The sequence below is a fragment of the Serratia sp. LTN-2 genome (assembly GCF_059740205.1).
Genome location: NZ_JCAXDO010000005.1, coordinates 193906 through 305250 on the forward strand (window position 1 = coordinate 193906; position 111345 = coordinate 305250).

The 111345-nt window shown below is 59.1% G+C and carries 114 protein-coding genes, 2 tRNA genes, 4 other RNA genes and 1 pseudogene; 52 read left to right on the forward strand and 69 right to left on the reverse strand.

The window, feature by feature from the left end:
- Both AC6BYQ_RS12785 and ebgR read right to left on the reverse strand, forming a co-directional pair.
- Window positions 1-558: sugar-binding domain-containing protein (locus AC6BYQ_RS12785; protein WP_498056970.1), on the reverse strand; the 558-nt coding region annotated here is incomplete at its 3' end.
- A gap of 167 nt (window positions 559-725) precedes the next feature.
- Window positions 726-1706 carry a transcriptional regulator EbgR gene (gene ebgR, locus AC6BYQ_RS12790; RefSeq protein WP_498056971.1) on the reverse strand — a complete coding sequence of 327 codons (981 nt, stop codon included), beginning with the start codon at window positions 1704-1706 and terminating at the stop codon, window positions 726-728.
- Between the two features lie 337 nt (window positions 1707-2043).
- Between ebgR and ygjJ the strand changes: the two genes are divergently transcribed.
- Both ygjJ and ygjK read left to right on the forward strand, forming a co-directional pair.
- Window positions 2044-3114, forward strand: a complete 1071-nt coding sequence (gene ygjJ / locus AC6BYQ_RS12795; RefSeq protein ID WP_498056972.1) for a protein YgjJ — start codon at window positions 2044-2046, stop codon at window positions 3112-3114.
- Window positions 3115-3131: 17 nt separating this feature from the next.
- Window positions 3132-5501 (forward strand): alpha-glucosidase, encoded by a 2370-nt coding sequence (gene ygjK, locus AC6BYQ_RS12800; RefSeq protein WP_498056973.1) that lies wholly within the window; start codon window positions 3132-3134, stop codon window positions 5499-5501.
- A 43-nt stretch (window positions 5502-5544) separates the two neighbouring features.
- On the opposite strand, the gene AC6BYQ_RS12805 is transcribed toward ygjK, so the two are convergent.
- The gene (locus AC6BYQ_RS12805) at window positions 5545-5970 is read right to left on the reverse strand and encodes a universal stress protein (RefSeq protein WP_498056974.1); all 426 of its coding nucleotides are present in this window, start codon (window positions 5968-5970) and stop codon (window positions 5545-5547) included.
- A gap of 147 nt (window positions 5971-6117) precedes the next feature.
- Complete coding sequence (locus tag AC6BYQ_RS12810) at window positions 6118-6636, reverse strand: hypothetical protein (protein WP_063919229.1); 519 nt, start codon at window positions 6634-6636, stop codon at window positions 6118-6120.
- Between the two features lie 237 nt (window positions 6637-6873).
- Between AC6BYQ_RS12810 and metQ the strand changes: the two genes are divergently transcribed.
- From metQ to lhgD, 5 genes are all read left to right on the forward strand, one after another.
- Complete coding sequence (metQ, locus tag AC6BYQ_RS12815) at window positions 6874-7689, forward strand: methionine ABC transporter substrate-binding lipoprotein MetQ (protein WP_498056975.1); 816 nt, start codon at window positions 6874-6876, stop codon at window positions 7687-7689.
- A 186-nt stretch (window positions 7690-7875) separates the two neighbouring features.
- Entirely contained in the window at window positions 7876-8910 is a 1035-nt protein-coding gene (locus AC6BYQ_RS12820) for a TAXI family TRAP transporter solute-binding subunit (RefSeq protein ID WP_498056976.1), read from the forward strand.
- A 13-nt stretch (window positions 8911-8923) separates the two neighbouring features.
- Window positions 8924-10879 (forward strand): TRAP transporter permease, encoded by a 1956-nt coding sequence (locus AC6BYQ_RS12825; protein WP_498056977.1) that lies wholly within the window; start codon window positions 8924-8926, stop codon window positions 10877-10879.
- The gene (locus AC6BYQ_RS12830; RefSeq protein ID WP_498056978.1) at window positions 10876-11595 is read left to right on the forward strand and encodes a FadR/GntR family transcriptional regulator; all 720 of its coding nucleotides are present in this window, start codon (window positions 10876-10878) and stop codon (window positions 11593-11595) included. Before AC6BYQ_RS12825 ends, AC6BYQ_RS12830 begins: the two co-directional genes overlap by 4 nt.
- A complete protein-coding gene (lhgD, locus tag AC6BYQ_RS12835) occupies window positions 11595-12785 on the forward strand; it encodes an L-2-hydroxyglutarate dehydrogenase (RefSeq protein ID WP_498057026.1) in 1191 nt (396 codons plus the stop codon). Before AC6BYQ_RS12830 ends, lhgD begins: the two co-directional genes overlap by 1 nt.
- A gap of 30 nt (window positions 12786-12815) precedes the next feature.
- Here lhgD and AC6BYQ_RS12840 read toward each other — a convergent pair whose 3' ends face one another.
- The 5 genes from AC6BYQ_RS12840 to AC6BYQ_RS12860 form a co-directional block, all read right to left on the reverse strand.
- Complete coding sequence (locus AC6BYQ_RS12840) at window positions 12816-13580, reverse strand: SDR family oxidoreductase (RefSeq protein ID WP_498056979.1); 765 nt, start codon at window positions 13578-13580, stop codon at window positions 12816-12818.
- A gap of 142 nt (window positions 13581-13722) precedes the next feature.
- The gene (locus tag AC6BYQ_RS12845; protein ID WP_498056980.1) at window positions 13723-14643 is read right to left on the reverse strand and encodes a sugar ABC transporter substrate-binding protein; all 921 of its coding nucleotides are present in this window, start codon (window positions 14641-14643) and stop codon (window positions 13723-13725) included.
- A 63-nt stretch (window positions 14644-14706) separates the two neighbouring features.
- Window positions 14707-15747, reverse strand: coding sequence for an ABC transporter permease (locus tag AC6BYQ_RS12850; protein WP_049204184.1), 1041 nt, complete (start codon window positions 15745-15747; stop codon window positions 14707-14709).
- Window positions 15748-15762: 15 nt separating this feature from the next.
- Complete coding sequence (locus AC6BYQ_RS12855; RefSeq protein ID WP_498056981.1) at window positions 15763-17247, reverse strand: sugar ABC transporter ATP-binding protein; 1485 nt, start codon at window positions 17245-17247, stop codon at window positions 15763-15765.
- A gap of 78 nt (window positions 17248-17325) precedes the next feature.
- Entirely contained in the window at window positions 17326-18255 is a 930-nt protein-coding gene (locus tag AC6BYQ_RS12860) for a sugar ABC transporter substrate-binding protein (RefSeq protein WP_154746981.1), read from the reverse strand.
- A 496-nt stretch (window positions 18256-18751) separates the two neighbouring features.
- Between AC6BYQ_RS12860 and AC6BYQ_RS12865 the strand changes: the two genes are divergently transcribed.
- The 3 genes from AC6BYQ_RS12865 to dcuR all read left to right on the forward strand — a co-directional run bounded on the left by AC6BYQ_RS12865 (window position 18752) and on the right by dcuR (window position 22045).
- Complete coding sequence (locus AC6BYQ_RS12865; protein ID WP_498056982.1) at window positions 18752-19594, forward strand: class I fructose-bisphosphate aldolase; 843 nt, start codon at window positions 18752-18754, stop codon at window positions 19592-19594.
- 125 nt (window positions 19595-19719) lie between these two features.
- The gene (locus AC6BYQ_RS12870) at window positions 19720-21333 is read left to right on the forward strand and encodes a sensor histidine kinase (protein WP_498056983.1); all 1614 of its coding nucleotides are present in this window, start codon (window positions 19720-19722) and stop codon (window positions 21331-21333) included.
- A complete protein-coding gene (dcuR, locus tag AC6BYQ_RS12875; protein ID WP_498056984.1) occupies window positions 21326-22045 on the forward strand; it encodes a two-component system response regulator DcuR in 720 nt (239 codons plus the stop codon). Before AC6BYQ_RS12870 ends, dcuR begins: the two co-directional genes overlap by 8 nt.
- Before the next feature lie 37 nt (window positions 22046-22082).
- On the opposite strand, the gene AC6BYQ_RS12880 is transcribed toward dcuR, so the two are convergent.
- The 4 genes from AC6BYQ_RS12880 to fabV form a co-directional block, all read right to left on the reverse strand.
- Complete coding sequence (locus tag AC6BYQ_RS12880) at window positions 22083-22418, reverse strand: hypothetical protein (RefSeq protein ID WP_025160280.1); 336 nt, start codon at window positions 22416-22418, stop codon at window positions 22083-22085.
- Between the two features lie 42 nt (window positions 22419-22460).
- Window positions 22461-22766, reverse strand: a complete 306-nt coding sequence (locus AC6BYQ_RS12885; protein WP_498056985.1) for a hypothetical protein — start codon at window positions 22764-22766, stop codon at window positions 22461-22463.
- 171 nt (window positions 22767-22937) lie between these two features.
- Window positions 22938-23156, reverse strand: coding sequence for a hypothetical protein (locus AC6BYQ_RS12890; protein WP_498056986.1), 219 nt, complete (start codon window positions 23154-23156; stop codon window positions 22938-22940).
- 226 nt (window positions 23157-23382) lie between these two features.
- Complete coding sequence (fabV, locus tag AC6BYQ_RS12895; RefSeq protein WP_498056987.1) at window positions 23383-24582, reverse strand: enoyl-ACP reductase FabV; 1200 nt, start codon at window positions 24580-24582, stop codon at window positions 23383-23385.
- Between the two features lie 138 nt (window positions 24583-24720).
- On the opposite strand from fabV, the gene AC6BYQ_RS12900 reads away from it, so the two are divergent.
- Window positions 24721-25620: an aminoglycoside phosphotransferase family protein gene (locus AC6BYQ_RS12900; RefSeq protein WP_498056988.1), complete on the forward strand. Its 900-nt coding sequence runs from the start codon at window positions 24721-24723 to the stop codon at window positions 25618-25620.
- A 39-nt stretch (window positions 25621-25659) separates the two neighbouring features.
- On the opposite strand, the gene AC6BYQ_RS12905 is transcribed toward AC6BYQ_RS12900, so the two are convergent.
- Entirely contained in the window at window positions 25660-26010 is a 351-nt protein-coding gene (locus AC6BYQ_RS12905; RefSeq protein WP_019454731.1) for a DUF4377 domain-containing protein, read from the reverse strand.
- 291 nt (window positions 26011-26301) lie between these two features.
- On the opposite strand from AC6BYQ_RS12905, the gene AC6BYQ_RS12910 reads away from it, so the two are divergent.
- Together AC6BYQ_RS12910 and AC6BYQ_RS12915 are read left to right on the forward strand one after the other, a co-directional pair.
- Window positions 26302-26427 (forward strand): hypothetical protein, encoded by a 126-nt coding sequence (locus AC6BYQ_RS12910; protein WP_019454730.1) that lies wholly within the window; start codon window positions 26302-26304, stop codon window positions 26425-26427.
- Window positions 26428-26500: 73 nt separating this feature from the next.
- The gene (locus AC6BYQ_RS12915; protein WP_019454729.1) at window positions 26501-26719 is read left to right on the forward strand and encodes a hypothetical protein; all 219 of its coding nucleotides are present in this window, start codon (window positions 26501-26503) and stop codon (window positions 26717-26719) included.
- Here AC6BYQ_RS12915 and AC6BYQ_RS12920 read toward each other — a convergent pair.
- The 5 genes from AC6BYQ_RS12920 to ftnA form a co-directional block, all read right to left on the reverse strand.
- Complete coding sequence (locus AC6BYQ_RS12920; RefSeq protein WP_498056989.1) at window positions 26716-27120, reverse strand: hypothetical protein; 405 nt, start codon at window positions 27118-27120, stop codon at window positions 26716-26718. The two genes, AC6BYQ_RS12915 and AC6BYQ_RS12920, sit on opposite strands and share 4 nt — an antisense overlap.
- 491 nt (window positions 27121-27611) lie before the next feature.
- The gene (locus tag AC6BYQ_RS12925) at window positions 27612-27953 is read right to left on the reverse strand and encodes a YebY family protein (RefSeq protein WP_004940890.1); all 342 of its coding nucleotides are present in this window, start codon (window positions 27951-27953) and stop codon (window positions 27612-27614) included.
- A gap of 69 nt (window positions 27954-28022) precedes the next feature.
- On the reverse strand, window positions 28023-28904 hold the full coding sequence (copD, locus tag AC6BYQ_RS12930) for a copper homeostasis membrane protein CopD (RefSeq protein ID WP_498056990.1): 882 nt from the start codon (window positions 28902-28904) through the stop codon (window positions 28023-28025).
- A 2-nt stretch (window positions 28905-28906) separates the two neighbouring features.
- Window positions 28907-29290 carry a CopC domain-containing protein YobA gene (yobA, locus tag AC6BYQ_RS12935; RefSeq protein WP_004940886.1) on the reverse strand — a complete coding sequence of 128 codons (384 nt, stop codon included), beginning with the start codon at window positions 29288-29290 and terminating at the stop codon, window positions 28907-28909.
- 323 nt (window positions 29291-29613) lie between these two features.
- Window positions 29614-30132, reverse strand: a complete 519-nt coding sequence (ftnA, locus tag AC6BYQ_RS12940) for a non-heme ferritin (RefSeq protein ID WP_019454718.1) — start codon at window positions 30130-30132, stop codon at window positions 29614-29616.
- A 344-nt stretch (window positions 30133-30476) separates the two neighbouring features.
- On the opposite strand from ftnA, the gene AC6BYQ_RS12945 reads away from it, so the two are divergent.
- On the forward strand, window positions 30477-30707 hold the full coding sequence (locus AC6BYQ_RS12945) for a DNA polymerase III subunit theta (protein WP_019454717.1): 231 nt from the start codon (window positions 30477-30479) through the stop codon (window positions 30705-30707).
- A gap of 31 nt (window positions 30708-30738) precedes the next feature.
- On the opposite strand, the gene pip is transcribed toward AC6BYQ_RS12945, so the two are convergent.
- Entirely contained in the window at window positions 30739-31692 is a 954-nt protein-coding gene (pip, locus tag AC6BYQ_RS12950; protein ID WP_498056991.1) for a prolyl aminopeptidase, read from the reverse strand.
- 177 nt (window positions 31693-31869) lie between these two features.
- Window positions 31870-32295: an RNA polymerase-binding protein DksA gene (gene dksA / locus AC6BYQ_RS12955; protein WP_154746940.1), complete on the reverse strand. Its 426-nt coding sequence runs from the start codon at window positions 32293-32295 to the stop codon at window positions 31870-31872.
- 369 nt (window positions 32296-32664) lie between these two features.
- Between dksA and AC6BYQ_RS12960 the strand changes: the two genes are divergently transcribed.
- Both AC6BYQ_RS12960 and exoX read left to right on the forward strand, forming a co-directional pair.
- Window positions 32665-33411, forward strand: a complete 747-nt coding sequence (locus AC6BYQ_RS12960) for a carbon-nitrogen hydrolase family protein (protein ID WP_498056992.1) — start codon at window positions 32665-32667, stop codon at window positions 33409-33411.
- A 26-nt stretch (window positions 33412-33437) separates the two neighbouring features.
- The gene (exoX, locus tag AC6BYQ_RS12965; protein WP_033644251.1) at window positions 33438-34106 is read left to right on the forward strand and encodes an exodeoxyribonuclease X; all 669 of its coding nucleotides are present in this window, start codon (window positions 33438-33440) and stop codon (window positions 34104-34106) included.
- Between the two features lie 35 nt (window positions 34107-34141).
- Here the strand turns inward: exoX and AC6BYQ_RS12970 are convergent, their stop codons facing one another.
- The 6 genes from AC6BYQ_RS12970 to AC6BYQ_RS12995 form a co-directional block, all read right to left on the reverse strand.
- Window positions 34142-36175 (reverse strand): S9 family peptidase, encoded by a 2034-nt coding sequence (locus AC6BYQ_RS12970; protein ID WP_498056993.1) that lies wholly within the window; start codon window positions 36173-36175, stop codon window positions 34142-34144.
- A 68-nt stretch (window positions 36176-36243) separates the two neighbouring features.
- A complete protein-coding gene (locus AC6BYQ_RS12975; protein WP_025302440.1) occupies window positions 36244-36897 on the reverse strand; it encodes a tellurite resistance TerB family protein in 654 nt (217 codons plus the stop codon).
- 158 nt (window positions 36898-37055) lie between these two features.
- Entirely contained in the window at window positions 37056-37634 is a 579-nt protein-coding gene (locus AC6BYQ_RS12980) for a TorD/DmsD family molecular chaperone (RefSeq protein WP_019455786.1), read from the reverse strand.
- A 42-nt stretch (window positions 37635-37676) separates the two neighbouring features.
- Window positions 37677-38414, reverse strand: a complete 738-nt coding sequence (locus AC6BYQ_RS12985; RefSeq protein WP_049202798.1) for a phosphatase — start codon at window positions 38412-38414, stop codon at window positions 37677-37679.
- A 90-nt stretch (window positions 38415-38504) separates the two neighbouring features.
- Entirely contained in the window at window positions 38505-39446 is a 942-nt protein-coding gene (ghrA, locus tag AC6BYQ_RS12990; RefSeq protein ID WP_074054500.1) for a glyoxylate/hydroxypyruvate reductase GhrA, read from the reverse strand.
- Window positions 39447-39572: 126 nt separating this feature from the next.
- Window positions 39573-41039 (reverse strand): peptide MFS transporter, encoded by a 1467-nt coding sequence (locus tag AC6BYQ_RS12995; RefSeq protein ID WP_498057027.1) that lies wholly within the window; start codon window positions 41037-41039, stop codon window positions 39573-39575.
- Between the two features lie 447 nt (window positions 41040-41486).
- Here AC6BYQ_RS12995 and AC6BYQ_RS13000 point away from each other — a divergent pair.
- From AC6BYQ_RS13000 to AC6BYQ_RS13030, 7 genes are all read left to right on the forward strand, one after another.
- Window positions 41487-41576 (forward strand) — tRNA-Ser (locus tag AC6BYQ_RS13000).
- Between the two features lie 43 nt (window positions 41577-41619).
- Window positions 41620-41740, forward strand: a non-coding RNA gene (locus AC6BYQ_RS13005) — RtT sRNA.
- A gap of 478 nt (window positions 41741-42218) precedes the next feature.
- A tRNA-Ser gene (locus AC6BYQ_RS13010) sits at window positions 42219-42308 on the forward strand.
- Window positions 42309-42354: 46 nt separating this feature from the next.
- Window positions 42355-42474: non-coding RNA, RtT sRNA (locus tag AC6BYQ_RS13015), on the forward strand.
- A 46-nt stretch (window positions 42475-42520) separates the two neighbouring features.
- Window positions 42521-42640: non-coding RNA, RtT sRNA (locus AC6BYQ_RS13020), on the forward strand.
- Window positions 42641-42686: 46 nt separating this feature from the next.
- A non-coding RNA gene (locus AC6BYQ_RS13025) (RtT sRNA) lies at window positions 42687-42806 on the forward strand.
- 219 nt (window positions 42807-43025) lie between these two features.
- Window positions 43026-43712 (forward strand): FRG domain-containing protein, encoded by a 687-nt coding sequence (locus AC6BYQ_RS13030; RefSeq protein ID WP_154746934.1) that lies wholly within the window; start codon window positions 43026-43028, stop codon window positions 43710-43712.
- A gap of 108 nt (window positions 43713-43820) precedes the next feature.
- Here AC6BYQ_RS13030 and AC6BYQ_RS13035 read toward each other — a convergent pair whose 3' ends face one another.
- Complete coding sequence (locus tag AC6BYQ_RS13035) at window positions 43821-44177, reverse strand: helix-turn-helix domain-containing protein (RefSeq protein WP_019455813.1); 357 nt, start codon at window positions 44175-44177, stop codon at window positions 43821-43823.
- Window positions 44178-44473: 296 nt separating this feature from the next.
- On the opposite strand from AC6BYQ_RS13035, the gene sdeA reads away from it, so the two are divergent.
- Window positions 44474-45661 carry a multidrug efflux RND transporter periplasmic adaptor subunit SdeA gene (gene sdeA, locus AC6BYQ_RS13040; RefSeq protein WP_435981390.1) on the forward strand — a complete coding sequence of 396 codons (1188 nt, stop codon included), beginning with the start codon at window positions 44474-44476 and terminating at the stop codon, window positions 45659-45661.
- A gap of 24 nt (window positions 45662-45685) precedes the next feature.
- The gene (gene sdeB / locus AC6BYQ_RS13045; protein WP_498056994.1) at window positions 45686-48829 is read left to right on the forward strand and encodes a multidrug efflux RND transporter permease subunit SdeB; all 3144 of its coding nucleotides are present in this window, start codon (window positions 45686-45688) and stop codon (window positions 48827-48829) included.
- Between the two features lie 64 nt (window positions 48830-48893).
- Here the strand turns inward: sdeB and AC6BYQ_RS13050 are convergent, their stop codons facing one another.
- The 9 genes from AC6BYQ_RS13050 to hinT all read right to left on the reverse strand — a co-directional run bounded on the left by AC6BYQ_RS13050 (window position 48894) and on the right by hinT (window position 56063).
- Window positions 48894-49373 (reverse strand): RrF2 family transcriptional regulator, encoded by a 480-nt coding sequence (locus AC6BYQ_RS13050; protein ID WP_015377469.1) that lies wholly within the window; start codon window positions 49371-49373, stop codon window positions 48894-48896.
- Window positions 49374-49637: 264 nt separating this feature from the next.
- Window positions 49638-50174 carry a glycine zipper 2TM domain-containing protein gene (locus tag AC6BYQ_RS13055; protein ID WP_004928798.1) on the reverse strand — a complete coding sequence of 179 codons (537 nt, stop codon included), beginning with the start codon at window positions 50172-50174 and terminating at the stop codon, window positions 49638-49640.
- A 356-nt stretch (window positions 50175-50530) separates the two neighbouring features.
- Window positions 50531-51835, reverse strand: a complete 1305-nt coding sequence (locus AC6BYQ_RS13060; RefSeq protein ID WP_019455817.1) for an NAD(P)/FAD-dependent oxidoreductase — start codon at window positions 51833-51835, stop codon at window positions 50531-50533.
- A gap of 332 nt (window positions 51836-52167) precedes the next feature.
- The gene (ycfP, locus tag AC6BYQ_RS13065) at window positions 52168-52710 is read right to left on the reverse strand and encodes an alpha/beta hydrolase YcfP (RefSeq protein WP_019455818.1); all 543 of its coding nucleotides are present in this window, start codon (window positions 52708-52710) and stop codon (window positions 52168-52170) included.
- A 79-nt stretch (window positions 52711-52789) separates the two neighbouring features.
- Window positions 52790-53809 (reverse strand): beta-N-acetylhexosaminidase, encoded by a 1020-nt coding sequence (nagZ, locus tag AC6BYQ_RS13070; protein WP_063919209.1) that lies wholly within the window; start codon window positions 53807-53809, stop codon window positions 52790-52792.
- Between the two features lie 44 nt (window positions 53810-53853).
- Window positions 53854-54714 carry a thiamine kinase gene (gene thiK / locus AC6BYQ_RS13075; RefSeq protein WP_498056995.1) on the reverse strand — a complete coding sequence of 287 codons (861 nt, stop codon included), beginning with the start codon at window positions 54712-54714 and terminating at the stop codon, window positions 53854-53856.
- Window positions 54695-55285 (reverse strand): penicillin-binding protein activator LpoB, encoded by a 591-nt coding sequence (gene lpoB / locus AC6BYQ_RS13080; RefSeq protein WP_019455821.1) that lies wholly within the window; start codon window positions 55283-55285, stop codon window positions 54695-54697. The genes thiK and lpoB overlap by 20 nt, the downstream gene beginning before the upstream one ends.
- 26 nt (window positions 55286-55311) lie before the next feature.
- Window positions 55312-55701 (reverse strand): YcfL family putative periplasmic lipoprotein, encoded by a 390-nt coding sequence (locus AC6BYQ_RS13085; protein ID WP_063919207.1) that lies wholly within the window; start codon window positions 55699-55701, stop codon window positions 55312-55314.
- 11 nt (window positions 55702-55712) lie between these two features.
- On the reverse strand, window positions 55713-56063 hold the full coding sequence (gene hinT, locus AC6BYQ_RS13090) for a purine nucleoside phosphoramidase (RefSeq protein ID WP_004928776.1): 351 nt from the start codon (window positions 56061-56063) through the stop codon (window positions 55713-55715).
- A gap of 221 nt (window positions 56064-56284) precedes the next feature.
- On the opposite strand from hinT, the gene AC6BYQ_RS13095 reads away from it, so the two are divergent.
- Window positions 56285-57190: a transporter substrate-binding domain-containing protein gene (locus AC6BYQ_RS13095; protein WP_019455823.1), complete on the forward strand. Its 906-nt coding sequence runs from the start codon at window positions 56285-56287 to the stop codon at window positions 57188-57190.
- Here the strand turns inward: AC6BYQ_RS13095 and AC6BYQ_RS13100 are convergent.
- Entirely contained in the window at window positions 57187-57564 is a 378-nt protein-coding gene (locus AC6BYQ_RS13100) for a winged helix-turn-helix transcriptional regulator (RefSeq protein ID WP_029999120.1), read from the reverse strand. The two genes, AC6BYQ_RS13095 and AC6BYQ_RS13100, sit on opposite strands and share 4 nt — an antisense overlap.
- 99 nt (window positions 57565-57663) lie before the next feature.
- Here AC6BYQ_RS13100 and AC6BYQ_RS13105 point away from each other — a divergent pair, with 99 nt between their 5' ends.
- Entirely contained in the window at window positions 57664-58413 is a 750-nt protein-coding gene (locus tag AC6BYQ_RS13105; RefSeq protein WP_498056996.1) for an SDR family oxidoreductase, read from the forward strand.
- Window positions 58414-58463: 50 nt separating this feature from the next.
- On the opposite strand, the gene AC6BYQ_RS13110 is transcribed toward AC6BYQ_RS13105, so the two are convergent.
- On the reverse strand, window positions 58464-58982 hold the full coding sequence (locus AC6BYQ_RS13110) for a YybH family protein (RefSeq protein WP_498056997.1): 519 nt from the start codon (window positions 58980-58982) through the stop codon (window positions 58464-58466).
- Window positions 58983-59140: 158 nt separating this feature from the next.
- Here AC6BYQ_RS13110 and AC6BYQ_RS13115 point away from each other — a divergent pair, with 158 nt between their 5' ends.
- On the forward strand, window positions 59141-60046 hold the full coding sequence (locus AC6BYQ_RS13115) for a LysR family transcriptional regulator (protein WP_019455827.1): 906 nt from the start codon (window positions 59141-59143) through the stop codon (window positions 60044-60046).
- A 9-nt stretch (window positions 60047-60055) separates the two neighbouring features.
- On the opposite strand, the gene AC6BYQ_RS13120 is transcribed toward AC6BYQ_RS13115, so the two are convergent.
- A complete protein-coding gene (locus tag AC6BYQ_RS13120; protein WP_019455828.1) occupies window positions 60056-61360 on the reverse strand; it encodes an Nramp family divalent metal transporter in 1305 nt (434 codons plus the stop codon).
- Window positions 61361-61590: 230 nt separating this feature from the next.
- Between AC6BYQ_RS13120 and mntR the strand changes: the two genes are divergently transcribed.
- Both mntR and AC6BYQ_RS13130 read left to right on the forward strand, forming a co-directional pair.
- Complete coding sequence (gene mntR, locus AC6BYQ_RS13125) at window positions 61591-62061, forward strand: manganese-binding transcriptional regulator MntR (RefSeq protein ID WP_498056998.1); 471 nt, start codon at window positions 61591-61593, stop codon at window positions 62059-62061.
- 14 nt (window positions 62062-62075) lie between these two features.
- Window positions 62076-62441 (forward strand): DUF4180 domain-containing protein, encoded by a 366-nt coding sequence (locus tag AC6BYQ_RS13130; protein ID WP_019455830.1) that lies wholly within the window; start codon window positions 62076-62078, stop codon window positions 62439-62441.
- Between the two features lie 56 nt (window positions 62442-62497).
- Here AC6BYQ_RS13130 and ptsG read toward each other — a convergent pair whose 3' ends face one another.
- From ptsG to pabC, 6 genes are all read right to left on the reverse strand, one after another.
- Window positions 62498-63931 (reverse strand): PTS glucose transporter subunit IIBC, encoded by a 1434-nt coding sequence (ptsG, locus tag AC6BYQ_RS13135; protein WP_019455831.1) that lies wholly within the window; start codon window positions 63929-63931, stop codon window positions 62498-62500.
- Between the two features lie 343 nt (window positions 63932-64274).
- Window positions 64275-65051, reverse strand: coding sequence for a metal-dependent hydrolase (locus AC6BYQ_RS13140; RefSeq protein WP_498056999.1), 777 nt, complete (start codon window positions 65049-65051; stop codon window positions 64275-64277).
- A 19-nt stretch (window positions 65052-65070) separates the two neighbouring features.
- Window positions 65071-66078 carry a DNA polymerase III subunit delta' gene (gene holB, locus AC6BYQ_RS13145; RefSeq protein WP_498057000.1) on the reverse strand — a complete coding sequence of 336 codons (1008 nt, stop codon included), beginning with the start codon at window positions 66076-66078 and terminating at the stop codon, window positions 65071-65073.
- Complete coding sequence (gene tmk, locus AC6BYQ_RS13150) at window positions 66078-66716, reverse strand: dTMP kinase (protein ID WP_019455834.1); 639 nt, start codon at window positions 66714-66716, stop codon at window positions 66078-66080. The genes holB and tmk overlap by 1 nt, the downstream gene beginning before the upstream one ends.
- Complete coding sequence (gene mltG, locus AC6BYQ_RS13155) at window positions 66706-67731, reverse strand: endolytic transglycosylase MltG (RefSeq protein ID WP_074054514.1); 1026 nt, start codon at window positions 67729-67731, stop codon at window positions 66706-66708. The genes tmk and mltG overlap by 11 nt, the downstream gene beginning before the upstream one ends.
- A gap of 13 nt (window positions 67732-67744) precedes the next feature.
- The gene (gene pabC, locus AC6BYQ_RS13160) at window positions 67745-68542 is read right to left on the reverse strand and encodes an aminodeoxychorismate lyase (protein ID WP_498057001.1); all 798 of its coding nucleotides are present in this window, start codon (window positions 68540-68542) and stop codon (window positions 67745-67747) included.
- 139 nt (window positions 68543-68681) lie between these two features.
- Here pabC and AC6BYQ_RS13165 point away from each other — a divergent pair, with 139 nt between their 5' ends.
- Window positions 68682-69257 (forward strand): hypothetical protein, encoded by a 576-nt coding sequence (locus AC6BYQ_RS13165; RefSeq protein WP_498057002.1) that lies wholly within the window; start codon window positions 68682-68684, stop codon window positions 69255-69257.
- A gap of 89 nt (window positions 69258-69346) precedes the next feature.
- Here AC6BYQ_RS13165 and fabF read toward each other — a convergent pair whose 3' ends face one another.
- The 8 genes from fabF to yceD form a co-directional block, all read right to left on the reverse strand.
- On the reverse strand, window positions 69347-70588 hold the full coding sequence (gene fabF, locus AC6BYQ_RS13170) for a beta-ketoacyl-ACP synthase II (protein WP_025159944.1): 1242 nt from the start codon (window positions 70586-70588) through the stop codon (window positions 69347-69349).
- Window positions 70589-70670: 82 nt separating this feature from the next.
- Complete coding sequence (gene acpP / locus AC6BYQ_RS13175; protein WP_004719003.1) at window positions 70671-70907, reverse strand: acyl carrier protein; 237 nt, start codon at window positions 70905-70907, stop codon at window positions 70671-70673.
- A gap of 154 nt (window positions 70908-71061) precedes the next feature.
- Entirely contained in the window at window positions 71062-71796 is a 735-nt protein-coding gene (gene fabG / locus AC6BYQ_RS13180; protein WP_004928729.1) for a 3-oxoacyl-ACP reductase FabG, read from the reverse strand.
- Between the two features lie 11 nt (window positions 71797-71807).
- A complete protein-coding gene (gene fabD, locus AC6BYQ_RS13185) occupies window positions 71808-72737 on the reverse strand; it encodes an ACP S-malonyltransferase (RefSeq protein WP_074054517.1) in 930 nt (309 codons plus the stop codon).
- Between the two features lie 18 nt (window positions 72738-72755).
- Window positions 72756-73709 carry a beta-ketoacyl-ACP synthase III gene (locus tag AC6BYQ_RS13190; RefSeq protein WP_025159945.1) on the reverse strand — a complete coding sequence of 318 codons (954 nt, stop codon included), beginning with the start codon at window positions 73707-73709 and terminating at the stop codon, window positions 72756-72758.
- Window positions 73710-73715: 6 nt separating this feature from the next.
- Window positions 73716-74750 carry a phosphate acyltransferase PlsX gene (gene plsX, locus AC6BYQ_RS13195; protein WP_025159946.1) on the reverse strand — a complete coding sequence of 345 codons (1035 nt, stop codon included), beginning with the start codon at window positions 74748-74750 and terminating at the stop codon, window positions 73716-73718.
- Window positions 74751-74761: 11 nt separating this feature from the next.
- The gene (gene rpmF, locus AC6BYQ_RS13200; RefSeq protein ID WP_004927778.1) at window positions 74762-74929 is read right to left on the reverse strand and encodes a 50S ribosomal protein L32; all 168 of its coding nucleotides are present in this window, start codon (window positions 74927-74929) and stop codon (window positions 74762-74764) included.
- Between the two features lie 16 nt (window positions 74930-74945).
- Window positions 74946-75467, reverse strand: coding sequence for a 23S rRNA accumulation protein YceD (yceD, locus tag AC6BYQ_RS13205; RefSeq protein ID WP_004927780.1), 522 nt, complete (start codon window positions 75465-75467; stop codon window positions 74946-74948).
- Window positions 75468-75608: 141 nt separating this feature from the next.
- On the opposite strand from yceD, the gene AC6BYQ_RS13210 reads away from it, so the two are divergent.
- Window positions 75609-76190: a Maf family protein gene (locus AC6BYQ_RS13210; protein WP_063919194.1), complete on the forward strand. Its 582-nt coding sequence runs from the start codon at window positions 75609-75611 to the stop codon at window positions 76188-76190.
- 6 nt (window positions 76191-76196) lie between these two features.
- Here the strand turns inward: AC6BYQ_RS13210 and rluC are convergent, their stop codons facing one another.
- Complete coding sequence (rluC, locus tag AC6BYQ_RS13215) at window positions 76197-77156, reverse strand: 23S rRNA pseudouridine(955/2504/2580) synthase RluC (protein WP_046899261.1); 960 nt, start codon at window positions 77154-77156, stop codon at window positions 76197-76199.
- 552 nt (window positions 77157-77708) lie between these two features.
- Here rluC and rne point away from each other — a divergent pair.
- A complete protein-coding gene (gene rne, locus AC6BYQ_RS13220; protein ID WP_498057003.1) occupies window positions 77709-81059 on the forward strand; it encodes a ribonuclease E in 3351 nt (1116 codons plus the stop codon).
- Between the two features lie 62 nt (window positions 81060-81121).
- Here rne and AC6BYQ_RS13225 read toward each other — a convergent pair whose 3' ends face one another.
- Complete coding sequence (locus AC6BYQ_RS13225) at window positions 81122-81409, reverse strand: putative quinol monooxygenase (protein ID WP_019455847.1); 288 nt, start codon at window positions 81407-81409, stop codon at window positions 81122-81124.
- 213 nt (window positions 81410-81622) lie between these two features.
- On the opposite strand from AC6BYQ_RS13225, the gene pyrC reads away from it, so the two are divergent.
- From pyrC to AC6BYQ_RS13265, 8 genes are all read left to right on the forward strand, one after another.
- Window positions 81623-82669, forward strand: a complete 1047-nt coding sequence (gene pyrC / locus AC6BYQ_RS13230; RefSeq protein WP_074054520.1) for a dihydroorotase — start codon at window positions 81623-81625, stop codon at window positions 82667-82669.
- Between the two features lie 75 nt (window positions 82670-82744).
- On the forward strand, window positions 82745-82984 hold the full coding sequence (dinI, locus tag AC6BYQ_RS13235) for a DNA damage-inducible protein I (protein ID WP_019455849.1): 240 nt from the start codon (window positions 82745-82747) through the stop codon (window positions 82982-82984).
- Between the two features lie 129 nt (window positions 82985-83113).
- A complete protein-coding gene (locus tag AC6BYQ_RS13240; protein WP_440528823.1) occupies window positions 83114-83392 on the forward strand; it encodes a hypothetical protein in 279 nt (92 codons plus the stop codon).
- A gap of 200 nt (window positions 83393-83592) precedes the next feature.
- The gene (gene bssS, locus AC6BYQ_RS13245; RefSeq protein WP_004927812.1) at window positions 83593-83847 is read left to right on the forward strand and encodes a biofilm formation regulator BssS; all 255 of its coding nucleotides are present in this window, start codon (window positions 83593-83595) and stop codon (window positions 83845-83847) included.
- 141 nt (window positions 83848-83988) lie between these two features.
- Window positions 83989-85104 carry an N-methyl-L-tryptophan oxidase gene (gene solA, locus AC6BYQ_RS13250; protein WP_498057004.1) on the forward strand — a complete coding sequence of 372 codons (1116 nt, stop codon included), beginning with the start codon at window positions 83989-83991 and terminating at the stop codon, window positions 85102-85104.
- A gap of 216 nt (window positions 85105-85320) precedes the next feature.
- Window positions 85321-85947, forward strand: coding sequence for a response regulator transcription factor (locus AC6BYQ_RS13255; RefSeq protein ID WP_025159950.1), 627 nt, complete (start codon window positions 85321-85323; stop codon window positions 85945-85947).
- 122 nt (window positions 85948-86069) lie between these two features.
- Entirely contained in the window at window positions 86070-86186 is a 117-nt protein-coding gene (locus tag AC6BYQ_RS13260) for a DUF2770 family protein (protein WP_004927822.1), read from the forward strand.
- A 3-nt stretch (window positions 86187-86189) separates the two neighbouring features.
- Window positions 86190-87209, forward strand: a complete 1020-nt coding sequence (locus AC6BYQ_RS13265; RefSeq protein WP_498057005.1) for a zinc-dependent alcohol dehydrogenase family protein — start codon at window positions 86190-86192, stop codon at window positions 87207-87209.
- A 64-nt stretch (window positions 87210-87273) separates the two neighbouring features.
- Here the strand turns inward: AC6BYQ_RS13265 and AC6BYQ_RS13270 are convergent.
- The 3 genes and pseudogenes from AC6BYQ_RS13270 to AC6BYQ_RS13280 all read right to left on the reverse strand — a co-directional run.
- Window positions 87274-88353: pseudogene (locus tag AC6BYQ_RS13270) on the reverse strand (integrase core domain-containing protein); the annotation flags it as partial.
- A 121-nt stretch (window positions 88354-88474) separates the two neighbouring features.
- Window positions 88475-90247 carry a pectate lyase family protein gene (locus AC6BYQ_RS13275; RefSeq protein WP_498057006.1) on the reverse strand — a complete coding sequence of 591 codons (1773 nt, stop codon included), beginning with the start codon at window positions 90245-90247 and terminating at the stop codon, window positions 88475-88477.
- 243 nt (window positions 90248-90490) lie between these two features.
- Window positions 90491-91549, reverse strand: a complete 1059-nt coding sequence (locus AC6BYQ_RS13280) for an AI-2E family transporter (protein WP_498057007.1) — start codon at window positions 91547-91549, stop codon at window positions 90491-90493.
- Between the two features lie 442 nt (window positions 91550-91991).
- Here AC6BYQ_RS13280 and AC6BYQ_RS13285 point away from each other — a divergent pair, with 442 nt between their 5' ends.
- Together AC6BYQ_RS13285 and AC6BYQ_RS13290 are read left to right on the forward strand one after the other, a co-directional pair.
- Window positions 91992-92546 (forward strand): cytochrome b, encoded by a 555-nt coding sequence (locus tag AC6BYQ_RS13285; RefSeq protein ID WP_063919187.1) that lies wholly within the window; start codon window positions 91992-91994, stop codon window positions 92544-92546.
- 23 nt (window positions 92547-92569) lie between these two features.
- Window positions 92570-93148, forward strand: coding sequence for a YceI family protein (locus tag AC6BYQ_RS13290; protein ID WP_019455856.1), 579 nt, complete (start codon window positions 92570-92572; stop codon window positions 93146-93148).
- 42 nt (window positions 93149-93190) lie between these two features.
- On the opposite strand, the gene trhO is transcribed toward AC6BYQ_RS13290, so the two are convergent.
- Both trhO and AC6BYQ_RS13300 read right to left on the reverse strand, forming a co-directional pair.
- A complete protein-coding gene (gene trhO, locus AC6BYQ_RS13295) occupies window positions 93191-94258 on the reverse strand; it encodes an oxygen-dependent tRNA uridine(34) hydroxylase TrhO (RefSeq protein WP_063919186.1) in 1068 nt (355 codons plus the stop codon).
- A gap of 33 nt (window positions 94259-94291) precedes the next feature.
- Window positions 94292-94585, reverse strand: a complete 294-nt coding sequence (locus AC6BYQ_RS13300) for a hypothetical protein (protein ID WP_139285534.1) — start codon at window positions 94583-94585, stop codon at window positions 94292-94294.
- 67 nt (window positions 94586-94652) lie between these two features.
- Between AC6BYQ_RS13300 and AC6BYQ_RS13305 the strand changes: the two genes are divergently transcribed.
- The 4 genes from AC6BYQ_RS13305 (at window position 94653) to AC6BYQ_RS13320 (ending at window position 99424) form a co-directional block, all read left to right on the forward strand.
- Complete coding sequence (locus tag AC6BYQ_RS13305; RefSeq protein WP_025159951.1) at window positions 94653-95573, forward strand: Kdo(2)-lipid IV(A) acyltransferase; 921 nt, start codon at window positions 94653-94655, stop codon at window positions 95571-95573.
- 100 nt (window positions 95574-95673) lie between these two features.
- Window positions 95674-95958, forward strand: coding sequence for a YciI family protein (locus AC6BYQ_RS13310; protein ID WP_063919185.1), 285 nt, complete (start codon window positions 95674-95676; stop codon window positions 95956-95958).
- 199 nt (window positions 95959-96157) lie between these two features.
- A complete protein-coding gene (gene mdtG / locus AC6BYQ_RS13315; protein WP_498057008.1) occupies window positions 96158-97396 on the forward strand; it encodes a multidrug efflux MFS transporter MdtG in 1239 nt (412 codons plus the stop codon).
- 474 nt (window positions 97397-97870) lie between these two features.
- Window positions 97871-99424 (forward strand): peptide MFS transporter, encoded by a 1554-nt coding sequence (locus AC6BYQ_RS13320; protein WP_019455861.1) that lies wholly within the window; start codon window positions 97871-97873, stop codon window positions 99422-99424.
- Between the two features lie 50 nt (window positions 99425-99474).
- Here AC6BYQ_RS13320 and AC6BYQ_RS13325 read toward each other — a convergent pair whose 3' ends face one another.
- From AC6BYQ_RS13325 to AC6BYQ_RS13340, 4 genes are read right to left on the reverse strand one after another with little or no spacing between them, the layout of a single operon-like run.
- Window positions 99475-99873: a VOC family protein gene (locus tag AC6BYQ_RS13325; protein ID WP_019455862.1), complete on the reverse strand. Its 399-nt coding sequence runs from the start codon at window positions 99871-99873 to the stop codon at window positions 99475-99477.
- Window positions 99864-100292, reverse strand: coding sequence for a YeeE/YedE family protein (locus AC6BYQ_RS13330; RefSeq protein WP_019455863.1), 429 nt, complete (start codon window positions 100290-100292; stop codon window positions 99864-99866). The genes AC6BYQ_RS13325 and AC6BYQ_RS13330 overlap by 10 nt, the downstream gene beginning before the upstream one ends.
- 2 nt (window positions 100293-100294) lie before the next feature.
- On the reverse strand, window positions 100295-100729 hold the full coding sequence (locus AC6BYQ_RS13335) for a YeeE/YedE family protein (RefSeq protein WP_498057009.1): 435 nt from the start codon (window positions 100727-100729) through the stop codon (window positions 100295-100297).
- Entirely contained in the window at window positions 100719-101036 is a 318-nt protein-coding gene (locus AC6BYQ_RS13340; protein ID WP_019455865.1) for an ArsR/SmtB family transcription factor, read from the reverse strand. Before AC6BYQ_RS13340 ends, AC6BYQ_RS13335 begins: the two co-directional genes overlap by 11 nt.
- 136 nt (window positions 101037-101172) lie before the next feature.
- Between AC6BYQ_RS13340 and AC6BYQ_RS13345 the strand changes: the two genes are divergently transcribed.
- Window positions 101173-101964: an AraC family transcriptional regulator gene (locus AC6BYQ_RS13345; RefSeq protein WP_498057010.1), complete on the forward strand. Its 792-nt coding sequence runs from the start codon at window positions 101173-101175 to the stop codon at window positions 101962-101964.
- Here AC6BYQ_RS13345 and leuA read toward each other — a convergent pair.
- On the reverse strand, window positions 101924-103603 hold the full coding sequence (gene leuA / locus AC6BYQ_RS13350; RefSeq protein WP_498057011.1) for a 2-isopropylmalate synthase: 1680 nt from the start codon (window positions 103601-103603) through the stop codon (window positions 101924-101926). The two genes, AC6BYQ_RS13345 and leuA, sit on opposite strands and share 41 nt — an antisense overlap.
- Before the next feature lie 209 nt (window positions 103604-103812).
- Here leuA and AC6BYQ_RS13355 point away from each other — a divergent pair, with 209 nt between their 5' ends.
- Window positions 103813-104187, forward strand: coding sequence for a MysB family protein (locus AC6BYQ_RS13355; RefSeq protein WP_498057012.1), 375 nt, complete (start codon window positions 103813-103815; stop codon window positions 104185-104187).
- A gap of 34 nt (window positions 104188-104221) precedes the next feature.
- Window positions 104222-104767, forward strand: coding sequence for a GNAT family N-acetyltransferase (locus AC6BYQ_RS13360; RefSeq protein WP_498057013.1), 546 nt, complete (start codon window positions 104222-104224; stop codon window positions 104765-104767).
- Window positions 104768-104773: 6 nt separating this feature from the next.
- Here the strand turns inward: AC6BYQ_RS13360 and AC6BYQ_RS13365 are convergent, their stop codons facing one another.
- The 3 genes from AC6BYQ_RS13365 to AC6BYQ_RS13375 form a co-directional block, all read right to left on the reverse strand.
- Window positions 104774-105019 carry a YceK/YidQ family lipoprotein gene (locus tag AC6BYQ_RS13365; protein ID WP_498057014.1) on the reverse strand — a complete coding sequence of 82 codons (246 nt, stop codon included), beginning with the start codon at window positions 105017-105019 and terminating at the stop codon, window positions 104774-104776.
- Between the two features lie 162 nt (window positions 105020-105181).
- The gene (gene mdoH / locus AC6BYQ_RS13370; RefSeq protein WP_025159952.1) at window positions 105182-107740 is read right to left on the reverse strand and encodes a glucans biosynthesis glucosyltransferase MdoH; all 2559 of its coding nucleotides are present in this window, start codon (window positions 107738-107740) and stop codon (window positions 105182-105184) included.
- Window positions 107733-109301 carry a glucan biosynthesis protein G gene (locus tag AC6BYQ_RS13375; protein ID WP_025159953.1) on the reverse strand — a complete coding sequence of 523 codons (1569 nt, stop codon included), beginning with the start codon at window positions 109299-109301 and terminating at the stop codon, window positions 107733-107735. Before AC6BYQ_RS13375 ends, mdoH begins: the two co-directional genes overlap by 8 nt.
- 260 nt (window positions 109302-109561) lie before the next feature.
- Between AC6BYQ_RS13375 and mdoC the strand changes: the two genes are divergently transcribed.
- On the forward strand, window positions 109562-110692 hold the full coding sequence (mdoC, locus tag AC6BYQ_RS13380) for a glucans biosynthesis protein MdoC (RefSeq protein ID WP_498057015.1): 1131 nt from the start codon (window positions 109562-109564) through the stop codon (window positions 110690-110692).
- Window positions 110693-110996: 304 nt separating this feature from the next.
- Window positions 110997-111221, forward strand: a complete 225-nt coding sequence (locus AC6BYQ_RS13385; RefSeq protein WP_019455874.1) for a hypothetical protein — start codon at window positions 110997-110999, stop codon at window positions 111219-111221.
- The last annotated feature ends 124 nt before the right edge of the window (window positions 111222-111345 follow it).

The window sequence follows — 111345 nt, forward strand, 5'->3', positions numbered from 1 at the left end:
GATGTAGGTGGAATCGGCCCACTGCATCACCCGCACCGACAGCAGGTTCTCGCCCTGCCGCACATAGGGGCTGATGTCGAACTCGGCGCACAGTCGGCTGCCCTTGCTGAAGCCGACATAATGGCCGTTGACGTACACCTCGAAGTAGGTTTCCACGCCGTCGAATTTGATCAGCACTTGCTGATCCCGCCAGCCGGCGTCGAGCGTAAAGTGACGCTGATAGGCGCCGGTCGGGTTGTTGGTCGGCACGTAAGGCACGTCGATCGGGAACGGGAAGCCCTCGTCGGTGTACTGCAGGTGGCCGTGCCCTTCCAACTGCCACATACCCGGCACCGCCATATCGCCCCAGTCGCTCATCGGCTCACGGTAAAACGCCGCCGGCACCTGCGCCGGGTGATCGAAGAAGCGAAAGCGCCAACGGCCGCTCAGCAGCTGGAAACGCCGGCTGGCGTTGCGATCGAAGCTCAGCGCCTGCTCGGCGTCCGCGTAGCTGAAGAAGCTCGCGCGCGGCGCCAACCGGTGCTCCGACTGTTTTTCAATGTTTTCCCAATTATTCACGTCACGTCTCCCGACACCTGTGCAATGCGGAAACGATAGTAAATATTTAGTAAAAACTACAGCCGATATTTACCAAATGACGACAGGATCACAATAAATCTCAAATGCCTTTTTTTATCATGACGTTAATTTTGAGCGCCAACGCCCCCCGCCGAGGCGGGGGCCGGTCAGGCGACGGTGGTGTCGCGCAGCTGCAGCGAGCTGGGAACGAAGATCGACAGCGGGACGGCGCGTTCATCGCGCAGCCGCTCCACCAGCAGGTTGATGGCCTGTGCGCCCATGGTTTCCGAAGGGATGCGCACCGTGGACAAGGCGGGGAAAATAAAGCGGGCGGTGGGAATGTCGTTGACGCTGATCAGCGCAATCTGCCCCGGCACCTGGACGCCGTGTTCGTGCAGCGCGCGCAGCACGCCGATGGCGATCGAATCGGTCGCCACCAGCAGCGCCGGCGGATAGCCATTCTGGCTTTGCAACATCGCTTTGGCGCACTGGTAGCCCGACTGGCTGCTGAAATCGCCGTGGTAAATATCCTGCGGCCGCACCACGTTTCGCTGCCGGCCATACTCGACGAACGCCTGTTCGCGCTGGTCGATGCCCGCCGGATGGTCGCGCCCGCCGATAAAGCCGATGCGCTGATAGCCGCGGCCGATAAAGTAATCGATCACCTTGCGGCTGATCTTGTACAGGTCGACATTGACGCAGTCGAAACGTTCGTCGTCCACCACGCCGTCGATAAACACCACCGGCGCGTCCTGCAGCTTAAGCTGCTCATACAGCGCGGGCTGTGGCCGGCCGATCACCAGCAGGCCGTCGGCCGCCGGCAGCGCCTTGTCGCCGGTAAAGTCGTAACCGGCGCTCAGCGTCACGCCCAGTTTTTCGCACTGCGTTTCGATACCGTAGCGCATCGCCAGGTAATAGGGATCGTTGATCTCCACGCCCTGCGTATAGGTGAACAGCGCAGCAAAATGCAGGCGATGCCCGCTTTGCCGTTTGGAGGGTGCCACCTTGTATTCGAGGCGCTCCGCCGCTTCCAGGATCTTCTGGCGCGTTTGCGCCTTCACGCTCAGGGTGGGGTCGTCATTCAACACGCGCGAAACGGTGGCGACGGACACATTAGCGGCTTCAGCAATTTCCTTCAGTGTGGCCATAGAGTCCCAATGCACAGACGAAAAACGGTAGCTTAATCGGATAGCGGCGCGACGTACAGCGCCGCCCGCCCCCTCTCTTCCCAGACCGGGCCGGCGCTCGCTCATGCAAATCGTTGCCGGGCGCCTGCAGCGAAAGATACCCATTTCACCCGTTGTGATCAAGTTAACGATTTACTGATTAAAGCGTATTTTTTACTAAATACTTTACTAATATACCTGCCGTTTACCGCTCGCGATCGGGCGGACTTTATCTCTTCTCCCAGGGAGCCGGGAGCGACCTTGCGTGAGCCGCCGTTCGACTGACGCGCCGATCCATCCAACACCAGGCACATGCCCCATGACATCAATAAATCATCACGCCCTGTTGCCCTTATTACTGATACTCAGCGCGCCGGTCTGGGCGGCGCAGGAACCCGTTACCCCCGCGGAGCGCAATCAGCTGCCGCCGCCGCCGTTGTCCGATAGCGCCGCGACCGCCCTGCGCTTTTACGGCGAGCTCGGCATCGGCGGCAGCGTCTATTTGAACGGCGAACATCAGCATAAATACAGCGACGGCACCTACATCGAAGGCGGCCTCGAGATCAAACAGGGCCACTGGTTCGGCCTGATTTACGGCGAGGGCTGGACCGTCCAGGCCGACAGCCAGGGCCACGCCTGGACGCCCGGCCACAGCTGGGGCGGCTTCGAGGGTGGCCTGAACCGTTTCTACGGCGGTTACCGTACCGATGACGGCACCGAGATGATGCTTAGCGTACGCAACGACTCGTCGCTCGACGATCTGCAATGGTGGGGCGACTTCACGCCGGAGTACGGCTACGTGATCCCCAACACCCGCGATCTCAGCTACGCCGCCAAGCTGCAAAACCTGACCGGGCGCTTTCGCTACAGCGTGACGGCGGCGCCGGAAAGCCGCATCGACGAGAGCAAGGCGCTGCTGCACTTCGGCAAATACGACCGCTACTCCGACAAATACACCTACCGGGCGATGATCAACGGCTACACCCAATACGATCTGCAGGACAATCTGACGCTGCTGAACGGCCTGGAAGTGACCGACGGTCTGGGGCAGCTGTTTCTGCTGGGGCTGCGCGGCAAACACCTGGCCGGCCGCGTCTGGCACCACACCGGCAAAGGCGACAGCGGCGGCCACCCCGGCAGCGAGTCGGGCCTGATGCTCAGCGCGATGACGGAAACCGCCAAAGGGCTGTACCTCTCCACCGCCTACAGCTACGCCCGCCACCGGTTTGATCACGCGGCAGATACCGCCACCTCCTACGCCCAGTTCGGCGTCTGGTACGAATATGCCGGCGGTAAGCTGGCCACCGCGCTGGACAGCAAATTCTTTATGCGCAACGACAGCACCGGCGCCAGCAACTCGGTGTTTCTGATGCAATATTTCTATTGGTAACCGTTGAGGCCCCTACGATGAACATGACTCCCCTGACGCCGCTGGCCACCGCCCTCACCCTCGCGTTGACGCTGGCGGGCTGCACGCCGAAAACGCCCGACGCCCCGCTGGCCGAACGCTACCCAAACGTTATCGATCGCCACGGCGCGCCGCATTTTATGCTCGACTATGACTTCGACGATCATCAACGCTTCAACCCGTTCTTCGATCTCGGCGCCTGGCACGGCCACCTGTTGCCGAGCGGTCCGGAAGGCATGGGCGGCTTCCCCGGCCCGGCACTGCTGACCGAAGAATACATCAACTTTATGGCCAACAATTTCGATCGGCTCAGCGTATATCGCAACGGCAAGCCGGTGTCTTTCACCATGACGGCCTACAGTCTGCCCGGCGCCCTGGTGCAACGGCTCAACGCGCCGGGGGTGACCGTCAACCTGACGCTGCGCTTCGCCAGTGCGCGCACCTCGCTGCTGGAGACGCAAATTATCACCGATACACCGCTGGAGCTGGTGTGGGACGGCGAATTGCTGGAGCGCTACGCGGCCAAAGAGCAAAAACCGCAGCCGCCGGCGACCATCGAACAGGCGTTTCCGGACTACAAGCGCCGCATTGTGCCGACGGCGGACGGCCTGCGCGTCACCTTCGGCAAGGTGCGTGCGCCGTCGCAGCTGATGACTTCCGGCCAGTCCGAGTATCAGATCCATAAATCGCTGCCGCAGCGCACCGCGGTCGACGGCCACCGCTTCCGCGCCACGGCGCGCATCGCCGGCACCACCACGCTGTACACCACCTATTCGCATCTGCTCACCGCCGACGAGGCGCAGCGCGAACAGCGCGCTATCGCCGACATCCTCGCTCACCCGCAGCGCTATATGGCCGCGTCGGCCCAGCGTTGGCAACGCTATCTCGCCGCCGGGCTCCGCAACCCGCACGCCACGGCGGAACAAACCCGCGTGGCGGTCAAAGCGATAGAAACGCTGAACGGCAACTGGCGCGGCGCCGCCGGGGCGATGAAGTTCGACTCGGTCACCCCGTCGGTCACCGGGCGCTGGTTCTCCGGCAACCAAACCTGGCCGTGGGACACCTGGAAACAGGCCTACGCCATGGCGCACTTCAACCCGGACGTGGCCAAGGACAACATTCGCGCGGTGTTCGCCTTCCAGATTCGGCCGGGCGACGCTTTGCGGCCGTGGGACGCCGGTTTCCTGCCCGACCTTATCGCCTACAACCCCAGCCCGGAGCGCGGCGGGGACGGTGGCAACTGGAACGAACGTAACACCAAGCCGAGCCTGGCGGCCTGGGCGGTGATGGAGGTGTATCGCGTCACCGGCGATAAGGGCTGGCTGGCGGAGATGTACCCGAAGCTGGTGGCTTACCATGACTGGTGGCTGCGCAACCGCGATCACAACGGCAACGGCGTGCCGGAGTACGGCGCCACCCGCGACAAAGCGCACAATACTCCCGACGGGCGCATGCTGTTTACCGTCAAACGCGGGCAACGTGAGCAAACGCTGGCTGGCCTCAACAACTACGATCGCATCGTGCACAAGGGGCATTACGACAGTATCGCGATCCCGGCGCAAACCGCCGCCTCCTGGGAGTCGGGCCGCGACGATGCGGCAGTATTCGGCTTTATCGATCCGGATCAATTGGCGCGCTACGTGGCACAGGGCGGCAAACGCGAAGACTGGCAGGTGAAATTCGCCGAAAACCGCGCGCCCGACGGCACGCTGCTCGGCTACTCGCTGCTGCAGGAATCGGTGGATCAGGCCAGCTATATGTACAGCGACAACCGCTACCTGGCGGAGATGGCCGATATTCTGGGCCATGGCGCCGAGGCCGAGGCCTTCCGCGCCAAAGCCGATAAGCTGGCGGCCTATATCAACACCTGCATGTTCGATAAGCAGAGCGGTTTCTTCTACGACATTCGCATCGAAAGCCGGCCGTTGGCCAACGGCTGCGCCGGCAAACCGATCGTCGAACGCGGCAAAGGGCCGGAAGGCTGGTCACCGCTGTTCAACGGCGCCGCCAGCCAGCCGCACGCCGATGCGGTGGTCAGGGTGATGAAGGATCCGCGCGAGTTCAATACCTATGTGCCGCTCGGCACCGCGGCGCTGACCAACCCGGCGTTCGGCGCGGACATCTACTGGCGCGGCCGCGTGTGGGTCGATCAGTTGTATTTCGGCCTCAAGGGCATGGAACGCTACGGCTATCGCGACGACGCGGTAGCGATGGCGCAGGCCTTCTTCCGCCACGCCGACGGCCTGGTCGCCGACGGGCCGATCCGCGAGAACTACAACCCGCTCACCGGCAAACAGCAAGGCGCGCCGAACTTCTCCTGGAGCGCGGCGCATCTGTACATGTTGTATAACGACTTCTTCACGCAATAAGCCGCGGCGGCCACCGTCATTGTTGCCCGGCGGTGGCCCGCGTTTATGATCGGATCGGGATCACCAGCACGTCGGTATTCAGCTGGTTGATGGCGTTGCGGGTAGAAGAAAACAGGTTGCTCCACAGATCGTGGTGATGGCCGAACACCAGCAGATCGATGTTCTTGTCCACGACCGCCGTGCGCAGTTCGTCAACGAAGCCGCCGCGCCCGATAATCACTTCCGCGATCGGGTAATTGACGTTTTGCGTGGTGGGCTCCAGCTCTTTGCGGATCTTCTCTTCGAACGGTACACCGTCATAGCTGCGCTCCGAAAAGCCGATCGCCGCGTGGTAGGTGTCGTAATGGACGTCCACATAGATCAGCGAGAGTTTGGCCTGCAGCGCCTCCGCCAGCAGCGCTCCCTTTTCGACCAGCCGTTTGCCGTCATCGCTCAGATCGGTGGCGATGACAATATGTCTGTAACACATAACGCCTCCTGTCATGGACTCGGTAGAGACGAGGCTCCGATATCACGTCGGGGTCATATCGTTATGGTTAATTTTAGTTCAGAAATGGCGCGCCGGGCGGGTGGCGATGCGGTGGGAAAGCCCCGTCGCCGGGGCTGAAAGCAGAAATTACTTCTCGCGCTGCGCCTCAAACCAGACGTTGCACAGCGACAGGATCAGCGTGTTGGCGTCTTTCACCAGCACGTTATCGCCGGGCACCCCGTCGCTACCCTGATCGGTGATGCCTTTAATGGAGGTATCCGCGTGCTGAATGGCCACGCGCTCGACCGACGGCGTACTGATGCCCAGCATCGGGAAATCGATGTAGGAGCTGCTGCCGGCGTTGTCCTCGACGAACTCCTGCGCTTCTACGGTGCTGACCGTGGCCCCTTCGCTTTTCAGCGCCGTGCCGTTCCAGCTGAAGGCGTCCGCTTTATAACTGATTTTGCCGCCGATCAGGCTCTGCGCCTGCTGCTGATCCCAGCAGCCGGTGGTTTGGGTCGGCACGATCTTGCTGACGCGCCAGTTGCCCAGCAGCTGTTTGGGGATCGGCCCGGTATCGCTCTCCGCCGCCCGAACCTGAGTCGCCGAGACGCAGGCCAACACCACCAGCGGCAGCAGCGCCTTGCTCCAAGTGTTCAATCGCATTGTCTATTCCTTCGTTTCAGTACCCAGTCTGCCCCTTGTGGGCCAACGGCTATCATAATAAGCCCGCCGATTCGCCGTCAAAACAATCCGCACCGCGCCAGGCGGCGGGCGCTCATAGCTAATCGCTATGAGTCATAGTGAATCAGTATTTTGTTTTAGCCCAGCGATTACCTACAGTCACTGCCACTATTCTGCCCGCCAAAATTAGCAGGCAATGTTGACAAGGACCCTGGGAAAATGACATTTACGCTGAAAAACCTCACCCTGGCGCTGGCCACCGCCGGCACGCTGCTGCTGACCGCCTGCGGCCCCACCGCGCAGGACGATCACCACATCAAGGTCGGCATCAGCGCCGGTATCGATCAGTCGCTGTGGGCGGTGGTGCAAAAGGTTGCCAAGCAGAAATACGATCTGGACGTGGAGGTGGTGACCTTCAACGACTACGTGCTGCCGAACGAAGCGCTGAACAACGGCGATCTGGACGTTAACGCCTTCCAGCACAAGCCGTATCTGGACAAGCAGATGCAGGAGCGCGGCTACAAGCTGGCGGCGGTGGGCAACACCTTCGTCTACCCGATCGCCGGCTACTCGAAGAAGATCACCGCGCTCAGTCAGCTGCCGGACGGCGCGCAGGTGGCGGTGCCGAACGATCCGACCAACCTGGGCCGCTCGCTGTTGCTGTTGCAAAAACAGGGGCTGATTACCCTGAAAGACGGCGTCGGCCTGCTGCCGACCGCGCTGGATATCGTCAGCAACCCGAAAAAGCTGAAGATCGTCGAGATTGAAGCACCGCAGCTGCCGCGCGCGCTGGACGATCAGAAGGTAACGCTGGCGATCATCAACACCAACTACTCCAGCCAGATTGGCCTGTCGCCGGCCAAGGACGGGCTGTTTGTCGAAGACAAAAACTCCCCGTACGTCAACATCTTCGCCAGCCGCATCGACAACAAAGACAGCGAGAAAGTGAAAGATCTGGTCAAGGCCTATCAGACCGACGAAGTGGCGGCCAGCGCCGCCGAAATCTACAAAGGCGACGCCGTCAAAGGCTGGTAACGCTCTCCCGTATGCCCGTGGCGCCAGGCCACGGGTTTTGCATTCCCCCTCCCCACCGCGCCGTTCACTTTTCACCCACCCAGATCACAAATCAAACACTGCGCTTTAGGTGAATAAAGCTGCCATGTTGTATACAAGTTTGCGTAAATGTTTTCTATTTGTTTCAAAAAACCGCTGGGGAAAATAATGAAAAATAGAAAAATCAAAACGTTGCTTGTTACCTGCGCCGTGGTCGGCGCCGCGTTGCTGGCCATCGCCGGTAAAGCGGAAAACGCCGACAAAACCTTCCTCTCCGTCGCCACCGCCTCCACCGGCGGCACCTACTACCCGATGGGCGTCGGGCTGGCCAACGTCTGGAGCAACCGGCTGAAGCATCAGGGGATCCAGGTGACCGGTCAGTCCTCCGCCGGTTCGATCGAGAATATCGACCTGCTGCAAAAAGACGAAGCGCAGCTGGCGATTCTACAGAGCCTGATCGCCGTTGAAGCCTATCAGGGCGTGCGCAACTTCAACGGCCGCGCCGACCGCGAGCTGCGATCCATCTCCATGCTGTGGCCCAACGTCGAACACTTCGTGATGCTGGAAAGCCGGGTGAAAGACGGCACGCTGAACGATATCACCGGCACGCGCTTTTCCGTCGGGCCGCAGGCCAGCGGCACCGAGCAGTCGACGATGATCATCCTGCAGGGCGTCAAGCTGAGCAAAAAATCGCTGTCGGCGGAATACCTCGGCTATGGCGATACGGTGTCCGCGATGCGCGACGGGCGCCTGGACGGCGGCGCCCTGCCCGCAGGGGTGCCGGCGGCCGCCGTCACCGACATGTACGCCAGCGGCGTGCCGGCGCGCATCCTGGAAGTCACCGACGAGCAGCTGGCCAGCATCAACGCCATCGCCAACTCCTGGTTTCGGTTCGACATCAAAGCGGATACCTACCCGCGCCAGCCCAAGGCGGTCGCCACCATCGCGCAGCCCAACATTCTGGTGGCCCTCAGCCGGCTCGACGAAAAGCGGGTATACGACCTGACCAAAACGATGTTCGAGAACCTGCCGGAAGTGCACCAGGTGCACAGCTCGGCCAAATACATCTCGCTGGAAAACGCGCTGAAAGGCGTTTCGGTGCCGCTGCACCTCGGTGCCTATCGCTACTACCGCGAAGCCGGCGTCGAGATACCCGATTATCTGATCCCGCCGGAAGCCACCGCGCTGGCCGCCAACCCATAATCCAGGAGGACGTATGAGCACTCACTCTTCTTCACCGCAGCCCGCCGTCGATCTGGACAAGGAAGCCGGCGCCGGCAGCCGGCCGCTGAGCGGCGTCTATCTGCAGTTGGCGACCGTCCTGGCGATCGCCATTTCCGCCTACGCCATCTACGCCAACGCGCTGTCCAACACCCAAGAGTTCTATCGCAACACCACCTTCCTGAGCGGCATTCTGATCCTGGGCTTTATCCTGTTCCCGTTTTCAGCTCGCCACGCCACCCGCAGCTTCAACCGTTGGGACTATCTGTTCATCATCCTGACGCTGGTCAGCTACGGCTATTTCTACGTTAACTATGTCGATCTGCACGTGGTACGCAAGAGCATTCCCAACACCACCGATTACGTCATGGCGGCGATCGGCATCGGCGTCCTGTTCGAAGCCGCGCGCCGCACCACCGGCTATTTCATTCCCGGCCTGGCGACCTTCGCCATCGTTTATGCGCTGTTCGGCCAGTATTTCATGGGCATTTTCGGCCACGGCGGTTTCTCGGTGGAGCGCCTGCTGTACCGGCTGTTTATGACCAGCGAAGGGATTTTCGGCATCACCCTGTCCACCGCCTCCACCGCCATCGTGGTGTTTATTCTGTTCGGCGCCTTTCTCAGCGTCAGCGGCGCGACCGCGCTGTTCAACGATCTGGCGCTGGCCGCCGCCGGACGCCGCCGCGGCGGCCCGGCCCAGGTGGCGGTGATCTCGTCGGCGCTCACCGGCTCGTTGAGCGGCAGCGCGGTGGCCAACGTCGCCACCACCGGCACCTTCACCATTCCGCTGATGAAAAGCATCGGCCTGTCGCCTCGCTTCGCCGGCGCCGTTGAGGCCACCGCCTCCACCGGCGGCATGATCATGCCCCCCATCATGGGCGCGGCGGCATTTATCATGGCCGGCTTCCTCGGCATCTCATACACCACCATCGTCATCGCCGCCATCGTGCCGGCGCTGCTCTATTACGCCGCGCTGATCATGGCCATCGATCTGGAAGCCAAGAAACAGGGCCTGAAGGGCATCAGCAAAGAGAACATTCCCCAGGTGCGCGCAGTGCTGAAGGCGCGCGGGCTGTTGCTGCTGCCGCTCGTCATCGTCATCGGCACGCTGCTGCTGGGCAAAACGCCGATCTACGCCGGCTTTCTCGGCATTATTTCGATCATCGCCGCCAGCTGGCTCACCCCCGACAGCTCGGTACGCATGACGCCGAAAAAAATCGCACTGGCCCTGAACGACGCAGCGCGCGGCTCGATTCAGGTCACCATCGCCTGCGCCGCCATCGGCGTGATCATCTGCGTGGTGACTATGACCGGCATCGGCTCGACGCTGGCGTTCAACATCGTCGCCATGACCGACAACACCCTGTGGATGATCCTGCTGGTGGTGATGCTGGTGTGCATCGTGCTCAGCATGGGGCTGCCCTCCACCGCGCTCTACATCGTGGTGGCGGTCACCGTGTCGCCGATCCTGATCAAGGCCGGCGTGCTGCCGCTGGCGGCGCACTTCTTCGTGTTCTGGTTCGGCGCACTGTCCAACATCACGCCGCCGGTGGCGCTGGCCAGCTACACCGCCGCCAGCATCGCCCGCGCCGATCCGATGCAAACCTCGTGGGATGCGGTGCGCCTGGCGCTGCCGGGCTTTATCATTCCGTTCATTCTGGTCTACAACCCGATGCTGCTGATGCAGGGCGACGATCTCAATCCGCTGTCGGTGCTGCATATGGTGATCAGCGCGCTGGTGGGGATCTACGCGCTGTCGATCGCCAGCGCCAATTTTTGGCTGATGAAAACCCATTGGCTGGAGCGGGTGCTGTTTACCACGGCGGCGATTTTGCTGATCAAACCGGGCCTGATGACCGATCTGGGCGGCGCGGCCCTGATCGCCGGCGCCGCCGCCATGCACCTGCTGCGCTATAAGCAGCGCGCAGCGCTGCCAGGGGGCGCGTCATGATCCGCAAAGTGACGCGCCAGAAAGCCTCTCATCAAGTGCTGGCGCAGCTGAAAGCCGGCATCAACGACGGCACCTTTCCGGTCGGCGAGAAGCTGCCGTCGGAAAATGTGTTGGCGGACGCGTTCGGCGTCAGCCGGGTGCCGGTGCGCGAGGCGCTCGGCGTGCTGGAGGTCAGCGGCATCATCTCCTCACGCCAGGGCGGCGGCCATCGGGTGGAACAGCATTCGCTGCTGAGCAAATACGAGCCGCTGGTGATGGAAATCGCCGACCGCCGTGAGGTGGAGGCACTGTTGGAAATGCGCGAAGTCATGGAGCAGCAGGCGGCACGCATGGCCGCCGAGCGCCGCACCGAACAGGAATTGCAGGCGATCGAACAGGCGCACCTCGCCTTTCGTCACTGCACGCTGAACGACGGCCAGATCGGCTATCGGCAGGACTACCTGTTTCACCGCGCCATCATGCTGGCTTCACATAACCCGTTTTTCGTGCAGATCCTCGATAACATGCACGAGCTGTATCTGGGGGTGCTGGTGTACTCGCTCAGCAAAAATCGGGGGCGGCAGGCCGAGCGCCAGCGGGTGATCGACGAACATGAGCGGGTGTTTATCGCCATTCGCGACCGCGATGCGGCGGCGGCCACCGCCGCCATGCAAAATCATTTGAACAACGTGCGCGGCAAATTACGCCGCCTGGAAAACGAGGAGCAAAAGCCGTGATGTACGACGCGATCGTGATCGGTGCCGGCCTGGTGGGGCTTGGCGTGGTGAATGCGCTGCAGGAAGCGGATCCGCAGCGGCGCATTCTGGTGTTGGAAAAAGAGCGCGGCCCGGCGGCGCACCAAAGCGGCCACAACAGCAACGTGGTGCACTCCGGCATTTACTACGCGCCCGGCAGCCTGAAAGCGCAGTTGGCAAAACAAGGCAACCGCAGCATGTTCGCCTTTTGCCGCGAACACGACCTGTATCACGACCAGTGCGGCAAGGTGATCGTCGCCACCCAGCTGAACGAGCTGGAGCGGCTGGAGAATATCTATCAGCGCGGCCTGCAGAACGGCCTGCAGGTCACCCGGCTGTCGCAGGCGCAGCTGCGGGAGCGTGAACCGCACGTTAACGGCCTCGAGGCATTGCTGGTGCCCGACGCCGGTATCGTCAACTACGCGGAGGTGGCCGCCAAGCTGGCGGAGATCATTGTGCGGCGCGGCGGCGAAATCGCTTACGGCCATCAGGTCGAGGCCATTCGCGAGCACGCCGCCGGCGTCACCGTCACCGCCGCCGGCGACACCTTCGAAGGACGGGTGCTGGTCAACTGCGCGGGGTTGTTCAGCGATCGCATCGCCAAACTGGCCGGTTACGAAACCGGCATGAAGATCGTACCCTTCCGTGGCGAATACTATGTGCTGGACGAGGCGAAAAACCACCTGGTCAACCATCTTATCTACCCGGTGCCCAATCCGGACTTCCCGTTCCTCGGCGTGCATTTCACCCGCATGTACAACGGCAAGCGCGACGTCGGCCCCAATGCGGTGCTGGCCTTCAAACGCGAAGGCTACCGCAAGTGCGACTTCAGCCTGCGCGATCTGAGCGAGGTGCTCGGCTATCGCGGCTTTTGGAAAATCGCCGGCAACTACCTCGGCGAAGGGCTGGCGGAAATGCGCCGTTCGCTGTCGCGCCGCCGTTTCGCCGACAACGCCCGCCGGCTGATCCCGGCGCTGCAAGAGCAGGATATCCGGCCTGGGCCGGCCGGGGTGCGCGCCCAGGCGTTGACCGCCGACGGCAAGCTGGTGGACGATTTCCACTTCGTACAGGGAAAACGCTCGCTGCACGTGTGCAATGCCCCCTCCCCGGCGGCGACCGCCTCGCTGGAGATCGGCCGCGAGATCGTACGCCGCCACCTGTCCGCTTTCTGACGCCCGCTGAAGCCGCGGGCGCCTGTGGCCTCAGCCGCGCTGGATGGACACCCCGCCGTCCACCAGCATCGCGGTGCCGGTGACGAATGAAGAAGCGTCAGACGCCAGATACAGCGCCGCCTGCGCGACCTCCTCCGGCCTCGCCAGCCGCTTGAGCGCGTGCAGATCGGCCACCTGCGCCAAGGCCTCCGGGGTAGCGCTCATCTGCCGCCCCATCGCGGTATCGGTGCCCCCCGGCAGCAGCGCGTTCACCCGAATGCCGCGCCCGCCAAACTCCACCGCCAGCGCCTGCGTCAGGCCAATCAGCCCCGATTTGCTGGCCGCATAGGCCGCCGTGCCGGGAAACGCCGCAGTGTGGCCGACGAAGGTGGAGGTGAAGATCAGCGAGCCCGCGCCGCGCGCCAGCATGGCGGGGATTTGATATTTGGCGCTGTAGTAAGCGCTGGACAGGTTGGTTTCCAGCACCTCGCGCCACTCTGAGGCGGTGAGCGCCAACGACGGCCCCAGCGGCCCCAAGGTGCCGGCGTTGTTAAAAGCGATATCCAGCCCGCCGAACTCGCCGACCGCTGTCGCCGCCAGCCGTTCGGCGAAGGCTTCGTCGCGCACGTCACCGACTACCGCCAACGCCCGGCCGCCCTCGCGCCGAATGTCCCCCACCAGTTCAGCCAGCAGCCGCTCGCGGCGGGCGCCCAACACCAGCGCCGCCCCCTGCCGGGCGAACAACAGCGCCGCCGCTTTGCCGATCCCCGAACTGGCGCCGCCGATCACCGCCACCTTACCGTTCAATGCGTTCATCGCTCATCCTCACGCGGTTTAAAGACCTCCAGTGTGAGGCAAGATTCGGCGCCGCGCTGGCCACAAGCGGACATGTAACTGACGCCAACAATAAGAAAGGCGCTGCAAGCAGCGCCCCGACAAAGCGAATCTCACGGCGAACTCAGGGTTTGGCCGCGTATTTCTCCTGATTGGCCGGCGTCACCAGCTCGAACGGGATCCAGTAATACGGCTCGAGCTTTTCGCCGTTGATCATGCGCTGCGCCACCTCGACCGACGCCTTGCCCTGACCGATCGCGTCCTGGAACACCGTGACCTGCATCTTGCCGGAAGCCAGCGCCTTGAGGCCGTCCGGCGTGGCGTCGATGCCGCCGATCAGCACCTTTTTGTCCGCCTTGCCCGCCTGCCGCAGCGCCATGATCGCGCCGATCGCCATCTCATCGTTGTTGGCGGCGACGATGTCGATCGCTTCGCCATTGGTCAGCCAGTTCATCATCAGATCCATCCCCTCACTGCGTGAATAGTTGGCGCTCTGCTTCTGCACCACCTTCATCTTCGGGTATTTGGCCACCACCTGCTCCACGTCTTTGGTGCGCTGCAAGGCGCCGGCGTCGGTCAGGTTGCCGATCATCACCGCCACGTTGCCCTGATAGTTGGCCAGCCGCGCCAGTTCTTCCATCTGCAGCGTGCCGGATTCCCGCTCGTCGGAGCCGACGAACACCACGCCCGGCGGCAGTTTGGCGTCGCCCGGCGTGCGGTTCACGTACACCAGCGGCACGCCGGCGGCCTGTGCCATTTTGGTCATCACCGGCGTGCTGGCCGAGTTGACCGGATCGACGATAATCGCGTCCACCCCGGCGCTGATAAAGCTCTGCACCTGATCGGTCTGGCGGCCGACGTCGCCGCGCGCATCCTCGAACTGCGCGGTGATGCCACGCGCCTTGGCCTCCTGGTCGATCGCCTGGCGGATGATAGTGAGGAAGTTCTGGTCGAAATAGGCCATCGATACGCCGATGGTTTGCGCCCATGCCGGGGTGGACGCACACAGCGCCACCGCCAGCCACAGCCCTTTCAGGTAGTTCATGATGCGTCCCCCGGTAAAAAAAGACCGCCGGCCAACCTGGCGCCGGCGGCAATTCCACGGCAATCAGTGTTTTTTGCGGTTGCGCCGCATGTCGATCGACACGGCGGCGACGATAATCACGCCTTTGATGATGTCCTGAATGTAAGAGTCGACGCCGATAAAGGTGAAGCCGCTTTTGATAAGACCGAGGATCACCGCGCCGATCAGCGTGCCGGTGATGCGCCCGACGCCGCCCATCAGGCTGCTGCCGCCGATCACCGCCGCAGCGATGGCGTCCAGTTCATAAGACATTCCCATGCTCGACTGGCCGCTGCTGACGCGCGCCGCCAGCACCACCCCCGCCAACCCCGCCAGGCCACCGGCGATGGTGTAAACCGTCACCAGATACTTATTGACGTTGATGCCGGAGACCCGCGCCGAGGTCATGTTGCCGCCGATGGCGTAGATGTATTTGCCGTAGCGGGTGTGCTTGAGTGCGATATGGAAGATCACCGCAATCACCAGGAAGATGATCACCGGCATCGCGCCCTGGCCGATTGACGTAAAGCCGTCCGACAGGAAGCTGACCGGGTTGCCCTTGGTGTAGTACTGCGCCAGGCCGCGCGCCGACACCATCATCCCCAGCGTGGCGATGAACGGAGGGATGCCGGTGCGGGTGATCAGGAAGCCGTTGATAAAGCCGCAGACAATGCCCACCCCAATCCCCGCGCCGATCGGAATTGCCGCCGGCAGATCGAGCAGCCCCGGGTACATCGGCGAGATGCTGTCCGAAGTCTGCGCCAGGCTGGCCGCCACCACGGCGGTCAACGCAATCAGCGAGCCGGAGGAGAGATCGATACCGGTGGTGATGATCACCTGGGTGACGCCCACCGCGATGATGCCGATGATCGCCACCTGCAGCACGATCAGCAGCAGGCGGTTCGGGTTCAGCAGGAACGACTGATCGCGCATGTACCAGCCGAGGATTTCGAAGATCAGCGCAATGCCGATCATCACGATGAAGATGCCGGTATCCTTCGGCATTTTGCCGCTCAGCCCGGAGAACAGCCCTCCCTTGCCCGTTGAATCGGCGGAGAGCGGCTTCTCAATCTTTACGTTACTCATGATGTTCACCCTTCGTTATTCTGAGGCCAGCGCCAGGATCTTCTCCTGATCCGCGTCGTCTTTATCCAAAATGCCGGTGATGCGGCCGCCGTGCATCACCATCACCCGGTCGCTCATGCCGAGGATCTCCGGCAGTTCGGAGGAAACCAGAATGATGGCGACGCCGCGGTTGGCCAGCTCGCTGATCAGGCGGTAGATCTCCGCTTTCGCCCCCACGTCGATGCCGCGCGTCGGTTCGTCGAGGATCAGGATTTTCGGCTGCGCCAGCAGCCAGCGCGCAATCAGCACCTTTTGCTGGTTGCCGCCGCTGAGGTTATTGATGATCTGATCCATGGTCGGCGTTTTGATGTTGAGCTTCTTGATCTGCGCCATGCAGTCTTTGGCCATCTGCACGTGGCTGACGAAACCGTTCTTGCCGATGTACTCCGACAGGTTGACGATGCTCATGTTCTCGACCACCGACAGCACCAGAAACAGGCCGGATTTCTTGCGGTCTTCGGTGAGGAACGCCAGCCCGCTCTCGATCGCTTTGGCCGGGGAGTCCACCTTTACCGCCTGGCCTTCGATAAAGATCTCGCCGCCGTCCGCCGGGTGCATGCCAAACAGGCTTTCCATCACTTCGCTGCGCCCGGCGCCCACCAGCCCGGCGACGCCGAGGATCTCGCCGCGTTTGACGCTGAACGACACGTCATGAAACCAGCCGCTGCGGCGCAGCCCCGCCACCCGCAGCACTTCCTCGCCGATGTTGTTGTTGAATTTGGGGAACATCTGCGTCAGTTCGCGCCCCACCATCATGGCGATCAGCGACTGTTTGGTCAGGTTCTCGGTCTTGTCGCAGGCGATGAAGGTACCGTCGCGGAAGATGCTCACTTCATCGGTGATGGCGAAGATCTCGTCCATCTTGTGGCTGATATAGATGATGCCTTTGCCCTGCTCGCGCAGTTCGCGAATGATGGTGAACAGGTGCACCACTTCGCCTTCGGTCAGCGCCGAGGTCGGTTCGTCCATGATCAGCACGTCGGCGTTGTAGGACACCGCCTTAGCGATCTCCACCATCTGCTGGTTGGCGATGCTCAGCTCGCCCACCAGCGTTTCCGGCTGCAGTTTGATGTTCAGCCGCGCCAGCAGCTCGCGGGTCTGCTCGTTCAGCTGCTCGTTGTTGACAAACCCCAGCCGCGCCGGCTCGCGCCCCAGCCAGATGTTTTCCGCCACCGTCATGTAGGGCACCAGGTTCAGCTCCTGGTGGATCATGGAAATGCCCGAATGCAGCGCCTGCAGCGTGTCGCTGAAGGTGACCGGCCGGCCTTTGATTTTGATCGAGCCTTCGTCCGGGTGGTAGATGCCAATCAGGCATTTCATCAGCGTCGATTTGCCCGCGCCGTTTTCCCCCATCAGCGCGTGCACGCTGCCGGGTTTGATTTTAATCGAGACCTTATCCAGCGCTTTGACGCCGGGGAACTGCTTGCTGATGCCTTCGGCCTCAAGAACATAAGGGTACATACCGCTTACCTCCGCACTGACCCACGTTTTCCGCCGCAGGCGCCCCACACCGGCGGCGCCTGCGACAGGCTTCAAGGCTTATTTCTTGTTTTTATCGGCGAATTGCTGGTAATTGGCCTGGGTGATCAGCTGGTAAGGGATCAGCACGTTGCTCTCCACTTTCTCGCCTTTCACCAGTTGCATGGCGGTCTGCACCGCGCCCTCGCCCTGGCCTTTGGCGTCCTGGAACACGCTCAGCGCCAGATCGCCCTTCTTGATGAACTCCAGCGCGTCCGGCGTGCCGTCAACGCCGGCCACCAGCACGCCGGATTTCTTGGCTTGCTTCAGCGCCAAAATAGCGCCGATGGCCATTTCGTCGTTGTTGGAAGCGATGGCGTCGATCTGCTGGCCGGACAAAATCCAGTCGGTGGTGACGTCCACCGCCTCTTTGCGGAAGAACTTGGCGGTTTGCTTATCGATTATCTTGATGTCGGGGTAATTGGCCGCCACCTCTTCCACGCCGCGGGTGCGGTCGCGCGTGGCTTCACTCGACAGCTCGCCCATCAGGATCATTACGTTGCCCTTGCCGTTCATCAGCTTGGCCAACGCTTCCATCTGCAGCTTGCCGGCCAGCTTGGAGTCGGAGCCGACGTAGGCCATGCCGGCCGGCAGCGCCACTTCCGGCTTGCGGTTGACGAATACCAGCGGGATCTTGGCCTTCTCGGCCAGCTTGATCATCGGCTTGACGCCCTGAGTATCCACCGGGTTGAGGATGATGGCGTCGACGCCCTGGCTGACGAAGTTCTCGATTTGTTGAATTTGCTGCGCGATGTCGCCCTTGGCGTCTTCGAACTGACCGCTGACGTTGCCGTCGGCTTTCATTTTGTTTTGCATCGACTGGCGCAGAATGGTGAGGAAGTTGTCATCGAAGTAAGCCATGGAAACGCCGATCTTGATGTCTTTCGCCAACACGCTGGCCGGCAGCATGCACATCAGTACCGAGGCGGCGATCAGTTTCTTCAGCTTCATGTTCGTTACCCTTTAATCGTTAGAATGAAGAGGTCTGTTGGTTGACAGCTAATGAAAAATATTTTTTACATTCAAACAACAATACGGTCGGTATTATCCCTTTGATACGGCGAATTTACCGCGTCATCGCCGCATTAAGGCCGTGAACAAAATGGTGATCGATATCTCAAAACAGATTAAAAACAATTAATTGAAATAAACCCCTGGCACAGCAAGCGACGCTGGCATCGCATTTTTAAATGTTTATTTCATAATTGAGATTATTGAAACTTTTTAACCCAAACAAGCGAAACATGCGTTTTGGAATGGCTTATTAACAAAAACATGACACGGATCTAACAAATGAAGTGAAAGCCGTCGACGAACGCCCCCCTTTCGTGCGCCGCACCGAGCGCCGGCAAAAACTGCGAGCGGGCGCGCAGTTTGCGGTTTCCGCGTTTCCCGACCATCCTTACTCGGCAATAATGGACATATCCCTATCTCAGGAGGACCTGACATGCAGCTCAGCAGTAAGGTGCGGATGAACCGCCTGTTCAACAACGGCAAGTGCCTGGATGTGGCGATCGATCACGGCATCGCCAACGAACCGGATTTCTTGATCGGCCTGGAAGATATCGAACGGGTGATGGGCAACTTGATCGCCGCGCGCCCTGACGCGATTCAGGTCAACTACGGCCAGGCGGATCTGCTGCAGTGCGCGCCGCAGCGCGAAAAACCGGCTCTGGTGATGCGCACCGACGTCGGCAACGCCTATAACGCCGCGCGCCACCGCGAAATGTGGGCGGTGCTGCACAACCCGGAGGCGCCAATCCTGGCGGCGCTGCAAATGGACGCCGCCGCGGTGGTGGTCAATCTGTATATGATCCCGGATGAACCCGGCATTTTCCGCCAGTGCGTGGAGAACATCGGCCGCCTGCGCCACGCCTGCGACCAGTACGCCATGCCGCTGATGATCGAGCCGCTGGTAATGGCGCCGGCCGGCCAGGGCGCCGCCTACGGTTCGCTGGGCGACGTGGAGAAGATCGTGCCGCTGGTGCGGCTGGCGCGCGAACTGGGCGCCGACATCATCAAGGCCGACCCGACCGACCGGGTGGAAGACTTCCACCGCGTGGTGGAAGCGGCGCGCTGCCCGACGCTGGTGCGCGGCGGCGGCAAGGGGGAGCTGGGGCCGGTGCTGGAGAAATCCGCCGCGCTGATGGCCCAGGGCGCCTCCGGCATGGTCTACGGCCGCAACGTCTATCAACACAGCAATCCGTCGCAGGTGGTGCGCGCCCTGATGGCGATCATCCACCAGGGCGCCAGCGGCCAACAGGCGCTGGAGATCTACCACCAGCAGTGACCCGCTTTTGTAACTAAAATAACCCCTCCGCACCCCGGCAGCATGCTATAACCTGCTGCCGGTAACTGCAGCCTGCCGCATTCCTCGCTAGAATACGCCGTGATATCGCCATTCGGAGAACCGCCATGCCAAAACAACGGGTGCCGCTCAAGCTGAGCACCTCCATCACGCTGATGGTGTCCGCCATCATCGCTTCGGTGCTGCTGGTGGTGTTCGCGCTGTTTTTCGTGCAAATGAGCCGCGAAGGGCAAGAGCAGCTGCAGCAAAAAGCCATCGCCGTCGCCAACACGCTGGCGCTCTCCAGCACCGTGGTCGACGGCCTGCAGCGGCGCGATCAAAGCGGCGCCATTCAGCGCTTCGCCGAGCAGGTGCGCCATCAGAACGAGCTGCTGTTCGTGGTGGTGGTGGATATGCAGGGCATCCGCTATTCGCACCCCAAACCCTGGCTGATCGGCAAACATTTTATCGGCGACGATCTGGCGCCGGCGCTGCAAGGCAACGTCAACAGCGCCATCAACCGCGGCACGCTGGCCCCGGCGCTGCGGGTGTTCGTGCCGGTGTATGACGAACAACGGCGGCAAATCGGCGTGGTGGCGCTCGGCATCGCGCTGGATACCGTGCAGCGGGTGGTGGCGGAAAGCCGCTGGATCATCTATTGGACCATCGCCTTCGCCGCGCTGGTCGGCAGCCTGGGCACCTTCTTCCTGGTCTCTGCGCTCAAACGCATCATGCTGGGTTTTGAGCCTTACGAAATCTCCAACCTGTTCGAGCAGCGCAACGCCATGCTGCAATCGATTAAAGAAGGCGTGATCGCGGTCGATAATGATTCCCGCATCACCATCGTCAACGACGAGGCCAAGCGCTTGCTGCGCCAAAGTGGCCCGCTGGAGAACCTGCTGCTGGAAGCCGCCAGCAAGCATTGGCCGGCGCAATTGCATCTGGCGGAGGTGCTGGCCAGCGGCAAGCCGCTGCGCGATCGGCAGATCAGCTTCAACGGCAGCGAACTGCTGACCAATACCGTGCCGGTGATCGTCAACGGTCGGGTGACCGGTGCCATCGCCACCTTCCGCGACAAGACCGAGGTCAGCCGCCTGCTGCAGCGCCTGAGCGGCATGGCGCACTACGCCGACGCGCTGCGGGTGCAGTCGCACGAATTTATGAACAAGCTGCACGTGATACTCGGCATGCTGCATATGAAGGCTTATCAGCAGTTGGAAAACTACATCATCAATACCGCCAGCAACTATCAGGAAGAGATCGGCGCGCTGCTGCGCAAGATCCACTCGCCGGAAGTGGCGGGCTTCTTCATCGGCAAGATCAGCCGCGCCCACGAGGCCGGCATCGAGCTGACCATCGAGGAAACCAGCCTGCTGCCGGAAACCGACGACGCGGAAACCACCCACGTGCTGATCAGCGTGCTCGGCAACCTGATCGAAAACGCCATCGACGCCATCGACGGCGTTGAGGGCCACGAGATCGGCCTGAGCTTCCATCACCACGACGATCAATTACACTGTATCGTCAGCGACGACGGCCCCGGCATCGATCCGGCGATCGCCGCGCGCATCTTCGAACACGGATTTTCCACCAAGGGGACGGGACGCGGCATCGGCCTGGCGCTGATCCGCAGCCACCTGGAGAAACTGGGCGGCAGCATCGATTTCGAATCCGAGCCGGGCGAGCTGACCCAATTTTTCGTGCACCTTCCCTATCAGGCCAAGAGCAGAACCCATGATTAACGTACTGATTGTCGACGACGACCCGATGGTGGCGGAGCTGAACAAATACTACCTGAGCCAGATCGGCGGTTTTCACTGCCAGGCGACGGTCGCCACCCTGAGCCAGGCGCGCGCCCTGCTGGCCGACGCCAGCGTCAGCATCGATCTGGTGCTGCTGGATATCTACATGCAGCAGGAAAATGGGCTGTATCTGCTGCCCGGCCTGCGCGAGCTCGGCGAGAAGACCGATGTGATCATCATCTCCTCCGCCAGCGACGTGAATACGGTGCAAAAGGCGCTGCACTACGGCGTGGTGGATTACCTGATCAAGCCGTTCCAGTTCAGCCGTTTCAAGGAGGCGCTGAGCCACTACCGGCAACAATCGCAGCTGTTGGCGCAGCGCGAGTTTTCACAGGCCGACGTCGACAGCCTGCTGCGCCGCCAGCCCGGCGGCCAGGAGAGCAAGAAGCTGCCGAAAGGCCTGACCAGCATCACCCTGAGCACGGTGTGCGAGTGGATCGAGCAGCAGCACGACAGCGAATTCTCCACCGACAACCTGGCCAACGCCATCGGCATTTCGCGGGTCTCCTGCCGCAAGTACCTCATCTATCTAGCGGAGAGCGGCATTCTCGGCACCCGTATTCTGTACGGCGCCACCGGCCGGCCGGTCTATCTGTATCAGCTGAAACCGGATGCGATCGCCATGCTGAAAGAGCATTGCCGCCCGACCTAAACGACGCCGGGCGCAGAAAGCGCCCGGCGGTTAAAAGTTAGAAGTTGTACATGTAACACTTCGCCTCGGGGTGAGGATCTTTCGAGTATTTCCGCAGGCAGCGTTGCTTTTTCTGCTGCTGATCCAGGTGACGCTGCTGCCGCTTGGCGCTCTCTGCGGCCTCGCGCTGTTGCTCGCGGGCGATCGCCTGTTCGTTGGCCTGCGTCAGGTTATCGACGTTCCACACCTTGTGGCGCAAGGCATCGCGCTTTTTCCGGTACTCCTCGGTGATCTTACTGTCCTTCGGCGGCGCCGCATGGTATTCCAAATCTACCCGCGCCTGCGCGAAGCAGGCGCAACACAAGGCCACGCCGGCCAACACTGTCCTTTTCATCAATGATTCCTTTTACATCGTTTTACTCTGCGCGCACGCCGGTCAGCATCCGTTCGGCGATGCCGGCGGCTTTTCCTCTGAACGGGGCGTGCGCTGCCCGCCGGTGACGGGCATTTTGCCGGGCTCGACTCCACACTCCGCCAGCCGCGCCAGCTCTTCCGCATCGCGCTCTGTCGGCGGCGCTTCCTCGTTCATTTCCTGCCGCAGATCCTGCGCCAGCGATTTCAGCCGCTTTTGAAACAGCACCGGCGACACACCTTCACATTGTCTGTCGTAGCGTGCCGCGCCGGCGCTTTGGCTTAGCGGCAGCAACAGCAAGAGAAAGATCGCGGCCATGTCCTTCGCCATGGGCAACTCCTTTGATTACACCGAAATAAACCGGCAGTTCCCTATAAGGAAAACGAATTGTCTGCTAACGCAATGAATGGTCGGGCCACAGCAGAATAACGCAGGAAAGATAAACCCTCCGACAATACCGGCAGAATGCGCGAGTTAATTTGGCTGAATATATTTAGCGGCTTAACGATCGGATATTTTCGACCAATCGAAGGTGCCGCCAATACCGACATTTCCTTCGTGCAATACCGAGGAAGCGGACTCACCCGCCATGATGCGTTGCCGCTGTTCCCGCGTGGCAGGCTGCGGCTGAGACCAGTCTGGGGACGTCGACGTCGGCTGAATCGCGCTGCAGGCGCTCAACAAAAATAACGATACCGGGACCCAATAACGCCATGTCATAGTTTTCTCCTCAAAGGAAATAAAATACCCGCAGCCGGCGGCAAGGGTAAATAAAAAATGACTTTCTTTAGTTTAATAACCGCCGTTATTTCAGCACGGTCCCGGCGATGTTAATAATCTGATTAGCCTGTTAACCTGAAATAAACATATTCGCTTAGCCGACCGATAATTTACAGGCAATAAAAAAGGTCGGGCAAGCCCGACCTTGTTTGACCGCTCGACGCGCTTAGACCAGTTCGATCACTTCGAAGTTGGCTTCGCCGCTCAGATCGGCGTCGTAGTCAACGCCCTGCAGACCGAAACCGAACAGGCGCAGGAACTCCGTCTTGTAGCCCTGGTAATCGGTCAGCTCGTTGATGTTGCTGTCGTTCAGCTGCTGCCAGATTTTACGGCAGGTTTCCTGCACTTCGTCGCGCAGTTCCCAGTCATCCAGACGCAGACGGTGTTTCTCGTCGGTATCCGGCGCCGCACCGCTGTACAGCTTGGTGGCGAACAGACGCTGGATCTGCTCGATGCAGCCTTCGTGAATGCCCTGCTCCTTCATGATTTTGAACACGATGGAGATATACAGCGGCATGACAGGAATGGCGGAGGAAGCCTGGGTCACCACCGACTTGAGCACCGCAACGTAAGCCGCGCCGCCTTTGGCCTGCAGCTTCTGGTTGATGGCGTGCGCCGCGCGATCCAGATCTTCTTTCGCCTTGCCCAGCGTACCGTGCCAGTAGATTGGCCAGGTCAGATCGGTACCGATGTAGGAGTAAGCGACAGACTGCGCGTTATCCGCCAGCACGCCCGCTTCGTCCAGCGCGTCCATCCACAGCTGCCAGTCCTGGCCGCCCATCACCTTCACGGTGTCGGCAATTTCTTGCTCGTTGGCCGGCTCGACCACGGCTTCAACCAGCACGTCTTTGTTGGTGTCCAGCGCGACGGACTTGTACGGCTCGCCGATTGGCTTCAGCGCGGAACGCACCACTTCGCCGGTTTCCGGCATTTTACGCACCGGCGAAGCCAGCGAGTAAACCACCAGGTCAACCTGGCCCAGGTCTTTTTTGATCAGATCGATCACGGTCTGACGGCACTCGTTGGAGAATGCGTCGCCGTTGATGCTTTTCGCGTACAGGCCTTCTTCTTTAGCTGCCTTGTCGAAACCGGCGGAGTTATACCAACCGGCGGAACCGGTTTTGCCTTCGCTGCCAGGCTTCTCGAAAAATACGCCGATGGTGGCCGCACCGCTGCCGAAAGCGGCATTGATGCGCGAGGCCAGACCGTAACCGGTGGATGCACCAATGACCAGCACCTTTTTAGGCCCGTTTTTCAGTTCGCCGCGCGACTTAACGTAGGCGATTTGCTCACGGACGTTGGCTTCACAGCCTGCCGGGTGAGCGGTGGTGCAGATAAAACCACGAATTTTAGGTTTGATAATCATAGTAATTTTTTCTTGGTAGCTAAAAACCGAAGGACAATATACCTGATTTTCTCGATATACTTAAGAAAGTGCGCAAACAAGCGCAGTGACCAGACCAGTCGGGGCCGCCACCCTGCACCAGTGAAGGAGCCGTACCGGGTGAATGCCATTCCCAAAATACATGCCGATGAGGCCGAGATTTCCCTCCCCCATGTCCGAGCTATGCTCGCCGAACAGTTCCCGGCCTGGGCGGCGTTGCCCATCGAACTTGTCACCACCGGCGGTACCGACAACGTGATGCTGCGGCTCGGCGACGAGCTGTTGATTCGTCTGCCGCGTACCGCCTCGGCGGCCGAAGCGCTGACGCGCGAGAACCGCTACCCCGCGTTGCTGGCACCTCATCTGCCGGCACCGATTTCCGTACCGTTATCCCAGGGCAAGCCGAATGGCGCCTATCCTTTCGCCTGGAGCATCGGCCGTTGGATCCTCGGCCGCACGCCCGCCTGCGGCGAATGCAGCCCGGCGCTGGCGACGCAGTTGGGTGAGTTCGTGCGCGCACTCCACGCCATCCCAACCGCAGGCCACGCGATCAGCGCTTATCGCGGCGGCCCGGTCAGCGCCAGAGACACCCTCACTCGCGAATCTATTGCCCAGTGCGCCCCTCACCTCGACGCTGCCGCCCTACTGCAAGCATGGGACAGCGTGAGCCAGGTGAGTGAAAACACCGGCGGCGCATGCTGGCTGCACACGGACATTCAACCCGGCAATCTGCTGATCGACAACGGTGAGCTGGCGGCGGTGATCGACTGGGGCGGCATCGCCATCGGCGATCCTGCGGTCGATATGATAGTTGCCTGGAACCTGATGGGAGCGGAAGCCCGAGAACATTTCCGCCAGGCGGTGAAAGTGGACGATGAGACCTGGCGGCGCGGCCGCGCCTGGGCGCTGTCGATTGGCGTTATCGCTTACGCCTACTATGTCGATAAGGTGCCTTCACTCACGCGCACATCACGCTACCAGCTGGAGCAGGTCGCGGCGGAGATGGGATTGACGCTATAAAACAGCAGGTCGGACGCACTTCGCCCGGCCTGATAATCATTACGCCTTGTTCTTTTCCAACTGCTCAATCAGCGTATAACGCAGCGATGAGGCATCGGCCGGCACGTTCTCCACCGGAGTGACGCGCACTTTCAGCCGATACTGATAACCCGGTTCGAAGGTGAAGCCTTCGATGCCGGTATAGAACAGTTCCCACGGCTGCTGCGCGGAACGGCGCACCTGCATGCACTTCATCGGGGCGACGCCCACGCAATCGACCAGCGCGCTGTTCACCAGCAACACTTCCGTTTGGCCGCCTTTTTCGTTTACGGGCTGATTCATCGAGGTTCCCTCCTGGCTGCAGCCGGCCAGCGCGGCCAACGCAACAAATAACAACGCTTTAATTTTCAATGTACTGCACCAATAGTCATGTAGGTCAGGCGATCCTAACAAATTGGCCGGGTGAATTGAACCTTGCTGCGCGCCGCAGATAGGCCATTCGTTGCAAGGATCTGGGGTGGCTCGCGCTCCCCCTCGTCGAGACTATCATTCACCATCACTCTCATAAGCCTAGTAAATACCTGAAAATAAATTCCCTGTTCTTATCCGAACCGGTAATTACTCCCATTGTTTTTTCTGTTAGAAACAGCTGGCTTGCGCAAGCTTTACGCTATTTAACCATATCGATAAAGGGGGTATTTTATGCAAGAGATCGAGGCTAAATATTTTCACCTGATCGCCGGTGGCGGCAACTTTGCCGACAATCGCAGCAGCAATGGACGCGTCAATAACAATAGCAACAAAGATGGCAACACCTGCTCTCGCTAAGCGGTTTTAATTAATCAAAGCCCCGGCTGTGTCTTTCCGTTCAGTCGGCGCTTTCAGCATTTCGGTGATAACAATGTTTAAACTGTTCCGTACCTTGTGCCTGCTACTCGGCTTTTGGATCGCCACCCTGCTGCTCAGCGGCGCCGGGGTCTCTTTTACCCACGGCTACGCCGCGCCTAAAAACCTGTCGCATTTCGTCGTCTCGCTGGTGGTGGTCGGCGCCATCCTGCTGTGGACAAATAAATTGCTGCGGTTCTTTTTTGCCGAGAAATTTGAGAAGAAGCCGCGTTAAGCCGTATTCCCACTTTGGTCATCGCCCACAATGATAAAACCGGCATCACGAATCGCCGCTTTCACCTGCCTGGCGTCCATCACCGCCGTTTTCACATAGCCAAAAAAGGCCACCCGCACGCCGGGCAAACGGACTGGCGTCGCCAGTTGGGCACTGAGTTCGCGATTGCGCTGCGCCATCAGCTCGGCACGCGCCTGCCAAAACGCGGCCGGCTCGGAGGGAGTTTCAGTGGTTGTTTCGAACCGAGACGCCCATTCGCTGAGCGCCTCCCACTCAGCCAACAGCTCGGCAACCACTTCAGGATTAGCCACCTGCCCCCAGTCAGGTGGTAAAGCCGCCTCACGCCACGCCTCGAGATAGCCGGGCAACGCCTTCTTCAACCGACTCAGCCGATCGTTCAACGCAGGCTTCCTTTTATAATAATTAACACATTGATATTAACCACAATATCATCCTCACTTAACCGGCGATGGGAACAATGAACGGAGCTTATCAGCGCCTTAGATGACGTAATGACTTTTGGTGCGGCTGAATTAGCGATATGTGCGGGTGGAGGATGGGGATGGAGGTCGAGTTAGTGAGCTGTGATTCGAAAAGAGGAATGGGAATTGTTGCTGGCGTATTAAGTGGGATTTACTTATAAATCAATCACACAAAAAAAGACCGAATACGATTCCTATATTCGGTCTAGGGAAATGGCTCTTGGGAGAGAGCCGTGCGCTAAAAGTTGGCATTTAATGCAGGGCTTGTTCAGCCGTGCACTTTAAGAGTAGCCTACCGCGCCAGTTTTGCCAGCCGCCCGGCGGCCGCGTGATAGTTTCGTGACGAAATAACTATGCGGCAAATGCGCATCAATCCGCGCACCTTGGACAAGACGTTGGCAAACAAGCGGTTAGTCAGCGCACAGCTTCTCGGCGCGCTCGATGAACGGCGCCATGCTCATTTTTTTCCCCGGTTCGGCAGGGTCGTCCAGCAGGATCACCTCCAGCGGCTGCGCACGCTGATGGCCCTTCTTCACCTGCTGCTCTGCAGCGTCGTTGAGCGGGTATTGCATCAGGGTGCTGTTATTCAGCACGAACAGCGCGCCGCCGCTGCGGCACTGCAGCGTCACCTCTTCCTTGGTGAACGCCCACTGTTTGCCGTACTCCAGTTTGGTGATGTTAACCAGTTTGTCTGCCGCCAGCGCGCCGGTCGCGGTTGCCAGCAGCGTAATGCCGAGTAATACCGATTTCATGTGATGGCCTTAAGGTTGCTATTCGCGTCGATTTTCCCGCAGCTTGCCGGCCTGCGGCAAGCTGAAATGTCATACCGGCGCATAGGTTGCAAATAAACTGACCAGCAGCAGCACCGTCATTCCCAGCCCCACTTCGATCCAGCAGGCCAGCACCACGCCGCGCTGCGCCAGCGCCGGTACACGGCTCATCGCCGGCACGATGGCGTAGCGATTGGCCAATGCCACCATCACCATCAGCGCCACCAGCGCGGTTTTGATCAGCAGCAGGCGCTGATAAGGGGAGCTGAGATTTAGCGGCCAGCCGCCGAGTATGATCAGGCTGTTGACGATGCCGGTAACGATCACCGCCGCCACCGCCAGGTGCCCCCAGCGCGAGAAACGGATCAGCGTGGTGATGGCGTCGCTGCGCCACTGCGGCGGCTGCAGGTAGCGCAGGCACACCAACAGCGGCACCAGGCAACCGAACCAGTAGCCGGCGGCCAGCAGGTGTACTGCATGGTTGGCGCGGTGCAACACGCCCAGCGCGCCTTCGTGCATCGCCGCGTGGCCGATGAACGCCAGGCTCACCAGCAGCAGCGCCGAACACAGCGCCAACGCCTGCGCACGCGGCCGTTCCGGCAGCAGCAGGCTCAGGATCGCCAGCAGCGACAGACCCAAATGCCAACGCCACACTTCGCCGAAGGTGGTGCCGAGTACCGCCCACCAGACCTCCAGCCGCCAGGCGTCTTCCCAACCGTCGCCCATCTGCCCGGCCTGGATGGCCAGCAGCGCCACGGCGGAAAGCCCGGCTACCCAGGTGCCGGCAAGCAGCAGCGGACGCACATCGCGGGAGAGGATCGGGGAGAGGCGCTGCGGTGACAATAAGGCGGTGAACAGACTGATGCCGAACATCAGCATCACCGCCGCAAAGTGCACCAAGCGACACAGAACGAACAGGGTCGCCAGACTCACGGTCAGTTTACGGTGAAGCTGTACTGGCCTTTGGTTTTATGCCCGTCGACCGACACCACATGCCAGCTGACGTTGTATTTGCCCGCGCTCAGCTCGCCTTCAATCGGCACGTTGACCTGGGTATTGTTGTTCGGATCGAGCTGCAGCTTGCCGGTTTTCACCACGGCGTTGTCCGGGCCGGTGATTTTCACGCCGCTGAAGTTCGGCTCGATGCCTTCGGAGAAGCTGAGGGTCAGCGCCTTCGGTGCCGGGCTGACGCTGGCGTCGGCCTTCGGCGTTTCCACTTTCAGGTGGGCGTGCGCCAGCGCTTGCTGTGAAGACAGGCCAACGAACAGGACGAAAACGGTGGAAAGCAGGCGACAGGAGGAACGAATTTTACCGATCACAGTGGTATCCCTTAACAGTAAAAGAGGGTCATAAGGGTTAAGGCCACAGCCAAGGCGATGTATCAGCGGCCCCAACCCACCGCAAATGATTGCGCCACGGGTAAACAGAAAACGGGTTGTATCGGCTAACCCGCTGTTTTGACTCTACCATCCCTGTAGCGTATCGCGGTAAATCATAACGACCACACCGCGGCAAGTCGAGCGCATCACTGGCATTTTGCGATCCGGCAGCACGTATCGCCGCATAACCGCGATAAACGCAGGGTAAAAAAAACCGCGCGTCAGGCTCGCCCGCGCGCGGTTTTTCGACGTTCTTCCGGGGCTCAAGCCTGGCCGTTACCGCCCTGGCCCATCGCGCCCATCTTCTTCAGATCTTTGTCGATGAAGAACAGACCTTTGCCGCTGGTGCCCACCAGCGCCAGCTTATCCAGCACGGATTTGAACAGCTTCTCTTCTTCGTGCTGCTCCGCCACGTACCACTGCAGGAAGTTGAAGGTGGAGTAATCATGAGAGGACATTGCCGCGTGCGCCAGCTCGTTGATCTGACGAGTGATCAGCTTCTCGTGTTCGTAGGTCTGCTCGAACACATCCGCCAGCGATTCGAATTCCACCGGCGGCGCGGCGATGGTGCCCAGCAGCGGCAGAGAGCCGGTATCGCTCAGGTAGTCGAACAGACGTTGCATATGCTGCATCTCTTCCTGAGAGTGCTCTTTAAGAAATGCGGCGGCGCCTTCAAAGCCTTTATCGCTGCACCATGCGCTCATCTGTAGGTACAGGTTGGCGGAGTAGAACTCCAGATTCAGTTGCTCATTCAGCTTTTGAGTCATTTCTTGCGTCAGCATAATGATTCCTTTTATTTTGCAGGTCATGAATTTAATTTCCGCGCATTATGCCCTGCTGCCGTAAAAATAAAAACACCTTATTTACACTCAAATCACATTAATTATAAAAATCATATATATCAACAAATTATAATATAAATACCACATTGAGAATTAACATGATAATTATTTTCATCTTTTAGTTTAATCAAAAAGCGAATCATTCTTATTTAAAAGAATAAATAGATTGCATTACTGCTGGATAAATATCGCTCCCGGCAACGGCGTAATGGGCTTGCCAAGCGCCGCCGGGTGGATTACCTTCTGCGCAGATTCAATGCGGCAAAGTAAGTAAGGAGCATAGCGTGGGTTACAATCTGGCCGAGCTGCCCAAAGAGGAAATGGACAGGGTGAATGTGGATCTCGCCGCCTCAGGCGTGGCGTACAAAGAGCGCTACAACATGCCGGTGATCCCGGAAGTGGTAGAGCGCGAGCAGCCGGAAGCGCTGCGCGATTATTTTCGCGAGCGCGTGGCGCATTACCGCGCCGAATCCCACAGGTTTTCGCGCCTGCCGTACGAGCCGAAGGCCAAATAAAAAAACCCGCCGTAACGGCGGGTTTTTTGCGTCACTTGCCGGCGAACCGGTCGGTAGCGATCATCAGTTGGTGCAAGATGCCCGGTTCGTCATACGAATGCCCCGCCCCTTCCACGATATGCAACTCCGCTTCCGGCCAGGCCTTGGCCAGATCCCAGGCGTTCTGCACCTGACAGGCCATGTCATAACGGCCGTGGACGATCACCGCCGGAATATGGCGGATCAGCGGCACGTTGCGCAGCAGCTGGTCGTCGCTTTCCAGGAACCCCAGATGGGTGAAGTAGTGGTTTTCAATACGGGCGAACGCCAGCGCGAAATCATCCTCGCCGAACGACGCAGACTCGCGGCTCGGCAGCAGCGTAACCGTCTCCCCTTCCCACACGCTCCACAGCTTGGCCGCTTCGAGCTGCACCTGCGGATCGGCCGAGGTCAGCCGCTGCCGGTAGGCGGCGATCACGTCTTTGCGCTCGTCATCCGACAGAATGGACAGCACGCGCTCCCATTTATCCGGGAAGAAGCGCGAAGCGCCGTCCTGGTAATACCAATGCAGCTCCTGCTTGCGCAGGGTGAAGATGCCGCGCAGCACCATTTCACTGACGCGTTCCGGGTGGGTCTGCGCATAGGCAAGCGCCAGCGTGGAGCCCCAGGAACCGCCGAACACCAGCCACTGCTCAACGCCGGCCATTTCCCGCAGCCGCTCAATATCGGCCACCAAATGCCAGGTGGTGTTGTTGTCCAGGCAGGCGTGCGGACGGGAACGGCCGCAGCCGCGCTGATCGAACAGCAACACCTTATAGCGTTCGGGATCGAACAGCTGGCGATGGTGCGGAGAGATGCCGCCGCCCGGCCCGCCGTGAATGAAAACCGCCGGCTTACCGTTCGGGTTACCGCTCAGCTCCCAGTAGATCCGGTGGCCATCCCCAGTGTCCAGCCAACCGCTGTCGTATGCCGCTAACGGCGGGTACAAACCTCGTAATTGTTCCATGGCGCTTTCCGTCTCTCTGTGAGTCATGCTTTCATCAAAGCGGAAGCCGCCCGGCAGGTCAACGGTAAAACCTGAAAACTCAAACGCGCGCCGGGAACTCGGCGCGCGTTTGCTCAAAATCACAACGACCTGCTTGCAAAATGCCCACAGGCCCGATCAGTTCAGGCCTTGTGATACTTACCCGCTTTTACGCATATGCGGCTCGCGCATCTCCTGCGCGGTTTTCGCCTCGATACTCAGTTCCGCCGTCGGGCGCAGCAGCAGGCGCGCCAGCCCGATGGGTTCGCCGGTTTCGCGGCAGTAGCCGTATTCGCCGTTCTGCAAACGCGCCAGCGCCGCATCGATTTTCGGCAGCAGGCGGCTTTCGCGATCCAACTGGCGGAACAGCAAGCGCAGATCCTCTTCGCGCGCCGCCTTGTCGGCCTCATCGCCCGTCGCTTCGCCGCCGTCGATCTCGCTCTTCAGCTCATCGATATGTAACAGCAGCTTTTGCCGCTCATCCTGCAGCAGCTGACGGAAAAACGCCCGTTGAACCGAGTTCATATAATCAGAATCCGGCATGGCCAGCAGTTGCTGCGCATCCGGTAATGCCATCACAGTCATTGCGTTCTCCGAACATTAAAAGTGTAATATTATAACATAATAATTATTTTTATCACCCGGTCATCCAAAAACAAAATTTCACGTGCAAACAGCCGGTTAAGAGCAATTCGCACTTTGTCGCTTGCATCCTGCCGGCTTTAGGCGGTTAATGGCTGAGCAAGCCACCCAATCATAGGTAACGAGAGGCCATCATGAGTAAGGGAATGGATAGCAAAAAAAATGCGAAGAAGAAGCCGTTGAAAACCCCAGCTGAGAAACGTGCGGAGAAACGCGCCAAAAAAGCGCATCCGTCTGGTGAGTAAGCGTCCTTCCATCCGTCATTAAACCCGCCAAGGCGGGTTTTTTATTGCCTTACAGGAGAGATGGCCGATGCCCCGCTTCACCCTCGCTGCCGTCCAATACCCCGCCGCCGCGGCCGATATCGCCTGCAATCTTGAGCGTCATCTTGAATTTATCGCGCAGGCAGCCGATCGGCAGGTGCAGCTGCTGGTTTTTCCCGAACTGTCGCTGAGCGGCTATGAGTTGGCCGAGGCGCCTGCATTGGCGCTGACTCTGGATGATCCCCGCCTGCAGCCGCTCAGTGCGGCGGCGCGAGCGCGACAGATGACGATCATCGTCGGCGCGCCCTTACGCAGCGGCCCGGCATTGTATATCGCCGCCTTGATTTTTCACCCCAGCGGCGCGCTAGCCACCTACACCAAACAGCATCTGCACGGCGCGGAACAGCAATACTTCTCGCCCGGTGTGGGCGGCTCGTTGCTGGCAATGCATCAGCAACGCATCGCGCTGGCTATCTGCGCCGACACCTCGCAACCCGCTCATGCCAGTGCCGCCGCACAGGCGGGTGCGCATATTTATGCCGCCGGCGTACTGATCTCTGAAGCGGGTTACGCGAAAGACAGCGCTGTGCTGGCGGGCTATGCCCGACGTTACGGCATGCTCACGCTGATGGCCAACCATGCGGCACCGACCAGCGGCTGGATCCCGGCGGGCCGCAGCGCCATCTGGGATGAAACGGGAGAGCGCCTGATTACCGCGCCGGGCGACGCCCCCGGGCTGGTCATCGCGAGCAGGAGCGCCGACGGTTGGCACGGCCGCCTGTGCCGGTTAAGCTAAAGCCTGACGGCAACGCGGAGGAAAGCATGACGTTACGCGTAATAGATACCGAGACCTGCGGGCTGGACGGCGGCGTGGTGGAAGTGGCCTCCCTCGATCTGCTCGACGGCCAGTTAACCAACCCGATGAGCGATCTGATCAGCCCGGATCGCCCCATTAGCCTCGACGCGATGGCGATTCACCACATCACCGAGCAAATGGTGGAAGGCAAACCGCGCATCGCGGTGGCGATCGGCCGCTATCAGGGCAGCCCCTACTATGTGGCACACAACGCCGCTTTCGATCGCGGCGTGCTGCCGGAGATGAACGGCGCCTGGATATGCACCCTCAAGCTGGCGCGCACGCTGTATCCGGACATCAAGTACGGCAACCAATATCTGCGCTACGCGCTGAACCTGGACGTGCAGCTGCCGGCTGACGCCACGCTGTACCCGCACCGTGCACTGTACGACTGCTACGTCACCGCCGCGCTGCTGCAGCGCATCATCAAGGATTCGGGTTGGACGCCGGAGCAAATGGTGCAGATCACCGAACAACCGGTGCTGTTGAAGAAGTTCAAATTCGGCAAGTATCGCGGGCAGGAGATCGATCGCATCGCCCAGGAAGATCCCGGCTATCTGCGCTGGATGCTGAAATCCATCGACGATCTGAGCCCGGACATGAAACACACGCTGAAATACTATCTGATTGGCTAACACGGCGAGCGGCGCAGGCCGCCCGCCGAACGTTATTATTCCGCCAGCGCCAGAATGAAGGCGTACTCCAGCGCAATATCCTCATAGGCCTTGAAGCGGCCGGATTTGCCGCCGTGGCCGGCATCCATGTCGGTATACAGCAGCAGCTGCCGGTCGTCGGTTTTCAGCTCGCGCAGCTTGGCCACCCACTTGGCCGGCTCCCAATATTGCACCTGCGAATCGTGCAGGCCGGTGGTCACCAGCAGATGCGGGTATGCCTGCGCCTTCACCTGATCGTACGGGCTGTACTGCTTGATGTAGTCGTAATAGGCCTGCTCGTTCGGGTTGCCCCACTCGTCGTATTCGCCGGTGGTCAGCGGAATGGTCTCATCCAGCATGGTGGTCACCACGTCGACGAACGGCACCTGCGCCACCACACCGTGGAACAGCTGCGGCGCCTGGTTGATCACCGCGCCCATCAGCAGGCCGCCGGCGCTGCCGCCCATGGCGAACACCCGTTTGCCGTCGCCGTACCCCTGGGCGACCAGCGTTTCGGTCACGTCGATAAAGTCGTTGAAGGTGTTCTGCTTGTTGAACAACTTGCCGTCTTCATACCACAGCTGCCCCAGCTCGCCGCCGCCGCGAATGTGCGCCAGCGCGAACACGAAGCCGCGATCCAGCAGGCTCAGGCGGCTGGCGCTGAACGCCGGATCCATGCTGCTGCCGTAAGAGCCGTAACCGTACACCATCAGCGGGTTGGCGCCACGCTGGAAGCAGTCCTGGCGATACACCAGCGAGACCGGCACCTCGACGCCGTCGCGCGCTTTCACCCACACCCGCTCGCTGCGGTAGTTTTCCGGCGTGAAGTTCTTCACTTCCTGCTGCTTGAGCATCGTCCGCTCGCCGCTGTCCATGTTCAGCTCATACAGCGTGGTCGGGGTAGTCATCGACGAATAGCCGTAGCGCAACAGCGCGGTTTCCGGATCCGGGTTGTACGCCAGCCAGGTGGTGTAGGTCGGATCGTCGAAGGCGATGCGCTTCTCTTCGCCGCTTTGCCAGTGGATCTGGCGCAGCAGCGTCAGGCCGGCATTGCGCTCTTCCACCACCAGCCAGTCGCGGAACAGGCTGAAGCCCTCCAGCATCACGTCGGCGCGCGGGGCGATCAGCGTCTGCCACTGCGCTTCATCGGCCTGCTCGCTTTGGTACAGGCCGAAGTTCTTGCCGTCCTTGTTGGAGCGAATATAGAAATGCTGGTGATAGTGATCGATGGCGTACTCGTGATCCTTGCGGCGCGGCACGAACAGCTGCGGCTTGGCGTCCGCGCGATCGGCGTCCAGCAGCAGGATCTCCGAGGTGGTGGTGCTGCTCAGGTGGATCAGAATAAAGCGCTCGGAGGTGGTCTTCTCCAGCCCGACGTAAAAGGTATCGTCCAGCTCTTCGTAAATCAGCTCATCCTGCTGCGGATCGCTGCCCACCACGTGGCGATAGACCTGATACGGCAGCAGCGTCTTGGCGTGCTTGCGCACGTAGTACACCGTCGAGGAGTCGTTGGCCCACTCGAAGCTGCCGGAGGTATTTTCCAACACTTCGTCCGCCCAACTGCCGTCGGCCAGGTTCTTGAAGCGAATGTCGTACTGGCGGCGCGACAGAAAATCTTCCGCTACCCCCAGCCGCTGATTGTCTGGGCTGACGTCCAGCCCGCCCAGGGTGTAAAACTCGTGGTTCTCGGCGCGTTGGTTGCCGTCGATAAGCACCTCCCACTGCTCACTCTCGGCCTGCGGCTGGCGCACGGAAATCGCGTATTCGTTGCCAGGCTCGTAGCGCGTCTGATAGCGGTAGCCGTGGCGCACGTAAGGCACCGAATGTTCCTGCTGCGGAATGCGCGCCACCATCTCTTCGTACAGGGTTTCGCGCAGCGCCTGCTGCGGCTTCAGCATCGCATCGGTGTAGGCGTTCTCCGCCTGCAGGTAGTCCAGCACCTGGCGGTCTGCGCGCTCGTCATCGCGCAGCCAGTAGTAGTCATCCACGCGCGTGTCGCCGTGGATGGTGATGGGATAAGGACGTTTTTCCGCTTTTGGTGGGGTCATCATTGCTAAATCATCCGCTTACATAGATTGCGGCAAGAGTGACACGATTCCCCCCGGCTTGCCAAGCGGCGCTACGCCAGCTCGCGCTTTTTCTCGTTGACGTCGCTCTCGATGCCCTGCTTGACGTCCGCCGGGATCTTCAGCGCCTGCGCCAGCGCATCGAGGTAGCCGCGCTCCATAAAGTGGTCGACGTCGATCACCAGACAGCTCAGGTAGTAAACCTCCAGCGCCTCGTCTTCATTTTGCACGCTGCGGGCGATCAACTCCGGGTTGAGCGGCTGATCGAGCGCTTCCTGCACCCAACCCTGCGCCTCTTCCCCCACCTGCAGCTGCGCCAGGCTGTGATCGATGGCGCGCTGTTCGTCGGCATCGATATGGCCGTCGCTCTTGGCGGCGAACACCAGCGCCTGCACCAAACGTTTGGCGCGCAGATCCACCGGCGTGGTTTGCAAACCGAACTGCGGTTCGTCCTGATGGGTCTCTTTCACCCGCTGCTTATACTTGTTCCACAGCACCGCGCCCACCGCCGCGCTGCCGCCGATGATCAGCGCATTTTTGCCGAACTTGCCCACCAGCTTACGCGAGGATTTGTTGGCCAACAGCACGCCGACCAGACCGCCCAGCGCCGTGGGCGCCAGCAGCTTGCCGATGCCTTCCGCCCCGCCCATCGCGCCGGCCTTCTGCCCGATCAACGTTTGAATCTGCTGCATCCAGTTACTTTTCATCATCTACCCCTTGCGTGAAAAAGCGCGGCGCGCAGGCGCGGCCGAACCGACGGTAAACCGCCAGATTAGGGGATCTTTTGTCAATTTACGTCTGGGGGATGCAAACCTGTGTTTAGCGGATCGGCGGGCCGGACGGCCCGCCTTGATGGGCTGCGGCGTTACGCTTCTTCGTCGCCCGCTTCGTCGTCCTGCTCGTACTCCGCCAGCTCGTCGCGCATTGCCTGGATGGCATCGCGGGTCATCAGCGCCAGCGTGCGGTAGAAACCGGTGGTGGCGTGCGCTTCCACTTTGCCGAGGAAGCGGCCGCACCACGGCAGCAGAAACTCGTCGAACAGGGCGATCTGCGCCTGCGCTTCATCTTCCTGCGATTGATCTTCCAGCCAGGAAGCGGCCAGCAGCAGCTGGCCGAAATGGTCGGCCGGCGCCTCCGCCAGCGGCATGCCGCGCTGCTGCAGAAAGGTGCGCACTTCCGCTTCGCTGGCGCCTTCGACGTAGTCGGAGCGGAACGGCGACACGCTGCATTCGCTGCCGACGAACATCGCGTTGAAGTCGGTCGCCAGTTGGTTGACGTCGCAACCCTGCTGCAGGCGCTTCAGCAGGTCATCCTGCTCCAGCGGCCAGTGTTGCTGCAGCTTGCCCTCTTTGATCAAGGCGAACAGCGGCACCAACAGCGGATCCTGCGGCTGGCGATAGAACAGCGTACCCAGCACGCGGCAGACAATGGAAAACTCATTCATGATAATGCCTTATACAATACGGAAAATTTTGCCGGGACGATGTCACAAATCGGCCAATTCCGCAATCGCCGGCTTGCCGCGCCGCTCGAGAAAATCCAGCAACCGGCGCGGGCTGACGTTGAGAATGCGCTCCTGCGGGAAGCCCACCTCTTCGATGATGCGCTCGCAGTGCTCGAAATTACCCAGTGAAAAAGCGACGTGCGAATCCGAACCCAGCGCCAGCCAGCCGCCGGCGTCGCGTACCGCGGCGGCGATCGCCCGGCAATTGGCCTCGCTGCCCTTGCGGGAATGTGTGAACGACGAGTTATTCAGCTCCAGCGCCACTTCGTATTTGGCCGCCGCCGCCGCAACGGCGGGAATGTCGATCGGGTAACGCGGGTTGCCGGGGTGGCTGATGATATGCACATCCCCCTGCGCCATCGCGGCGATCATCGCTTCAGTATTGGACGCTTTATCCTGCGGCGCAAACACCGGCTCATGGAAACCGGCGATGATCACATCGGTGGCGGTCAGCATCGGGCCGGTGCAGTCGATATCGCCCTGCAGGTTTTTGATGTTGGCTTCGATACCGCGCAAGATGCCCACGCCGTTCACCAGGCGCGGCCACACGTGCATGTTCATGAAGTGCCAATAGTGTGGCGCATCGGCCATGTCCGGGCCGTGATCGGTGATGGCGAACAGCTTGATGCCTTTTTGCTGAGCTTCGGCGATGTAATCGTGCAGCGTGCTGTAGGCGTGGGTGCTGGCGACGGTGTGCATATGCAAATCAACGGGGTACATTGTTTCTCCTTCCAGAGGGCCCGCCCGCAAAGGTACGGGCAGGCGCGATGACGATAACAGCTTATCAGTTACCGAACGGCGGCTGAAGGATCAGTAACCCCGTTGCCTGTCGACCACACCGGCCGGGGCATGCCCCGCCTCCAGCGCGCGAATGTTGGCGGCGATCTGATCCATCGCCTGCTGCGGCAACGTGATGGCAGCAATATGCGGGGTAATGGTGACACGCGGATGACGCCAGAACGGGTGATCCTGCGGCAGCGGTTCGCGGGCGAACACGTCCAGCGTGGCGGCGGCCAGCTGCCCCTGCTCGAGCGCCGCCAGCAGATCGGCTTCCACCAGATGCGCGCCGCGCGCGATGTTGATGAGATAGGCGCCCGGCTGCAGCTGCGCGAACAGCTCGCGGTTGAGGATGCCGAGAGTCTCCGGCGTATTGGGCAGCAGGTTGATCAGCAGCTTGACGCCGTCGAGGAAGGCCGCGCGCTGCGCCTCTCCGGCAAAGCTTTGCACGCCGTCTAACTGTTTGGCGCTGCGGCTCCAGCAGCGCACGCTGAAGCCAAACTCGGTCAGCTTGCGCGCCACGCTCTGCCCCAGCACGCCGGCGCCGAGGATGCCGATGGTGAAATCCTCCAGCGAGTGCGGATCGAGCGGCTGCCACTCCTGCCGCTGCTGCAGCGCCTGATACTCATCGAAACGGCGGAAATAGCGCAGCACATAGCTCAGCGCGTATTCCTGCATCTGCTGCGCCATGCCGGTATCTTCCAGCCGCAGCAGCGGCACGCCGGCTGGCAGCGTGCCGGGGTGTTTGCGCTCCTGATCGAGAATGGCGTCGACGCCGGCGCCGAGGGCGAACACCGCTTTCAGATCGCGACGGTTGGCCAGCATCTCGTGCGGCGGGCGCCACACCAGCGCGTAATCGGCCGGCCGCTCGTCGCCGCGCTGCCACTCGCGGATCTCAGCCTGCGGCAGGCGCTGCTTGATGCCGGCCAGCCATTCCTGGGCGTTAAACAAGGGGTGGTAATAAATGATGTTCATACTGCGGGCTCCGGTTTGTTTTTATTGGTTTTCCTCCAGCCTTCCGCGATTCGCCGCCGGATGCAAGCGTTAAAGCCCAAAATGAAAACAGCCCCGACCAGTGGGGCTGTTGTGCATACTCGCCAATCAGGCGGCGGACGGGGCATCGCGCCGGATAAGACGCCGCAGCAGCGGAATGAGGATCAGCATCGCCACGCCGACGCCCGTCGCCCCCCAGCCCAGCGCGCTGAAGATTTCGCTGTAGCCGGGGTTGGTTTGCAGCGGCGTGCTGCCGCTGTTTTCCGGCATCAGGCCGGAGACGTAGCCCGCCAGCACCGAGGCGACGCCGGTCACCATCATCCAGCAGCCCATCATCACGCCCTGATAGCGCGGCGGCGCCAGCTTGCCAATCATCGCGTAACCGATCGGCGAGATCATCAATTCACCGACGCTTTGCAGCACATAGCTGATGACGATCCATTTGAACGCCACCAGCCCGTCGCCGCCCGCCATGCTGATGCCCAGCGGCAGCACCAGCATGCCCAGCCCGATGCAGAACAGCGAGCCGGAGAACTGCAGCGGAATGTCGATGTTGCAACCGCGAGCGCGCAGACGGTTGAACCACCAGGCGAGCAGCGGGCCGCCCACCACGATCACCAGCGTGTTGATGTTCTGGATCCACTGCGGCGCCACCTGAATGCCGTAAACGTTCAGGTTGATGTTGTGCTCGGAGAACAGCATCAGCCCCATCGGCGCCAGCTGGTACAGCGCCCAGAACACCAGCGACCCCAGCGCCAGGATCAGATAGGCCGTCATTCTGCGGCGCTCATCGCGCGGATGGTGGCGCAGCGTCACCACGCACAGCATCAGGAAGATCAACGCACCGAGCACGATCACGAAGTGGCCGCTGAACTCGGCGTGGGTCAGCATCACGCGGATGATCGGCACTAGCGCCACCAGCACCGCCAGCCCGACCAGCATGCGCCAGCGGTATTGGCTGCGGCTGGCGCCGTGCAGCGGCGTATTGAGATCCGCCAGAATCCGCCAGCGGCAGACGGCAACGATGATCGCCGCGGCGTTGCCCAGCGTGGCGAACAGGAACAGCGCGCGGTAGTTTTCCGTCAGTTGGAAATAACCGGCCACGGTAAAGCCGACGAAGAACCCGAGGTTCATGCCGGCGTAGTTCCACAGGAACGCCGATTCGCGCCGATCGTCGTCCGGCTTGAAACGCTGGGTGAGCATCATATTGATGCAGGTGACGTTGAGGCCGCTGCCGGTCAGGAACATCGCCAGCCCCCAGTACAGCCCCCACACGCCCGCGACGGCAATCAGCGCACAGCCGATCACCTGCAATACCATGCCGAGCACGAACAGGTTGCGGTTGCTGAGGAAACGGCCGCCGAGGTAGCCGCCGAACATATGCAGACCATAGTTGAAGGCGCCGAACACGCCCATCATGGCGTTGGCGCTGCTTTCGTTGAAGCCCAGCCGCTTGGTGGCGTACAGCACCAGCGTAGAGTAAAGCACGGCGAAGCCCAGCGTGGCGAAGATCTGGATGAAGAACAGCGCTCCCGCACCGGGCGGAATGGCATGGCGCGCTTGCGGCGCCGGCATGGCATCTGAAGGAGTCAAAACGAACCTCTACTGCATTATTATGTAATGAGTCTGTCCCTGTCTGCGATATCGCCGGCCTGTCATCCGGCAATCTGCGCGGCGACGTGATGTTCCTTGCCAAAAACGCCGCGCCGACATGATTCCATTTAGCGACACATCTGACTAATAATCCAGTATTAATGCATATAACAGCAAACAACCCCATCTCAATGGCGACATATTGAGCTATCTGTACAGAAAAAGGTCAAACAATCGTCTTTCATGGATTCTGACCGCTGTCTGCCCTGCCCGCCGGCGGCCAAGAGTGGGAATATCGTTCGGTAAATCAGCAAATTGCTGCAAGTTTGGCTAAACAGTCATGAGAATGAAATAAGAGGGTTGACGCTGAGATCAGATTCTCCTACATTAGCGCCCGTCGACAGCGCAAGGCGTTATCGACGACAAAACGGTGAGGTGTCTGAGTGGCTGAAGGAGCACGCCTGGAAAGTGTGTATACGCGAAAGTGTATCGAGGGTTCGAACCCCTCTCTCACCGCCAAATTCGAAGAGAAAGCCTGGATTCACGTCCAGGCTTTTTTTTGCATGGTGCACCGCCGAGAGGGGTGAGAAGCCTCGACAGGGTTCGACAAAACGCCTGCGTTTTGGACCGCCAACGGCGGCCCGCAGGGTGAGCGCAGCGAATCAACCCCTCTCTCACCGCCAAATTCAAAGAGAAAGCCTGGATTCGCGTCCAGGCTTTTTTTTTGCATGGTGCACCGCCGAGAGGGGCGAGAAGCCTCGACAGGGTTCGACAAAACGCCTGCGTTTTGGACCGCCAACGGCGGCGGCCCGCAGGGTGAGCGCAGCGCATCAACCCCTCTCTCACCGCCAAATTCGAAGAGAAAGCCTGGATTCACGTCCAGGCTTTTTTTTTGCATGGTGCACCGCCGAGAGGGGCGTGCACAGCGCCTCTCCCCACCCTCTGTGACCGTGATTCCCATTTCCGCCGGTTATCAACGAACCTTACCCCTGATGTTCTCGCTCTTTCATGGCTTCCGCCCTGCCGTTCGCCGCAGTTTTCAGCAAAGTGCGCACAGCTTGAGCGGATAAACAAAAACACAGAAATTATTCTTGACCGGATCGGCCCCACTCCCTATAGTAGCGCCCCGTTGCAGCGATGATTTCGCAACAAAAAAAATATGGTGAGGTGTCCGAGTGGCTGAAGGAGCACGCCTGGAAAGTGTGTATACGCGAAAGTGTATCGAGGGTTCGAATCCCTCCCTCACCGCCATATTCTACGAAGAAGCCTGAACTCACGTTCAGGCTTTTTTGTATGCATAACGCACCGACCGGGAGGGTGAGAACCCTCGACAGGGTTCGACAAAACGCCTGCGTTTTGGACCGCCAACGGCGGCCCGCAGGGTGAGCGCAGCGAATCTATCCCTCCCTCACCGCCATATTCTACGAAGAAGCCTGAACTCACGTTCAGGCTTTTTTGTATGCATAACGCACCGACCGGGAGGGTGAGAACCCTCGACAGGGTTCGACAAAACGCCTGCGTTTTGGACCGCCAACGGCGGCCCGCAGGGTGAGCGCAGCGAATCTATCCCTCCCTCACCGCCATATTCTACGAAGAAGCCTGAACTCACGTTCAGGCTTTTTTGTATGCATAACGCACCGACCGGGAGGGTGAGAACCCTCGACAGGGTTCGACAAAACGCCTGCGTTTTGGACCGCCAACGGCGGCCCGCAGGGTGAGCGCAGCGAATCTATCCCTCCCTCACCGCCATATTCTAACGAGAAAGCCTGCCATCACTTTCATGATGGCTTAATTTAAAATCAATTTAGATTAAACCCTATTTTCTTGGGAACGTTTCGGCAATCACGTCAAACGTATTTACTTAGAGTAAATGTAGGGATATATTTACCCCCATTAACATCTTCCTACTTTGATGATTAAATAAACATATGCATTATCAACTCAACAAAAAATAAAAATGGATGAAACATGAAATCACAAACAGCAAATAACTTTTCTGAATTTGTCGATATAGTGGAGAGACTTGGCAATAACTCGGAGCTGATGCTATTCAGGGGGCAAGCAGAAAAAGGTAATTTACTGCCAAGTATAGCGCGAAAAAATCCAAAAACCGACTCAACAAACGCTGAGCAAGAATTAATAAAAGAGTTAAAGCGAATGGGAGCATCGATTCTACCTAAAAATGATCTTGATGATTGGGAACTCTTAGTAATAGCACAACACTTCGGCATGAAAACTCGGTTATTAGATTGGACTAGCAATCCACTTGCAGCCTTGTTCTTTGCATGTAATGATTGGAAAAAAGGAGACGTTTATGTTTATGCATTGGATGCAAATCGATATCTGAAAGAACCGCAAAAAGGACCATTTGAAACAGGAAGAACTCAGGTTATAAGGCCAAAGTTAAATAACCCTAGAATTATCGCACAACATGGTTGGTTTACAGCGCATAAGTACTCAAAATCCTCTAAGAAGTTCGTTCCTCTGGAAAAAAACAATGAAATATCAGAATCGGTTCAAGAAATAAAAATTCCAGAAGGTACCAGGGAAAAACTCTTGAAATCTTTAGACAGACATGGTGTCAGTAGCCGAACCTTATTCCCTGATCTGGAAGGGCTCTGTAAATATATAAACTGGAAAAACGAGACAAACTAATATCAACACGTAGCTGTAAAAATTTCGAGTTACTCAAAAAGTCATTTAGATGCTGACAAAAAAGCCCGAACGCAAATTCAGGCTTTTTTATCCCCACTGCCGCACCGCTCAGTGGTGCGTGCGCCCCATCGCCGTCGGCTGCGCCAGCGCGCGGCGCCAATCGCCCGGCGTTTGGCCGAACTGGCGTTTGAAACTGCGGTTGAACGACTGCTGTGAGTCGAAGCCGAGCGAGATCGCCACGCTGACGATAGGTTCGCCGCTGTTGGCCAGACGCTCCGCCGACACCTTCAGTTTTTGCATGCGGATATACTCCCCGAGCGCATAGCCGGTCTGGCGCTTGAACATGCGCTGCAGGTGCCATTTGGAATAGCCCGCGCGGTCCGCTACGGTGTTGATATCCAGCTTTTCTTCCAGATTGTTGTCGATCCACGCCTTCAAATCGGTAATGAAACCCGTCGTGTTCATGCTGATGCTCCCATCATGTCGGCAGGGTCAACCACTGCCCTATGCACATACGTTGCAACAGTTTCGCTTTAAATGCAATTTTTATTATTGCATTTACCAGAAAGCCGCCTCTATACTCCACCCAATTAATGTAACCGATATTGATACATTAATGTGACACCAATATGTTTCAAAACCTAACGTTGCGCCGCAGCAAGGCGTAACACCTCTTCCGCCGCAGGTGGGCAAGAAGGGAAAGCCCGGATGACAGGGCTGGGTATGGGGCCGGACTGCGCTTACTTATCGGAATAAAAATAATGGCAAATCAACCAAACTCATCGTTCAACGCCGGCGGCCGCCCGCGCGCCGTCGCTCTGGGCCAGCGGCTCTTAGGGGTGGCGCTGCTGGCCGCCCTGCTCGCCGGGTGCGACAACAGCGTCGCGCACAATGCCCCGCCGCCGCCGCCGGTGGTCAGCGCCGCCAACGTGGTGGTCAAACCGATCAGCCAATGGGATGCATTCAACGGCCGGGTCGAAGCGGTACAGAGCGTGCAGCTGCGGCCGCGGGTTTCCGGCTATATCGATCGGGTCAATTACACCGAAGGCGACGAAGTGAAAAAAGGCCAGGTGCTGTTCACCATCGACGATCGCACCTATCGCGCCGCGCGCGAACAGGCGCAGGCGGAGCTGGTGCGGGCGCGCAATCAGGCGGCGCTGGCGCGCAGCGAATCCTCACGCACCGAGAAACTGATCGGCACGCAGGCCATCTCGCAGGAAGTGTGGGAACAGCGACGTTCGTCCGCCGCTCAGGCGCAAAGCAACGTGCTGGCGGCGCAGGCCCAGCTCGACATGGCGCAGCTGAATCTCGACTTTACCCGCGTTACCGCGCCGATTGACGGGCGCGCTAGCCGCGCAATGATCACCGCCGGCAACCTGGTCACCGCCGGCGACAGCGCCAGCGTGCTGACGACGCTGGTGTCGCTCGACAAGGTTTACGTCTATTTCGACGTGGATGAAGCCACCTTCCTGCGCTATCAACAGCAGGGCCGGCACGACGCCCGTTTACCGGTGAAGGTCGGCCTGGTGGGTGAAGACGGCACCCCGCATCAGGGGTGGGTGGACTTCACCGATAACCAGCTGAACGCCGGTACCGGCACCATCCGCATGCGCGCCCTGCTCGACAACCGCGAGCGCCGCTTCACGCCGGGGCTATTCGCCCGGGTGCAGATGCCCGGCAGCGCCGAGTTCAACGCCCTGCTGATCGACGATAAAGCGGTAATGACCGACCAGAACCGCAAGTTCGTTTATATCGTCGATAAAGACGGCAAGGCGCAGCGCCGCGACATCGACGTGGGCCGCATGGCCGAAGGATTGCGCATCGTGCAAAAAGGCCTGGCGAGCGGCGATCGGGTGATCGTCGACGGCATGCAAAAAGTGTTTATGCCGGGCATGCCGGTCGACGCGAAAAGCGTCGCGATGACCACCACCGCTTCCGCACTCAACTAAGCCCCCAGCAGAGAATTCTGACCCATGGACTTTTCCCGTTTTTTCATCGACCGGCCGATCTTCGCCGCGGTGCTGTCGATACTGATTTTTGTCGCCGGGGTGATAGCCATCCCGCTGCTGCCGATCAGCGAGTACCCGGACGTGGTGCCGCCTAGCGTACAGGTGCGCGCCGAATACCCGGGCGCCAACCCGAAAGAGATCGCTGAAACGGTGGCCACGCCGCTGGAAGAAGCGATCAACGGCGTCGAAAACATGATGTACATGAAATCGGTCGCCGGTTCCGACGGCGTGCTGGTGACCACCGTCACCTTCCGCCCGGGCACCGATCCCGATCAGGCGCAGGTGCAGGTGCAAAACCGCGTGGCGCAGGCCGAAGCGCGCCTGCCGGAAGACGTGCGCCGCCAGGGCATCACCACCCAGAAACAGTCTCCGGCGCTGACGCTGGTGGTGCATCTGGTATCGCCTTCCGGCAAGTACGACTCGCTATACCTGCGCAACTACGCCACCCTCAAGGTCAAGGATGAACTGGCCCGTCTGCCGGGCGTCGGCCAGGTGCAGATCTTCGGCGCCGGCGAATACGCGATGCGCATCTGGCTCGATCCGAACAAGGTCGCTGCGCGCGGGCTGACCGCTTCCGACGTGGTGAGCGCCATGCAGGAGCAGAACGTGCAGGTCTCCGCCGGCCAGCTCGGCGCGGAGCCGATGCCGACGCGCAGCGACTATCTGCTGTCGATCAACGCCCAGGGGCGCCTGCAAACCGAAGAAGAGTTCGGCAACATCATCCTCAAGAGCGGCGACAACGGCGAGATCGTGCGGCTGCGCGACGTGGCGCGCATCGAAATGGGCTCCGGCAGCTACGCGCTGCGCGCCCAGCTCAATAACAAGGATGCGGTCGGCATCGGCATATTCCAGTCGCCGGGCGCCAACGCCATCGAGCTGTCGGACGCGGTGCGCGGCAAGATGGCCGAGCTGGCGACCCGCTTCCCGGACGGCATGAGCTGGAAGTCGCCATACGACCCGACGGTATTCGTGCGCGACTCGATCCGCGCGGTGGTAGATACCCTGCTGGAAGCGGTGATCCTGGTGGTGCTGGTGGTCATTCTGTTCCTGCAGACCTGGCGCGCCTCGATCATTCCGCTGCTGGCGGTACCGATCTCCGTGGTCGGCACCTTCGCCGCGCTGTATTTGCTGGGCTTCTCGCTCAACACCCTCAGCCTGTTCGGGCTGGTGCTGGCGATCGGCATCGTGGTGGATGACGCCATCGTGGTGGTGGAAAACGTCGAGCGTAATATCGAAGAGGGGCTGTCGCCGCTGGCGGCGGCGCACCAGGCGATGCGCGAGGTCTCCGGCCCGATCATCGCCATCGCCGTGGTGCTATGCGCGGTGTTCGTGCCGATGGCGTTCCTTTCCGGCGTCACCGGCCAGTTCTACAAGCAGTTCGCCGTCACCATCGCCATCTCGACGGTGATCTCCGCCATCAACTCGCTGACCCTGTCGCCAGCGCTGGCGGCACGCTTGCTGAAACCGCACGGCGCGCCGAAAGATCTGCCGTCGCGCCTGATCGACCGGCTGTTCGGCTGGCTGTTCCGGCCGTTCAACCGGTTCTTCGCCAGCGGTTCGCAACGCTACCAACAGGGCGTCTCCCGCGTGTTGGGCCGGCGCGGCACGGTGTTCGTCGTCTACCTGCTGCTGCTGGCCGCCGCCGGCGTGATGTTCAAGACCGTGCCCGGCGGGTTTATCCCGACGCAGGACAAGCTGTACCTGATCGGCGGCGTGAAGATGCCAGAAGGCGCCTCGCTGGAGCGCACCGATGCGGTGATCCGTAAGATGAGCGCCATCGGCCTGAGCGTGGACGGCGTCACCGATGCGGTGGCGTTCCCCGGCCTGAACGCGCTGCAGTTCACCAATACGCCGAATACCGGCACGGTGTTCTTCGCGCTGGAGTCATTAAGCACCCGTACCCGCACCGCAGCGCAGATCAACGCCGAGATCAACGCGCGCATTTCGCAGATCCAGGAAGGCTTCGCCTTCTCGATCATGCCGCCGCCGATCCTCGGCATCGGCCAGGGCTCCGGCTATTCGCTCTACGTGCAGGATCGCGCCGGGCTGGGTTACGGCGCGCTGCAGACGGCGATCAACACCCTGTCCGGCGCCATTATGCAAACGCCGGGAATGGGGTTCCCGATCTCCTCGTATCAGGCCAACGTGCCGCAGCTGGACGCCAAAATCGATCGCGACAAGGCCAAGGCACAGGGGGTGCCGCTCAACGCGCTGTTCAGCACGCTGCAGACCTACCTCGGTTCGTCTTACATCAACGACTTCAACCGTTACGGCCGCACCTGGAAGGTGATGGCGCAGGCCGACGGCCAGTTCCGCGACAGCGTGGAAGACATCGCCAACCTGCGTACCCGCAACGATAAGGGCGAAATGGTGCCAATCGGCAGTATGGTCAGCATCGGCACCACCTACGGCCCGGATCCGGTGATCCGTTACAACGGCTTCCCGGCGGCGGACCTGATCGGCGACGCCGATCCGCGCGTGCTCTCCTCTACCCAGGCGATGGGCGCGCTGACGCAGATGGCCGGCAAGCTGTTGCCGAACGGCATGAACATTCAGTGGACCGATCTGAGTTACCAGCAATCGACCCAGGGCAACGCCGCGCTGGTGGTGTTCCCAGTGGCGGTGCTGCTGGCGTTCCTCGCGCTGGCGGCGCTGTACGAAAGCTGGACGCTGCCGCTGGCAGTGATCCTGATCGTGCCGATGACCATGCTGTCGGCGCTGTTCGGCGTGTGGCTGACCGGCGGCGACAACAACGTGTTCGTGCAGGTCGGGCTGGTCGTTCTGATGGGGCTGGCCTGCAAGAACGCCATTCTGATCGTCGAGTTCGCCCGCGAACTGGAAATGCAGGGCAAAGGCATCGTCGAAGCAGCGCTGGAGGCCTGCCGCCTGCGGCTGCGGCCGATCGTGATGACCTCCATCGCCTTCATCGCCGGCACCATCCCGCTGATCCTTGGCCATGGCGCCGGCGCCGAAGTGCGCGGCGTCACCGGCATTACGGTGTTCTCCGGCATGCTGGGGGTCACCCTGTTCGGGCTGTTCCTGACGCCGGTGTTCTACGTCACCTTGCGGCGCCTGGTGGCGCGCAAAGCGCAGCCGCAGAGGGCGTAATCATCATCCTGAAATGCAAAAAGGTCGGGCAATGCCCGACCTTTTTTATGCGCTCCATCCGGCATTATTTACCGGCGGCTTCAGCCTCTTGCTCGGCGGCGTATTCCGCGCAGGCGCGCTTGTCGCCCCGCTCCAACTCGGCCAGCGAGTCGGCCACGGTATGGCGCGCCAGCACCGCGAGCGAAGCCTGCTCCGCTTCGTTCACCACCGATTTGAAATACCAACAGGCGTTGGCGCTCACCAGGCAGCGGGCCGGCACTTCAGGGCGAGAGGCCCAGATGCGCTTGTCGTCGATTACCGCCAGATAGATATCCCGCAGGGTAATCTCTTCCGCCGGACGACCGAGGTGGATAGAGCCGTTTCGCCCCAGGGTGGACACGATGATGCCGTCTTTGGTCAGCGGTACCATCAGTTTGCGGATAAAGCTCGGGTTGGCTTCCAGAGCAGCGGCGAGCGTGGCGCTCGTCGAACGCATGCCCTGCTTCTCAGCTACGGCGACGCTAAGGACCATTTGCAACGCTGTCGGAAAGCGAAAATCTAACATGTCGTTATCTCTGCGAGACGAAATACTCGGGTTTGGCCGGTGCGGCGATTGGCGCCGATAACACCGTTTAATCGCACAATAATATAACAAACGCAGGGGCTTTTTTGAAGTTTTGCCCAGTGATATCGCACGCAGACATTAGAACAATCGCCGAATTCTCCGGCGAACAAAAACAGAAACCCGCGTCAATGTTAACGCCGCTCGCTTAACCGGGTTAAACGATCAGAACTAACACTGCCCGCGGGCTTAATTCGAATGCTGCGATCAGGCTCTGTTCAGCACCAGCTGGCCGTTTTTATCCAACGGGATTTGCGTGCCTGGATCGTGATCCATGCGGATCTTACCCTGCTGATTGCCGATCTTGTAAGTCACGTCATAGCCCAGCATTTTCTGGGACTTGTCATAGACCGTTTTGCAACGCTGCTGAACGCTGGTGGTGACGTCATTGTTCTGCATCGCCCCTTGCACCTGGTTGCCGGCATAGCCGCCGCCCAGCGCGCCCACTACGGTCGCCACGTCGCGCCCGCGACCGCCGCCGAACTGGTGGCCGATCACGCCGCCCGCCACTGCGCCCAGCACGGAGCCGGCGATGCGGTTTTCATCCTGCACCGGGGCACGGTGCGTAACGGTAACGTTGCGGCATTCCTGACGCGGCGTTTTGATGGTTTCTTTAATCGGCGTTGCGGCGAGCACCTGCGCGTATTGCGGACCGGCAGAAAAGACGTCCAGGCTGGCTACCGCGGCGATCCCCAGAGCGGCAGCGATACCAATCCCAACACCGGCTAACATTGACTTGTTCACAGGAAACCTCCTGAAAGTGTTACCACGCATTTTTTCCGGGGTCTGTTACCGGCATGGCACCGCGCTTATTGTTTTGCGCATGGGCGGCTTGCGGTATCCCGGTTTACGGCGTGCGCGACGCGCCGTCTGTAAACGAGGTAAAGTCTGCACAATGATTTGAGGGCTCGCAATAAGACAAGGGGACCAAAAATGCGGGAAAACGGCCGTTTGGCCGCTGTTTAGGAGGAATCTTAAGAATTTTACCCATGCCCGCGACAGCTTATGCTGAAGAATCAAGCAACCGCCGCCGTTCGCCTTACGCCGCCATAAAAAACCCGCGCAGGCGAACCGGCGCGGGTTGGTCGATAAGGGCAGGATCAGTGCATCTTCAGACGCGGGCGGATCACCCGGTTGATGCCGCCCACCAGCATCATCAGGCCGGTTTTGATGTAGCCGTGCAGCGCCACCTGGTGCATGCGGTACAGCGAGATGTAGACGAAGCGCGCGATGCGCCCTTCCACCATCATCGAACCGCGCATCAGGTTGCCCATCAGGCTGCCGACGGTGCTGAAGCGCGACAGCGACACCAGCGAGCCGTGGTCTTTATACACGTAAGGCTTCAGCGTCTGGCCGTTCATCAGCGCCAGGATGTTGGTAGCGCAGCGTGAGGCCATCTGGTGCGCCGACTGGGCGCGCGGCGGCACGAAACCGCCGCCCTCTTTCGGGCAGGAGGCGCAGTCGCCGATGGCGAAAATGTTCGGATCGCGCGTGGTCTGCAGCGTTGGCTCCACCACCAGCTGGTTGATGCGATTGGTTTCCAGGCCGCCGATGTCCTTCATGAAGTCCGGCGCCTTGATACCGGCCGCCCACACCATCAGATCGGCGTCGATGAACTCGCCGCCCTTGGTGTTCAGGCCCTTGGCGTCCGCGCTGGTCACCATGGTGTTGGTCAGCACGCGCACGCCCAGTTTGATCAGCTCCTGGTGCGCGGCGGCGGAAATGCGCGGCGGCAGCGCCGGCAGAATGCGCTCGCCGGCTTCCACCAGCGTCACGTTCAGCGCGCTGTTGTCCAGGCCTTCGAAACCGTAGCTGTGCAGCTGTTTCACCGCATTGTGCAGTTCGGCGGACAGTTCAACGCCGGTGGCGCCGCCGCCGACGATGGCGATGTTGACCCGCTCTTTTTGCCCCGGCTGCGCCGAGAACTTCAGGAACAGGTTGAGCATTTCGTTGTGGAAACGACGCGCCTGATGCGGGTTATCCAGGAAGATGCAGTGCTCTTTCACGCCCGGCGTACCGAAATCGTTCGAGGTGCTGCCCAGCGCCATCACCAGGATGTCGTACGGCAGATCGCGCGCCGGCACCAGCTCGCCGCCCTGCTCATCGCAGATCTGCGCCAGCTGCAGCGTTTGCGCCTCGCGGTTGATGTTGGTCAACGACCCCAGCTGGAAGCTGAAATGATGATTGCGCGCGTGCGCCAGGTAGCTGAGCGCATCCACGCCGTCATCGAGGGAACCGGTCGCCACTTCGTGCAGCAACGGTTTCCACAAATGGCTGTGGTTGCGATCCACCAACGTGATCTCCGCTTTGTTCTTGCGGCCGAGCTTATGGCCCAAGCTGGTCGCCAGCTCCAGACCACCGGCGCCGCCGCCGACAATAACGATTTTCTTCTTTGGCGTTGTCAAAATAACCCCCTAAATGTGAACCATTTGTTATTCCAGGGTAAATAAATAATATCCTTAGAATACATAGGGTTCGCGTAAAATAATTCGGCTCTCTGCAGCCAGAATAGCATGTGAGGTTATTTGGTCATACCAAAATTGACGTACATCAAATTTTTTTGGTTAAAGGCTGGACGAGGGGATTTTTTGGGGATTGTGATTCAAATAGTTAGCGCTGAGTCACAGTTTCAAATTTTGCCGATTGCCACCTCAAATTTAGTCCTGGCGTACAAAAAAGCCGCACTTTCCGTCGGTGAAAAACGGCAGGTGCGGCTCGCGGCGGCGTTATGAAACTGTTAACCCAGCGCCTTAAACGCCTTGAGCCGCTGCAGATGCGGCGAGATGTTTTTGAACTTGTGCGTCTGCTGTTCATCCCAGACGATTTCGTAATAGTGATGCAGCAATTCGGCGCTGCGTCGGTTATCCAGCACCTCATCGCGCCGCGACAGCACCACCAGGCAGCGATCGCGGTTTTTCTCGCGGAAATCCTCCACGCACTTGGTGGCGATATCGCGATACTCTTCCGGCCGGTCTATCTTGCCGTGCATGTGTTCTTCCGGGTACAGATTGGGATTGAACATCGCCTGGCGAATGCCGCACAGGAAGCCGATGCGCTCAGCCCAGAAACCGCCGAGGCCAACCCCGCAGATCAACGGGTGCGCGTCGCCGCCCTGCTGCACCGCCTTGTCCACCTCTTTCAACAGATGCTGCATGTCGTGACGCGGGTGCAGCGTGCTGTAGCTGATAAAGCGCACGTCCGGATCGATAAACTGCAGCTGTAACACCTTTTCATGATTGCCGGGACTGGTGGAATCGAAGCCGTGCAAATAGATAATCATGTGGATCCTCGCAACAAGCCAAGGGCCGCGGGCGCGGCCCTCATCATTTCCGCTCTGCGCCGCGATGCGGCGCCTGGATTCACCCTTGCGAACGCTGCTTGTGCTCCTCCCAGCGTTCGCTCAGCGCGCTGAGCGCCTTGTGCGCCTGCTGCCAGCGCTCGGAGGCGCGCAGTTCCTGACGGGTGAACTGACCGCGATGATATAACCGCTTCACCTTCTCTGCTTTGACCGGGGACAGGTTATCCAACACGCTGACCGCACCGGCGCGGTTGTTGCACACCAGGATCATGTCGCAACCGGCATCCAGCGCCGCCTGGCCGCGCTCGGCGTAGCTGCCCATGATGGCGGCGCCTTCCATCGACAGATCGTCGGAGAAAATCACGCCGTCGAAGCCCAGTTCCTGCCGCAGGATCTGCTGCAGCCAGTAAGGCGAACCACTGGCCGGACGCGGGTCCGCTTCAGTATAGATGACGTGGGCCGGCATGACGGCGTCCAGCAGCTGGCGATTGATCAGCTCACGGAAGATCGCCATGTCGTGCTCGCGGATCTGCGCCAGCGGCCGCGGATCGCGCGGGGTTTCCTTGTGCGAATCGGCGCTGACGGCGCCGTGCCCCGGGAAGTGCTTGCCGGTGGTTTTCATGCCGGCGCTGTGCATACCGAGAATAAAGCGTTCCGCCATCGCCAGCGCCTGCTGCGGATCGCTGTGGAACGAACGCTCGCCGATCGCCGCGCTACCGTGGCCGATGTCCAGCACCGGCGCAAAGCTGATGTCGATATCCTGCGCGATCATTTCCGCCGCCATCAGCCAGCCGGCCTCCTGCGCCAGACGGCCGCCTTCCTGCGCATCGTGCAGCGCCGCGAACGACTGCGCCGCCGGTAAACGGGTGAAGCCTTCGCGGAAGCGCTGCACGCGCCCGCCCTCCTGGTCTACCGCCACCACCAGCCGATCGTGCGAAGCGGCGCGGATCTGCCGCACCAGCTCACGCAGCTGCTCCGCATCGTGGAAGTTGCGGGTAAACAGGATCAATCCGCCAACCAGCGGGTGTTTCAAAATCTCGCGTTCTTCTGCATCCAGCTCGTAGCCGGCGACATCTAGCATTACTGGGCCCACGGGCACCTCACTTCATTATTGTTCGTTCAGAATTAGGATGATGATAAACAGAATCGCCGGCGCAGCGCCGCGCCCCAGCGCAAAAATTCAACGTCGCCGCTCTGCTGCCAGCGCACTTCAAACCACAGCAGCATCAGATAATCCACCCACGGCAGCCAGCGGCGCACCTGCGCCTGCAGCCGGGCGAGGTCGTGATAGCCCTGGCGCGCGTACTGCTGCAAAAAACGCTGTTGCTGCTCGGCCGCCCAACCGTTGCCGCGAAACAGCGCGGCGATATCCAGCGCCACGTCGCCGTCGGCGGCATACTCCCAGTCGATCAGCCGCAGCCCCTCGCCGGTCGCGAGCAGATTGCCCGGATGGATATCCATGTGCAGCGGTGCCAGCTTCAACGGTGACGGCGGCTCGCTTTGCAAAAAGTGATGCTGCCAGCGCAGCCAAAGGGGGGTTAAACGCCGCCTGTCCAACAGCTGCCAGTAGCGAATGAACTGCCGACGCAGATCCAGCCGGTAACCGCTGAGCGGCCGCCGATGCAGCGCCGCCGCCATCGCCGCCAGCTCGCCGCGCTGGTTCAGCGCGACAAATTCGGCATTTGTGACGACGTCACCTTCGAGCCATTCGAGCACCAGCCACTGATTATTCTGCGCGAAAACCCGTGGCCCCAGCCCCGACGCGCAGCGGCGCAAGACCTGTGCTTCCCGCCATCGGCTCACCCCCAGTGCGCGTTTCTCCGCACTGTGCTGCCGCGCCAACAGCGTGATGCCCGAACCGTCGATGCGCCAGCTCTCGCCGGTCAGCCCCTGCACCGGGCTGAAATGACAACCGGCGGTATTCACCGCCGGCAGTCTGGTTTCCATCAATCGTCGCAGCGCGGCCTCAGCGTTTAACGGCGCCATTGCCCGACCAGACGATCTCGCCGGTCTGCACCAGCATCAGCTGCATATCCAGCGCCGGCGACTTCACGTCGCCGCTGACGTCGCTGTACAGCACGTACTGCGCGCCGACGATGCGCGCCAGGCCGATCGCCTTGCTGCGCGAGCCGAAGCTGTCATCCGCCGACAGGCCCAACGTTTGTCTGGCGCTGGTCAGCTTCGCTTCCGGTACCACGCTGAAGGTGGAGTTCGACGCCAGCGCCTTATACAGCGCCGCGGTGGCTTTGCCCATCTGCAGCGAGCCGTTGGTATTGTTCTTGACGCTGTCCAGCAGCAGCACGCTGCCGGCCGTCACGCCATCGGCCTTCAACATCTGCCCTACCAGCGGCTGAACGCTGCCCAGCCAGTCGAGCTGCTGAATTTTCGGCGGCTGCGGCACCGGCTCGGTGGTTGGCGGCTGCGGCTGTTCTACCGGCGGCTTCGGCTGTTCCGGCTCGACGGTGACCGGCGGCAACGGCTGGTCCGGCTCAGGCTGGCGCGACAGGCAGCCGCTCAGGGTTAATGCGGCCAGCGCCACTAAGACGTACTTTTTCATGCTTTTTCTCCAAACCTGGCAAGCGCTTACAGGTACAGATACAGACGCGCGGTTTTGGCATCCAGATTGCCGTTAATCGAGTAGATTTTGGCGTCCGAGTTGGGCGCCACGACGATCTCACGCGGTTTTTCGAAGGGACGAATATCCAGCCCCTGCGCATCGTACCAATAGAAACGGTAATGCACGGTGACCGGCGTCGCCTGGCTGTTATTGAGTACCGAGGTCGCCATCACCCGCCCGGAAGCGTTCGAAATCGAAGGCGTATCGGCCAAAATGCCGGCGGTCAGCACCGAAGGATCCATCACCACCGTCTGCCCTTGGTTGACCGCGATGCCGGACGGCGAACTGCACCCCATCAGCAACGCGGCGGGCAACGCCAACGCCATCAGACAACGCAGAGTTTTTTTACCGCGCATGATTTCCTCGCTTAACGTGACAGCAGCGGCCCCAGCGAGCGGCCACCGACCAGGTGCATATGAATATGATAGACCTCCTGACCGGCGTGGCGGTTGCAGTTGACGATCAGGCGGTAGCCATCCTCGGCGATGCCTTCCTGTTCGGCGATTTTCGCCGCGGCGGTGATCATGCGACCCAGCGCGGCTTCATGCTCCACGGTCACGTCGTTGACGGTTGGGATCAGCACGTTGGGAACGATCAGCACGTGGGTGGGTGCCTGGGGGGAGATGTCACGGAAAGCGGTGACCAGTTCATCCTGATAAACCACATCAGCAGGGATTTCGCGGCGGATAATTTTACTGAAAATCGTTTCTTCGGCCATCTGGCGTTCCTTGTTTTACACAATTAGCTGTACGCAGTATGAGTGACAAATTCTACTGCTTTCAACCTGATTGCGCACTTTCCACGTCGAGTGCTGCAGATTCGCGCAGGCCGGCGCCCCGCTTGTGCATCTTTTCACTTTGGTTATTCACTATTGTTGCTTTACTTGCCCCTCACCGCCGCCAATAGTAACCCCATGATTAACAAAGGATAGAGGGCGTTATGTCACCGAGGATTCCGGCGCTGTGCGCGCTGTTGCTGAGCGCCGCCGTTCAGGCGGCCCCGTCGGGCGGTATCGATCTGCAGGCTAACCGACAGCCGATACGCGCAGAGCGCAATCCCGCCGCTATTGCGCTGATTCCGACGAACTTTCACTTCGCGACGCCCGGCAAACTGACTGTGGCGGTGGCGTTCGAAAACTCCCCGCCGCTGGCGCTGTTCGCCGAGGACAATAAAACGCTGATCGGCAGCGATCCGGACATCGCCCGCCTGGTGGCCGACAGTCTCGGGCTAGAGTTGAACCTGGTGCCTACCTCCTGGGAGGATTGGCCATTGGGCATCAGCGCCGGCAAATACGACGCGGCGATCTTCAACATCGCCGTCACCAAACAGCGCAAGACCAAATTCGACTTCGCCACCTACCGGGTGGACACGCTGGGCTTTTACGTCAAATCCACCAGCAAGATCGCCTCTATCAATCGGCCGCAGGACGTCGCCGGGCTACGGATCATCGTCGGATCCGGCACCAATCAGGAAAACATTCTGCTGGGATGGGATAAGCAGAACCGCGCCGCCGGGCTGCCGGCGGTACAACCGATCTACGTGACCGACGACGCCGCCACCAACCTGAGCATTCAGTCAGGGCGAGCCGACGCGTTCTTCGGGCCCCACTCTACCGGCGCCTACAAGGCGGCGCTGACCGGCAAAACCAAAATGGTCGGCATCGGCCCCAACGTGGCCTACGTGGCGGTCACCAGCAAGAAAGGCAACGGGCTGGTGAACGCCATCAACGCCGCCGTCAACGGCGTCATCGTCAGCGGCGAATACGCGCAGGTGCTGGAGCGCTGGGGCGAAGGCGACGAAAAGGTCGAGCGCTCCACCATCAACCCGCCGGGCATCGGCGACTAGCCGCCGATCAGCTGCGGCGCGTGTCGGCGCATCCACTCCGCCAGCGAGTCGAGCGTCGGCCGCAGCGATTTGCCGAGCGCGGTGACCTGGTACTCCACCCGCGGCGGCACTTCGGGAAACACCCGCCGCGTCACCAGACCGCGCTGCTCGAACAGCCGCAGTTGGCGCGTCAGCTCTTTTTGCGCGATGGGCGCTACCGCCCGCTGCAGCTCGCTGAATCGCACCGGATCGTCGATCACGATCAGCCGGTACAGGATCGGTATCGCCCACTTGCCCGACACCAGATTGACGAAGTCCACCATCGGGCAGGATTCGCCTGCCGTCGGCAACGCCGCCAAATTATTTTCCTTCGCTAAGGGTGCTTGCGCCGTCATTTCATCCCACCTCGTCCTTTAGTATCCAAAGGGTGCCTACTATGCAAAAGGAACTATAGCGTAAATAATGCCGCAACAGACGCTCAAGAGGAATCGGTTATGTCACGACTGCAAGGCAAGTACGCATTGATTACCGGCGGCACCAGCGGTATCGGGCTGGAAACCGCTCGCCAGTTCATCGCCGAGGGCGCTTTGGTTGCGATCACCGGCCGCAGCCAAAGCGCTCTGGACGCGGCAGGCCAGGCCTTGGCGGGCAAGGCGCTGTTGCTGTTGAGCGACGCAGGCGACATCCCGCAGCAGCGCGCGCTGGCGCAGCAGTTGGCGCAACGGTGGCCGCGGCTGGACGTGCTGTATGTCAACGCCGGCGACGTCACGCACCGCCCGCTGCAGGAGTGGGATGAACAGAGCTATCAGCGACTGATGGACATCAACCTGAAAGGGCCGTTCTTTCTGATCCAGGCGCTGCTGCCGCTGCTGGCCAACCCTTCTTCGGTGATCCTGTGCGGTTCGGTCAGCGCCCATATCGGCCTGCCGCAGAGCAGCGCCTACGCCGCCAGCAAAGCCGGTTTGTTATCGCTGGCCAGAACGCTCTCCGGCGAGCTGCACGCGCGCGGCATTCGCCTTAACGGCCTCAGCCCCGGCCCGACCGAAACCCCGGCGTTGGGCAAGCTGGGGTTGGCGGAAGCGGATGAGCAGGCATTGCGCGACGATATCCGCGCGCTGGTGCCGATCGGCCGCATGGGCAGCGCGCTGGAGCTGGCCAAAGCGGCGGTGTTTCTGGCGGCGGACGAATCGGCCTTTATGGTCGGCGCCGAGCTGCAGATGGACGGCGGCGTGGGGAATCTTTAACTATTGCGCAGCACACTAAGGCCGCTTATGCGGCCTTTATCAGGTGCCACTCAGCTCACCCCTTGAATCGGGTTGGTATTAAAGGTGTAGACTACGATCTTCCACTGCCCCTGCTGTTTCTCCAATACAAATACTTCACGATTTAAATCGATCAGGGTGGCGCCGTCGCTTATTCGGGTGACCGTTGCGCCGCGATGATGGTGCGTGCGCACATAGGCCATATTACCGTTCACGCTAACGCTGTCATACGCGAACTCGGTTTCAAATTTCTCTTTTTTAAATAGGTCGTCATATTGTTGACGGCGCTTTTCATTGCTGTCCGCCGTCGGCTTTTCGTTCCACTGCGAATAACTTTGTGGTGCGAAAAGTGACAAAATAGTTAGCGTATCGCCGGCATTAAGCGCTGTCTGGTATCGGTTTATCAGCTGATAAACCGCCTTCTGCTCAGCCGCAACGCCCGCATCAGCGGAAACCCTGTAACTTTGTGGCGCGGCCTCGCTGCCTGCGGCATACGTTTGGCCGCACAAGCCTGCTCCAACCAATAACAATACGGCAGTTAACTTTCTCATATAAATATCCTCTTCGGCGTTATTTCATTATGGCAATACAGGATGCGATTTCAGATAAATAAAAACGCTGAAAATAAAATATCCAATGCCGCGTTAAATTGACAGTCGGCATATTTAAAAATACTCTTTTAATAATTTAAATAATGGAAGCCGTTAACATGAATGAACTGCATGCGCTACGCGTGTTCTGCCAGGTGGTAGAAATGGAGGGATTCAGCCAGGCGGCAACCAAAATGGGGCTCTCCCCGGCCAGCGTCACGTACAGCATCAATCAGCTTGAAAAACAGTTCGGGCAGCCCCTCTTCAAACGCTCAACCCGGCGCTTCTCCCTGACCAGCGCCGGGGAGCGTTGCTACCGCACCGCGCAGGAGATACTGCAGCAGTTTGACCGGCTGAAAAACGACATGTCGGGCGACTTTGAACAACCGCGCGGACCGCTGCGGGTCGAGATAGCCTCGATGCTCAGCAGCATGCATATCGCCCCGGCGCTGCCGGCTTTTTTGGCGCAATACCCGGAATTGCAGCTCAGCGTTTCGGTCAGCGATCGCCTGGTCAATCCGGCGGAGGATCGCGCCGACGTATTTATTCGCATCGGCGCCGGCGACATCCCCGAGATGGTCAGCCGTCAATTGCTGCAACCACGCTATCTGTGCTGTGCGTCTCCCAATTATTTTACGCGCCACGGCCGGCCAGAACACCCGGAACAACTGCAACAGCACCAGCGGCTGGGATTTATCCGTTCAGGCGCGGCGGCGGCGGATGACTGGCAGTTCATTCGCGGCGACGAACGCTACTCTCTGGCGCCCAGCCCGCTGCTGAGCTTTAACCATTCCCAATCACTGTGCGAGGTAGCCAGGAATCATCTCGGCCTGGTTTACTTGCTGGATTGCACGCTGGAAAATTATCTGAAGACGGGGGAATTGGAGCCGATACTGCAGGAGTGGGCGCCCACCGGGGCGCCGATCAATATTCTCTATCCGCGCCTGCGGGATCGCAGCCACAAAATTCGGGTCTTCGTCGACTTCATCAGCGAGCTGTTCGCCGACAAATTCGCCAGGCCCTGATCGCGCGGCTCACCCCAACCCGGGGATGTCGACGCCAAAGGTCTGCAACAGCAGCACCACATTGAGCAGCACGATTACCACCGTGCCGACCACCGCCGCCAGGCTGGTCCAGCGGCCGTTGGCGAACTCGCCCATGATGTCGCGGCGGCGGGTGAACATCACCAGCGCGATCATCGGCGCCGGCAGCGCCAGGCTCAGCACCACTTGGCTGTAGACCAGCGCGTCGGTGGCATTGACGCCCATCGCCACCACGATAAACGCCGGCACCATAGTGACCAGGCGACGCACCCACACCGGAATGCGGAAGCCGACGAAGCCCTGCATGATCATCTGCCCGGCCATGGTGCCCACCACCGAGCTGGAGATGCCGGAGGCGATCAGCGACGCGAGGAAGATACCGGCGGCCGCCGCACCGAACAGCGGCGTCAGCGTATGGTAGGCGGTGCCAATCTCGGCCACATCGCTGTTACCGGCGTGGAAGGCGCTCGAAGCCATGATGACCATCGCGATATTCACCAGCCCCGCCAGCGCCAGCGCGATCACTACCTCGATATTGGAGAAACGCAGCAGCTTGCGCCGCTCGCCGTTGTCGCTGGCCGGACTGCGGTGCTGGGTCAGCCCCGAGTGCAGGAAAATGGCGTGCGGCATCACGGTGGCGCCGATAATGCCGACGGCGATGGTCAGCGCCTGCGCGTCGGGCAACTGCGGCGTCACCATGCCGATGCCGGCCGCCTGCCAATCCACCGGTACGATGAACATCTCCACCAGATAGCACAGCGCGATGATGCCCACCAGGCCACCGATCATCAGTTCAACCGGGCGGAAACCTTTTTTTTCCACCATCAACAGCGCATAGGTGATCACCGCCGTCACGCCCATCCCCGCCAGCAACGGCATGTGGAACAACAGCGCCAGCGCGATCGCGCCGCCGAGAAACTCCGCCAGATCGGTGGCCATCGCCGCCACTTCGCTGAGCAGCCACATGCCGATCACCACCGGCCGTGAGAACTGATCGCGGCACATTTCCGCCAGATTGCGGTTGGTGACGATGCCGAGCTTGGCCGACAGCGCCTGAAACAGCATGGCGATCAGGTTGGCCATCACCACCACCCACAGCAGGCTGTAACCGTATTTCGCCCCGGCCTGAATGTTGGTGGCGAAGTTACCGGGATCCATGTAGGCGATAGAGGCAATCACCGCCGGGCCGGCGAACAGCAACGGCGTAAAGGCGCCGCGCTTGCGTCCGGCAAGGGCGGCGCCAATCGCGATGTTGGTCCGTTCGGTTAACGATGGGGTGGTTGCCGCATCACGCATGGATTACCCTCAATCTTTTACTGGTTATTTTTCCACCTGTCATGCTGACAATGTAGCATCGGCTACACTTTATGCAACAGGCGAAATTCATTGGCTTTGTGTAGAGATATTTCTAACTACCACAATGCGTGGCATCGAATTGATAATGTGTGCTATTTGGACTAACTTAGGGCAACCCTCCCCATATTGCCGGGAGACGCCATTTTTACGCTTACAGGACGCCCCACGCTATGGTTACCCGCGCGCCAGATAACGCCGACCGCCCCGCCCTGACCGATATGCCGGACGAGGCCGAGCACGCCCTGCGTTTTAGCCGCGCCCGTGAAGCGCAGTCCAATGCGCTGATCGAAGATTACGTTGAGCTGATCGCCGATTTGCTGCAAAGCACCCGCGAAGCCAGAACCACCGATATCGCGCGCCGCTTCGGCGTGTCTCACCCGACGGCGATCAAAAATATCGCGCGGCTGAAAAGCGCTGGGCTGGTTGAATCGCGCCCTTATCGCGGGGTGTTTTTAACCGAGGAAGGCGAGCAGCTGGCGCAGAAGGTGCGCCGCCGTCACCGCATCGTGGTTGATCTGCTGATGTGCCTCGGGGTGCCGAGCGAAACCGCCGAGCTGGACAGCGAAGGGATTGAACACCATATCTCGGACGAAACGCTGGCGGTGTTCGAACATTATCTACAGCAGCACACCAAACCCTGACTCCCGGAGCGCCGATGAGCTACGCCGTGCAGCAAATCCATGATCTGCGCCTGGTGGTTTTCGCCGAAGCCGGGCCGGCGCTGAAAGATGAAAACGACGTCAGCCTGTTTATCGCGCCCGCCTTTGAACACGAGGCCGGGATGGTCGCCCTCCCCGTCAGCCGCCTGGACGCCGCCTTCTTCCAGCTCAGAAGCGGCGTTGCCGGCGCCGTATTGCAGAAATTCGTCAACTACCGCCTGCGCGTGGCGCTGCTGGGCGATATCACCCCCTGGCTGGCGCAAAGCAACGCGCTGCAAGACTTCGTGCGCGAAGCCAATCGCGGCGAACAGGTCTGGTTCCTCCCTTCTCTCGCCGAACTCGAACAGCGCCTTGGCGCCTGACGGCAGGCAACAAAAAAGGGAGGCTTTCGCCTCCCTTGGTAACTCCCCTGCCTGAATCAGTGATTACGGATGTATTCGTCCATATCGGTTTTCAGGTTGTCAGATTTGGTGCCGAAGATGGCCTGCACGCCAGAGCCAGCGACGACTACGCCGGCTGCGCCCAGTTTCTTCAGGCCCGCTTGGTCAACTTTGGACACGTCGGCCACGCTGACGCGCAGACGGGTGATGCAAGCATCCAGGTTAGTGATGTTTTCTTTACCGCCGAAGGCCTGAACCAGCGCTGCGGACATTTCGGAACCGCCCTGCGCAGTCTGCTCGGCAGCGGTGTCTTCACGGCCCGGGGTTTTCAGATCCAGCTTGGCGATCAGCACGCGGAAGATGGTGTAGTACACCAGACCGTAGATGATGCCGACGATTGGGAACAGCCAGATTTTGCTGCTGTTGCCGCTCAGTACGATAAAGTCGATCAGGCCGTGCGAGAAGCTGGTGCCGTCACGCATGCCCAACAGAATGCAGATTGGGAACGCCAGACCGGCCAGGATAGCGTGGATCACGTACAGGATCGGCGCGACGAACATGAAGGAGAACTCGATCGGCTCGGTGATACCGGTCAGGAACGAGGTCAGCGCAGCGGAGATCATGATGCCGCCGACTTTAGCGCGGTTTTCCGGCTTAGCCGAGTGCCAGATGGCGATGGCCGCAGCAGGCAGACCGTACATTTTGAACAGGAAGCCGCCGGACAGTTTGCCCGCGGTTGGGTCGCCCGCCATGTAGCGAGGGATGTCGCCGTGGAACACCTGGCCCGCCGCGTTGGTGAATTCACCAATCTGCATTTGGAACGGTACGTTCCAGATGTGGTGCAGACCGAACGGCACCAGAGCACGCTCAACCACGCCGTAAATGCCGAAGGCTACAACCGGGTTCTGATAAGCCGCCCACTGCGAGAAGGTCTGGATAGCCGTACCGATCGGTGGCCAGATGAAGGACAGCACTACGCCCAGAACGATCGCCGCCAGACCGGAAATGATCGGCACGAAACGCTTACCGGCAAAGAAGCCCAGGTATTCCGGCAGTTGAATGCGGAAGAAGCGGTTGAACATATAGGCCGCGATGGCGCCGGAGATAATCCCCCCGAGCACACCGGTATCCGCCAGGTGTTTGGCCGCAATCTCTTCAGCCGGCAGGTGCAGCACCAGCGGCGCAACCACCGCCATGGTTTTCACCATGATGCCGTAAGCCACCACCGCCGCCAGCGCGGAAACGCCGTCGTTGTTGGTGAAGCCCAAGGCGACGCCGATAGCGAAAATCAACGGCATATTGGCGAAGACCGAACCGCCCGCTTCCGCCATCACGTGGGAGACTACCGCAGGTAGCCAGCTAAAGTTGGCGGAACCGACGCCCAGCAGGATACCTGCGATAGGCAACACGGACACCGGCAGCATGAGCGATTTACCTACTTTTTGCAGGTTTGCAAATGCGTTCTTGAACATAGTTGAGTGTGCTCCTGAGTAATAATGCTTTGCTACTTCTTGTCGCGATAATTCGCGCTGCAAGGGGGGGAGAAAAACCCCTGCAATTCAGGGTGTCTGAGCACCCCTTGAATTTATTACGCAGAGTAAAATAAATAGCCTGCGCAATGTTTGATGACAATCACGTTTCGATGATCGAGCCGCGGTAACTTTGCATAAACCGGCTATTTTTTGGCAAAACGGGCCAAAAAACACGCATCAATCACCCTGAAACGGGAGGGAACCTTACCCGTTTCAGTGATTAATTACGAGCTTAAAAAAAATTACGCAGACAATGACCTACAGCTATAGCCTAGGTCAAAGATCACAGATCAAGGTGAAATAAGCGTGAAAAGTTGGCGGTGGTCGCTTCGGCCAGTTGTTCCAGGCTGACGCCCTTCAATACCGCCATGTATTCAGCCACATCGCGCACATAGGCGGGTTGGTTTTCTTTGCCGCGATGCGGCACCGGCGCCAGATAAGGCGAATCGGTTTCCACCAGAATGCGATCCAGCGGCACATAGCGGGCCACCTCACGCAGCTGTTCGGCGTTGCGGAAGGTCACGATGCCCGAGAAGGAAATGTAGAAGCCCAGATCCAGCAGCGCTTCGGCCGTGGCCAGATCTTCGGTGAAACAGTGAAGTACGCCGCCGCAATCCTGTGCGTTCTCTTCACGCAGGATCGCCAGCGTGTCCGCACGCGCATCACGGGTGTGGACGATCACCGGCTTGTTCAGATCCCGGCCGATGCGGATATGTTCGCGGAAAGAGTCCTGCTGCAGCTCAAGATTGTCTTTCTGGTAGAAGTAATCGAGCCCGGTTTCCCCCAGCGCTACTACCTGTTCCGCCGCCGCCAGGCGGCGCAGCTCGGCGTAATCATAGCCTTCTTCCAGGTTGAGCGGATGCACCCCGCAGGAGAAGGCCACATCGTCGCGCTTGCCGATCAGTTCGGTCATGGAACGGTAGCCCGGCAGCGTGGTGGCGACCGCCAGCACATAGCCGACGTCGCGCGCTTTGGCCTTGGCCAGCGCATCGTCCACATTCTGGTGCAGCGTTTGATAATCCAGGCCGTCAAGGTGGCAATGAGAATCGACTAACAACATAATTTTTAACTCTTTTACTTTACAGCGAATGAGGTTGGGAATAGCCGGCGGCGCCGAGCATCTGTTCCCAGCGAAGTAACTGTTCGGTCAGCAGCAGCTCGCGATTGACGCCCACCACGCTGAGCAGCTGGTGACGGCAGTTCAGCCACTGCTGCACGATCTGCTGCAGCGAGGCGCTGCTCAGCAGGCTGGCCAACTGGTGCACCAGCGGCTGCTGATCCTGATTCAACACATAGTGATGCGCGCCCTGTTGCCACTTCATCGCGTCCACCAGCAGCGCGCACAGCCAGTGCAGGCGCTCGGCGACGTCTTCGTGGTTTAACGCCGGCAGCAGCGACAGCATATCGCGCTGCGGCAGCGCGGCGCTCAATGCAGCGCACAGGGCGCTGCGCTGTTGCCACTGCTGCGGCTGCAACAGCTGTTCGGCGGCCAGCGGCGCGCCGTCGTGCAGGCGCAGCGCCGTGAGGCGGTCCGTCTGGGATCCGGCCGCCTGTCGGCCCAGCCACTGCAGACTGAGCTGCTCCTCCGGGCTGGCCAAATGCCAGTACAGGCAGCGGCTGCGCAGTGTCGCCATCAGCCGCGACGGCTCACGGCACCCCAGCAGGAAATAGGTTTTCTCCGGCGGCTCCTCCAGCGTTTTCAACAGCGCGTTGGCCGCCGCCTCGGTCAGCTGTTCCGTCTGAGGCAGCCAAATCACCTTGGCGCCGCCCTGCTGCGCGTGGGCATACAGCTTCTCAATCACCTGGCGAATCGGTTCGATCCCCAGGCTGCTCTTGCCCTTTTCCGGCGCCAGCACGTGATAATCCGGGTGGTTACCCGCCAGCATCAGCCGGCAGCTATGGCACTCACCGCAGCTTTTTTCACCGTTGCGCTGCTGACAGATCAACCAACGGCTCAGGCCGTAGGCCAGCGCATCGTCACCGTTGCCCGCCGCAGCGTGCAGCAGCAGCGCATGATGGCCGCGGCCCTCGGCGTACTGCCCAACCAGCTGGCGATAAGGGCCATTCAGCCACGGATACCAGTTCATTATGCGCCTTCCTGCTGCCGCAGCCACTGGCTGACGCAGTCGCGGATCGCCGCCGTCACCTGTTCCAGCGGTTGGGCGGCGTCGACGGTGACGATGGTTTCATCCTGCGCCGCCAGCTCGAGATAACGCGCGCGGGTGCGTTCGAAGAACGGCAGCGCCTCCTGTTCGATGCGATCCAGCTGGCCGCGAGCCTGTGCGCGTTGCAGGCCAACCAGCGGCGGCAGATCGAGATAGACCGTCAGGTCCGGCCGGAAATCCCCCAGCACGGTGTCGCGCAGCGAGGCCATCAGCTGCGGATCCACGCCACGGCCGCCGCCCTGGTAAGCCTGTGAAGAGAGATCGTGACGGTCGCCCACCACCCACGCGCCGCGCGCCAGAGCCGGTTTAATTACGGTCTCCACCAGCTGCACGCGCGCGGCGTACAGCATCAGCACTTCGGCCTTGATGGTCGGCAATTCGCCGTCGATGCCGCGCTTAAACAGATCGCGCAGCTTTTCCGCCAGCGGCGTACCACCCGGTTCGCGGGTGAAGACGATATCGCTGACGCCGTGTTCACGCAGTACATTGACCACCGTGTCGCGCGCGGTGGTCTTGCCCGCGCCTTCCAGCCCCTCGATAACAACGAATTTACTTTTCATTCTTTTCCTTTAACGCCTGACGGTACGCGCGCACCGCCTGGTTATGGCTCGCCAGATTGGTGGTGAAGGTATGCCCACCCTTGCCGTCGGCGACAAAATAGAGATAAGGCGTTTTGGCCGGATTGGCGGCCGCCTGCAGCGAGGCCTCACCCGGCATGGCGATCGGCGTTGGCGGCAGGCCGGCGATCACATAGGTGTTGTAAGGCGTCGGCGTCTCCAGATCCTTGCGCGTGATGTTGCCATTATAGCTTTCGCCCATGCCGTAGATCACCGTCGGATCGGTCTGCAGACGCATGCCGATACGCAAGCGGTTGACGAACACCGACGCCACCTTGCTGCGCTCTTCCGGCACGGCGGTCTCTTTCTCGACGATCGAAGCCATGGTCAACAACTCTTCCGGCGTTTTATACGGCAGGCTGGCGTCGCGGCCGGCCCAGGCGGCCTGCAGCGCTTTGTTCATGCGCACGTGAGCGCGTTTGAGCAGCGCAATGTCGCTCATGCCGGCGGTATACTGATAGGTATCCGGGTACAGGTGCCCTTCCGGCGTTTCGCCCGCAGGAATGCCTAGCGCGGTGGCGATCTCCGCTTCGCTCTTGTCCGCCAGAGTGTGTTTCAGGTATTTGGACTGCTGCAGCACCTGCTGCCAGTCACGCAGGCGTGAGCCTTCGATAAAGCGCGCGGTGAACTGCGCCTCTTTGCCGCTGGCCAACAGCTTCAGCATCTGGCGCACCGTCATGCCCGGCGTGAAACGGTAGGTACCGGCCTTGAACTCCGCCAGCTCCGGCTCCAGTTTCAGCAGCCACTGGAACCAGCGGCCGTTGCGCACCAGTTTATCGCGCACCAGCAACCCTTCCAGCGCCACCCGGCCGGTGCCGGCAGGCAGTTTGAAGATGGTCTCTTGCTGGATGGCCAGCGGCGTATCGGCAAAGCGTTCGATCTTCTGGTAGCCCCAAAACAGCAGCGCCAATGCCAGAACAACAATAACAGACAGGACCTTCAGCTTTCTTTTCTTCATCAATCAGCCATGGTTAACAGTGTGGACGCAAAAAATCATACAGCTGGCGCGAATGATAACGCCATGATTGGGCAACGTTTACCGGCAGCAGCGGCATCAGCGCGTTGCTCACCAGAACTTCGTCAGCGTCGGCCAGCGTCTCCAGTGGTTCACTGACGCAGTGCAGACGGTATTCCGAACCGGTCAGCAGCGCGATCACCCGCCGCCGCATCAGCCCGGCGACGCCCGCCTGGCTCAGGTCCGGGGTAAACACCGCTTTTCCCTTACGCCAGAACAAATTAGCCGCACAGCATTCCACCAGCATACCGGCAGTGTCAAGCACCAGCGCCTCGTCGGCGGCCATCTGGTCAAGATGCGCGCGGATCAGCACCTGCTCCAGACGGTTCAAATGCTTTAGCCCCGCCAGCAGTGGGTTACGCGCCAGCGCCACCGGGCTGAGCGCGAGCGTGATGCCCTGCTCCCGCCACTGCAAATAGTGCGCGGGGTAGCTGCTGCGGGCGACGATGCGCGTTGGGTTTTCGCACCCCGCCGGGCTGTAGCCGCGCCCACCGCTGCCGCGCGTCAGTATCGCTTTGACCACGCCGAGCGGAATTGATTCGGCCGCCTGCGCCATCTCCCGTTCGAAAGCCAGCCAATCGGTGGCGGGCAGCATCAGCCGCAGCGCCGCTTGCTGCAGCCGCTCCAGATGCCAGGGCAGCAGCTCGACTTTGCCGTCGATAACCCGGGCGGTAGTAAAGCAACCATCGCCGAATTGCAGGCCGCGATCGCTCGGCGCCAGCGCATCGTGGCGTTGTCCGTTAATCCAATACATGCTTCCTCCTGTTGCCGGCTGATGACTTCACGCTCGCAGAATAGCAGGCGGCCGTTAATGCAAAAACGCTCAATATGCCCACTTACCATTCAGCTCGGCTGGCGTTATAGTAGCTCATTGGAAACATTAGGCTATCCACATGAAATATAAAAAAATATTATCAATAATTATAATTCTATTTACCATTCTGATAACTGCCGGGCTGCTAGCCATAAAGCCGCTGCGCATTGCCTTCCCCTCATTGCTGCCAGGAATAACATGCCCAACCGCAACTCTCTGCACGGATGATGTCGCAAAATTAGCGGATGCTCAAAAGCTTTATCAGACCGGCTATGCGCACGCCAGTATCGCCGTCGGGCCATTTATCGGCAGCCCCCGAGTCGTGTTCTGCAACGCTGCAGCCTGCGCCGAGATGTTCGGCATGGGAAAACGCGCCGCCGCTGCGATCGGTGATCTCGGTCTGATTGTTGCACCACGCGGTTGGACAGCGTTCTACTTAACGCATGAAATGATCCACTATCGGCAGGCAGAATCCTTCGGTAATCTCGCCATGTTGACCAAACCTTCATGGCTGATTGAGGGGATGGCTTATTCCATGAGTGGCGATCCGCGCCCACTTACCGCCCCCTTCGAAGAATGGCGTACTCAATTCGAGATGTGGCAGGTTACACTCGGCAATCAATCCATCTTGCAAGCGGCGAAAAATATAGAATAGCCCCCTGCAGGTGCCCCTCTCCGTCAAATTGCACGCGTAAAAAAGCCCGGTTAAAAAACCGGGCTTTCATCAGCAGTCGACCGCGCGAGTTACACTCGGCGGAAGATCAGCGAGCCGTTGGTGCCGCCGAAGCCGAAGGAGTTACACAGGGTGAACTCCATATCGCTGACCTGGCGCGCTTCGTGAGGCACGAAGTCCAGATCGCAACCTTCATCCGGGTTATCCAGGTTGATGGTTGGCGGTACCGCCTGATCGCGCAGCGCCAGCACGGTGAAGATGGACTCGATCGCGCCTGCCGCACCCAACAGGTGGCCGGTCATCGATTTGGTCGAGCTCACCAGCACGCGCTGGGCATCGGCGCCAAATACGGATTTCACCGCCTGCGCTTCCGCCTGATCGCCCGCCGGCGTAGAGGTGCCGTGTGCGTTGATGTAGCCGATTTGTGACGGGGTCACACCGGCGTCAAGCAGGGCATTTTCCATCGCCAGCGCAGCGCCAGCGCCGTTTTCCGGTGGCGAAGTCATGTGATAGGCATCGCTGCTCATCCCAAAGCCAACCACTTCGGCGTAGATTTTCGCGCCGCGTTTTTTCGCGTGTTCGTACTCTTCCAGCACCATCATGCCGGCGCCGTCGCCCAGCACGAAGCCGTCGCGGTCTTTATCCCACGGACGGCTCGCCGCCTGCGGGTTGTCATTACGGGTGGACAGGGCGCGCGCTGCGCCAAAGCCGCCGACGCCCAATGGGGTGCTGGCTTTCTCTGCCCCACCGGCCAGCATCACGTCAGCATCATTGTAAGCAATGATACGCGCCGCATGGCCGATGTTGTGCACACCTGATGTACAGGCGGTGGCGATGGAAATGCTTGGGCCACGCATGCCGTACATGATTGTCAGGTGGCCTGCAATCATATTCACGATGGTGGATGGCACGAAGAACGGACTGATTTTCCGTGGGCCACCGTTAACCAGTGAACTGTGGTTTTCTTCAATCAAACCCAGGCCGCCGATGCCGGAACCGATCGCGGCTCCAATGCGGGTGGCGTTAGCCTCGGTGATGTCCAGACCTGCATCCTGCATGGCTTGCATGCCGGCAGCGATACCGTACTGGATAAAGGCGTCCATCTTGCGCGCATCTTTGCGAGAGATGAAATCCTCAGAATTAAAATTCTTTACCAGGCCAGCAAACTTGGTCGCATAGGCAGTGGTATCGAAATGGTCGATCAGGCTGATGCCACTCTGACCGGCAAGAAGAGCGTTCCACGTGGACTCTACCGTATTGCCGACAGGAGACAACATGCCCAGTCCGGTCACAACTACTCGACGCTTAGACACGTTTGTCCTCCAGGGAGGGAAAAATATGACACTAGGGATAGAAAAAACTTAGGCGGTCGAACGACCGCCTAGATATGTTCTCTTACTGCTGGCTAGCGTTGATGAAATCAATAGCTGCCTGAACAGTAGTGATCTTCTCAGCTTCTTCGTCTGGAATCTCGGTGTCGAATTCTTCTTCCAGTGCCATTACCAGCTCAACGGTGTCAAGAGAATCAGCGCCCAGATCTTCAACGAAAGAAGCGTTGTTCAAAACTTCTTCCTGTTTAACACCCAGTTGCTCAACAATGATTTTCTTAACGCGTTCTTCGATAGTGCTCATACTCTTAAATTTCCTATCAAAACTCGCTTTCGCGATGGTTTTCGTAGTGTATAAAATGCTGAAAAAGATGCAACTAAATCCCGGCTGGTCAAACCACGATTTTACGCTATTTTGCGGTTTTTGCCTCAAATAACGCAAATGGTTTTCGCATTTTTTAAATCATGTACATGCCGCCATTGACATGTAACGTTTCACCGGTGATATAGCCGGCCTCATCAGAGGCCAAAAATGCAACAGCGCTGGCGATTTCTTTAGCATCGCCCAGCCGGTTGGCTGGAACTGATGACAAAATGCCTGCGCGTTGATCATCTGTCAACGCCCGTGTCATGTCCGTCTCAATAAAGCCAGGTGCCACGACGTTGACCGTAATGCCACGCGAAGCAACTTCACGTGCCAAAGATTTGCTAAAACCAATCAGGCCGGCTTTAGCCGCCGCGTAGTTCGCCTGCCCTGCGTTCCCCATGGTACCGACAACGGAACCGATGGTGATGATACGGCCAAACCGCTTTTTCATCATAGCGCGCATTACCGCTTTTGACAGACGGAATACGGAAGTCAGGTTGGTGTCGAGGATATCCTCCCACTCATCATCCTTCATGCGCATCAGCAGGTTATCACGCGTAATGCCGGCATTATTCACTAAAATGTCGATTTCGCCAAATTCGGCGCGAATCGATGCCAGCACGCTGTCGATAGATTGCGCATCAACAACGTTCAACATAAACCCTTTGCCGTTTGCGCCCAGGTAGCCGCTGATCGCTTCAGCGCCGCTCTCGCTGGTCGCGGTGCCGATCACTTTGGCGCCGCGTGCCACAAACGTTTCTGCAATAGCTCGGCCAATACCGCGGCTCGCGCCGGTGACCAGAACGATTTTACCTTCGAAGCTCATCATTTTCCTCTTTATTGTTCAAGCGCCGCCGACAGGCTGGCGGTGTCGTTCACCGCCGCAGCCGTCAGGGTGTCAACAATACGTTTAGTCAGGCCGGTCAGCACTTTGCCCGGCCCCACTTCCAGCAGCGACGTCACTCCCTGTGCTGCGATAAATTCTACGCTTTCGGTCCAACGCACCGGGCTGTACAGTTGACGCACCAGCGCGCTGCGGATCGCTTCAGGATCGTTTTCGGTACGCACGTCGACGTTGTTCACCACCGGCACCTGCGGCGCGTTGAAGGTGATGTCCTGCAGCGCCACGGCCAGCTTGTCGGCGGCCGGTTTCATCAGTGCGCAGTGCGAAGGCACGCTCACCGGCAGCGGCAGCGCGCGTTTGGCGCCAGCGGCTTTACAGGCGGCGCCTGCACGTTCAACCGCTTCCTTGTTGCCGGCGATAACCACCTGGCCCGGCGAGTTGAAGTTGACCGGTGAAACCACCTGCCCTTGCGCGGACTCTTCACACGCCTTGGCGATCGCGTCGTTGTCCAGGCCGATGATGGCGTACATCGCGCCGGTGCCTTCCGGCACCGCTTCCTGCATCAGCTTGCCGCGCAGCTCGACCAGACGGATCGCCGCCTTGAAGTCCAGCACGCCGGCGCAGACCAGCGCCGAGTATTCGCCCAGGCTATGACCCGCCATCAGCGCCGGCGCTTTACCGCCCTGCTGCTGCCAAACGCGGAAAATCGCCACCGAGGCGGCCAGCAGCGCCGGTTGGGTCTGCCAGGTCTTGTTCAGCTCTTCCGCCGGGCCTTGCTGCACCAGCTGCCACAGATCGTAACCCAGGGCGGAGGAGGCCTCGCCGAAGGTCTCTTCGACGATCGGGAACTGTGCGGCCAAATCGGCCAACATGCCAACGGTCTGCGACCCCTGGCCCGGGAAAACAAAAGCAAATTGCGTCATTTTTTCTTCCTGTCCAAATCAGAAACGAACCAGCGCCGAGCCCCAGGTAAAGCCGCCGCCGAAGGCTTCCAGCAGCACCAGTTGGCCGCGCTGAACTCGCCCGTCGCGCACTGCTTCGTCCAGTGCGGAAGGCACCGAGGCGGCGGAGGTGTTGCCGTGACGATCGAGCGTCACCACCACTTTGTCCATCCCCATGCCCAATTTTTTCGCCGTTGCGCTGATGATGCGCAGGTTGGCCTGGTGCGGCACCAGCCAATCCAGCTCGCTGCGGTCCAGATTATTGGCCTGCAGCGTCTCGTCGACGATGCGCGCCAGCTCGGTGACCGCAACCTTGAAGACTTCGTTGCCCGCCATGGTGACATAGGCCGGCTTGTCTTGATTCTGACGATCCTTGTACGGCAGCGTCAGCAGGCCGCCGTAGCTGCCGTCGGCGTGCAGATGGGTGGACATGATGCCCGGCTCTTCGGAAGCCCCCAGCACCACCGCCCCTGCGCCATCGCCAAACAGAATGATGGTGCCGCGATCTTCAGGATCCAGCGTGCGTGACAACAGATCAGCGCCGATCACCAACGCATGTTTGACCGCGCCGTTTTTCACGTACTGATCGGCCACGCTGAGCGCATAAGTAAAGCCGGCGCAGGCCGCGGCCAGATCGAACGCCGCGCAGTCCTTGATACCCAGCATGTCTTGCACCAGGCACGCCGCGCTTGGGAACGCGTGCGTATTCGTGGTGGTCGCCACCACGATCAGCCCGATGTCTTCTTTAGCCACACCTGCCATTTCCAGCGCTTTTTCAGCGGCCTGGAAGCTCATCGTCGCAACGGTTTCATCCGCAGCGGCGATACGGCGTTCGCGAATACCGGTACGCGTGACGATCCACTCGTCAGAGGTATCCACCATTTTTTCCAAATCAGCATTGGTGCGCACTTGTACGGGCAAATAACTCCCCGTACCGAGAATCTTTGTATACATGTACGATCAGTCACTCTTAGGTAATACAGCCTCAAGGCGCGCAGCAATCCTTTCCGGGACTTGCCGCTGCACCGCCTGCACAGCCTGTTCGATTGCGACTGCAAACGCGTGAGGGTTCGCAGCGCCGTGGCTCTTGACTACGGTGCTGCGCAATCCTAACAGACATGCGCCATTATACTGGTCGGGGTTCAGGTGGCCGAACCGCTTAACCACCCGTTTTTGCAGCCAACGGCCCAACAATTTCAGCCACCAGGCTCGCTTGTTTCCGTCGCCGGACGATTTCAGCAGCGATAAGAACACCCTGACCACCCCTTCCATGGTTTTCAGGGTGACGTTGCCCACGAAGCCGTCGCAGACCAATACGTCGGTCTTGCCGGTGAGCAGCTCGTTTCCTTCCAGATAACCAATATAGTTGATTGCCGGCGTATTTTTTAGCACAGCGGCCGCTTCGCGGATATTATCCAGGCCTTTGGTCTCTTCTTCGCCAATATTCAGCAGCGCCACTCGCGGTTGCGCAATGCCGATCACCTCTTCCGCCATCACCGCGCCCATCACGGCGAACTGCACCAGCATGGTGCTGTCGCACTCGACGTTGGCGCCCAAATCCAGCACCACGGTTTTGCTGCGTTGCTGATTCGGGATCACCGTCATCAGCGCCGGGCGTTCGATGCCTTCCAACGGCTTGACCAGCAGCTTCGCCAACCCCATCAACGCACCGGTATTGCCGGCGCTGACGCAGCCCTGCGCGTTGCCGCTGCTGAGCTGTTCGAGCGCAATGCGCATCGACGTGCCGCGGCTGGCGCGTATCGCTTGTGAAGGTTTGGCGTCGCCGGCGATCACAGACTCGGCGGGCACGACTTGCAGACGCTCCAGAAGAACCGGATCGGCGTGGGCAAGCAAAGGGGAGATGACGTCGGGATTGCCGACCAGCAGGAGATGAAGCTGTAAATTAGAGGCCAGTGCCTGCAACGAAGCAGGCACTGTGACGCAGGGACCGAAGTCCCCGCCCATTGCATCTAACGCCAGGGTTAGACGAGTCAAGGTATCGCTACTTAGCCGATAACCTTGCGACCGCGGTAGAAACCGTCGGCAGTGATGTGGTGACGACGGTGAGTTTCACCGGATACTTTGTCTACAGACAGAGTAGTCGTGGTCAGAGCATCGTGAGAACGACGCATGCCACGCTTGGAACGGGTTGGTTTATTCTGTTGTACGGCCATGGACCTTACTCCTCAATTACTTACGCTTTAAACTGGCTAATACGGCAAACGGATTCGGTTTCTCCGCCTCAGGAGGCAGTTGGCCAAATACCATGTCCGCTTCGGACACTTCACAGTGTTCAGATTCATGTACCGGAACGACAGGCAGTGAAAGAATAATTTCGTCTTCAATCATTGCCAACAGATCGACTTCGCCAAACTCGTCAACTTCGATCGGTTCGTACGCTTCCGGTAATGCCTCAGCCTGCTCATCATTGACGACCGGGCTAAAACAATATGTTGTGTGGACCTGATGCTCGAACGGGACTCCACAGCGTTGGCACATCAACGTTACCGTGACGTCCGCATGCCCTGTTATCACCGCGAGGCGCTGATTGTCGATATTAAACGACAACGACACCTCGACATCACTGTCCACACTGACCACGGAGTCGGCAACACGAGTAACCTGCTCAGGCGCATAGACACCAGCATAGTCCAGGCGTTTCTGAGCGGTACGTACCGCATCAATGGTCAAGGGTAATTTTACCTTTTGCATAGGGCGCGCATATTAACTTTGTAACGACATAGAGTCAAAGAAAAAGGCCGTAAAACGGCTCCTTTCACCAATATTCGCTTCCACAGCGGCCGACAGTTTAAAATGCCGTACCCATTTACGCTACGGTTTGCGAAAAAAATTATGCAGAGATTGCTTTTAGCCTCCACCTCCCCCTATCGAAAAATGCTGCTGGAGAAGCTGCAACTGCCCTTCGACTGCGCCGCGCCGCAGGTGGATGAAACGCCACTGCCGGGTGAAAACGCCGAAGCGCTGGTGCTGCGCCTGGCGGCGGCGAAGGCTCGGGCGCTGGCCCTCGCCTATCCCGAGCATCTGATCATCGGCTCCGATCAGGTCTGCGTGATCGACGGCGCCATCACCGGCAAGCCGCATACCGAGGAAAACGCCCGCGCGCAGCTGCGCAAGGCCGCCGGCCAGGCCGTGACCTTCTATACCGGCCTGGCGCTGTACAACGGCCGCAGCAAACAGCTGCAGGCCCTGTGCGAGCCTTTCCACGTACATTTTCGCGCGCTGAGCGAAGCGGAGATCGCGGCCTATGTGCGTCTGGAGCAACCGCTGAATTGCGCGGGAAGTTTCAAAAGCGAAGGATTGGGGATCGCGCTGTTCGACAGGCTGGAGGGCCGGGATCCGAATGCCCTGATCGGCCTGCCGTTGATCGCGCTGTTGGATATGTTGCGGGCTGAAGGCGTCAACCCGCTGGTCTGACGCGGATTACTTGGCCGCCTGCTGGCGCAGCACCTGCAGGCAGTGGCGCAGTTCTTCGTCCATCGGCGCTTCGATGCGCATCGTTTCGCCGGTGGCCGGATGCTCAAAGCGCAGCGCCGCAGCGTGCAGGAACAGACGTTTCAGGCCGGTGCCCGCCAGTTGACGATCGAACTCGCGATCGCCATAGCGATCGTCAAAAGCGATCGGGTGCCCGGCATGCAGGGTGTGCACGCGGATCTGGTGGGTGCGCCCGGTGATCGGGCTGGCCTTCACCAGGGTGGCGAACTCGTAACGCTCTTCCACCTTGAAGCGGGTTTCCGAAGGCTTGCCTTCGCTATTGACGCGCACGATGCGTTCGCCGCTTTGCAGAATGTTTTTCAGCAGCGGCGCCTGTACGGCCTTGCAGTGGGATTGCCACTGGCCGCGCACCAGCGCCAGATAATCCTTCTGCATGCCCTTCAGCCGCAGTTGCTCATGCAAAGAGCGCAGCGCGGAACGCTTCTTGGCCACCAACAGCACGCCGGAGGTGTCGCGATCCAGGCGATGCACCAGCTCGAGGAAGCGAGCCTCGGGGCGCAGCGCCCGCAGCCCTTCAATCACGCCGAAGCTCAGGCCGCTGCCGCCGTGCACCGCAGTGCCGGAAGGCTTGTTGAGGATCAGCAGGTGGTCGTCTTCATACAGAATGCAGTCGGCCAACGCGGCCACCTTATCCAGCTTGGCCGACACCGGCGCCTCTTCGCGTTCGGCCACGCGCACCGGCGGCACGCGCACCACGTCGCCGGCCGCCAATTTGTATTCGACCTTGATGCGCCCTTTATTGACCCGCACCTCGCCTTTACGCACGATGCGGTAAATCATGCTCTTCGGCACGCCTTTCAGACGAGCGAGCAGAAAGTTGTCGATTCTCTGACCGGCTTCGTCGTCGGAAATCGTGATGAATTGTACTGCTGGATTGTTCGTTTTCATGGTGCGGGATTCTAAATAGAGCGCGTGAATAGCGCCACATCTTTTTCTGTGCTTAACTGTCTCTCTGACGGCGGGCGAAACCCCAGCGGACAATAAGGCAGCAAGCCGATTTGAACGTTTGCGATTTCTTCCGCAGTTAAGGAAAAGTCACCTTGCTATAACGGCATCAGCAGTGGAATAATGCAGTCACTTTCCGCGTTGATTCTCGTTAAACAGGGAAAACGGTGGAATTATAAAATTTGTCTGATCGCGCAAAAACGCAGCAATGGCGTAAGACGTAATGCGAAATCAAACAATTAGCGGGCTGCGGGTTGCAGCTTGGCCGGCAAATGGAATCAGATCTGTCGACGTAAATCAGAGGCTATTCCCCTAGTAAAAGTGCTGCCTTTCACAAAGAAAGGCAGGCTTACCGAGATAATGCGCCCCTATGCAGGCGACAACCGTGAGGTTGACGGCTTTGCGAGAAGACACGGGGCTTTCGGTTTAACTCCGGCCATGAGGTTATTTTGCCCGCAGCTTTGTCGATAATGTAAAAATAACGAGTAAGTTAAGATGAAAAGAATGTTGATTAACGCAACTCAGCAGGAAGAGTTGCGTGTTGCCCTCGTAGATGGACAGCGGCTGTATGATTTGGATATCGAAAGTCCGGGTCATGAGCAGAAAAAAGCGAATATTTACAAAGGCAAAATCACCCGCATTGAACCAAGTCTTGAAGCAGCGTTCGTGGACTACGGCGCAGAACGACATGGTTTCCTCCCTCTTAAAGAAATCGCCCGCGAATACTTCCCTAGCAATTACTCTTCCCATGGCCGCCCGAACATCAAAGATGTGCTGCGCGAAGGCCAGGAAGTCATCGTTCAGGTAGACAAAGAAGAACGTGGCAACAAAGGCGCCGCCTTGACCACCTTCATCAGCCTGGCGGGCAGCTATCTGGTTCTGATGCCGAACAACCCGCGCGCCGGCGGCATTTCTCGCCGCATCGAGGGTGACGATCGCACCGAGCTGAAAGAAGCGCTCTCTTCGCTGCAACTGCCGGACGGCATGGGCCTGATCGTTCGCACCGCGGGCGTAGGCAAATCCGCCGACGCGCTGCAGTGGGATCTCTCCTTCCGCCTGAAGCACTGGGAAGCGATTAAAAAAGCCGCCGAAGGCCGCCCTGCGCCGTTCCTGATCCATCAGGAAAGCAACGTTATCGTGCGCGCCTTCCGCGATTACCTGCGCCCGGACATCGGCGAAATCCTGATCGACAACCCGAAAATTCTCGATCTGGCCAAAGAGCACATCGCTGCGCTGGGCCGCCCGGATTTCAGCAGCAAGATCAAACTGTACAGCGGTGAGATCCCTCTGTTCAGCCACTACCAGATCGAATCGCAGATCGAATCCGCCTTCCAGCGCGAAGTGCGCCTGCCGTCCGGCGGTTCGATCGTCATCGACAGCACTGAAGCGCTGACCGCCATCGATATCAACTCCGCGCGCGCAACCCGCGGCGGCGACATCGAAGAGACGGCGTTCAACACCAACCTGGAAGCGGCGGACGAGATCGCGCGCCAACTGCGCCTGCGTGACCTCGGCGGCCTGATCGTCATCGACTTCATCGACATGACGCCGGTACGCCACCAGCGCGAAGTGGAAAACCGCCTGCGCGACGCCGTGCGTCAGGACCGCGCGCGCATCCAGATCGGCCGCATCTCCCGCTTCGGCCTGCTGGAAATGTCGCGTCAGCGCCTCAGCCCGTCGCTGGGCGAGTCCAGCCACCATGTGTGCCCGCGCTGTAACGGCACCGGCACCATTCGCGACAACGAATCGCTGGCGCTGTCCATCCTGCGTCTGATCGAAGAAGAAGCGCTGAAGGAAAACACCAAAGAAGTTCACGCTATCGTGCCGGTTCAGGTCGCTTCGTACCTGCTGAACGAAAAGCGCGAATCCGTCAGCGCGATCGAAAAACGCCAGGGCGGCGTGAAAGCCGTCATCGTGCCGAACGATCAGATGCAAACCCCGCACTACTCGGTGCTGCGCGTGCGTAAGGGTGAAGAGACTTCCACCCTCAGCTACCTGCTGCCGAAGCTGCACGAAGAAGACATGGAGCGCCCGCTGGAAGATGCGCCGATGGAACGCAAGCGTCCGGAGCAACCGGCCCTGGCTTCCTTCTCGCTGTCCGCCGATGCGCCGCCGCCGGCTGAAGAACCTGTCGCCGTGGCCAAACCTGTCGCTGCAGCCGTCAAGGCTAAAGCCGCAGCGCCGGTCGCCGCCAAGCCGGGCTTCCTGGGCCGCCTGTTCGGTGGTCTGAAGAGCCTGTTCGCCGGTGAAGAACAACCTGCCGTCGAAGAAGCCAAACCGGCCGAAACGCCGAAAGCGGAAGGCAACGGTGAAAACCGTCGTCAGGATCGTCGCGGTCAGCGCCGCCAAGGCACCGGCCGTAAAGAGCGCGGTGAGCGTGGCGATCGTCCGGAACGCGGCGAGCGTAAAGAGCGCGGTGAAGGCCGTGACAATCGCGAGCGTGACAACCGTGAACCGCGTGAGAACCGTGAAGGCCGTGAATCGCGTGAATCCCGCGATGAGCAGCGCCGTAACCGCCGCAACCAGCAGCAGAACGCGCCGGTAGCTGAGGAAACCGCAGCGGAAGAAAGCGCTAAAGCGCCGCGCGAAGATCAGCAGCAGCGCCGTGAGCAGCGTGCTGAACGCCAGCGTCGTCGTCAGGAAGAGAAACGTCAGGCTCAGCAGGAAGTGAAAGCGCTGGAAAGCGTTGAAGCGGTCGAGAGCACCGACGAAGAGCAGGAAGAACGCCAGCAGCAGAACATGCAGCGCCGTCAGCGCCGTCCACTGTCGCAGAAAGTGCGTATCCTGTCTGCGGAAGAAGAACTGCAGCGTGCAGCGGAAGAGCTGTTGGCGCCGAAAGCGCCGGTAGCGAAAGCCGAAGACGCGCAGCCGACTGCCGACGACAGCGTCAAGCTGCTGCCGGAAACCGTTGCTGCACAACCGGAAGACGATGCCCAGGGTGAAAACCGCGGCAACGGCGAAGGCATGCCGCGCCGTTCCCGTCGTTCACCGCGTCACCTGCGCGTCAGCGGCCAGCGTCGCCGTCGTTACCGCGATGAGCGTTACCCGCTGCAATCCCCAATGCCGTTGGCGGGCGCCTTCGCTTCGCCGGAAATGGCGTCGGGCAAAGTGTGGGTGAGCTACCCGGTCGCTCAGGTTGAAGAAGCCGAAGTGCAGACCGAAACCGTAGAACAGGCAGCGGCACCCGTTGTCGCCGCAGCGGTTGAACAGCACAGCGTTGCCGTGGAAGAAGCGCAGATCGTGGCCAGCGTCAACGAACCGGCAGCAGAAGCCGCCGCTGAAACTGTTACCGTCGCCGTAGCGGAAGAAGCCGCAGTCGTTGCTACCCCGGCCGAGGAAACCCCTGCGCCGGTAGCAGCAGCGCCGGCAGCTGTCGCGGTTGAAGAGCCGAAAGCGGAAGAAACTGCCCCGGCAGTGGAAGCCGAGCCGGTAGCTGAAACCGTTGCGGCAGAACCTGTGGTTGAAACTGCCGCACCAGCGGAAGAGGCCCCTGTGGCCGTCGCTGCGCCGGTAGAAGCTGCGCCTGTGGCAGAAACAGCGCCTGCAGCCGCCGCCGTGGAAGTGGCCCCGGAGGAAAAAGCTCCTGCGACTATCGCCGCTGAACCTGTGCCTGCGGTTGTTCAACAACCAACGCCGGTGAAAGCCGTGCAGGACGTGCTGTACAAGCACATCGCCACTGCGCCGATGACTAAAGCGCCTGCGCCTGCCTACGTGCCGGAAGAACGCAAGCACAGCGACTGGCAGCGCCCTTCCTTCAACTTTGAAGGCAAAGGTTCCGCCGGCGGTCACTCGGCGGTGAGCCAGGCGACCGCGCCGGCCACCAAGCCGCAGCCGGTTAACGAATAAGTTAATCTGCAACCCTAAAAAAAACCCGCCATCGGCGGGTTTTTTCTTGGCTGCAAAAAGGTTCAGGCGATCTTCTTCAGCTTTTTGATGTCCAAAACATCCAGCTTGCCATCGAGCCGGCTGACGAACTGCTGAAAATGCGCCGTCTTATTATGCTTATCCAGCGCTTCGCTGCTGGCCCAGCGCTCGAAGAACACGAAGACGCCCGGTTTTTCCAGGTCGCGATGCAAATCATATTGCAGATTGCCCAACTCCTGGCGGCTAGGCTCGAGTATGTCGTGCACCGCTTCGCTGACGGCGGCCTCAAATCCCGCTTTTGCTTGCAGGGTGGCGATAACGCGTACTTCCATTGTTTTCTCCCTTTCCACTTGATGGCAGTCGACCCTAATCATGTCGGCATCGTTGAAATCCCTGCCACTATGCGCCTGCTGGCCCATTGATTTCAACTTGTCGGCAACAAACAGATGCATCTGCGGCACTTTCCGCTTATCCTTACACCCCGGCGTGAATAAACCCATTATTCGCTTTTCATTAGACGTATTTGACCGCCGGAGCCTAGCTAGATGACCGCACAACCTCAAGTTCTGAAAATCCGCCGCCCAGACGACTGGCATATTCACCTGCGTGACGATGAGATGCTGAAAACCGTGGTGCCCTATACCAGCCAGGTATTTGGCCGGGCGATCGTGATGCCGAACCTGGTTCCGCCCGTAACGACCGTGGCCGCCGCGCGCGCCTACCGCGATCGCATTCTGGCGGCGGTTCCGCAGGGCCACAATTTCACTCCGCTGATGACCTGCTACCTGACCAACTCCCTGGCGGCCAGTGAACTGATCAACGGCTTCGAGCAAGGGGTGTTTACCGCCGCCAAGCTGTATCCGGCCAACGCCACCACCAACTCCAGCCACGGCGTCAGCGACGTGACCGGCATTTACCCGTTGTTCGAGCAGATGCAAAAAATCGGCATGCCGCTGCTTATCCACGGCGAAGTGACCGATCCTGCCGTCGATATCTTCGACCGCGAGGCGCGCTTTATCGAACAGGTGATGGAACCTATTCGCCGTCACTTCCCGGAACTGAAAATCGTCTTCGAGCACATCACCACCAAAGAAGCGGCTCAATACGTGCAGGCAGGCAACCGTTTCCTCGGCGCCACCATCACGCCGCAGCACCTGATGTTCAACCGCAACCACATGCTGGTCGGCGGCATTCGCCCACACTTGTTCTGCCTGCCGATCCTCAAGCGCAATGTGCACCAGGAAGCGCTGCGCCAGGCGGTGGCCAGCGGCTCGGACCGTTTCTTCCTCGGCACCGACTCTGCGCCGCACCTCAAGCATCGCAAGGAGTCCAGCTGCGGCTGCGCCGGCTGTTTCAACGCACCGAATGCCATCCCGGCTTACGCCGCCGTTTTCGAACAGCTCGGCGCGCTGGAGCACTTCGAGGCCTTCTGTTCGCTCAACGGCCCGCGCTTCTACGGCCTGCCTCTCAACGAAGACTTCATCGAGCTGCAGCGCGTGCCAACCACCCAGCCGGAAGCGATCGCCCTGGGCGATGAGTCCGTCATCCCCTTCCTGGCCGGCGAAACCTTAAGCTGGTCGTTGAAAGACTGATATTTTTGCTTTCCCTACTTGCTCCCGCTCGCGGTTAACTGTATAAATAAACAGTAAATCGCTTCGGGGGCAATTATGCGTGTTGAAGTCACTATAGATAAAACCCGGCCGCTGCCGTCGGGCGCCATTGAGGCGCTGACCGGTGAACTGGGCAAGCGGGTCAATCGCCAGTTTCCAGACGCCGTCGTGCACGTCCGCTATGCCGGCACCAACGGGCTCTCCGTGCTGGGGGGTGCCAAAACCGACCGGGATCTGATCGAGGAAATCCTTCAGGAAACCTGGGAAAGCGCGGACGAATGGTTCAGCGCAGAATAACACTGCAATGCTGTTTTTGCCGGGGGTCGCTCTCCGGCTTTTTTGTTTCTGGCGCCCTGCTCTTTCATCGCTTACCCTTATTCTGGAACAAAATCCGCTGCATACTGTTTTTAACGCAAAGGAGTTAGCATGGCCCCGGACAAGGTGAAATCCGAAGACGCGATGACGTTTGGCGAATTGCTGGCGCTGATTGCCGATCAGAAAAGGCGTCTGAACGTACTGGAAGTGGCTTTCTCTTATCTGGCATTCAGCCTGGATGACAAAGCCAATCAATTGCTGATCCACAGCCTGAAGCTGGAATCGCAGAGCCAGAACCGCGACGCCGAAACGCAAAAGCATTTCGCGCATTTGGCCGAGGAGCTGGAAAAATGCCTGCACGGCTCACCGCCGCCTGCCAGCGCGGAATAACGCCGCCGCGCTTTTCATCCACAGAACCGCATACGAATTTGTAGAATAATTGTTCAAATAAATATTTATTTTGCAAATTTCGGTGACAACCCCCTCCACCGATGAAAGCGGATGCGTATACTGTAATTGCTCTCATGATGATGAGCCGCATTGATCCTCGTTAGTCACTCACGGTAGTTACTACTCAATAAGGGGTCTTTATGGACAGAAATGATGAAGTAATTCAGACGCACCCGCTTGTCGGTTGGGATATCAGTACTGTCGACGTTTACGACGCCATGATGATACGCCTTCATTACCTGTCTTCACTAGACCAAACGCCCGAAGAAGCCCAAGTAGACCGAACGCTTTGGCTGACCACAGATGTCGCCCGTCAATTAATCAATATCTTAGAGGCCGGCATCGCCAAAATTGAAGCTACGGATTACCAGGATCTTGATCGCAGAAAGCATTGATTCATCGTCCCCTAACCCCTAAGGCGCCGCGCCCCATTCCCGGCGCCTTTTTCTTTGCCTTTCGCCGTTCAATCAGTGCATTGCGCTCGCCAAACTTTTATCATGGGCCGATAAGAAATCGCTATCAGAGAAGGTGGGCACGTGGAATATGATTTGATTGTGGTGGGCAGCGGTTCCGTCGGCGCAGCGGCAGGTTATTACGCCACGCGCGCCGGCTTGACAGTGCTGATGATCGACAGCGCCATCCCGCCGCACCGCAACGGCAGCCATCACGGCGATACCCGCATTATCCGTCACGCTTACGGCGAAGGCGAAAAATACGTGCCGTTGGTGCTGCGCGCGCAGGCGCTGTGGAATGCGCTGATTCAGCAATCCGGCGAGGAGCTGTTCCAGTCGTGCGGCGTGCTCAACCTGGGGCCGCAGCAGTCCGAATTCATTCGCAATGCGCAGTACAGCGCACAACAATTCCGCCTGAACGCGCAAACCCTCAGCGCCGAACAGATCAATCAACGTTGGCCGGAATTCCGTGCGCCGGAAGGCTACGTCGGCGTCTTCGAGCCGGACGCCGGATTCCTGCGTTCCGAGCTGGCGGTAGCCGGCCTGATCAAGCTGGCGAAAGAAGCCGGCTGCAGTCAGTTGTTCAACTGCCCGGTCAACGCGGTAACGCCTATCGATGGCGGTGTGGAGGTCGTCACCGGCGAAGGGCGCTTTACGGCGCGCAAAGCGGTAGTTAGCGCCGGCACCTGGGTCAAAGCGCTGTTGCCGCAATTGCCGGTCACGCCATTGCGCAAGGTCTTCTCCTGGCACCAGGCGGACGGCCGCTACAGCGTGAATAATCGTTTCCCGGCCTTTACCGTCGAAGCGCAAGACGGCACGCACTATTACGGCTTCCCGGCGGACAACGACGGGCTGAAAATAGGCAAGCACGACGGCGGCCAGCCGATGGATGCCCCCGAGCAGCGTAAACCCTTCGGCAGCTATGCCAGCGACGGCACGGAAGTCTTCGCCTTCCTGCGGCAGTTTTTGCCGGGTGTAGGCGTATGTTTACACGGTGAAGCCTGCAGTTACGATATGAGCCCCGACGAAGATTTTATTATCGATACCCTGCCGGATTGCGATCGCCTGATGGTCATCAGCGGCTTGAGCGGCCACGGATTCAAGTTCGCCAGCGCACTGGGCGAGATCGCCGCGCTGTTCGCGCAGGACAAAGCGCCGCCGGTCGACGTTTCCTGCTTTGGCCTGAAGCGATTTAGTTAAGCTAAGGATTTCGCTGTCCGCATTCACCCTTGTCCCTGGACAGCGAAATTTGATGGTTACAATTTATTAACCTGCTAACGCTTTTAAATATCAAGTAAAAATCCTGATAACGGAAATTTCTTGTATTCAGCAATTGAATTTCCGAATTGAACACTTGCAGTGTAAGTCCTATTTTACAGAAGATATGCTCCATCGGCTTTCAACAAGGACGTCACCATGAAACTACTTGTCGTGGACGAATGCTGCTTCACCCGGGTCGGTATAGCCAGCTACTTTGCGGATAGTGGAATTACGACGATCAAATGCTGCCATAGCATTGAGCACGCTACGCCGCTGTTGGCCAGCTTTCAGCCGAGTCATATACTGGTGAACCTCAGCAACCAATGCCGCTATAACGAAGCCGACGCGCAGCTGCTGGCGTTTATGGAAGCCAGCCAGTCCGCCCTGCTGTTCATCTATCTCGACACCCCTTACCCTTACAGCGAAACGCCAATGCGTATCGCCGATAACGCATTTCTGTTCAATAAAAGCATCCTGCCGTTCACCTTGCGCATGCTGCGCGAAAATCCGCTGGCGCTGGCCGATGACGGCGAAGAACGTTCGCTGTTCAGCCCGCAGGAACTGACGGTGATGAAATATTGGATGGCGGAAATGCCCAACTACCGCATCGCGAAGAAACTGCAGATCAGCTCGCATACGGTGTACGTGCACAAACGTCACATTACGGAGAAGATCAACGCGCGCAATCGCCTGGAGTTCTACTCGCTGTATAACGTACTGCGCTACTTCTATCCGCCGAGTGCACCAACCAATTCGACGCCGTTGGCGCTGCTGGCGGTTTAGCATCAAGCCTGCGATAACGCAGGCTTTTTTATCGCCATTCGCCCACCGTCCCCACGCGGCGCGCTATAAAAGACGCCAAGAAAAGGACTATAATCAAAGGTCCCTTTCTTCAGGCGGCTGAAATGTTAAACCGAATTCTGGCGGCGATCGTCAACAACGTGCGCGAGCACCTGGTGCTGTACCTGTGTCTGTGGCTGGTGCTGCTGGCGCTGGATGTCTATTTCTTCTTCGTGATGTAACCCATGTCGTCGTCATTTCCCCGACTGAGCTTCAACCGCTTTGGCGACCCCGCCGAGGTGCTGGAACTGCAGCAGGCGATCAAACCGCCACTGCGCCCCGGCCAGCGATTGCTGCGGATGCGCTATGCCCCGATCAACCCTTCCGACCTGATCCCGATTCACGGTCAATATGCGCACCGCATCGCCCTGCCGCAGGTGCCGGGGTATGAAGGCGTGGGCGTCATCGTCGATCCGCAAAGCGGGCGCTCAACCGGCCGACGCGCGCTGGCGGTAGCCGGTGACGGCAGCTGGCAAACCTTCGTCACGCTGCCTGACGAGCGGGTGGTCTGGGTGCCGGACGACATCGACGACGCCAGCGCGGCGCAAATCTATATCAACCCGCTCACCTGCTGGGTGCTGTTGACGCAATGGCTGTCGCTCACCGCCGGCGACGTGCTGCTGCTTAACGGCGGCGGCTCCGCCGTTAGCCTGCTGCTGGCGCAGCTGACGGCGCTGCGCGGCATTCGTCTGGCGATCGTGGCGCGCAACGCCGCTCATCGCCCGGCGCTGCTGGCCGCCGGCGCCTGGCGCGTTATCGACGCGCCTCAGTTGGCACAGATGACGAATTTTGGCGCCCGCGCGGCCATCGACTGCATCGGTGGAGAAGACGGCTTGCAGCTGGCGCGGGCGGTTCGCACCGGCGGCGACTTCGTGGCGCTGGGCCTTTTAGGTGGGCGTCAGGTGGACTGGCGGCGCGTGGTGGACGAGCTTAAGCTGCGCGCTTCGCTGTTTCACCTGCGCAAATGGAACGCACAGGCAGCACCGGCGCAGTGGCAGATGGCGTTTTATCAGCTCTTCCAGCTGCTGCGACGCGGGGAGCTGGCGCTACGCCCGCCCGCTGCGATTTATCCTCTTCACCAGTTCGCTGCGGCGCTGCGGCATGCCGCCCAGCCAGGCGTGAATGGCAAAATCTTCCTTACGCCGACGACATCGGAGACGATTGCGGTGGATGAACCATTATTCAATGGGGCTTCCAATAAATAAAACGCAGTGGCGGGAAAGGTTATTTTAATTGACTGATCATAATATAGATTGACACTTTTCAGTCCTATAACCCTCGATTAACCTCATCAGGAGTTTTGTGTTTCAACGACAGATGTGGCCGCTGTGTGTTGTAGATATCCACCGACACCCTGACCATCCTCCTTGCCTGTTCGATGTCTTCCAGCCTCACGAGCCAGTATTCCGTTTACCCGTTTAACCAGTGCATTCTGGTAACCGTCATCCCCGTCTGTCATCCAGTGGTGATACCCCGGTCTGAGCGGTGCGTCTAACCGCCAGCCCCATGGCGCCATTTTGAGCGCACAGGCGACATGTTAGATATAAAAACTGTCATGTGAATGATATCTGAAGATTTTTATCGACCAAACATCTGCTATCAGGCTGACATACACAGTCCCCTTTCTCAGCGGCAGGTAAATGGTATCCGCTCCGAGTGGGTCGCTGTCACTTAATTGTCTCCCGTCTTCAGCAGGTTGTGATGGCGATAAAAACGATGATGGCTGTGCGTCGTCTTGTGATATGTCCGCTTAGGTATCGCCAATAACCGGTCACATCCTATATGCGACGTCGGTTCGTGGCGTTGCCGCAACAGGTGATGCATCTTAAGTGTCCCCAGCCGGGACTGATGCAAGCGGATGACCGTTACTTGGTAGATGAGATGTCGGTCCTGCTCATCTTTGCAAGCTTCACGCCGCAGAGACTGATACCACGCTTGTCGGCTGATCCCCATCCATAGGCAGGCCCGCGTTACTGTGAGTCCCGGTACTTGTGCTTGCGCGATCGCGATAAGGCGGTTAACTGCTTTTTTGTCAGCATAGCGCCAAAGTCGGTGCTCATCCTCTTCACGACGGCCTCGAAGAACTGGGATTTGTCTTCAGATTCAGCTAGTTGCCGCTCAATTTCTTTAATACGTTGCTCGGGAGCCAGGGGGAGGTTTGGGCATGTTGTCTCCGTAGGTTCTGGTGGAAGGAGAAGTCCGCCAGTCAAGTTGACCGTATTTTCGTAGTCAGTTCATGACAGTATGGCTGCCCTGGATACCGTAGCGCTCTTGCGCCTGACGGTATGTCATCTTGCCTTTTTCGAGCTGTTCGACGACGGATAAATTAAAGAATAGAGAATAATCACGTTATGCGCGTTTAACATACTGGTTAATCAAATTTTCCTCTGTGCGTGAGTAAAATGAATCAACGCTATTTAGGGCAGGACATCGTCAACAAAAAGGAGCCAATGGCTCCTTTTGTTTTTAATCACCATGAGCTCAATGGTGTTCTTTTCCACTTGTTTGTAGAAACACAAACATATAAGAAATCTTCATCCGAAGCCCACTGCCCCACTGCCCCACTTGCCATTGCCGAGGATGGAATTGGCACTCTAGTGCTTAATGCATTACCATTCAATGATGCAGAACCATACACAGTTAATGTATTTGTATGTATATTAGATATTTGATTATTTTCACTACCAATTGGATACTTATTTGTCACGGTTGGCATAATGCCCGAATCATCCATTGTGAACGAATTTAAGTACAGTGACTTATATGTCAATCCTGATTGACCGATGCCATAAGCATTTGAGTTATATGGAACCAACCCTAAATCAGTTATTCTCATTTGAGAAGTAAACAATGAGTTCCAACGCAATGAACTTGAACCACAACTATATATGTTATCAGTATCAGGAGAAAATGTACCGGTACCGATGAATACACCCACCGTATTACCAGAGACTGCGTGCTTACTTCTTAAATACATTCGACCTGATGAACTAAAGCCTTGAAGTGTTGACCCATCGGCTGACAAATTATATTTTGGAATCATATTTTGCCACGTACCAGTTTCTGGAATATTACCCCAGTACCACCCAACAATATCAGTTTGTCGTAATATACTTGCCATACCATTAACATTAGAAGCAGCTGAACTTAATATTCTTATAAAGCCCGGCGATGATAAGTCACTAGATTCACCCCATGTAGTTCTAAGTACTGAAGGTTTATAAGCACTAAGATCAGCATCAGTAAAGCCACCTAATGAGTCGGATGATGTAATATTATCAAATATGAAGTGTGCTGGTACGTTTAATTGCGGCTTAGTCGCTGGACAATCAAATATTACATTTGAACCACCAACCAACCACTTTAAATTACCGCTAATATGAAACCATGAATCATCTTCAGATTTAAAAGTTGCGCCCTGCTCTAATGTCATGAAACCATCACTAACATCGATTCTTGAATTTTTAATTCTGATAGCGTTACAATCGCCAGTTTTTGTACCAAAGAAATTAATATTATCAAATAAGTTAGCGTAAGGATGTGCTCTAGAACCAGAGCTTTCAAATACGAACCCTTCTGAACCAGAACGCAACTGACACTGTATATCTCGCCATGAAACCCCATGGAACGATGAGTTTCCCTTTGTCACTTGATAGTGTACATTGATATTATTTCGGTCTGTGCGCACTCTTGAAATTCTACAAAACTCAGTAAAATCACCATCATCACGACCAGAACTAATCGGGTTGAGATTTAATAAATTAATCCCTTTATTCAAAAATCCAACATTAACATCTTCGACTACAACGAAACATGTATCATGCATTAACACACCAGTACCAAGACCGATGTAGTCATCATTAAATGGTTTTATTGACAATCTACGAACACTACGACCCGTTGTTGTACCATGACCACCACTAATATTAAAAAGCACAGAATCAATAGAGGATGGCTTGAATAGTATCAGTGTATTATCAACACCCTCACCCTCAATAAAAACACCATTTTTACCGTCATAGTTAATTCCACCCAGGTTTAACTCTTTCGATATTACATATTTAAACCCCGCTGGGACAACAACTTTACGCAACCCCAGTTTTATTGCCTCAGCAATCGCCGATAAAAATGCATCAGAGTCATCAGCCATACCATCACCCACCGCACCAAACATTTGGGGTGTTATATATTTCAGACTTTCTTCACTTGGTAAAACCGAACCTTTCATTATAGTTAATGACATATAAAACCCTCATCAATAATTGTTGTTCTTACTTTATATTTAGATTAAAACGTTAAAGGACTCTAAATGCGATTATACTTATCAAGTATAATAAAATAGGTGAATCATGTCGTTAGCTAAAGCACGGGTGATCTATCCCCAAGATCAGATATAACGGCCAATCTAAAAACGTAAGCCACCATTGGGTGGCCTATTCAAAACGCCTTAACAACACGCGCCCTAACGTGGGTAATAAAGCTTGCCTCACTCCGGCGCCGCCGGAGGCTGACGCGGCGGGCGACCGTCCCCCAAAATGACCGCCAGCCGATAGCCGCCCTCGGTAGTCTCCAGCGCGATGCGCGCCACGATTGTCAGCGGCACCGACAGCAGCATGCCGACCGGGCCGAGCAGCCAGCCCCAAAAGATCAGCGACAGGAATACCACCAGCGTCGATAACCCCAGCCCGCGCCCCATCACCCGCGGCTCGAGGATATTGCCGATCACCATGTTGATAGCGATAAAGCCGCCCGCTACCACCAGCGCATCGCCCAATCCGTTGAACAGCAGCGCCTGAATCAGCGGCGGAATGGCGGCCAACACCGAGCCGATATTGGGAATATAGTTGAGCAGAAACGCCAGCAGCCCCCAGATAAAGGCGAAGCGCACGCCGACCGCCGCCAGAAAGATCCAGACGATCACCCCGGTGGCCAGGCTAATAATGGTTTTAATCACCAGATAGCGCGTCACGCCATCCAGCGCCCGCCGCATCGCGGCGAGCCCCTCGTCCGGTTTATCCAGCGCCTGCCGCAGCTTGTAAGGCAGCAGTTGCACTTCGAACAGCATGAACACCACGGTCATCAGCAGCAGGAAGACGTTGGTCATGGCGCCGGACAAGTGCCCCAGCATGCGGGTGACCAGATTCATCGCCGCGCTGGGATCGACATACTGCAGCATCGCTTCGCTGGAGAGGCTAATGTTGAAGCGGTCGGCGTAATGTTGCAGCTCGCGCAGCTTCTCGATCATCATGCCGCGATACTGCGGCAGCGAGCGGGCGAACTCATTGAGCGAAGCGCCTAACATGCCGATAAACAGCATCACGACCACGATCACCGCCGTCACCAGCAGCGTGACGCCAACGATGCGCGGCACGCGCTTGCGTTCCAGCATCGCCACCAGCGGGTTCAGCACCATGGCGAGAAACACCGCCAGTAAAAACGGCACCACGATATCGGCGGCGGCTTTCACCCCGGCCAAAATGATCACCAACATCGCCAGCAGGACGGCCAGGCGCAGGCTGCTGTCGGTCACGCGGGTACGGCCCATGACGTTTCCTTGTTATTTCACTGGGTTAACCGGCCTCATGGGGCCGTCTCTTGGCGCTAATGGTAGCAAAATTCCGCCGCTGCGCCGCAGGGGATTTAACGCAACCGTTCGATGAAACTAATATTTTCGCCCTTCTCTCGCCGCAAGAAATAGGCATAACCTTTGCCAACAAATAATCCCGCCGAGCAATTCATGCAGAATTTACGTAAAATGACAAAAGCTGACGTTAATAAAGAATAATCCTAATTTTCAACAACTAGCATAAATTTTATGTGAGCAAAATAATATCATCTTCAACGATTTATCTGATTAACTCCCCACATCTCAAACAAATTCACTGACTAATATTTCAAAGTAGTAACATAGTTAAATTTATTATTGATTTTATGTTTCCTAAAGTTTAATTATTGCAGCCAGCCAATCGGTAATCGAAGGAAACAGGATGCTCTGGAAAAATACCGCCGATCGTTTCGGCCATGTGTCAGTGTTGATCCACTGGCTGGTGGCGCTGACGGTATACGGCATGTTCGCGCTCGGCCTGTGGATGGTCACGCTGGGCTATTACGACGTCTGGTACCACCAGGCGCCGGAGATCCACAAAAGCATCGGCGCGCTGCTGTTCATCGTCATGGTGATCCGCGTGATCTGGCGCTTTGTCTCGCCGCCGCCCAAGCCTTTGGCCAGCTATGGCCGCCTCACTCGCGTCAGCGCCATCCTCGCGCATCTGGCGCTGTACGCCGTGTTGTTCGGCATTCTGATCAGCGGCTATCTGATCTCGACCGCCGACGGCCAGCCGATCAGCGTGTTCGGCTGGTTCGACGTGCCCGCCACCGTCACCGGTATGGCCGAACAGGCCGATACCGCCGGCGCCATACACCTTTACCTGGCCTGGACCGTGGTCGTGCTTTCGGTACTGCACGGGCTGGCCGCGCTTAAACATCACTTTATCGATCGTGATGTCACTTTGAAACGGATGCTGGGTAGCAGCGCCGATTAACCTTTGGATTTATGGAGATTGCTATGTTGAAAAAGACCGTATTGGGCCTGACCGCAGGCGCCCTGCTGCTGAGCGCCGGTTCCGCACTGGCGGCGAATTACAAGATCGACAAACAGGGCCAGCATGCCTTTATCGAATTCCGCATCCAACACCTGGGCTACAGCTGGCTGTACGGCAGCTTTAAAGACTTCGACGGCGGCTTCACCTTCGACGAAAAAGATCCGTCCAAGGACAAGGTCAATGTGACCATCAATACCGCCAGCGTCGACACCAACCACGCCGAGCGCGACAAGCATCTGCGCAGCGCCGAGTTCCTCAACGTGGAGAAGAACAAGCAGGCCAAGTTTGAATCCACCGAAGTGAAGAAAAACGGCGACGGTTATGCGGTGGTCGGCAACCTGACGCTGAACGGCGTGACCAAGCCGGTTACGCTGGACGCCAAACTGATTGGCCAGGGCAACGATCCGTGGGGCGGCTACCGCGCCGGCTTTGAAGCCAACGGCAAGATCAAGCTGAAAGACTTCGGCATCACCACCGATCTGGGCCCGGCATCGCAAGACGTTGAGCTGATCATCTCCGTAGAAGGCGTGCGCGAGAAATAAAAAAAACCCGGCCAGACGGCCGGGCTTCTCATTTCCTCAGGCTCAGCGGGCTGGGCCTTCTTCTTCCGGTGCCGGAATGTGCATCGTGGTCTGCAACAATCCTTTCGATTTATTGAAGATCTTGACGCCATTCTCACGGCCGGCACGGCGCGCGCGCTGCTCTTCGCGCGGCAACTTCAGCTCTTCGCGGCAAATCTCGCTGCAGCACCCTTCAAACTTGGCGGCGCAGCTCGGGCACTGAATGAACAGCAGGTGACAGCCGTCGTTCTTGCAGTTGGTGTGGGTATCGCATGGCGCACCGCACTGGTGGCAGTTGGCGATCACATCGTCGGAGATGCGTTCGCCCATGCGCTCATCGAACACGAAGTTTTTGCCGATGAACTTCAGCGGCAACCCCTGCTCTTTCGCTTTGCGAGTGTACTCGATGATCCCGCCTTCCACGTGGTAGATGTTTTTAAAGCCGTTGTGCAGCATATAGGCGCTGGCTTTTTCACAGCGAATGCCGCCGGTGCAGTACATGACGATGTTTTTGTCTTTGCTGTCCTGCAGCATCTCCACCGCCATCGGCAGCTGATCGCGGAAGGTATCCGATGGCACCTCGATGGCATTTTCGAAGTGACCGACTTCGTACTCATAGTGGTTGCGCATATCGACGAATACCGTGTTCGGATCGTCGATCATCTGATTGACGCGATCGGCCTGCAGATACTCGCCGACGTTGCTCGGATCGAAGCTGTCGTCATCGATGCCGTCGGCCACGATGCGCTCGCGCACCTTGAGGCGCAGCACCCAGAAGGATTTGCCGTCGTCTTCCAGCGCGATGTTCAGGCGCACCTGATCCAGCGCCGGGTGCGAGGCGAACAGCGCGGCTTTGAACGCGTCGAAGTTATGCTGCGGCACGCTGATCTGCGCGTTGATGCCCTCTTTCGCCACGTAGATGCGGCCGAACACCTTCAGTTTTTCAAACTGAACGTACAGGCTGTCGCGAAACGCTTTGGGATCGTCGATGGAGAAGTATTTGTAAAAAGAAACTGTGGTGCGCGGCTCGGTTTCCGCCAGCATGCGCGCCTTCAGTTCCTCGTTAGAAATTCGGTTATGTAACACTGGCATGGTGTACTTTCCTGTCTTTCGGGAGGTGACTGATTACCGCGCGCTGCCAACCGGCCCGCGCGCGGCGCACATCATACCCGAAAAACCGGCGCAGCGCACAGCTGCGCACGAGCCAAGGGCCGCCATATCGCTGCCTTGTGCACCATGGCATCGCCGAAGATGCCCATGCCGTTGTCCTTGCACAGGAAATTTTGTGGAAAAATCCCGCACCTGATGCATATTTAACGCCGAAAAGGGGATTTTAATGCGTTGTTTTTTCCCGACGCGCCAGAAAAATGCCACAATAGTCGCAAACAAACGGCAGAAACGAACCTGACGGCCGAGCATATCCGCCGCCAGACCATGCTATGACTCTGTCATTACACTTAAACAACCGTATTCAAACAGAGAATCCATGACTCAAGTTCCTACTTTCAATCGTTCCTTATTGCACCCGCGCTACTGGCTGACCTGGGTAGGCATCGGCTTGCTGTATCTGCTGGTGTTGCTGCCTTACCCCGTCATCTACTGGCTCGGCACCTCGATCGGTCGGTTTTCCATGCGCTTTCTCAAGCGGCGCGTCGTTATCGCCCAACGTAACCTCGAGCTCTGTTTTCCCGACATGCCGCAGGCCGAACGCGATGCGCTGGTGGTAAAGAATTTCGAGTCGGTCGGCATGGGTCTGTTTGAAACCGGCATGGCGTGGTTCTGGCCGAACTGGCGCATCGAGCGTTGGTTCAAGGTCAGCGGCCTGGAGCATATCCAAAAAGCGCGCGATAACCATCAGGGCGTGTTGCTGATTGGCCTGCACTTTTTGACGCTGGAGCTGGGCGCGCGCATCTTCGGCATTCACAACCCGGGCATCGGCGTTTACCGCCCGCACGACAACAAGCTGATGGACTGGCTGCAAACCTGGGGACGCATGCGCTCCAATAAATCCATGTTGGATCGCAAGGACGTCAAAGGCATGATCCGCGCCCTGAAACAGGGCGATATCATCTGGTATGCGCCGGATCACGACTACGGCCCGCGCAGCAGCGTTTTCGTGCCGCTGTTCGCGGTGGACAAAGCCGCCACCACCACCGGCAGCTACGTGCTGGTGCGGATGGGCAAGCCGGCGATCATTCCGTTCACCCCGCGCCGCCTGCCGGACGGCAAAGGCTATGAGCTCATCATGCAGCCGGCGGTGGAGAACTTCCCGCTGGATAACGAACTCGACGCCGCCGCCTTTATGAATAAAGTAGTGGAAAAAGAGATCCTGATGGCGCCGGACCAGTACATGTGGCTGCATCGCCGCTTCAAGACTCGCCCGGAAGGCGAGCCTTCGCTGTACTGACCTAAAAACCCGCCGCCGGCGGGTTTTTTATTGCGCGCCCCTTGAGAATCGCCGGCGAGGGTGGGATGGTAAAGCCTTTGCCGCCACCCCCGGAGCCGCTATGTACATTGTCAGCCTGACCTACCATCGCCCGATTGCCGAAGTCGACAGCCACCTTGACGGGCACATCGCCTGGCTTAAACAATATTTTCAGGACGGCACCTTCGTCGCCTCCGGCCGCAAGAATCCCCGCACCGGCGGCGTGATCCTGGCCAAGGGCATTGAACGCGCGCGTCTGGACGCCATCCTGGCCGAAGATCCCTTCAACGCCGTGGCCCACTATGAGGTCACCGACTTTAGCGCCACCACCACTGCCGCCGGTTTCGAGGCGCTGGCCGGACTATAAAACGCTGTAAATTCCGCGCGATAAGCGCGGAATAAGGTTTAAACGCCATTTTTAAAACTTTATTTCATTTTTACCCCGTTCTTCGTCCCCTCGTTTGCCGTTGCCGCGCTGGCGGCGCATACTTATCAGGCTAACTTTCACGTTTTGCCCCTTCACCTTGCCGCTGGCAAAACGCGTCACCTTTCGGCAGTGGACATTTATGGCTTCGGCAGCAGAACCCGTTAACTGGAAACGCAACCTTTTCGTCGCCTGGCTGGGATGTTTTCTCACCGGTGCCGCCTTCAGCCTGGTGATGCCGTTTCTACCGCTGTACGTAGAGACGCTGGGCGTAACCGGCCATCAGGCGCTCAACATGTGGTCCGGCCTGCTGTTCAGCATCACCTTCCTGTTTTCCGCTATCGCCGCGCCGTTTTGGGGCGCTCTGGCCGACCGACGCGGCCGCAAACTGATGTTGCTGCGCTCCGCATTGGGCATGGCGATCGTCATGGTGCTGATGGGCATGGCGCAAACGGTCTGGCAGTTTCTCGTGCTGCGCGCGGTGCTGGGGCTGCTCGGCGGGTTCATCCCCAACGCCAACGCGCTGATCGCCACCCAGGTGCCGCGCAACCGCAGCGGTTGGGCCCTGGGCACCCTGTCTACCGGCGGCGTAGGCGGTGCGCTGATCGGCCCGCTGATCGGTGGTCTGTTGGCCGATCTGTACGGGCTGCGCCCGGTGTTTTATATCACCGCCGCGGTGTTGTTCGCCTGTTTCGTGCTGACGCTGCTGTATGTCAAAGAGCAATTCACCCCGGTACAAAAACGCGACATGTTGCACGCACGGCAGGTGTTCGCCTCGCTGAAGAACCCGAAGCTGGTGCTCAGCCTGTTCGTCACCACCATGATCATTCAGATCGCCACCGGCTCGATTGCGCCGATCCTGACGCTGTATGTGCGCGATCTGGCCGGCGCCACCCATAATCTGGCGTTTATCAGCGGGCTGATCGCCTCTGTGCCCGGCGTCGCGGCCTTGATGAGCGCCCCGCGGCTGGGCAAACTGGGCGATCGCATCGGCCCGGAGCGGATTCTGGTATGCATGCTGCTCCTTTCGGTGCTGCTGCTGATCCCGATGGCGTTCGTGCAAACGCCGTGGCAGCTTGGGGTACTGCGTTTTCTGCTGGGGGCGGCCGACGGCGCGCTGCTGCCGGCGGTACAGACGCTGTTGATTTATAACTGCACCAATCAGGTGGCCGGCCGTATTTTCAGCTACAACCAGTCGTTCCGCGACGTCGGCAACGTCAGCGGTCCGCTGCTCGGCGCCGCGGTCTCCGCCGGCTACGGTTTCCGCGCGGTCTTCTGCGTCACCGCGCTGGTGGTGCTGTTCAACGCCGGCTATTCCTGGTGGTGTCTGCGGCGGCGCCCGGGATACATGCGGGAAGACACGCTGCAAGAGGAGCAATAGCTGCATTTATCGCCAGTTTTCGCCGTTGACCGGATCAACGGCGCATTTCCCATACTTTTAATAGTGCCTCCCCCGAAGCGGTGAATTTTTGCCTCACTCAGAACATTCTTATCGCAACAGTTTGTTTATCAACAAAAAACAAACTTTCAGCACATAAAACCCGCTGTCAATCTTATTCCTGCTTTAACCAACGGAAAAACCAGAAAAGGAGATGCTTGTCGACTTTTCGTCTAAAAAATGGGATACAGGTACTAGACAAAACCAACGACCAGTTATCAAATGGTTAAATAATATCACGCCAGATGTGAACCATCGGCCAAGTGAAGAAAAGGTCAGCACGCTTTCCACGGTTTATCAGCGTTGCAGCCGCGGTTTTGTCGGGTAATCCGCATTGGGCGGAGCGCCTTCATTAAATACACATACATACCACAGTACGGGCTGCAGCCTTGCAGCGCCTTTTATTGGGAAATCGTTATGCAATCCTCTGTCAATAAGTCAGAAAGCCGGACCTTCTTCGGCCATCCCTATCCGCTGGGTTCGCTGTTCTTCACCGAAATGTGGGAGCGCTTCTCGTTCTACGGCATCCGTCCGCTGCTGATCCTGTTTATGGCCGCCACCGTGTACGACGGCGGTCTGGGTCTGGCGCGTGAGAACGCTTCGGCGATCGTCGGCATCTTCGCCGGCAGCATGTACCTGGCGGCGCTGCCGGGCGGCTGGCTGGCGGACAACTGGCTCGGCCAACGCAAGGCCGTCTGGTACGGTTCGATCCTGATCGCGCTCGGCCACCTGTCGATCGCCCTGTCCGCGGTGATGGGCACCAACCTGTTCTTCATCGGCCTGATGTTCATCGTGCTCGGTTCCGGCCTGTTCAAGACCTGTATCTCGGTGATGGTCGGCACGCTGTACAAGAAAGGCGATGCGCGCCGCGACGGCGGTTTCTCGCTGTTCTACATGGGCATCAACATCGGCTCGTTCATCGCTCCGCTGATCTCCGGCTGGCTGATCAAATCACACGGCTGGCACTGGGGCTTCGGCATCGGCGGTATCGGGATGCTGGTGGCGCTGGTGATCTTCCGGGTGTTCGCCGTACCGGCAATGAAACGCTATGACCGCGAAGTGGGCCTGGACTCCACCTGGAACAGCCCGGTCGCGAAGAAAAAAGGCGTCGGCGCCTGGCTGCTGGCGCTGGCAGCCATCCTGGTGGCCGTCATCGTGCTGATCGCCCAAGGCACCATCGTCATCAACCCGGTCGAGGTGGCCAGCGTGCTGGTGTACGTGATCGCCGCGTCGGTCACCCTGTACTTCATCTATCTGTTCGCCTTTGCCGGCCTGAGCCGCAAAGAGCGCGCACGCCTGCTGGTGTGCTTCATCCTGCTGATCTCCGCCGCGTTCTTCTGGTCGGCGTTTGAGCAGAAACCGACCTCGTTCAACCTGTTCGCCAACGATTACACCAATCGCATGATTGGCGGCTTCGAGATCCCGGCGGTGTGGTTCCAGTCGATCAACGCCCTGTTCATCATCCTGCTGGCACCGGTGTTCAGCTGGGCCTGGCCTGCGCTGGCACGCAATAACGTGCGTCCGAGCAGCATCACCAAGTTCGTGATCGGCATCCTGTGCGCCGCCGGCGGCTTCGGCCTGATGATGCTGGCCGCGCAGAACGTGCTGAGCAATGGCGGCGCCGGCGTATCGCCGCTGTGGCTGGTGGGCAGCATCCTGATGCTGACGCTGGGTGAACTGTGTCTGAGCCCGATCGGGCTGGCTACCATGACGCTGCTGGCGCCGGAGAGAATGCGTGGGCAAATGATGGGGCTGTGGTTCTGCGCCAGTGCGCTGGGCAACCTGGCGGCCGGTCTGATCGGCGGTCACGTCAAGGCCGACCAACTGAATATGCTGCCGGATCTGTTCGCTCGCTGTTCAGTCGCGCTGCTGATTTGCGCCGCCGTGCTGATTGTGTTGATCGTACCGATTCGCCGCATGCTGGAAAATACCCAGTCCAAGAGCGCGCCAAAACCGGCGACCAACGCCTGACGGATAAACCGTTTTCATCTCGCAAACCGGCGCTCGATGCGCCGGTTTTTTTATGCTTGCCAGGCCTGATGTTGCAATACCACCCGGTAGCCATCAGGATCTTCAAAGGTTTGCCCCGCCCGATCCCAATAGGGATTATAGGCGGCGACCGATAGGAACCCCGCCGCCCGCATCCGCTCACACGCTGCGCGCCAATCGTTCTCATCCGGCAGATAAAACACCAGCAGATGATCCTGCGTCGGCGCCTGTCCGACTCGCACTCCGCGATGCTGTGTGAACTCCAGATGGTAGGCATGCTGCGGATGCCCGATCATAATGCCGTCAAAGCCCTGATGATCGACAAACTCGCCCAGCCTTTCGAATCCCAACCCGCGGCAATACAGCGCGGCGATCTCTTGCAACCGATCCGTGGGGCGCGCGATCCGCAACACCGCTTTGGCTATCGACATGAACGCCTCCGCCTCATGATAATTTCATACAGCGCCATACCCGCCAGCATCGCCAACAGGAACGGCCACACCCGCTGCATCTCCGCTCCCGCCAGCACCCAGGCGGGGCCGGGGCAGATGCCCGCGATGCCCCAGCCGATGCCGAACAGCGCGCTACCCGCCAGCAAACGGCGATCCACACGTCCGGCGGCCGGTATCTGCAATGTTTCCCCCAACAGGCTCCGTTCGCGTCGCCGCGCCCACAGGAAGGCCGGCGCCGCTACCGCGATCGCCCCAGCCATCACTAACGCCAGCGAAGGATCCCACTGGCCGGTAACGTCGAGAAACGCCAACACCTTAGCCGGATTGGCCATGCCGGCGACGATCAGCCCCAGACCGAAAATGACGCCGCTCAGCAACGCCAACAACGATTTAAGCATTTTCACCCTCCCAACAGGTGGCGCATCAGCCAGACGGTCATAAACCCCAGCAGCATGAACACCGCCGTGGCGGCCAGCGAACGCGGCGCCAACCTTGCGACGCCGCACACGCCGTGCCCGCTGGTGCAACCGCTGCCCAATCGAGTGCCCAATCCCACCAACAGCCCTGCGGCCGCCAGCCAGCCGCTGCCGGTCGCGATCTCACCAGACGGCAAAGCCGCAGCGGCAGCATACAGCCAGGGAGAGAGCAACAACCCGCCAATAAATGCGACGCGCCAGCCCCGCTCCCAACCGCCGGCGCTCAATAAGCCGCCGGTAATGCCGCTGATACCGGCGATCCGGCCGTTGAACAGCAGCAGCAGCGCCACCGCTGCGCCGATAATGGCCCCGCCCGCCAACGCGGAATAAGGCGTGAAATGTTGCCAGTCAATGTTCATCGCGGTTCTCCGGCTGTGGGCAATAGAGTTGATACAGGGTATGGAGCAGCGCCAGCGCTTTGGCATCGGCCACCGCATAGTAAATCTGCTTGCCGGCGCGCCGGGTGGAGACCAAGCCTTCCTCACGCAGCACGCCAAGCTGTTGGGACAGCGTCGGCTGGCGGATATCCAGCGCCTGCGCCAACTCGCTCACCGCCATTTCTCCCTGGCTGAGCCGGCACAGCAGCAGCAGCCGATCTTCATTGCCTAAGGTGCGCAGCATCGCGCCGGCCTGCGCCGCCGCCTTGCGCATCGCGTCTATGTCCATTGACCCCCCAAACAATTTATAAAATTATATAATATTATTTTATATACCATCTAACCGTGCCGCGCCACCGGCTGGTGCTAAACCGCGCCTCATGGCATGCTGTTATTCCCTTTTCGCCGCGCGGAGAACACTCACCATGCTGTTGTTTCACGACGTTCTGCCGGCCAATCAGCCTATCCGGCCATTAGCCAAAGATTATCGCCACGGCGACAGCGAGCCGGAGCACTACCATCATTGCGCACAGCTGATACACAGCCTGAGCGGTGTAGTGCAGGTCACAACCCGGCTTGGCAGCTGGGTGGTGCCGCCCGGCCGCGGCGTCTGGGTGCCGGCGAAAATGGTGCACAGCCTGCGCATCACTGGCCAGGTGGCAGCCAGAACGTTGTTCGTCGATCCATTGGCGCGCGCCGATCTGCCGGCCCAATGCCAGGTGGTGCAGGTTTCGCCATTGCTGCGCGAGCTGATTATCTGTGCGATGGAGATTGCGCCAGGCTACCCAAGCGGCGGGCGCGATGAGCGGGTGATGGAACTGATTCTGGATGAGTTAAGGATGCTGCCGATCCTGCCGCTGCACCTGCCGGAACCGCGCGAAGCCTCGCTGCTCGCCCTGTGCCGCCATATACAGACCTCACCGGCGCAGCCCTGGACGCTGGAACAGGCGGCCGTTCGCCTCAGCGTCAGCGGACGCACCCTGTCACGACGCTTCCAGCGAGAAACCGGGCTGCGTTTTAGCGATTGGCTGCGACGCGCCCGTTTGCTGGCGGCATTAAACGCGCTGGCGACCGGCCGTTCAGTATTGGAAGTCGCGCTGGATCTCGGCTATGACAGCCCCAGCGCGTTCAGCGCCATGTTTCGCCGGGTGCTGGGCGTCGCGCCCAGCGACTATTTCACTCGAACCGCGACGCCAGATAGCGCCCGGCAACGTTGAACAGCGCCTGCAGCGAGGCACTGGCGGAGTCGACGTCGATGCCAACGCCGTAGCTCGCCTCTCCATGCGGCAAGACGCAGCGAATGTAGGCCACCGCTCGACTGTCGCTCTGATGCCCCAACGTGTGTTCGTGGTAATCCTCGATCGCCAACGGCAAGCCGAAACGCTGACGTAACGCATCCACCGCGCTGGAAAGCAGACCGTTGCCGGCTCCCTGCAGCCGCAATTGTTCTCCTGCGCAAGCGACTCGTGCGTTGAAGCTGTATACCTCTGCGCCGTGGCTTTCCGTCTGGTAGCTCAGCAGCTGCAAGCACGGCTGCTCCACCAGCCCGTAAGTGTCGCGGAATAAACGCCACAGCTGTGCGACGCTCATTTCCTTACCGCTGCCGTCGGTCGCCCGCTGTACCACCTGGCTGAAATCGATCTGCAAACCGCGCGGCAACGCCAGCCCATGATTCTGTTCCAACAGCCAGGCGGCGCCGCTTTTGCCGGACTGGCTGTTGACCCGGATCACCGCCTCATAGCTGCAACCGACATCGGCGGGATCGAGCGGCAGGTAAGGCACCTGCCAGCGGCCATCTTGCCGCTGTCGCTGTGCGGCGAAGCCTTTCTTGATCGCATCCTGATGCGAACCGGAGAAGGCGGTAAACACCAACTCGCCGGCATAAGGATGGCGAGGATGCACCGGCAGCTGATTGCACTGCTCCACCACCTCCACCACCTGCTTCAGGCGGCTAAAGTCCAGGCCCGGCGCCACGCCCTGGGTATAGAGATTCAACGCCAGCGTCACCAGATCGACGTTGCCGGTGCGTTCACCGTTGCCGAACAGACAACCTTCGACGCGGTCGGCGCCGGCCAACAGCGCCAGCTCCGCGCAAGCCACGCCAGTACCGCGATCGTTATGCGGGTGCACGCTGATCGTCACGTCGGCGCGACGACTGAAATGGCGACAGAACCATTCGATCTGATCGGCATACACGTTGGGAGTGCTCACCTCCACCGTCGCCGGCAGATTGATGATCATCGGCCGTTGTGCCCCCGGTTGCCATGCATCCGCCACCGCTTCGCAGATCTCCAGCGCGAACTCCAATTCGGTAAAGCAGAAGGTCTCCGGCGAATACTCGAAGCACCAGGCGGTATCGGGCTGCGCCTCGCAATGTCGGCGAATGCGGCGCGCGCCGTTCACCGCCAGCGCCACGGTCGCCGCCTTATCCTGGCGGAACACGATGTCGCGAAACATCGGCGCAGTGGCGTTATACAAATGTACGATGGCCCGCGGGGCGCCCTGCAATGCCTCAAAAGTGCGATCGATCAGATCATCGCGCGACTGCGTCAGCACCTGAATCGTGACGTCGTCCGGGATCAGCCGCTCGTCGATCAGCGCGCGCACAAAGTCGAAGTCCGTTTGCGACGCCGAAGGGAAAGCCACTTCGATCTCATTGAAACCGCACTGCAACAGCAACTGATAAAACTCGCGTTTGCGTGCATTATCCATCGGCTCCGCCAGCGCCTGATTGCCGTCGCGCAGATCGCTGGAGCACCAGCGCGGCGCCTGTCGCAGCGTGCGCGAAGGCCACTGGCGATCCGGTAACGCCACCGGCGGGAACGGTCGGTATTTGTGTGAAGGGTCGATTAACATGGGCTTCTCCTGACGCCTGAGTGAACGATAACGTCATTATTTCCCGCCTCCGCCTCTGCTTCTCCCGCTTTGCAGACAATCGTCGTCGCACAACGGACAATAAAAAAATTTGCATCCTGCGCCAGTCAGACAACAATTAGTTTTGATATTTCTCCCACCGCGCCAACAGTACGCCGGGCGCTTTACTCTCATCGTCAACGGAGGCGAACATGAGCCTGTATGCAACCCTGGAAGAAGCCATCGAGGCCGCACGCGAAGAGTTTATCGACACCGCAGAAGGCGGCGATGGCGAACCGCCGGTGCCGCAGCAGTTCAATCTGCAAAAGTACGTGATGCAGGATGGCGATACGATGTGGCAGGCGGAGTTCTTCGAAGACGAAGGCGAAGCGGTGGAATGCCTGACGCTACGCAGCGGTGCGGCGGCGCAGGCGATTTTCGACGGTGACTACGACGAGGTGGAAATCACCGCCGAGTGGATAGACGAAAATACCCTGTACGAATGGGAAGAAGGCGACTTCCAGCTCGAGCCGCCGCTGGACACCGAAGAGGGCCAGGCCGCCGCCGATGAATGGGATGAGCGCTAATCCGCTCCAGAGATTTTATCGCCAAGGAGGCAACATGATTATTCGTCAGGCCCGTCCCAGTGACTACCCCGCCATTTTGCAGCTGCAGGGGGAAAACGTGCCGGAAGCGCTCGACGAGCGCCAAAAACGGCAGGGATTTATCGTTTCACGCATGAATGAGGCACAGCTGGCGGCGATCAACCGCGGCATCGGCATAGTAGTGGCGGAACAGGATGGCCAACTGGCAGGATTTGTTTGCCTGATGCCCGCCGACGTGCAACCGCGGCCGCCGGTGGTGGACGCGATGCTGGCAACGCTCGTCACGCAGTCCTTCGCCGGCCGGGCGCTGAGCGAGCAGCGAGTGTTTCTCTACGGCCCGGTCTGCCTCGACGCCGCCTGGCGCGGCAAGGGCGTGCTGAAACGCCTCTACGACGAGGTCAAAGCGCACACCCGCCATGATTACGACGTGGGCGCGCTGTTTATCGACGACGACAACCCGCATTCGCTGGCCGCTCACGTGCAGGGGCTGGGCATGACGGCGCTGACGCCTTTCCACTGCGGACAAAAAGGCTATCAGCTGGTGGTGTTCGCCACCCGCTGAACGGATCTATTCATAGGGGCCATGCTGCGCATCGAACGGCAGCATAAAGGTGTCCACCACCATCGACAGCGGCACGTCTATCACCGTAACGTAGCGCCAGGGTGTATCGCGCAGATCCCACTGCACGCCGGGATAATACTGGTGGCCATGCCCGGCACCGGGCACGGTGCGGCTGATGATGCTGCCGCAGCCGGTTAAGGCCATCACGCCGGCCGCCACGCAGGCCAGGCGAAAGTAGGAAGAGAGCTTCACGACATTAACTCTGAGCAAAGGGTTGTTTCGCGAGTGAACAATGCATTGGCCGCAGTCTATCACAGTTCCCTTTCTCCACCGGTACCGGCGCGCGTAAGCAAAAGGTAAAAAAAACGGGGAACGCGCGATGCGCATTCCCCGTCGAGCGTTGCCGTTTAGCGGTTAACGCCGGCCCGTTGGGTGCGCCAGCGGGTTATGCGGCAACTGCTGATAGTGCTCACGCCAGGCGGCGCCTTCCGGCAGCAGCCAGACGCGCTGGTGCAGACGAGCCAGGGTGACCGGATCGCTCAACAGCTCCAGACGTTTGCCCTTCACCAGCTTCTCCGGCCCCAGCTGCAGCGCTTCGTTCACCCGCTCTTCGCGGTTGCGATCGAGCGTGGCGCGCAGATGGTGACGCGCCGTCGCCAGCGCTGTCGCCAGCGCGTTGAAGGACGGGTTGACCACCGCGTGCATAAAGCCGTTGGTCAGCGCACGGTTGCGGTTGAGATGCAGGTACTCTTCCGTCGCCAGCAGCTCACGCGGCGGATTGTACTCTTCCGGGATCAGGAACAGCTTGGCGCGTTTGCTTTTCATGCCCAGCGTCGCGCGGCTCGACAGCACCGACACGAACGGCGACAGGATCAGCGAGAACACGATCGGCGACAGCCACCACAGGAAGCGCAGATCCAGCCACGCCATGCCGCCGGCCCATACCAGGCCCAGCAACATCTGCGAACCATGGCGGCGGAACGCTTCGCCCCACGGCGTATCGTCATCGTCACGCTGCGGCGAATTCCACACCACCTCCCAACCAAGGAAAGCGCTCACCACGAACACGGTATGGAACAGCATGCGCACCGGCGCCAGCAGCACCGAGAACAGCATTTCCATCAGCATCGAAATGAACAGACGGAACGCCCCGCCGTACTCTTTCGCACCCTTGGCCCAGATCAGCACAATGCTGAGCAGCTTCGGCAGGAACAGCAGCACCAGCGTGGTGGAGAACAGCGCTATCGCCAGCTCCGGCCGCCACTGCGGCCAAACCGGGAACAGCTGCCGCGGCTGCAGGAAGTATTGCGGCTCCATCAGCGTGTGCACCACCTGCAACGCGGTGGAGAGCGCCAGGAACATGAACCACAGCGGCGCCGACAGGTAGGACATCACGCCGGTGAGGAACACCGCCCGGTGCACCGGGTGCATGCCTTTCACCAGGAACAGGCGGAAGTTCATCAGGTTGCCGTGGCACCAGCGACGGTCGCGCTTCAGCTCATCCAGCAGGTTCGGCGGCAGCTCTTCGTAACTGCCCGGCAGATCGTAAGCGATCCACACGCCCCAACCGGCGCGGCGCATCAGCGCGGCTTCAACGAAGTCGTGCGACAAGATAGAACCGGCGAAAGAGCCCTCGCCCGGCAGCGGCGCCAGCGCACAGTGCTCGATAAACGGCTTCACGCGGATGATGGCGTTATGGCCCCAATAGTGCGACTCGCCCAACTGCCAGAAATGCAGACCGGCGGTAAACAGCGGCCCGTAAACGCGGGTGGCGAACTGCTGCACGCGCGCATACAGGGTATCCATACCGGACGCCTTCGGCGCGGACTGGATGATGCCGGCGTTCGGGTTGGCTTCCATCAGGCGCACCAGCCCGGTGAGGCATTCGCCGCTCATCACGCTGTCGGCGTCCAGGATCACCATGTAGCTGTACTCGCCGCCCCAGCGACGGCAGAAGTCGTCGATGTTGCCGCTCTTGCGTTTTACGCGGCGGCGGCGGCGGCGATAGAAGATACGGCCGTGGCCGTCGACATCGCGACACAGTTCCATCCACGCCTTTTGCTCGGCCACGCAAATGTCCGGATCGTAGCTGTCGCTCAGCACGTAGATATCGAAGTGTTCCAGCTGACCGGTGGCGGCGACGGACTCATAGGTCGCACGCAGACCGGCGAACACGCGCTCGACGTCTTCGTTGCAGATCGGCATGATCAGCGCGGTGCGGTGCGCCGGGTTGATCGGCTCATCACCCTTGATGGTGGAGGAAATGCTGTATTTGTCTTTGCCGATCAGCAGTTGCAGGAAGCCCATCAGCGCGGTCCAGAAACCGGCCGAGACCCAGCAGAAAAGCACGGCGAACAGGATCAGAATGCCGGTCTGCAGCACATACGGCAGCAGCTGCAGCACCGACTGCATCAGGTCCTGATCCAGCATGGCGATAGGATCGATCAGCGCCCAGCCCTGATAAGGCAGGATGGTTTTCATGTACCAGGTGGCGATGCCGGTCTGCACCAGCATCAGCACCAGCAGCACATAGCGGCGCATCGAACCGACGACACGCCAGCGGTTCTCGGCCTCGGCCTCCTCTTTGGTGGCGTGCCGATTGTGCGGCGAACGCCCCAGCAGAGAATCCCAGAAGCGCGCCACCGGGTTGGTGCGCCAGGCTTCCGGGAACATGGTGGTGCGTTTGATCGGCGGCGTCGCTTTCAGAATGGCGCGCCCTTCGGCGTCGGTATCGAAGTCGTCATCGCTGACCGCATCCGGCCAGGCGCTTTCGATGCGCGGTTTGACCGAGGCCAGCGCCACGTCATCCGCCGACAGGCTATTGACGTTGGCGTCGGCGGCGCCCATCTGCCGATGGAGCGCCTCCAGTGCCTGAGCGTCATCCGCCGTTTGAGGGGTGAGCGCCTCCGACCGCTCAGCGGTCAGAGGCAGCGCCGCAAGATAATCCTGGGCGGGTTGAGTAGGCTTATTCATTGGCAGGTAGCTGATAGCTCCAGGTTTCCGACAGAGTCTTATCGCCATTGACCAGCGCCGCGCGCATTTCTACCGGTTTTTTGTCGTCTTTCACTTTCAGACGCACCGTCAGGCGCCAGCCTTTGGTCACTGGGTTATAGCGGACGTTGTTTTCTACCATTTCACCGTTGTCGCCGATGCTGATCTGAGAAGCGACCGGCGTGTTGGCGTCCAGCCCTTTCAGCACCGGGCCGACGAAGTCGACCAGGAAGGCCACGCTGCCGTCAGGCTCGCGAATCAGGTTCGACTGCTTCACGTCGCCGGTCGAACGCATGGTGCGCGCCACATAAGCGATGTCTTGCGAATGCAGTTTATCTTCATCGCGGGTGAAGTTCAGACGGTAGCTCAGCGTCAGCGGTTTTTTGGCTTCCGGCAAGGTGTCCGGCGTCCAGAATGCGACGATGTTGTCGTTGGTTTCATCCGCCGTCGGGATCTCCACCAGCTCGACCTTGCCTTTACCCCAGTCGCCCTTCGGTTCGATCCAGGCGCTCGGGCGCAGATCGTAACGATCGTCCAGATCTTCGTAATCCTTGAAGTTGCGGCCGCGCTGCAGCAGGCCGAAGCCTTTCGGATTCTCGACGGTATAGGTGCTGACGGACAGGTGTTTAGGATTGTTCAGCGGGCGCCAGATCCACTCGCCGTTGCCGGCGTGGATGGACAGGCCGTTGGAATCGTGCAGCGCCGGGCGGTAGTTCAGCGTCGGCGACGGCTGGTTCGGCCCGAACAGGTACATGCTGGTCAGCGGCGCCAGGCCCAGTTTGCCCACTTTGTCGCGCAGGAACACTTTGGACTCGACGTCCACGGTGGTATCGCGACCCGGGATCACCGTGAAACGGTAAGCGCCGGTAGCGCGCGGGGAATCCAGCAGCGCGTAGATCACCAGGTGTTTGTCGCCCTGCTTCGGACGCTCAACCCAGAATTCGCGGAAACGCGGGAACTCTTCGCCGGACGGCAAAGCGGTATCGATAGCCAGGCCGCGAGCGGAAAGCCCGTAAACCTGCCCTTTACCCACCACGCGGAAATAGCTCGCGCCCAGCAGGCTCATGATCTCATCGTTTTTGTCGGCGCTGTTGATCGGGTAGATCACCTTAAAGCCGGCAAAGCCGAGGTTCTTCACCGATTCAGGATCGTGCTTGACCGAACCGAAATTGAAGTAATCCGGGCTGTATTTGATCTGTTTTACGCTGGTGGAGGTGACCTCGTTGATTTTCACCGGCGTATCGAAGTACATCCCCTGATGATAAAACTCAAGCTTGAAAGGGGTTTTCAGCTTGCTCCAATAGGCTTTATCGTGATTGAACTGAATCTGCTGATAGTCTGCGAACTTCATCTCGCGGAACTGAGAAGGAAGGTTGCTCTTCGGGGCTTCGAAACCTTTCGCAGCCAGATCCTGCGCCTGCTTGGCCACATCATCAATAGAAAAGGCCCACGCCGGCGCACTGAACAGCGTGAACAATACGGTGGCACCTAACCAACGAACGCTCGCGGCGCGTGGTTGTCCGGATAATATATTAACTAGCACATCCCCCCCTATTCGTGTGCTCAAATCATTTTAAATCCATATTAATGGATTACTCAGCTTTCCGACAACATGATAAATGGATGGTTCATGTTTACGGCTCATTGTTTAAGCAGCTGATGGAGCACCAGCGTAGCAAGCCGCGCAACAAGACGCTATGGAAAAATGCGGGGGGCTATAGTAGGGTTTCGGATAACAATTTAACCTTTGACGACTTATTAAGCGTGTTAATGAGCACCCGATTAAATCACCAGCGGTAATCTATGACTAAAGGCAGCAAACAGCGCGAGTTTTTCCTCGATTCGATCCGAGCCTATTTGATGTTGCTCGGCATTCCGTTTCACCTCTCCCTGATTTATTCCAGCCATGCCTGGGCGGTGAACAGCGCGTCGCCCTCCTTCTCGCTCACGGTGCTGAACGACTTCATCCACGCCTTCCGCATGCAGGTGTTCTTCGTGATATCCGGCTACTTCTCCTACATGCTTTACGAACGCTACGAGCGGCATCAGTGGCTGAAGGTCAGGCTGGAACGGGTGGCGATCCCGCTGCTGAGTTCCATCCCGCTAATAACGGTACCGCAGTTCTTTATGCTGAAATATTTCACCGATAAATTAAATGGCTGGGATACGTTTTCTCTCTATCAGAAAATAAATGTAACAGTTTGGGAATTGGTTTCTCATCTGTGGTTCTTATTGACGTTATCACTGTTAACCTGCGCCTGTTTTTATCTGTTCCGTAAAATCAAGCGTCAAACCCGTGAGCATATCCCAGCCTTAATAAATAGAATGCGGGGATTAGGAAACATCTCACTGTGTTTCTTTATTTATGCGGTATGCTATTCGGCCGCGCACCGTATTATTTTGATTTTCGCGCCGCAGCTATTATCCAACGGCCTGTTCAATTTCGTGGTGATGGAGACGATGTTCTACCTGCCGTTCTTCATCCTCGGCGCCTATGCGTTTAAGTACGTGTGGCTTAAGGAGATTTTCTTGCGCCGTTCGCCGCTGGCGCTGCTCGGTTCGCTGCTGCTGTTTATCGCGTATATGCTGAACCAGAAACTGCTGGCGCACAGCAGCTATATGTTCGAACTGGAAGTGGTGATCAAAACCCTAATGGGGATTCTGATGACCAATGTGGTGTTCTCTTTCGGGCATAACCTGCTGAATTATCACTCGCCGCGCATCACCTATCTGGTCAACGCCTCGCTGTTTATATATCTGGTGCACCATCCTCTGACGCTGATATATGGCGCCTTCGTGACGCCTTATATCGGCAACAATCTGTTGGGATTCTTGTTGGGCCTGCTGTTTGTGTTCACGCTGGCCTTCGCTTTATATGAACTGCATAAGCGTATTCCGGTGCTGCGTTTCCTGTTCTCCGGCAAGCCGCAATAACCTTCCCTCCCTGTAAACCCGATCGTTTGCAGGGATTTCCTGTCATATTTACGCCGCGTAAAAAGCCTATACTGGTGGTTTGCATGCAGAGCACACATTGCTCAGCCTGGCGTCGACCGTTAAGGCAAAGTGATACGGCTGCATAGATAACCTAGGCGTTATAACTGCAATGCATAAGTAGAAATCCGGATCCCTGCCTTACGGTAGCGATTGGGCTCAACACCCCCGAGGGGCTGCGCGACCGCTTGATATATTCGATGGCGCTAGCTGTTTCTCCCTTCCGTCACGACAGAGAGGATTTTGAATGACCGATAAAACCCCACCGGCTGAGGAAGCCGTAGCGGAAAACGCCACCTTGCTGAAGATCCTCGGCCGGCTGCTGTCCGCGCTGGACGCTTCGATCAGCGGCAAAGAACGCAGCGTTTTGGTAACTGAACTCGCCAACTTCAATCTCGACGGCATTTCCGAAACGGAAAGCAAGCTGGCGACCGAGCTAATCAAGCGGGCGCTGGAATCGCTCGACCATTAACCCTGCCGCGCCTGCAAACCATTAAGCCTGCCTGCGCGGGCTTAATGGTTTTTCCCTCAGCCACGATCGGGCATTGTTGCCAAAGCAGAAATACAGCAGACTGATAATGTTGGATAAAAGGCAG

Bases quoted from the DNA above. Each gene is read 5' to 3' on its own strand.
- ebgR (WP_498056971.1), bottom strand. From the start codon at position 1,706: ATGGCCACACTGAAGGAAATTGCTGAAGCCGCTAATGTGTCCGTCGCC.
- ygjJ (WP_498056972.1), top strand. From the start codon at position 2,044: ATGACATCAATAAATCATCACGCCCTGTTGCCCTTATTACTGATACTC.
- ygjK (WP_498056973.1), top strand. From the start codon at position 3,132: ATGAACATGACTCCCCTGACGCCGCTGGCCACCGCCCTCACCCTCGCG.
- AC6BYQ_RS12805 (WP_498056974.1), bottom strand. From the start codon at position 5,970: ATGTGTTACAGACATATTGTCATCGCCACCGATCTGAGCGATGACGGC.
- AC6BYQ_RS12810 (WP_063919229.1), bottom strand. From the start codon at position 6,636: ATGCGATTGAACACTTGGAGCAAGGCGCTGCTGCCGCTGGTGGTGTTG.
- metQ (WP_498056975.1), top strand. From the start codon at position 6,874: ATGACATTTACGCTGAAAAACCTCACCCTGGCGCTGGCCACCGCCGGC.
- AC6BYQ_RS12820 (WP_498056976.1), top strand. From the start codon at position 7,876: ATGAAAAATAGAAAAATCAAAACGTTGCTTGTTACCTGCGCCGTGGTC.
- AC6BYQ_RS12825 (WP_498056977.1), top strand. From the start codon at position 8,924: ATGAGCACTCACTCTTCTTCACCGCAGCCCGCCGTCGATCTGGACAAG.
- AC6BYQ_RS12830 (WP_498056978.1), top strand. From the start codon at position 10,876: ATGATCCGCAAAGTGACGCGCCAGAAAGCCTCTCATCAAGTGCTGGCG.
- lhgD (WP_498057026.1), top strand. From the start codon at position 11,595: ATGTACGACGCGATCGTGATCGGTGCCGGCCTGGTGGGGCTTGGCGTG.
- AC6BYQ_RS12840 (WP_498056979.1), bottom strand. From the start codon at position 13,580: ATGAACGCATTGAACGGTAAGGTGGCGGTGATCGGCGGCGCCAGTTCG.
- AC6BYQ_RS12845 (WP_498056980.1), bottom strand. From the start codon at position 14,643: ATGAACTACCTGAAAGGGCTGTGGCTGGCGGTGGCGCTGTGTGCGTCC.
- AC6BYQ_RS12850 (WP_049204184.1), bottom strand. From the start codon at position 15,747: ATGAGTAACGTAAAGATTGAGAAGCCGCTCTCCGCCGATTCAACGGGC.
- AC6BYQ_RS12855 (WP_498056981.1), bottom strand. From the start codon at position 17,247: ATGTACCCTTATGTTCTTGAGGCCGAAGGCATCAGCAAGCAGTTCCCC.
- AC6BYQ_RS12860 (WP_154746981.1), bottom strand. From the start codon at position 18,255: ATGAAGCTGAAGAAACTGATCGCCGCCTCGGTACTGATGTGCATGCTG.
- AC6BYQ_RS12865 (WP_498056982.1), top strand. From the start codon at position 18,752: ATGCAGCTCAGCAGTAAGGTGCGGATGAACCGCCTGTTCAACAACGGC.
- AC6BYQ_RS12870 (WP_498056983.1), top strand. From the start codon at position 19,720: ATGCCAAAACAACGGGTGCCGCTCAAGCTGAGCACCTCCATCACGCTG.
- dcuR (WP_498056984.1), top strand. From the start codon at position 21,326: ATGATTAACGTACTGATTGTCGACGACGACCCGATGGTGGCGGAGCTG.
- AC6BYQ_RS12880 (WP_025160280.1), bottom strand. From the start codon at position 22,418: ATGAAAAGGACAGTGTTGGCCGGCGTGGCCTTGTGTTGCGCCTGCTTC.
- AC6BYQ_RS12885 (WP_498056985.1), bottom strand. From the start codon at position 22,766: ATGGCGAAGGACATGGCCGCGATCTTTCTCTTGCTGTTGCTGCCGCTA.
- AC6BYQ_RS12890 (WP_498056986.1), bottom strand. From the start codon at position 23,156: ATGACATGGCGTTATTGGGTCCCGGTATCGTTATTTTTGTTGAGCGCC.
- fabV (WP_498056987.1), bottom strand. From the start codon at position 24,582: ATGATTATCAAACCTAAAATTCGTGGTTTTATCTGCACCACCGCTCAC.
- AC6BYQ_RS12910 (WP_019454730.1), top strand. From the start codon at position 26,302: ATGCAAGAGATCGAGGCTAAATATTTTCACCTGATCGCCGGTGGCGGC.
- AC6BYQ_RS12915 (WP_019454729.1), top strand. From the start codon at position 26,501: ATGTTTAAACTGTTCCGTACCTTGTGCCTGCTACTCGGCTTTTGGATC.
- AC6BYQ_RS12925 (WP_004940890.1), bottom strand. From the start codon at position 27,953: ATGAAATCGGTATTACTCGGCATTACGCTGCTGGCAACCGCGACCGGC.
- ftnA (WP_019454718.1), bottom strand. From the start codon at position 30,132: ATGCTGACGCAAGAAATGACTCAAAAGCTGAATGAGCAACTGAATCTG.
- pip (WP_498056991.1), bottom strand. From the start codon at position 31,692: ATGGAACAATTACGAGGTTTGTACCCGCCGTTAGCGGCATACGACAGC.
- dksA (WP_154746940.1), bottom strand. From the start codon at position 32,295: ATGACTGTGATGGCATTACCGGATGCGCAGCAACTGCTGGCCATGCCG.
- AC6BYQ_RS12960 (WP_498056992.1), top strand. From the start codon at position 32,665: ATGCCCCGCTTCACCCTCGCTGCCGTCCAATACCCCGCCGCCGCGGCC.
- exoX (WP_033644251.1), top strand. From the start codon at position 33,438: ATGACGTTACGCGTAATAGATACCGAGACCTGCGGGCTGGACGGCGGC.
- AC6BYQ_RS12970 (WP_498056993.1), bottom strand. From the start codon at position 36,175: ATGATGACCCCACCAAAAGCGGAAAAACGTCCTTATCCCATCACCATC.
- AC6BYQ_RS12975 (WP_025302440.1), bottom strand. From the start codon at position 36,897: ATGAAAAGTAACTGGATGCAGCAGATTCAAACGTTGATCGGGCAGAAG.
- AC6BYQ_RS12980 (WP_019455786.1), bottom strand. From the start codon at position 37,634: ATGAATGAGTTTTCCATTGTCTGCCGCGTGCTGGGTACGCTGTTCTAT.
- AC6BYQ_RS12985 (WP_049202798.1), bottom strand. From the start codon at position 38,414: ATGTACCCCGTTGATTTGCATATGCACACCGTCGCCAGCACCCACGCC.
- ghrA (WP_074054500.1), bottom strand. From the start codon at position 39,446: ATGAACATCATTTATTACCACCCCTTGTTTAACGCCCAGGAATGGCTG.
- AC6BYQ_RS12995 (WP_498057027.1), bottom strand. From the start codon at position 41,039: ATGCCGGCGCCGCAAGCGCGCCATGCCATTCCGCCCGGTGCGGGAGCG.
- AC6BYQ_RS13030 (WP_154746934.1), top strand. From the start codon at position 43,026: ATGAAATCACAAACAGCAAATAACTTTTCTGAATTTGTCGATATAGTG.
- AC6BYQ_RS13035 (WP_019455813.1), bottom strand. From the start codon at position 44,177: ATGAACACGACGGGTTTCATTACCGATTTGAAGGCGTGGATCGACAAC.
- sdeA (WP_435981390.1), top strand. From the start codon at position 44,474: ATGGCAAATCAACCAAACTCATCGTTCAACGCCGGCGGCCGCCCGCGC.
- sdeB (WP_498056994.1), top strand. From the start codon at position 45,686: ATGGACTTTTCCCGTTTTTTCATCGACCGGCCGATCTTCGCCGCGGTG.
- AC6BYQ_RS13050 (WP_015377469.1), bottom strand. From the start codon at position 49,373: ATGTTAGATTTTCGCTTTCCGACAGCGTTGCAAATGGTCCTTAGCGTC.
- ycfP (WP_019455818.1), bottom strand. From the start codon at position 52,710: ATGATTATCTATTTGCACGGCTTCGATTCCACCAGTCCCGGCAATCAT.
- nagZ (WP_063919209.1), bottom strand. From the start codon at position 53,809: ATGCTAGATGTCGCCGGCTACGAGCTGGATGCAGAAGAACGCGAGATT.
- thiK (WP_498056995.1), bottom strand. From the start codon at position 54,714: ATGGCGCCGTTAAACGCTGAGGCCGCGCTGCGACGATTGATGGAAACC.
- lpoB (WP_019455821.1), bottom strand. From the start codon at position 55,285: ATGAAAAAGTACGTCTTAGTGGCGCTGGCCGCATTAACCCTGAGCGGC.
- AC6BYQ_RS13085 (WP_063919207.1), bottom strand. From the start codon at position 55,701: ATGCGCGGTAAAAAAACTCTGCGTTGTCTGATGGCGTTGGCGTTGCCC.
- hinT (WP_004928776.1), bottom strand. From the start codon at position 56,063: ATGGCCGAAGAAACGATTTTCAGTAAAATTATCCGCCGCGAAATCCCT.
- AC6BYQ_RS13095 (WP_019455823.1), top strand. From the start codon at position 56,285: ATGTCACCGAGGATTCCGGCGCTGTGCGCGCTGTTGCTGAGCGCCGCC.
- AC6BYQ_RS13100 (WP_029999120.1), bottom strand. From the start codon at position 57,564: ATGACGGCGCAAGCACCCTTAGCGAAGGAAAATAATTTGGCGGCGTTG.
- AC6BYQ_RS13105 (WP_498056996.1), top strand. From the start codon at position 57,664: ATGTCACGACTGCAAGGCAAGTACGCATTGATTACCGGCGGCACCAGC.
- AC6BYQ_RS13110 (WP_498056997.1), bottom strand. From the start codon at position 58,982: ATGAGAAAGTTAACTGCCGTATTGTTATTGGTTGGAGCAGGCTTGTGC.
- AC6BYQ_RS13115 (WP_019455827.1), top strand. From the start codon at position 59,141: ATGAATGAACTGCATGCGCTACGCGTGTTCTGCCAGGTGGTAGAAATG.
- AC6BYQ_RS13120 (WP_019455828.1), bottom strand. From the start codon at position 61,360: ATGCGTGATGCGGCAACCACCCCATCGTTAACCGAACGGACCAACATC.
- mntR (WP_498056998.1), top strand. From the start codon at position 61,591: ATGGTTACCCGCGCGCCAGATAACGCCGACCGCCCCGCCCTGACCGAT.
- AC6BYQ_RS13130 (WP_019455830.1), top strand. From the start codon at position 62,076: ATGAGCTACGCCGTGCAGCAAATCCATGATCTGCGCCTGGTGGTTTTC.
- ptsG (WP_019455831.1), bottom strand. From the start codon at position 63,931: ATGTTCAAGAACGCATTTGCAAACCTGCAAAAAGTAGGTAAATCGCTC.
- AC6BYQ_RS13140 (WP_498056999.1), bottom strand. From the start codon at position 65,051: ATGTTGTTAGTCGATTCTCATTGCCACCTTGACGGCCTGGATTATCAA.
- holB (WP_498057000.1), bottom strand. From the start codon at position 66,078: ATGAACTGGTATCCGTGGCTGAATGGCCCTTATCGCCAGCTGGTTGGG.
- tmk (WP_019455834.1), bottom strand. From the start codon at position 66,716: ATGAAAAGTAAATTCGTTGTTATCGAGGGGCTGGAAGGCGCGGGCAAG.
- mltG (WP_074054514.1), bottom strand. From the start codon at position 67,731: ATGAAGAAAAGAAAGCTGAAGGTCCTGTCTGTTATTGTTGTTCTGGCA.
- pabC (WP_498057001.1), bottom strand. From the start codon at position 68,542: ATGTATTGGATTAACGGACAACGCCACGATGCGCTGGCGCCGAGCGAT.
- AC6BYQ_RS13165 (WP_498057002.1), top strand. From the start codon at position 68,682: ATGAAATATAAAAAAATATTATCAATAATTATAATTCTATTTACCATT.
- acpP (WP_004719003.1), bottom strand. From the start codon at position 70,907: ATGAGCACTATCGAAGAACGCGTTAAGAAAATCATTGTTGAGCAACTG.
- fabG (WP_004928729.1), bottom strand. From the start codon at position 71,796: ATGAGCTTCGAAGGTAAAATCGTTCTGGTCACCGGCGCGAGCCGCGGT.
- fabD (WP_074054517.1), bottom strand. From the start codon at position 72,737: ATGACGCAATTTGCTTTTGTTTTCCCGGGCCAGGGGTCGCAGACCGTT.
- AC6BYQ_RS13190 (WP_025159945.1), bottom strand. From the start codon at position 73,709: ATGTATACAAAGATTCTCGGTACGGGGAGTTATTTGCCCGTACAAGTG.
- rpmF (WP_004927778.1), bottom strand. From the start codon at position 74,929: ATGGCCGTACAACAGAATAAACCAACCCGTTCCAAGCGTGGCATGCGT.
- yceD (WP_004927780.1), bottom strand. From the start codon at position 75,467: ATGCAAAAGGTAAAATTACCCTTGACCATTGATGCGGTACGTACCGCT.
- AC6BYQ_RS13210 (WP_063919194.1), top strand. From the start codon at position 75,609: ATGCAGAGATTGCTTTTAGCCTCCACCTCCCCCTATCGAAAAATGCTG.
- rluC (WP_046899261.1), bottom strand. From the start codon at position 77,156: ATGAAAACGAACAATCCAGCAGTACAATTCATCACGATTTCCGACGAC.
- rne (WP_498057003.1), top strand. From the start codon at position 77,709: ATGAAAAGAATGTTGATTAACGCAACTCAGCAGGAAGAGTTGCGTGTT.
- AC6BYQ_RS13225 (WP_019455847.1), bottom strand. From the start codon at position 81,409: ATGGAAGTACGCGTTATCGCCACCCTGCAAGCAAAAGCGGGATTTGAG.
- pyrC (WP_074054520.1), top strand. From the start codon at position 81,623: ATGACCGCACAACCTCAAGTTCTGAAAATCCGCCGCCCAGACGACTGG.
- dinI (WP_019455849.1), top strand. From the start codon at position 82,745: ATGCGTGTTGAAGTCACTATAGATAAAACCCGGCCGCTGCCGTCGGGC.
- AC6BYQ_RS13240 (WP_440528823.1), top strand. From the start codon at position 83,114: ATGGCCCCGGACAAGGTGAAATCCGAAGACGCGATGACGTTTGGCGAA.
- bssS (WP_004927812.1), top strand. From the start codon at position 83,593: ATGGACAGAAATGATGAAGTAATTCAGACGCACCCGCTTGTCGGTTGG.
- AC6BYQ_RS13255 (WP_025159950.1), top strand. From the start codon at position 85,321: ATGAAACTACTTGTCGTGGACGAATGCTGCTTCACCCGGGTCGGTATA.
- AC6BYQ_RS13260 (WP_004927822.1), top strand. From the start codon at position 86,070: ATGTTAAACCGAATTCTGGCGGCGATCGTCAACAACGTGCGCGAGCAC.
- AC6BYQ_RS13265 (WP_498057005.1), top strand. From the start codon at position 86,190: ATGTCGTCGTCATTTCCCCGACTGAGCTTCAACCGCTTTGGCGACCCC.
- AC6BYQ_RS13275 (WP_498057006.1), bottom strand. From the start codon at position 90,247: ATGTCATTAACTATAATGAAAGGTTCGGTTTTACCAAGTGAAGAAAGT.
- AC6BYQ_RS13280 (WP_498057007.1), bottom strand. From the start codon at position 91,549: ATGGGCCGTACCCGCGTGACCGACAGCAGCCTGCGCCTGGCCGTCCTG.
- AC6BYQ_RS13285 (WP_063919187.1), top strand. From the start codon at position 91,992: ATGCTCTGGAAAAATACCGCCGATCGTTTCGGCCATGTGTCAGTGTTG.
- AC6BYQ_RS13290 (WP_019455856.1), top strand. From the start codon at position 92,570: ATGTTGAAAAAGACCGTATTGGGCCTGACCGCAGGCGCCCTGCTGCTG.
- trhO (WP_063919186.1), bottom strand. From the start codon at position 94,258: ATGCCAGTGTTACATAACCGAATTTCTAACGAGGAACTGAAGGCGCGC.
- AC6BYQ_RS13300 (WP_139285534.1), bottom strand. From the start codon at position 94,585: ATGCTCGGCCGTCAGGTTCGTTTCTGCCGTTTGTTTGCGACTATTGTG.
- AC6BYQ_RS13305 (WP_025159951.1), top strand. From the start codon at position 94,653: ATGACTCAAGTTCCTACTTTCAATCGTTCCTTATTGCACCCGCGCTAC.
- AC6BYQ_RS13310 (WP_063919185.1), top strand. From the start codon at position 95,674: ATGTACATTGTCAGCCTGACCTACCATCGCCCGATTGCCGAAGTCGAC.
- mdtG (WP_498057008.1), top strand. From the start codon at position 96,158: ATGGCTTCGGCAGCAGAACCCGTTAACTGGAAACGCAACCTTTTCGTC.
- AC6BYQ_RS13320 (WP_019455861.1), top strand. From the start codon at position 97,871: ATGCAATCCTCTGTCAATAAGTCAGAAAGCCGGACCTTCTTCGGCCAT.
- AC6BYQ_RS13325 (WP_019455862.1), bottom strand. From the start codon at position 99,873: ATGTCGATAGCCAAAGCGGTGTTGCGGATCGCGCGCCCCACGGATCGG.
- AC6BYQ_RS13330 (WP_019455863.1), bottom strand. From the start codon at position 100,292: ATGCTTAAATCGTTGTTGGCGTTGCTGAGCGGCGTCATTTTCGGTCTG.
- AC6BYQ_RS13335 (WP_498057009.1), bottom strand. From the start codon at position 100,729: ATGAACATTGACTGGCAACATTTCACGCCTTATTCCGCGTTGGCGGGC.
- AC6BYQ_RS13340 (WP_019455865.1), bottom strand. From the start codon at position 101,036: ATGGACATAGACGCGATGCGCAAGGCGGCGGCGCAGGCCGGCGCGATG.
- AC6BYQ_RS13345 (WP_498057010.1), top strand. From the start codon at position 101,173: ATGCTGTTGTTTCACGACGTTCTGCCGGCCAATCAGCCTATCCGGCCA.
- leuA (WP_498057011.1), bottom strand. From the start codon at position 103,603: ATGTTAATCGACCCTTCACACAAATACCGACCGTTCCCGCCGGTGGCG.
- AC6BYQ_RS13355 (WP_498057012.1), top strand. From the start codon at position 103,813: ATGAGCCTGTATGCAACCCTGGAAGAAGCCATCGAGGCCGCACGCGAA.
- AC6BYQ_RS13360 (WP_498057013.1), top strand. From the start codon at position 104,222: ATGATTATTCGTCAGGCCCGTCCCAGTGACTACCCCGCCATTTTGCAG.
- mdoH (WP_025159952.1), bottom strand. From the start codon at position 107,740: ATGAATAAGCCTACTCAACCCGCCCAGGATTATCTTGCGGCGCTGCCT.
- mdoC (WP_498057015.1), top strand. From the start codon at position 109,562: ATGACTAAAGGCAGCAAACAGCGCGAGTTTTTCCTCGATTCGATCCGA.
- AC6BYQ_RS13385 (WP_019455874.1), top strand. From the start codon at position 110,997: ATGACCGATAAAACCCCACCGGCTGAGGAAGCCGTAGCGGAAAACGCC.